We start from the raw sequence: 115,343 nt of genomic DNA on the forward strand, positions 1-115,343 counted from the left end.
GGCCTGGCCGTTGACCGGCCCGGCGGGAGGCGGCAACCCCCATGCCGGCGCCGTGGCCATGCTGCACCTGCATCTGGTTCGGCCGCTGGATGAGATCGAGCGCCGGCTGGCCCTGCTGCTGATGATGCGCATCGCGGACGCGCTGGTGACCGCCTGGGCGCTGGAACAGGCGCGGGACCCGGCCTGACGACGGCCTTCGTCCTCGTTGCGCACCACCTGGGATGGCGGATCTTTGGGCTAGCTTGTCCAAAAAATTAACCATGGTACATGTCCGCAGACGTTGAACGCCGTAACGAAGGGAACCATGGCCATGCGCAATTTTTCACTGATTCTGCGCATCGGCATCATCATGGCCATCATGGTGGTGTCAATGCTCGCCATTTCGGGGGCGCAGGTGTGGAGCCTGCGCAAGTCGATCTATGCCGAGCGCGAGCAGAAGCTGCACGACATGGTCGGCAGCGTTCTCAAGCTGATCCGCACCTACGATGATGAGGTCAAGGCCGGCAGGATGCCGCTGGACCAGGCGCAGGAGACGGTGAAGAAGGCCATCCGCGCCATGCGCTGGGGCGAGGGCGATTACTACGGCGTCTATCAGTTCGACGGCGTCACCCTGGTTCACGCCAATCCCAAGAACGAAGGCGTGAACCGCATGGAGTTCAAGGACCCCAAGGGCACCCGGATCGTGGCGGAGATCATCGCCGCCGCCCAGCGGGGCGGAGGCCTGACCACCTACCAGGCGCCGCGCGGCACCGCCGGGGCCGAGGTGCCGGCGCCGAAGCTGGTCTACGCCGCCCCGTATGAGCCGTGGAAATGGGCGGTGCAGGCCGGCGTCTATATCGACGATATCGATGCCACGCTGTGGCGTGAGGCGCTGTGGACGGGGGCGTCCACCCTGGTGATGCTGCTGGTGGCGGGCGTGTTCACCGTGCTGATCGCCCGCGGCATCACGCGCCCCCTGGCCGACCTGTGCGGCACCATGGATCGACTGGCGGCCGACGACCTGAACGTCGATATCCACTACACCGGCGACCGTAGCGAGATCGGGCGCATCGCCCGGGCGGTGGCCCTGTTCCGGGAGCATATGCGCAACGCCGCCGCCCTGCGGGCGGAGCAGGCCCGCTCAGAGGCGGAGGCGGCGGCGCGTCAGCGCCAGGCGCTGACCGCCGTGGCCGACACCTTCCAGACCCGCGTCGGCGGGGTGGTGGGGACCGTCACCCAGGCCGCCACCGATCTGGAGCGCCTGGCCGCCACGCTGACCCAGGCGGCCGGCCAAGCCCTGGGCCGGGCGCAGGCGGCGTCCAGCGCCGCGGCCGATGCTTCCAGCAACGTCAATACCGTGGCGGCGGCCAGTGAAGAGCTGTCGGCCTCCATCAGCGAGATCAGCGCCCAGGTCGTCCGTTCCGCCACCATCGCCGGCGAGGCGCTGGCCGTCGTGCGGGAAACCGACACGGTGGTGGAGGGGCTGGACGGTGACGCGCGCCGCATTGGCGAGGTGCTGGGCCTGATCCAGGCCATCGCGGCGCAGACCAACCTGCTGGCCCTGAACGCCACCATCGAGGCCGCGCGGGCGGGTGAGGCGGGCAAGGGCTTCGCCGTCGTCGCCAACGAGGTCAAGGGCCTGGCCAACCAGACCGCCAAGGCGACCGAGGAAATCGCGGCGCAGATCACCACCATCCAGGGACGCAGCACCCAGACCGTGACGGCCATCCGCCGCATCGGCGCCACCATCGCCGACGTCAACGAACTGACGGTCACCATCGCCTCGGCGGTGGAGGAGCAGAGTGCCGCGACGCAGGAGATCGCGCGCAATGTGCAGCAGGCGGCGGTGGGTATCGGCGACGTGGCCGGCAGCCTGGGCGACCTGACGGGCGCGTCGCGCGCGGTGGGCGATGCCGCCCAGGGGGTTGCCGGCCTGGCCGAGAGGCTGTCCGCCCAGTCCGCCGTCCTGGACAACGAGTCGGCGGGCTTCGTGAAGATGGTTCGTTTGGGCTGACGGCCGTTTCCGGCGCCGGGCGGATCAGCGTCCGCCCGGCCCGCCCTGCTGTCCACCCAGGCCACCGGCAGGGCCAAGGGTGCCCAAGCCGGAGGGGCCGACGCCGATGGTGGTCGTCCTGGGCAGGTCGGCGATGCCGGGGAAGCCGGGGCCGACGGCGGCCCCGCCGGGGGACAGGGTGTCCTCCGGCATGCGGCCGATGGAAATCAGGGGCGTGTCGGGGGAGGCCAGGCCGCTGCTGGGTGCCAGTTGCGGGCGCATGTTGTGCGGCAGGCGGCTTTCCACCAGGACGCGGATGTCCTGGGCCCGCACCCAGTCCGGCGACCCGGCCGGCAGCATCTGCTCCGCCCGGTCGGCGTGGTAGCGGGCGGCACGGATGTCGCCCCGGGCCAGCGCCTCTTCCGCGCGGGCATAGGCCAGTTGCGGCGCCATGTCGGCGCGGGCGTAGGCGCTGGCCAGCAGCAGCCAGGTCAGTTCCACCAGCGGCTCATCCCGGGCGGAGGAGCGCAGGACGTCGATGGCCTCATGCACCAGCTTGTCGTCGCCGGCCTCCAGCAGGGCGTGGCCCAGGGCCATGCGCAGCTGGGCGCTGTCCGGCGCGTATTTCACGGCGTTGCGGTAGGGATCGACCGCCTCCTTGGCGCGGCCGTTCTCGAACAGGATCTGGCCCTTCAACTCATAGAAGTAGGGGTTCTTGGGTTCCTGCTCGATCAGGCCGTCGACGATCTTCAGGCCCTTGTTGATGTCACCCACCTGGTAATAGGCGATGGACCGGGCGTAGCGGGCCGCGACGCTGGTGTCGCTTTCCGGATATTTGCGCAGGGCCAGGTCGGGATGGATGAAGCCGTACAGCTTGGCCCGCATGCGCTGGTGCATGTCGTAATAGGCCGAGGGCATCCTGGCGTTGGTGAACTTCGAGATATGGTCGACGAAGTTCTCGATGTACTCGATACGGTTCTTGGTCAGCGGGTGGGTCATCAGGAACTCCACCTGCTTGGTCTGCGGCAGGCCGGAGTCCTGCTTGTGCAGCTTCTCCATGAACTCCAGCATGCCCTTCGACGAATAGCCGTTCGCCTCCAGGTAGGACAGGCCGGCCTCGTCGGCCGACGCTTCCTGCGCGCGGCTGAAGGCGAAGAAGGACCGGGCGCCCAGCTCCTGGGCACCGGCGATGCCGCCCATGGCCGCGCCGCCGCCGTCGCCGCGGCGGGTGCCGCCAATGGCGGCCGCGACGCTCAACAGCGTGGCCAGGGTCGACAGGATGACCGCGTTCTCGATGGCGTCACGGGAACGGACCTGGTGGCCGCCGGCCATGTGGCCGGTTTCGTGCGCCATGACGCCGATCAGCTGTTCCGGCGTGTCCGCGGCCATGATCAGGCCGGTGTTGATGAACATGTTCTGGCCGCCGGCGACGAAGGCGTTCAGTTCGTCATCGTTGACCAGCACCAGGGTGACGGCATCGGGCACGAGACCAGCCGCGCGGAAGATGGGGGTGGCGAAGACGCGCAGCGTGTGCTCGATTTCGGCGTCACGCACCAGGCTGATGCCGCGGTCCTGGGCCATCACCGGTTCCACGGCCAAGGCTGAGGACAACAGGCTGACCAGGATCAGGCGGGCGAGGCGGCGTGGTCGCAAGAACATAGTCGATTCCATCGGCGGTGCCGTCGATACCCGAACAGGCGAGCGGTAAGGTATGACCCCTACAGACTCCAAGGACGAATTTCCACGCGCGGCGGGGCAACCGGCTGTCGCTGTACGCACCAGTACCATTTCACCCTTCATGGTGATGGAGGTACTGCGCGCCGCCAATGCCCGCCAGGCCGCCGGCGGCGACGTCCTGCACCTGGAAATAGGCCAGCCGTCCACCCCGGCACCGAAGGGGGTGATCGCCGCGGCCGCCCACGCCCTGGCCGCTGATCGCCTAGCCTACACCGATGCCCTGGGCCTGCCAGCCTTGAGAGAGGGCATAGCACGTTGGTATCAAGACCGCCATGGGCTGGTGGTCTCGCCGGAGCGGGTGGTGGTCACCACCGGCTCCTCCGGCGCCTTCCTCCTGGCTTTCCTGGCGGCCTTCGATCCGGGCGACCGTGTGGCCTTGGCGGCCCCGGGATATCCGGCCTACCGCAACATCCTGAAGACGGCGGGCCTGGTGCCGGTGGAATTGCCCACGGGGCCCGAGACGCGCTTCCAGCCCACGCCCGCCTTGCTCGACGACCTGCTGGCCCGGGGTGGGGGACCCATCCGGGGGCTGATCGTGGCCAGCCCCTCCAACCCCACCGGCACCATGCTCGACGCGGCCGCCATGGCGGCGCTGGGCGCCTGGTGCCGCCGCCGTGGCGTCTGGCTGATTTCGGACGAGATTTACCACGGCATCGAATACGGCACGGTGCCGGCCGCCACGGCCTTGGCGGTCGACGGGGGGCAGGGCGCCATCACCCTCAACAGCTTCTCCAAATATTTCTCCATGACCGGTTGGCGCCTGGGGTGGGCCGTCGTGCCCGAACGGCTGGTGCGGTCGGTGGAATGCCTGGCGCAGAACCTCTACATCTCCCCGCCCACCCTGTCGCAGCACGCCGCGGTGGCGGCCTTCGGCTGCGTGGAGGAGCTGGAGGGCCATGTCGCCCGCTATCGCCGCAACCGCGACATCCTGCTGGACCTGCTGCCCGATGCCGGATTCGGCCGCCTGGCCCCGGCCGATGGCGCGTTTTTCCTGTATGCGGACATTTCCGACCGCACCGACGACGCCCAGGCCTTCTGCACCCGCCTGCTGAACGAGACGGGCGTGGCCCTGACGCCGGGCGTGGATTTCGACCCCCTGCGCGGCCACCACACCGTGCGCATCAGCTTCGCCGGGGCGGAGGCGGAGATGGTCGAGGCGGCCCGCCGCCTCAAGGCCTGGCGCGGATAGGCTGTCAAGCCAAGCCTGAAAAAGGGGCCAAGCCTGAAAAAGGGGCCAAGCCTGAAAAAGGGGAAGGGCCGGCCGGTGTCGCCACCGCCGGCCCTTCGCATATCAACCCTTTTGAGGACTGTCCCTTTGGGGGCGCCGGTCGTTGCTTGCCGGCGCCTTTCCCGATTCTTGAATAGAGACTCAGTTCAGGGCGATCAGCCGGTGCGGGACGCTGTGACCAGCATGGGCCTTGATGACGCTCGCCCCCGTCGCCTTGCACGGGACCGCCAGACCGTCACGGCCCGTGCCTGGGGTCACGGCGCTGGCGGGAATGACCGTCAGCCGGCCCGACTTTGAGGCCGCCAGCGTCGCGGCGGGCGCCGGCCCCAGGGGGCGGCCTGCGCCACGGCGGCGGCGTCAGGGCGGGGCGCCGCGACCAGGATGGCGGGGGCGACCAGGAAGGGCAGGCCCAGGAACAGGCCGGTGAGAACGCTGCGAACGGTCGTCATAATACCACCTCCATAAAACGATCGGCCCTCGGGCGGCTCCTCTGCTAGGCCGAACGACTGATGGGCGTGACTTGAAGGTCGGGGCCAACCGTGGCGGAACCATGGCAAGAACCGGCACTTACCGGGGCAGGCGCAGACTCCTGGATCCCTGTGGCCGATCAGCAACAGGTGGCCCTGTCGCCGCCTGCGGGACACCCATGCGGTAACGATGTGCGATTGGATGAAAGAGAAGGCTTGCGATGGCCGGCGGATGTCGATATATACCCGCCCACCCCGAGACGGAGAGTAGCTCAGCCTGGTAGAGCACTGCTTTCGGGAGGCAGGGGCCGGAGGTTCGAATCCTCTCTCTCCGACCATCTCAGGGACGCATAAGCGGCCGGCTTCTCCCGAAGCCGGCCGTTTTGCTTTTCTGCGTCGGGTGCAGCCGAGCCCTGGCGGGCGCAACAAAAAAGGCGCGCCGGTGAGGGCGCGCCTTTTGCGGAAACGGACTGGTGCCCGGTTCAGAAATCCCGGTCGACGACGAAGTCGATGACGTCCAGCAGGGCGCGCTTGATGGGGCTGGCGGGGAACAGGCCCAGGGCGTCGCGGGCCACGGCGCCGTAGTGGCGGGCGCGCTCCACGCTGTCGCGCAGGGTGTTGTGCCGCTGCATGAGGGCCAGCGCATGCTCCAGGTCACCCTCCCGCTGGTCGACCTCCTCCAGCGTGCGGCGCCAGAAAGCGCGCTCCTCGTCATCGCCCCGGCGGAAGGCCAGGACCACGGGCAGGGTGATCTTGCCCTCGCGGAAATCGTCGCCGATGGTCTTGCCCAGGCGGGCCTGAACGGCGGAATAGTCCAGCACGTCGTCCACTACCTGGAAGGCGATGCCCAGGTTCAGGCCATAGCTACGCAGCGCCTCTTCCTCGGCCGCCGGGCGGCCGGCCACCACGGCGCCGATGCGGCAGGCGGCGGCGAACAGCTCCGCCGTCTTGGCGCGGATCACCTCCAGATAGGCTTCCTCGCTGGTGGTGGTGTCATTGGCGGTGATCAGCTGCAGCACCTCGCCCTCGGAGATGACGGCGGAGGCGCTGGACAGGATGCGCAGCACGTCCAGCGACCCGTCCTCGGTCATCACCTGGAAGGCGCGGGAGAACAGGAAGTCACCCACCAGCACGCTGGCCTTGTTGCCGAAGACGGCGTTGGCCGAGGGCTGGCCCCGGCGCAGGTCACTTTCGTCGACCACGTCATCGTGCAGCAGGGTGGCGGTGTGGATGAATTCGACGCAGGCGGCCAGGGGCTGGTGGCGCTCCCCCTGATAACCGCACAGGCGGGCGGCGGCCAGGGTCAGCACCGGGCGCAGGCGCTTGCCGCCGCTGGCCACGATGTAGCCGGCCAGTTGCGGGATCATCTCCACATCCGAATGCATGCGGCGGATGATGATGTCATTGACCGCGGCCAAGTCGGTCGCCACCAGTTCCACCAGCGCCTCAAGGGCATCGGTGCCGGGCTTCCGGCGCTTGGGATCGAGGGGGGTGACGACGGCCACGAAACGAACTCCTGCCAATGGGCGCCAACATGGGGGCCAACCGTCGCTACCGCGCGAGACCCAGTTGACGGCCCTGGATAGGACAGTGAGCATACCGGCGCAACCCCCGTGGTCAAGCTGGCAGACCGCATCGCCGTCCCCCATATAAATCGCCCCGGTTGATCAAGGCCGGAACCCCCTTTCCCAGGAAGCCTCCATGCAGCCCATCCTCAGCAGCAATGACCCCGTGGAACTGTCCTGGGCCCGTGCCGTGCTGGCCGACGCCGGTATCGAGGCGGTGCTGCTGGACGAATACACGGCGGCGGCGGAGGGCAGCATCCTGGCCATTCCACGGCGGCTGATGGTGGCGGATGGCGCCGTCACCGCCGCGACCGTCGCCCTGGCCGTGGCGCGGGCCCAGCTGGAGGAGGCGCCGTGACCGCCGAGGCCGTCCTTCCGGCCCCGCCGGTGGAGGGCGCGTTCACGGAGGACCGGTTGCTGGATGGGCGGGTGCGTCTGTTGCAGCCGGCGCACGGATATCGCGCGGCCATCGATCCGGTGCTGCTGGCGGCGGCGACGCCCGCCGGCGAGGGGGACCGCGTGCTGGATTTGGGCTGCGGCGCCGGGGCCGCGACCTTTTGCCTGGCGGCGCGGCTGCCCGGCGTGCGGGTCGCCGGGCTGGAGGTTCAGCCCGGGGCGGTGGACCTTGCCCGGCGCAACGCCGATCTCAACGGCGTCGCTGACCGCGTCCGCATCACCCTGGGCGATGCGGCCCAGGCGCCCGGCCATCTGCCGTCCGGTTCCGATCCCGATCTTCTGACCGGACGCTTCGATCACGTGATGACCAACCCGCCCTTTTACCCGGGCGGGCGCCACACCCGATCCCCCCGCGTGGGCAAGGCGGTCTCGCATGGCGAGGGGACGGCGGATCTCGCCACCTGGATCGCGGCGGCGGCCCGCCTGCTGGCCCCTCGGGGTACCCTCACCATGATCCACCGCGCCGACCGGGTGGACGACATCCTGGCGCGGCTGGCGGGCCGCTTCGGTGCCGTGGTGCTTTACCCCCTGTGGCCCCGCGCCGGTGCGGAGGCGCGGCGCGTCATCGTCCGCGCTCGCCTTGGCGCCCGGACCCCCGCCCGCCTGCTGCCCGGCCTGGTGCTGCATGGCGAGGGCGGCGGTTACACCCCTGCGGCCGACGCCGTGCTGAGGGGCGGCGAGGGCCTGGACTTCTGACAGTGTCCAGCGTATCCCGGGCGCGCGGTGCAACCGAAGACGATAGGATCCCAGCATGGAAGTGAAGCGCCTGGACATCGATGGCCTGGTGATGGTGAAGCCCCGTCGCTTCGGCGACGACCGCGGCTGGTTCGTCGAAACCTGGAATGAGGAAAAGCACGCCGCCGCCGGCATCGCGGGGCCCTTCGTCCAGGACAACCAGTCGCTGTCGCGCATCCAGGGCACGGTCCGTGGCCTGCATTTCCAGTTGGCGCCGGCGGCCCAGGGCAAGCTGGTGCGCGTCATCCGCGGGCGCATCCTGGACGTGGCGGTGGACCTGCGCCAGGGTTCCCCCACCTATGGCCGCCACGTCGCCGTGGAACTGGACGCGGAGGAAGGCTGGCAGCTCTGGGTGCCGGTGGGCTTCGCCCACGGGTTCTGCACCCTCGTCCCCGATACCGAGATCGCCTACAAGGTGACGGCGCTCTACAGCCCGGCCCATGATCGCGGCCTGCTGTGGAACGATCCGGCGCTGGGCATCCAGTGGCCCGATTTCGCCGGCGCCGTGCTGTCGGACAAGGACGGCAAGCAGCCGACCCTGGCGGAGATCGGCGTGCCCTTCCCGGCGTGACGCTTTCAGGCCCTGGCCACCTGCGCCAGGGCCGTCCCCAGCCGTGGGCCCAGGACCGCCAGGTCATACTCCCGCGCCACCAGGTCGCGGCCGGCGGCGGCGAGGCGGCGGCGCAACGCCAGGTCGGACCGCAAGGCCCCCAGGGCCTGGACCCAGCATTCCGGGCTGTCGGCCCATAGGCCGGTGACGCCATCGGCCACGATGCGGCGGTTCTCCCCACCGGGCTGGCCACCACGGCCTTGCCGGCCGCCATGTACTGCAACAGCTTGAAGCCCGACTTGCCCTGCGCGAACGGCGTGTGGGGCAGGGGCATGATCCCGGCGTCGACTCCGGCCAGGGCGGCGGCCTCGCCCGCCTCGCTCCAGGCGATGAACTCTTCCGGCACGCCGGGCAGGTTGACGGGGGCGCTGGCGATGGTCACCAGGGTCAGCGGGCCGCTGGCCGCCAGTGCCGCCAGGGGCTCGGCCAATGCCGCCAGGTAGCGTGCGGAGGAGGGCGTGCCGATCCAGCCGACGCGGAACCCGCCGGAGGACGGCTCCGACCGCGCGGCGGCCTGGTAGCGGGACAGGTCCACCGGCGTGGGCAGGCGCAGCAGGCGGCGGGCGCCGGCGGCATCCGCCCAGCCGGCCAAGGCCTCGTTGGCGACCACGGTCAGGGCCGCGCCCGCCACCAACCGCTCCAGCTTGCGGCCCAACAGCGCGCGCACCGGCGCCCGGCGATGGCCGGCATAGCGCAGGTGCCAGGCGTCGTCGAAGTCCAGAACATACGGGCGTCCCCGGAACATCAGCCGTTCAGCGGCATCCGGCAACCAGGGCAGGGCCTCCTTCTCGATCCACAGCAAGTCACCGCGTCCGGCCTGGCCGAGGGCCGATAACCGCTGCCGATAGCGTCCCAGCAGGGCGCGGTTGTCCACCGGCTGCCCGGTGTAGAGGCGCCGGAGATAGGCGTCGTCGAAGAACGGGGCGGTGGCGACCTCCAGGCCCGCCGCCGCCACATGGGGCAGCGGGTCGAAGAAGCGCAGCCGGCTGCTGGCGCCCAGCCGGTCATAGCGGGGCAAGGCCAGAACCCGCCCCGGACGGGAAGGGGCGGTGGACGACGGGGGGGACATGGGAATGCGGCGCCGGTCTCAGCCCTTGCGGGCGACGACCAGCAGGCGCTCGACCCCGCCGGGGGCGGCGGGTGGCAGCGTCGTCCCTTCCAGCACCGTCAGGCCCGCCTGGCGCAGGGCGCCCTCCACATGGTCGCGGCGATGCAGATAGCGGCCGTTTTCCTTCAGGGTCAAGGCGGGGGCCCATGGCTCCGCTGCGTCCAGCACCAGGACCAGCGTGCCGCCGGGCAGCAGCGCGTCGGCGGCGGCCGAGGCCAGCGGTCCCAGGTCGCCGATGTGGTTGGCGATGTCGGTGGAGACGATCAGGTTGGCGTTGGCGGTCGAGCGTTCCAGCACCACGGCATGGTCGCCGTGGACCAACTGGTCATAGAGGCCGCTCCGCGCCGCCGCCTGCACGGCGGTGGCGGATGGGTGCACGCCCACCAGGTCAGCGGCGTAAGGCTTCAGCAGCGGGGCCAGGGCGCCCACGCCGCAGTCGATCTCCAGCACCTGCAGGGTGCCGGCCGCAGGGCCGAGGTGACGCGCCAAGGTGGCGGCCAGGGTGGGGGAGAGGGCGGCCGTGGCGCCAGCGACGGTCTGTTCCGTCAGCATGGCGGCCTGGGCGTCGTACATTTGCTCCAGATAGGCCAACTCAGCCCGGGGCGGCGGCGGCGCCAGGCCCAGCGCCGCCTCGGTATGACGCAGGATGGGGGTGACGCCAGTCGCCCGCCAGGCGTCCACCAGCGACCGGGCGGCGGCACCATTGCCGGCGGCCTGCAGGGCGGCGGCGATCTGGGCGGCCTCCAGCTCGGCGGAGACGGTGGTTTCCGGCCGGCTCAGCGCCTGGCGGATGGCGGTGGCCGCCTCGGCCAGATGTCCCAGGCCCCGCAGTGCGGCGGCCCGGCCGACTTGGGGGGCCACCTCGAACGGACGCAGCGCGGCCAGGCGGTCGAACACGGCCAGCGCCTCCTGGTACTGTCCCGCCTCGTTCAGCACCAGGCCCAGGTTTGAATGGGTTTGCGCCAGGTCCGGCTGGGCCTCGGCGGTGGCGCGCAGGTAGTCCAGCGCCTCGTCCAGGCGGCCCAGGCGGCGCAGGACCAGGCCCAGGTTGGCGGCGGCCTCGACATAGGATGGCCGGGCCTCCAGCGCGTTGCGGTAGTGCTGTTCCGCGATGTCCAGGTGGCCGGCGTCCTGGAACAGCGTGGCCAGGTTGAAATAGGCCTCCGCCAGCATGGGCTCACGTTCCAGCGCGTCCAGGTAGTGGGTGGCGGCCTCATGCCCCTGGCCCAGGCGCTGGCAGGCCGCGCCCAGGTTGAAACGGTGGATGGGGCTGTCCGGGTCCAGGGCCACCGCCATGCCATAGGCCGCCTTGGCGGATTCGTTGTCCTGCTGCCGTTCGTACGCCAGGCCCAGGTCCGCGCGCAGCGCGGCATCGTCGGGGCGTAGGGCCACCGCCTGGCTCAACAGGGAAACCGCGTGCGCGGCGTCGCCGCCCTCCAGGGCCGCCAGGCCATCCGCCTGCAGGATCAGGACGGCCGCGTCTTCCGGCGTGGCGGGCGTGCTGTCGGTGTGGTCGGTCATGCTTCCTCCGCCGGCGGAACCAACGACACGGGCCCCGGCTCGCTTCATTACATGGGGGAGAGGATAGGGGGCGGCGGCGCCCGTGAACAGAGGCAAGATATGCCCACCGGCGGCCGATTCACCGGGCGATTCAGGGATCTGCGGCCGTCAGCAGCCCGTGGCGGGTCAGCGCGTCGCCATGGTGCGCGACATGGTCGCCCAAAAGTCTTGTCTGAAAGGCGCGCAGGCACGGATTGCGCAGGATGCGGAAATAGCCGGCCAGCGCCCCTTTGCCCACCTGCACATGGCCGTCATAGACATCCATGAACCAGTGACGGCTGGCGGTGCAATGCACCAGCCGCACCGTCCGCCCCCGCACGGCATGGCCGCCGCCGTCCGCATGGATCAGGGGCAGCAGGTGATTCTGCGGCTGCCACTCCACCGGATCCAACAGCAGCGCCCCGCCGGCATGACCCCACCGGGGCCCATGGACCAGAAGGGCCATGACGTTCTGCTCGAACAAGGGGTGCGGCGTCAGCCCCCGGCTGCGGCGGTCCCAATCCGCCAGCAAGGACTTGGAGCGGCACAGCCAGAAACCGACGCTGACATAGGGCGCGTCCGGGTCGGCGCCGCTGTCGGCCAGCAGGGTGCGAAACGGGGCCAGGGCCACACCGCCCTCATCCATGGCCGCCACGTCGCGCAGGGCGATGCCGTTGATGTCGGTGGTCAGCGCGATGGCGGCGCCGGTGTCGTCCAACCGTTGGAACAGCCGCGCCATGACGCCGGCATCCAGCCCCGTGACCAGCATGTCGGCGTCGATCCAGCACAAGCCGCGCCACGGCAGGGCCTCGACATACTCCAGGATGGCGGCCTTCTTGGCATAGGGGTGCAGGCTTTCCGGCAGGTCCGCGGGCCGGGGCAGCAATTGTCCCCGCTCCGCCAGATAGGCTTGCTGGCCGGGCGCCAGGCCGTAATCGCAGACCATCAGCCGCTCACCCGGCAGCTGTTGGGCGAAGCTCTCCAGCAGCATCAGGGTGGTTGCGAAGAAGCGCCGGTCGGCGCCGGTGACATAAAGGATGTCGCTCATGCCATCACCGGCGCTTGCGGCCAATCGGTGCCGTGTATCAGGCGCAACGACGGGTACCAGGGGGTGGCCTCGCCTGTTGCGGGCCAGCGCCAATCGGCATCGGGCGGCACCAGAACCACCCCCGGGCGGCCCAACGCTCCCGCCAAATGCGCCAGGATGCCGACGGGCAGGGCCACCGCGTCCGCCGCTTTGAGGGCGGCGGCGACGTGGGCCCATCCTTCCGGCGCATCCGGCGGTGGCGGGCGCAGGGGCATCGCCACCACTCCCCGCGGCAGGATCGGTTGGGCCGTGTCGCCCGCGACCGCCACCGTCCGCCCCGGCGGCGGGGATGCCGGCAGGGCGGGCGTCGGGGTTGGGGCATGCAGGTAGGGCCCGGTCCAGAAGCCGGCGGGGTCCCACAGCGCCAGGCGCTCGGGGATCTCCTGCAACGGCACCTGGAAATCCGCGTGGACGGTATCCCGCCCCCGGATCGCCACGTCGATGCCGGCCAGGGGCTGGCCCGGCCCCGTGGGCAACAGCGGCGCCCAACCCGGTGGAACCTCCACCACCACATCCACGCCCCGATCACGCAGGCGCGGCAGCAGGCGGGCCAGGTGGGGCAGGGCCTCCGCCTCGACCTCGTCCCACACCAGCAGGCGGCGCCCGGCGATATCCTGGTCCGCCCGTTCCCACAGGGGGATGGCGCCGTGGCGGCGGGTGGTTCCGGGGCGCATCCAGCGCCAAGCCAGGTCGGAGAAGCCATCCCGCCAGGCGCCCAGGCGCAGGCAGGCGGCGGCATGGTCCAGGCGCGCGGCGGCATGGCGCGGGGTCAGCGCCAGGGCGCGCGCATACCGGGCGCGGGCGCCGGCGATATCGCCGGCGGCTTGGCTCAGCCGTCCCCAGGCGTGGTGGGTGTCGGCATCGGCGAGCCCGGCGGCTTCAATCGCCGCCAACACGGCCGCCGCCCGCTGGGGCGCGTCGGTGATCAACAGCTCCGCCCGCAGGCGGTGGGCGGCCGCGGTGGCGGTGTCCGCGGGCGGCAGCGTGTCCAACAGCTCTAGCGCGGCCCCGGCCTTACCCCGGCGGGCCAGCAGCCGGGCCAGGCTGGCTCGGGCCGGCACGCTGGCGGGGTCCACCGCCAGCAGGCGGCGATAGTGGCTCTCCGCCTCCACCACCGCGCCGGCACTGGCCAACCCATCGGCCAAGGCCAATCGAGCGGCCGCTTCCAAGGGCAGGCCCAAGGCGTCAGCCTCCAGCAGCGCCTCCAGCGCGCGGTCAGGCTGGCCGGCCCGTTGACGGTTGTCCGCCAGGGCGGCCAGGCCGCGCGCCAGATTGGCGGCGATGTCGGGAACGGTGGCGGCGCCCGGCTGCGCGTGGGCGCGGCGGATCAGGCCCACCCCGGCTTCCAGCCTGCTAGCGTCGCCCCCGGCGCGTTGCAGGGTCAGGACACCCCGCAGGTGCAGGGCGTCCACCTGGTTCGGCACCTGGGCCAGGATGGCGGTGTAAAGGGCTTCCGCCTCATCCAGGCGGCCGGCGCCATGATGGGCGACGGCGGCGGACAGCGCCTGGGCCAGGGACATTCCTTCCTGGGCCATGGGTCAGCGGCCGATGGGGGGCGGGGCGGGGAAAACAGGCATGCCCAAGGGATTGCCCGGGGGCAGGGGGATCAGGCGCTGATATCGACCAACTGGCCGCGCCCGTCGGTGGGGGCGGGGCCGGCGCTCTGCCCGGTCAGCAATTCGGTCGCCACGGCGGATTGCGCATCCGTGGTCTGCTTCAGGGCCTTCACCTGGAATTGCAGGCTGGCCTGCAACACGTTGGCGGCGGTGGCCGCGGCGGCTTGGCTGTCGATCTGCATCTACGCTACTCCGGGGGCCGTGGCGCCATGGGGCCCTCATGGGGGCGACTGCCGTCATGCGCAGTATCGCGCCGAACGTCCCACGGCTCAAGGCATAGAGTCGGCCGCCACCCGTGAAGATTCCGTTAGCTGAGCGAGCTCATGATGCTGAAGCACAGCTGGTCGCCCTGGGCGTGCAGGGTCTTCAGCGCATCCTTGGGCAGGGGGATGCGCTTTTTCTGGCAGTAGGCCACGATCAACCGCGCCAGCAGATAGGATTCCAGCTGCATGACCTCGCGCCCGCCGCCGGTGGGCAGCTCACTGGTCAGCTTCACCGTCGGGGGGGACCCTCGACCACCTGGATGCTCAGGATGCGGCGGCTGGCGTCGAATTCCTCAGGCGGCACGGTTTGGAAGACGAGCTTCAGCTCGTCATTGGAGAAGATGATGTGCCGGATTTCCGTGATCATGACCGTTTCCTTGGACGTCAGGCCGTGGCGCGCTTCTTCTGGCGGCGGCGATAGATGGTGCAGGGGTTGATCTCCAGCAGCGCGGCGGCGCGGGTGATGTTGCCCTGGCACAGGCGGATGGCTTCCTCGATGGTTTCCTCCTCCACCATCCACAGCGGCCGGATGCGGCGCTCGGGGGCGGGGTCGGAGTCGGTGGCGGCCAGCCCATCCTCAAGGGGGATGGGGGCGGCCCAGCTGTTGACGCCGGGCAGGCGTGCCGCACCCATGGAGACGCCCCCCGGCGCCGGCGCTCCGGGTGCCGCGGGCGGCATGCCGAATCCGGTCGGCGCCACGCCCCCCAGGGAGGTCCCGCCCGCGGCCGGCCCGGCCAGGTTGGCGGGCGGCGGCGGCGTGAACGGGAAGGGCATGGGCCCGGCCATGGCCGACCAGCGCGGGTCGTTCAGCATGGGGGGCACGATCATGGTTGGCTTGTTCAGCGGCGGGGGCAGCATGAACGGCTGGATGACGGCGCCGTCGTTCAGCACCACCACGTTGCGCACCACGTTCAGCAACTGGCGCACGTTGCCCGGCCAGGTGTAGGTGCGCATGATGTCCTCCGCCTCGCCACTGAAGCCGGTGAAGGACTTGCGTTCCTCCTGCGTGTACTTGGCCAGGAACTCCCGCGCGATCAGCAGGATGTCGTCGCCGCGGTCGCGCAGGGGCGGCAGCTCGATGGAAATGACCTGCAGGCGATAGAACAGATCCTCGCGGAAGCGGCCGGCCTGCACCTCGGCGAAGGGGTCGCGGTTGGTGGCGCAGACGATGCGCACGTCAACCGCCTCGGCCTTTTCGCTGCCCACCTTCTTGACCATGCCGGTTTGCAGGAAGCGCAGCAGCTTGGCCTGCAGGGCCAAGTCCATCTCACCGATTTCGTCCAGGAACAGCGTGCCGCCATCGGCCTGCAGGGCGGCGCCGGCGTGATCCGTCGTCGCCCCGGTGAAGGCGCCCTTCACATGGCCGAAGATCTCGCTTTCCATCAAATCCTTGGGGATGGCGGCGCAGTTCACCGGGATGAAGGGCTTGTTGGCGCGCGGGCTGCGGCGGTGGATGGCCTCGGCGCAGACCTCCTTGCCCGTGCCGCTTTCCCCGGTGATGAACACCGTGGCCTTGGACGGTGCCGCCGCCTCGATCATGCGGTAGACGCCGCGCATGGCGGGCGAGATGCCGACGAAGCCCAGATAGCCCAGCGGGTCCTCCACCGGTGCGGTGGGCGGTGCCGCCTCCAGCATCTTTTCCCGTTCGGCCAAGGCGGTGGCCATGGCCTGGCGCAGGCGGTCCGTGCCCGCCGGCAGCAGCAGCACGTCCACGGCGCCGGCGCGCATGACATCCACCGCCATCTGCACCGAGCCCTGGGACGTCAGCGCCACCACCTGCGGCGCCCGCGCGTCGGCCTTCAATTCCTTCAGCAAATCCAGGCCGTTGCCGCCCGGCAACTGAAGGTTCAAGAGCACCACGTCGGCCGGTGCCTCGGCCAGCGCCCGGCGGGCGGCCGGGGCGGTATCAACCACCTGCAGGGCATGACCATCCTTGCGCAATGCCTGGCTGTAGGCGGCGGCCATGGACGGCGTGGGTTCGACGATCAGGACGCGGCGCGGGCGGGTTTCCATGGGGCGGAAGCTTTCAGGAGGACATCGCCCGCGCCTATCCTTTTGGGGAATGCGCGGGGCATTGCAGCTTGCAGGTTTTCAAGCAATCGCCCAGCGCTGTCAACGCGGGACATTGCAGGATGCAATGCCCCGGAGCTGTTCTTAAGGTTAGGGTCTCGCCGGCCATCCGGCACGGTCAGCCCTATTGTATAGGCTTGGCCTCAGCCGTACGGACGGGTATGGGGATATTACAAACGTCCACATGCCCCGCCGGCACCGGAAAGAAGTCCTCCCTACGGTTGCGGCGTGCCTCGACATAGGCGGCCCAGGTGGGGGTGTCCGTGCGCAACACCACCAGGTTGTCGCGCTGGTCGGGGGGCAGGTCGGCGGCCAGCCGCACCTTGGTGATGGGGATGCGCTGTTCCGGCTTGTCATAGAAGCCCAGGGCGGCGGTGCCGCGCGGCAGGCTGCTCAGGATGTCCATGCCCCGCAGCACGCGGCCGACCACGGTGATGTTGCGGTCCAGGTGGCGGGGCGCCTGGCCGATGACGGCGTAGAGCTCCGCCCCGCTGCCGCTGTCCAGCGCCATGTCGCGGCCTACGCCCACCATGCCGTAGCAATGGACCAGCCAGGCCTCGCGGCCCTTGGCGTCGCGGGCGGCGGGGAAGCCATCGCTGTAGCCGGCCTCGGGCGCGTAGGTGTCCCGGTCGGGCAGCGGGGTGAAGGGCAGCTTGGCCACGGCCTCGCCCCGCACCACGAATTCAGGCGCCAGCTTGGTCTGCGCCGTCTTGGGCGTGCGGGTGTTGTCGGCGTCGCCCCACTGGGTGACGTAGTTGTCCTGCACCCGGTCCACGGCCAGGCCGTCGAACCAGCCCTCGCGCACCAGCTTGCGGATGTTGTCGACATGCGCCGGGGCGAAGGCGGGCGCCAGCTCGATGATCACCCGGCCCTGGGCCAGGTCCATGTACAGCAGGTTTTCCGGGTTGGGGGACCGCCAATCCATGGGGCTGGCCGCGGCCAGGACGTCGGCGGCGACCGGCCCCGCCTTGCCGGCTGGCTTTGGTGTGGCGGGCTTGGCCGCGTCGGCGGCGTGGGCGGTGACGGACAGGCAAACCAGGGCCGCCGCCAGGCGGGCGGCTACCATCGGACGACGCATCGCTTCCCCTTCATTCTCACGGCGGCCATTCCCATGATGGGGCCGCCATCCCGGCGCAGGATTGGCTCCGGGACCGGGCAAGGGCAAGCGATTTCAGGCGGTTTCGGGGGTGGGGGGCTTCGGCCCGCTGCCTATTTGGCGGCGATCGAAACCGTGACCGTGTCCTGGTACACGCCGGCGGCGGCCTGGTTGTTGCCGGGCAGGCTGACGGCCAGGGTGCCCTGGCGGCTTTGCGTGGAGCCGGCGCGGTCGGTGGTCAGCGTGCCGTTCTTGGCGGCGGCCGTGTTGTCATAGGACAGGCTGTAGGCCACGGCCGTGGACCCGGTGGCGCTGCTCTTCAGCGTGCCGCTGTTGGCCGAGGCGACCGAGACGGTGTAGCCGTTGCCGGCGTTGCACTGCTCCGTCACCGATCCCACGGTGACGGCGTTCTGGCCGTTCACCAGGTCCAGCGTGGCGTTGCTGGACGTGACGGCCACGGTGCAGACGGTCGGGACGGTGGCGGTGAGCTGGAGGGTGCCGCTGCTGTTGCCCGCCCAGGCGGAACAGCCCAGGACCAGGGTGGCGGCAATGGTCAGCACCAGGCAAACCCCATGGGCGGGGGCCCCATGGACATGGGTATGGTCACGGGGGGCCGCGGGCAAATTCTGGGACATTTTTTGTCTCCATGGGCGCCCCGGAATGGACGCCATCTGACATTCAGGATGGGCCGCCGCCTTCTGCGGCGCCCTGCGTTGGATCAAATGGGCGATCCAGCCACCTGGTCCAGATGGTATGTCAGTTCGCCGTCACCGTCATCAGGAGATAATCCGTATAGGTCCCGGCGATGACCTTGGTGACGTCGCCGATGACGATGATGAAGGTGTGCCGGTCCAGGCTGGAATAACTGTAATAGTTCAGGGTGGTGCCGCTGGCGGACACGCCCCGGCCGTCCACCGTCATGCTGTAGGGGATGCGGGTGTTGGCGGCGCTGTTCACCAGCTGGCCGCCATTCTGCGACTGGATGGTGACGCTGTAGCCCGTGTTGCCCGATACCTCCAGGTCGAAGCTGCGGCTGGCGCCGGTGGTCAGCTCCCCGAAGTCCACGTTGGCGGTCGATGCCGCCAGGTTGCTGCGCACGCCCCCGACATTGACGGTGGCGGAGACGGAGGTGCGCACAGTGGCCCGCACCTGGACGATGGCGCTGTCCATGATGGCCACGATGGTGCCGGCGCTGTTCAACTGGTACAGCGTCACCGTGACCTGGTCGAAATAATAGGACGACCCCACCAACTGCCCGGCCGGGACCGAGGCGTAGAATCCGGTGGTCACCGTCTGGGTGCCACGGCCGTTGTTGACGCTCCCGGTGATCAGGTTGCTGGTGTTGCCCGTGCCATAGTCGCCCACCCGCTGCGTCAGGGCGCCATCCTTGTAAAGGTCATAGCTCAGCCAATTGCCGGTGAAGCCCAGCATCCGCCGCGTGCTGCTCCACAGGCCGCTGTCGATGCCGATCCCGAACAGGCAGTTGCTGCCCGCGATGTATTGCACCGTCACCGTGTTGTAGGTGGGGGGCTGCAGGGCCGCGAAGGGGTCGTAGCTGGTGACGGGGGTCACCTGCGACAGGCCGCTCAGCAGCGCGTAGCAGGTTTGGGCGGCCCGGGCCGGAACCGTGGCCAGGGTCAGCAGCAGGGCCAGCACCAAGAGGGGCCAGGGCAGGCCCCAGGGCGGGAGCGAGAACCGGGCGCGCCTGGCCCGCACCCCCGGGGACTCGGCAGCGGACTCTCCGATGCGGGCGGGCGGGATGGCAGGAAGGCGGGGCGGCTGTTGCATGGCGTCCAGGATAACGGCGTTCCGGCCGGGCGACACCCGGGCAGGAGGAGGGGGCCGGCGGCGGGGGCCGCCGGCTGGTCCGGCAAAGGTAAGCAAGAAGCGTTCCGCCCGGAACCGCCCTCCATCCCCACCCGGCCATTCAGGCGCGGCGCTCCTGCTCATGACGGACCGTCCCCGGCGGGGGTGGAGGCCGGCTTGGTGGGCGACAGGTTGATGGTCTGGCCGGGCAGGGGCTCCAGCGTCAGCGTCCCCAGTGGGAACATGCCCTCGGCCTCCTGCGGCACGGTCACGGGGATGGGCTTGTGCGGCACGCCGTTCAACTGCATCAGCCATTCGCCAGGGCGCACCCCTTCCACGCGGAAGCGGCCCTTGCGGTTGGTGAAGAACGGCACCTCCAGCCCGGCCTTGGGGTCTTTGGCGTTGGTGGCCTTGACCGCCTTGCCGTCCGTGCGCCGCAACAGGCCGGCCGCCAGCGGCACGGGCTTGCCCGCCGGGTCCAGCAGCACGCCGTCCAGCGACACGGTGGCGTCGGTGCCGATGGGCACCAGGGTGCCGGTATGGTTGCCCGGCACGATGGCGGGCCGGTCGTTGCCGATGTCATAGCCCATGGGCGCGTCCGGCACGTCCAGCAGCAGCGGCCGCACCAGATAGGCGGAGATGTTGGGCACCACGGGCGGCCCCAGCCAATCGCTGGACGACAGGTAATGGCCGGTGACGGGGTCCACGCCGATCTCCTCATCCGCGATGCGGGGGTGGGGGACCACCATGGCGAAGCTGTTGGTCACCGGCCGGGTGACGCCGACATGGCCATCGGCGAACACCAGGCCGGTGGCGAAGTTCAGGGTCGTGCGCTCATCATTCTGCAGCGGCCCGTCCAGCGTGGACAGGCGTTGGCTGTAGTCATGGCGGATGGAGGCTTCGAACCGGTCCATGGTGTACCCGACGGAGCCGCTGGCCTGGTAGGTGCCGGTGGTGTTGGTCGCGTCCACGCCCAGGTTCCAGGAATTCGTGGGCCAGGGGTCCTGGTAGCGCCAGTCCAGTTCGCGCTGGCGGCTCAGCGTGTCCATGGTGATGCCGGCGGATTGCACGCCGTCGCCGAAGGTATAGCGGAAGGCCAGATAGGCGCTGTTGTCCGCCTCGCGCGTCACGGTGTTGCGCGCCCGGCTCAGCGTCAGCTCCAGCGTCGCGTGCCGGCCGAAGCGGCGGCGGAAGCCCAGGTCCACGGAATAGCCGTCGATCTGGCTGTCATCGCGCACGAATTGGTAGCGGCCGCTCACGGTCGCGGTCAAATCCTCGTCCAGCGGCTGGCCATACCGGGCCGCCAGGTCGTAGGACACGGTGTTGCGCGGGTCCAGGGTGCCCAGGCTGGCATATCCGCCGGACCGCCAGCTACCCTGGGCCGTCAGGGTGCGCTGCTGATAGAATTGCTCGTCATTCGTATAGTCGCGGTAGGTCATGTCCACCGACGCCCCGCGTGAGGCGCCCAGGCTGGCGCCGGGATTGATGCCGATGGTGCCGAGGCCGGTGACGAACAGGACCTCAGTCCCAATGACCTGCTGGCTCTTGTCCGCCTGAAGGCTGGCGCCCACGGTCAGGTTGTCGGTGATGCCCTGGCGATGATAGCCGGAAAAGGTCGGCCGGCTGCGGTCATAGGTCAGGCGGTCGCTGCCGGTGGAGTAGGGGACGCCGACCGTGTAGTTGAACTCCGACACGCCTTCGGCCAGCAGTTCGGAATCGAAGAAGAAGGGGAAATCGATGGTGCGCGTCTGGCCATAGGCGTCGGTGATGCGCACCTGCACGTCATTGGTGCCGGACGTGCCGGGGAAATCGGACAGGTTGACGGGCCCCGCGTCCTCCCGGAACACGCGGGTGGGGCGGCCGTTCACCAGCACCTCCACCTGCGACGGTGAATCCAGGATGAAGTCGCGGCTGCCCGTGGGCTGGATGGCGCGATAGGGCTGCAGGGTGTAATTGCGGGCGACGGACAGGCCGGTCAGGGGGCGGTTGGTCTGGATGCCGGTGATGGAATAGTCCAGGTCGCCGGCCTGAAGCCGCACCGCGTCCTCCGGGAAATCCCGGATCAGCCGCGCGGGCCCGCGCATGAAGTGGTGGCTGTACTGTTCCTGGTACTGGCCCTGCCATTCGAAGGACCAGCCGTCGATGTTGCCGCCGCCGTCCAGGCCCAGGTTCAGGGGCTGGCGATAATTGCCGCTGTCGGTGGCGGGCTGCGCCAGGAAGACCTGGGCTGTGCGCAGGTTGACGTAGGCCGCGGCGTCCGCCGGCTCCAGCACCTGGTAGCCGCTGGCGGCGTTGGCGCGGTTCACCACGGTCAGGTTGCGCACGGCGCGCAGCTGTGGCGGCACCTTGACCGACAGCGTCAGTTCCTTGGGGTCCACGGTGATGGAAATGGTGGCCCCGCCCGGACCGCCGCGCGTGCCCCCGGCGGGCCCGCCCTGGTACAGCGCCCCCAGTTTGACATAGCCGTCGGGGCCGGCCTGGGACACCAGGTCGCCCAGGGCCTTGGCCTGGACGAAGTCGCGCAGCAACAGGGACAGGCGGTTCAGAATCCACCTGGGTCTCGGCCGGGTCCGGGGCCATCTTGACCGGAACCTGGCCGACCTCGCGCCCCTCCACCTTCACCGGCAGGTCCAGGCTGGTGGGTTTCTCCGCCTTCTTCTTCTTGCCGAAGGTCTTTTCGAACAGCGCCTCGGTGTTCTGGTTGGCGGGCGGCGCCGTCTGGGCCCCCGCTGGGCGGGAGGTCAGCAGGGGGGTAAGCAGGAGCGAAACCAGGACGAGGGCAAGCGCGCCCTGGCGCAGGCGGCCGGGAGGAGCGCCGGGGCGGGCAACGCAAAACGGACCGCGCGTCCGGCGGCCGGGCATCTTCGGTCGCGACAGGCGCAACGCCGTCCTCTTATCAGGGCACCGACAGGGTAACCGTGGCGGGGCCCTGGGCAGATCCGCCGGCCAGGGGATATGGAAATGGCGGGTCACCCCGGCAAGGACGTTTTCGCCGACCATGCCGGTCAGCTGCTCCTTGCGCAGCGTGACGCTCTTGCCGTTGACCTGGGCGGTCAGTTCCAGGTCGCGCATCACCTGGCGTGAACTGCCGTCGTTGCGCACCACCACCTCCATCACCGTGCCGGTGGCGGGGGCCGTGGCGGGCTTGGGGCCGGCGGAAACGACCGTCAGCTTGGGCTTCGCCCCTTCCGGCACGACGTAGAGCGAGGCGACGTATTTCACCAGCAGTTTCACCTGCCCGCCCTGCACCGGCGTGTTGCCCAGGTCGATGGGCAACTGCTCGGCCACCAGGCGGAAGGGCAGTTCCTTGGCCGGCTTGGGATCGCCCGACCACTGCACGCGGATGGACTGGTTCTCGCCCGGTTGCAGGATGATCTGTTCCGGCACGATGGCGAAGCTGTCCTCGGCATCGGCCAGGATGTCCTGGCCGTCCTGGTCCATGCCACGCGACATGATCTTGACGTCGATGGCCACCGGGTCCTTGCCGTCATTCTCCACCCGGAAAATCTGGGTGGCGCCCCGGCCGCTGGGCTCCATGTCCATTTCGATGGGGATCAGGCGGAACGAGGCCAGCGCGCCGGTGGACAGCAGCAGCGCGCCCGCCATGGCCAGCCCAAGGACCCGCGCGGGCCGGGTAAAACGAAACCGGTGAAATGCCGACATGGATGCTCGCCCGACTCTGGAAGACGTGTTTCAGCGCGACGCCTGTGAATGGGGCGGCAAATCTTAAATAATGGTTTACAGCTTTTCTTGGGAGCGCCACCCCACCGACGTCCGCGGCCCCACCATACTCAGATGCGGCCGGCGTTGCACCCGCTTCCATGCCGCGCCGGGTCGAATTCCCTTGGGCGACGGCTAAATCTGGCCAGGCGACCCGTCGTGGGGTAGACCTGGGAACCGATTTCCAACAACAGACCGGTTTTGTCATGGCCACACTGTTCGTCGCCCGCAGCGCCAACCTGTCGAAATGGGCCTCCGACGTCGGCCTGCCCAAGAACATCTTCAAGGTGGGCGTCGTCGAGGGCGGCGCCGACGCGGTGGCCGCGGCCCTGGCCGCCGGTTGGGCGGCGGAAAAGGACTGGACCCTGGTGAAGAAGGTGGAGGTCGGCGACTGGACGGAGGAGGAGGCGCTGGCACGCCTGTCCGCCAAGGAAAAGCCGGTGGACCCCAACTATTATCCCCGCCTGAAGGGGGCCGCCGGCATCTACAAGCTGACGCCCACCACCGTGGGCAACCACCTGATCGTGGCCCGTGCCATGGCCGGCAACGAAAGCCTGGACTTCAAACTGAAGGTCGCCGACTACGCCAACTACCTGATCCAGTTTGCCCAGCCGCCGAAGGCGGCGGGTGAATAAGGACCGCCGAAGGCGGCGGGTGAATAAGGACCGCCGAAGGCGGCGGGTGAATAAGGATCGCCGAAGGCGGCAGGCAGCATTCTGGCCGCCTCAGGCCGCCTCCGCGATCTTGCGCAGCGCGTTCTCATACGCCTCCGGCGGCTGACCGCCGGAAATCAGATAGCGGCCGTCGACGATCACGGCGGGCACCGATTGGATGCCGCGCGACAGCCACAGCTGCTCCGCCTCGCGCACCTCGGCGGCGTAGCGGTCGCTGGCCAGGATGGCCCTGGCCTCCGCCTCATCCAGGCCGGCTTGGGCCACCGCGGCCAGCAGGACCTCGGTATCGGACGGCGCCTCGCCCCGGGTGAAGTAAGCCTCGAACAGGGCCAGCTTCAGGGCCAGTTGGCGGTCTGACCCGTGGGCTTCAGCCCAATGCAGCAGGCGGTGGGCGTCGAAGGTGTTGTAGATGCGGCGCTTCGCACCGTTGGCGCCGGTGGCCGACATGGTGAAGCCGACGGCGGCGGCGCGGGTGCGGATCATTTCCCGCGTTTGGGCCATCTGCTCTGCGCCGGCGCCATATTTGCGGCCGATATGCTCCTCCACATCCTCACCATCGGGCCCCATCTGCGGGTTCAGCTCGAAGGGCTGGAAATGGATGTCGGCCTCGACCTCGCCTTCCAGCCGTGCCAGTGCCGCTTGCAGGCCCTTCAGCCCGATGACGCACCAGGGGCAGGAAACATCGGAGACGAAGTCGATCGAGAGGCGCTTGGTCATGGATGGATTTCCGGCGAACAGGGACAGTGGCCGCACCGTGCATGCGGCATGGACGTCACGCCGTGGCGATGGTCACAGCCACGGCATGAGCGACGCGGAAGAAGATGCAGGGGGCTTAATACACCAGCTCGTCGTCGCCCTTGCCGGAGGCGATGACGATCTCGCCGCGGGCGGCCATGTCCTTGGCCAGCTGCACCATGTACATCTGCGCCTCGTCCACGTCGCGCAAGCGCACCGGACCCATGGCGGCCATGTCCTCGCGCATGATCTTGGCGGCGCGTTCGGACATGTTGGTGAAGAACAGGTCCTTCAGGGTTTCCGAGGCGCCCTTCAGCGCCGTCGCCAGCTTGGACTTGTCGACGGAGCGCAGCAGCGACTGCACACCGGACGGGTCCAGTTTGCCCAAATCCTCGAAGGTGAACATCAGGGCGCGGATGCGCTCCGCGCTGTCACGGTTGCGTTCCTCCAGCGCGGCGATGAAGCGGCTTTCCGTGCTGCGGTCCAGGCTGTTGAAGATCTCCGCCATCATCTCGTGCGCGTCGCGGCGGTTGGTGCGCGCCAGGTTGGACATGAACTCGGTGCGCAGCGTGCGCTCGATATCGTCCACCACTTCCTTCTGCACCGATTCCATGCGCAGCATGCGCATGATGACTTCCATGGCGAAGCTTTCGGGCAGCAGCTGCAGCACGCGGCCGGCGTGGTCGGCCTTGATCTTGGTCAGGATGACGGCGACGGTCTGCGGGTATTCGTTCTTCAGGTAGTTGGCCAGCACCTGCTCGTTCACGTTGGCCAGCTTGTCCCACATGGTACGACCCGCGGGACCGCGGATCTCCTCCATGATGGTGTCGACCTTTTCCTTGGGCAGCACCTTCATCAGCAGGCGTTCGGTGCTGTCGAAGGTACCGACCAGGGAGCCGGTGGAACTGATCTGCTCCGCGAACTCAACGAACAGGCGCTCGACGATGTTGGAACTGACCGAGCCCAAATTGGCCATGGTCTGCGACAGTTCCTTGATCTCGTCCTCGGCCATCAGGGCGAACAGGCGGCTGGCATGTTCCTCGCCCAGCGCCAGCATCAGCACCGCGGCCTTCTCCGGCCCCGTCAGACCCCGGTAATCTTCACGTACCCGGATCGCCATGTATCGTCATCTCCTACCCGGCGTCACGCCGCCGCCGGATTGTCCCGCATAGGGGCGGGCCGTCGTCACGCCACCGCCCCTGACTCACGCCCTTGAACCACTGGCAGGGGCCTGAACCACTCGGCAAAGTACACCCGCCCCCGGCGGCAGGATAGAAATTTTGTCGCAAAGGGTCGGTGCCGCCTTGGCCCGTATAATCCCAGGTATAGTGGCCCGGTGCGCCCATCCCCCTATGATGGCTGGGAACCATCATGTTCCGGGGGGCGTTCCAGGGCCGTTTCTCCGGCGATTCGGGAGGATGGCGATGGTAGAGCGGTATGATCGGATAGGGGCAAGGGCCCGCTGGGGCGTCCATTGGGGGGGCGCCCATTGGGGGAGCGCCCGGTGGGGGGCTGCGGCGCTGGTGCTGTTGTTGGCGGGGTGCCAGTCAACGGGCCAAGGAACCGGCCCGGCGGGTGGACAGGCGGGCAGCGGACAGGCGGGCGCGGCCAGCACGGGGGGCGGTGCGGTCGCCTCGGCCGACGCGACCCCCGGCGCCAAGTCCAAGGCGGAACAGCCGCCCTGCTTTTTCACCCGGGATATCGACGGCTGGAACAGCATCGACCCCTACACCGTGCGTATCCGGGTGGGCGTCAACAAACGCTATGACCTGAAGCTGTTCATGCCCCAGCCCGACCTGTCCACACGCCTGCAACTGGCCATCGTGACCAAGCCCGGCGGGTCGGATTGGGTCTGCTCCCCCATGGATATCGAGATCATCGGCGAGCCGCTGCACCTGCGGGTGCCGGTGCGGGAGATCATCGCCGTCCCGCCTGAGCCGAAGAAGCCGGATGCCGCGGATAAGGACACCCAGAACCAGGGCGGCGGGGCGCAGCCTGGTGCGCAAAAAGACCAAGCTCCACCGCAGGCGACAGGCACCTGACGGTCCGGCAGTCGCTGACGGAGATACCCCGAAGGCGACACCCGGAAGGACAGGGCTCAATGCCCATCCCCCCGGGTGCGTCGTCTCAAGCGCCTAGGCTCATTCCTCGCCGTCGCCGGCCGGGCCTGAGGCCGGTCGGCGGCGGGGCGGGAAACGATCTCCCCCCGCGGGGCCGCCATGGCTGCGCGGCGGCGCCTCGGCCCGCTGGGCGGCGGCACCGTCGATGGCGCCGGTCCAGCCCGATGCCCTGGGGCGGGCGCTGCGTTCCTCGGCGGCGGCGATGGTGCCTTCCAATTCGCGGATGCGCTCCTTCAGGGGGGCGATCATGGCGCTGCTGCTGTTGCGCGCCAGGTATTGTTCGAGATCGCCCTTCAGGCGCTGCAACTGGCTGCGCAAGGTCGCCAGGTCCGTTTTCGGCTTGGCGGAGCGGAAAACCCGTTCCTCGTGTCTGGTCACACCCGTCCTCCATTCGCGCCGGCGTCAGCCGCCGACGGCTGGTCTGCGAGCAAGATATAACAGCGACAAGCGTTTCATGAAACCCGGCGCGATGGGGAATGGCCTCCCTCTTCTTAACGGGGTATGCCCGACCCCCTTCCCGACCCCATACTGGGCGCTGGTTGGGTGGGCGCCGGCCGGGTAGGCGCCAGGCAGCGGGCCAGGGCCTGGCGCAGGTGGGTGCTGTCCAGGGGCTTGGGCACGATGACAAAGCCCAGGCTTTCCGCCTCCGCCACCTTGTCGCCATAGCCGCTGACCAGCAGGATGGGCAGGGCGGGGTACATTTGCCGCACCCCCAGCGCCAACTCCAGGCCGTCACGGCCCCCTGGCAGCACGATGTCGCACAGCACCAGGGAGATGTCGGGCCGCTCGGTCAGCAGAACCTGTGCCGCGTCCGCCGTGGCGGTGGCCTGCACGGCGAATCCCAGCCCCTCCACCATGTGCTGCATCACCTTGGACACCGCCGGATTGTCCTCGACCAGCAGGACATGGCGTCCGTTGCCGTCGATGTCCGGAACCGCGTCGGTGGGTGAGCGGTCCGTGGCGATATCCAGGCCGTCATCGTCCTCCTCCGCCCGGGGCAGGTAGAGCGTGATGGTGGTGCCCCCGGCCGCGGCGCCGGGAAGCCGGGCGCTCAGGCTGTCGGCCAGGGCGGCGCCGCCCGCCTGGCCAACCATGCCCTGCACCTGCGCCAGGCCCAGGCCGGTCGACCGGCCGTCCTGCTTGGTGGTGAAGAAGGGATCGAAGACCCGGTCCAGGATGTCGGCGGGGATGCCGTTGCCGGTATCGCTGATGGTCAGGCGGACGAAATCCCCCATCAGGCCGCCGGTGCGCTCGCTCTCGCGGGTGGCCGGCGCGATGTGGACGTTGGCGGCCGCCAGGCGCAGCGTCCCGCCCCTGGGCATGGCGTCGCGGGCGTTGACCGCCAGGTTCAGCAGCGCCAGATCGAATTCCGTCCTGTCCAGCCGCAGGGGCCAGAGGCGGGGCGGCAGGTCGGTTGCCAATTGGATGTCCCCGCGCAGCGCCGGGCGCAGCAGCTCCGCGATGTCGTCCGCCATATCCGACAGCCTCACCGGGTCCAGGTTCGCCCGGGGCCGGCGGCTGAAGGTGCGCAGGTTACGGGTCAGGCGCTCCCCCCAGCCGATCGCCTGCAACATGGCGTCCAGCACCTCGCGCTGGGGTTCGGTATGGGGCCGGTGGCAGAGGATTTCCGCGCCGGACCGCACGGTCATCAGCAGGTTGGCGAAGTCATGGATGATGCCCCCGGTGATCTGGTCCAAGGCCTGCAGGCGCTGGGTGCGCAGCAGCGCGCTTTCCGCCTGCTCGCGCCGCGCCTCGGCCTCCCGCAGCGCCTTCGCCGCCCGCCTTTCCCGTCGCGCCCGCCGCATGGCCAGCAGCGTCGTGCCGCAGAGGATGCCCATGACCGGCAGGGTCAGCAGCGTCAGCCAGCCCAGTCGGCGATGCCACGCCGCTTCCACCTGGAACCGGTCCACCCCCACCATCACCACCAGCGGCGCGTTGGCCACCATGCGGCAGGCGGTCAGCCGCTCCCTCCCATCCAGGGGTGATATCCGCCAAAGGGCGGCGACCCCGGGGCAGCTTGTGTCCGCGCGCGCATCCCCGGCGGCAACCGGCCCGCCGGCCATGAGCCTGCCGTCCCGGTTCAGCAGCGCCACCGTGGTGGCCAAGTCGTCGCGCGTCGCCCGCCGGACGAAATCGTCGAAATGGACCGGCGACATGGACACGGCGGCGATGCCCGCCAGGCTGCCGTCCGCGCGGCTCAGCCGTCGCACCAGGGTGAATGCCCGCTGGCTGAAGGCGCCCCCGCCAGAGGGCGCGGCGGTCCCCCGCTCCTGCCCAGGGGCTTGCCCGGGAGGCACCAGCACCTCCGCCTGGCCGGCATTCAACTGGCCATGAAGGGCGGTGCCGGCGATGTCGGTGCCGTCGGCGGCGGGTGTGCGGCTGGCGGCCAGGGTTCGGCCGTCCGCGTCCCACAACCACAGCGTCCGGATGGACGGGGCGTCGGCCGCCATGGCGGCCAGGGCGCGGTCCAGTTCCTGTGCGTTGGGCGCGTGGAACGGGGCGCCACCGGCCGTCCGCGCGGGCACCAGCAGGTCGCGCATGCGATCCAGCACCAGGCGGTCGATTTCCACGGTCCGTTGCGCATGCTCATCCACCAGGCTGGCGATGCGCTCCACCCGGTCGCCGGCCTGGGCCATGATGTCTTGCCGGCTCTGGCTCGCGGCGGCGGCCAGCAGGCCCAGGGGAATAAGGACGGCGGCGGCCATCTGCAACCGCAGGGCCGCCATGGTGGACGTGCCCCGGGAGGGGACGGCGCCGGTGGCGCGCACCCCCCTGTCCGGCAATCGCGCCGCACCGATGTCGGAATTCACCGTCACGACCGCCCTTAAGCCCGTCCTACACCTGGATCGATTGTAGGTTGCGGAGCGCGCAATCTACAATCGTGCCATTGGCGGGCCGCGGTAGGCCTTTCGGCTGGCGCGTTTTCCTAGGCGGCCGGGCTGGGCGATACCGGGTCGTTGGGGAAGGCCAACTCATGACGCGCCCGCCATTCCGGCTTCACATAATTGATGATGATGGTGCGGCGCACCCCCCGGAACGGCCGGCGGGCGAAGCCGTGCCACGTATCGTTGCCCGGGATGAAGACCAGGCCGGTGTTGAACCGCCCTGACGCCCGGCCGACATGGCGGCCCTCGGGACCGTCCATGATGTCGGTGCCCAGGGTTTCCGCGTCCGGCCCGGTGCTGAGGTAGACCAGCATGGTGAACAGCTTGGCGCCGATGTCGGTGTGCGGCTCCAGCCAGAAGCCCTCGCGGTCCAGGCAATATTCGATGCGCAGGGACGATCCGGCCAGGTCCACGCCGAACTGCCGTGTCAGGGTGGCGATGGTGTCCGGCGCCTGGAAGGCCGCCGCCACGGCGCCGCAGATCGGGTACAGCAGCTGGTTATCGGCCGCCAGGAAGGTGCGGGTGGAATTGTGGGTCTCACGCCGGCCCTGGGTGTCGTCGATCTCCGGCGCCGCGAACGGCAGCTCCGCCAGGGCTTCGGCCATGGCGGGGGAAAAACGCTGTCCAGATACCAGTGTCGGTAGGGATGGTCGTCGCGCTCCGCCGCGTTCAGGCAGGCGCGGGCATGGCATCCGGTGGCGTCGTCCAGCGCCTGGGGGGAATCATCGGATCGGCCGCCAGGGCCGTTGCGGACATGGTCATCACATTTCCCCCTTGGTGAAGGCTCCGCCCAGGGCCAGGCGCTTCAGCCCGGCGGTGACGCCGTGGCGCAGGGTCTCGCGCCGCGCGGTGCCGGCGTCCACCATCCAGTTCAGCATGATGTAGCGGCGCACGCCGTCATGCGGCTTGTGCCCGTGGAAGGAATTGTCGGTGCGGCGGAAGGCCACCAGCGTGCCGTCCAGCGGCAGCACTTCGGCCAGCATGTCCTCCATGTCGTCGGCGCTGCGCAGCAGCCGCAGGCGGCCGCCGGGTGCCGTCCATTCCTCGTTCAGGTACAGCAGCGCCGTCAGGCGCTTGGTCACGCTGTCGGTGTGGATGCGGCCATCCTTGGGCACGCAGCGGCTGCGCACCGTCACCATCAGGGCGTTCGGATCCAGGTCCACGTTGAAGGTTTCGGCGAAGGCCTGGGTCGTCTCCGGCGCCGTCAGGGCGGCCAGCAGCCGGGTGAAGCCGTCCAGCCCGCCGCGTTCCAGCACCGCGCGCGACGGTGCCGGGACCAGTCCGCCATGGGGGCTGTCGGGAAAATCGTGGCGGGCGGTGACGGCGACGGCCGGCGTGATGAAGCCCGTCATCACCAGATGGGGGAAGGGCGCCTCGGCCGGGCGCAGGGCCCGCAGGCCGTCCAGGTTCAGGACGCCGTCCGTCCGGTTGGTGGGGGAAATGGCCGATGGCGGCACCGGGGCCTTGGGCGCGGCGGGGGAGGAGAGGGCGGGCATGGGGCACCTTGACGAGGCGGAGGCGGAAAGGCCGGTAAGGGCGGACCTTGCCGCGATGCCCCCTTTTCCACCGCCCGCGCCCTTGCGGCGTTGATCCAGGTCAACGGCCGCCGTCACCCTTCGGCGGTGGAGTCCGGTTTCAGGCGGCCCAGGTGTCCGCTAACGGACACTGTCCGCAATCGGACGGAAGGGAAATGAGGTCAAGATGCTGATAAATAAAGAATCTTGTGTCTGGCATACCCCTTGCCAACGACAGGGTGCGGCGTCCGATCGGGAACGGGACGCTAGCGGGCCGCCTCGGGGGCAGGCCCTGGTCGACTGATAAGGAAGTGGGGTTGATGATGGTCCGCAACGACATCCTGATGGGCATGCCGCAAGCCGCCGACGCCCGGCCATTGATCGAGCGGGTCGAGGATGCGCTGCTGTCGGTCAATCCGGACCTGTGGCTGGTCAGTGCCGTTCTGGTGGTCGCGATCCGCTTGCTGGGGGGCTTGTGATGGGCGCGCCAGGGTCCCCCAGCATGGAGGGCGCTGGCCCCCATATCGTCAAGTCCAGCCTGGGGCCGGGCGTGGGTGGGGGCATGGGGGCCGGCATGGACCGCCGGGTGGAACGGCCCACGGGCTGGAAGGGCTGGGTGCATCGGGCACGGACGGACAAGCGCGCCTGGGCCGCCGGCGTGGCGCTGCTGGCCCTGGCCGGCGGGGCCGCCGTGCTGACGCAGACCCAGGGCGGCCAGACGGTGCGTGTCGCTGAATCCCGCCTGACGGTGGCCACCGTGGCCCAAGGCACCTTCGAGGACTTCATCCCCGTGCGGGGCGCGGTGGAGCCGTTGAACAGCGTCTATCTCGACAGCATCGAGGGTGGCCGGGTGGAGAAGAAGCTGGTGGAGGTGGGCCAGAAGGTGAAGGCCGGCCAGCCTCTGGTGGAGCTGTCCAACACTCAACTGCAGCTGGACATCATCTCGCGTGAGGCGCAGGTGATGGAACAGATCAACCGCCTGCACGATACCGAGCTGCAGTTGGAAACCAACCGCATCAGCAACCAGCGTGAGTTGGCGGAGTGCGACTACAATGTGTCCTGGCTGTCCAAGGACCTGGAGCGCAAGACGGCGCTGATCAAGACGGGCGCATCCTCGCAACGCGACATCGACATCATCCGCGACCAGATCAAATGGTATGAGCGCCGGCGCGAGCTGACGCTGGAGACCATGCGCACCACCGACAAGATGCGCGCCAGCCAATACACCGAGATGCAGGACAGCACCCGCCGGCTGGAAGAGAACCTGGCCATGGCGCGCAAGAACCTGGACAGCCTGGTCGTGCGGGCGCCGGTGGATGGCCAGATCACCGTGCTGGATGTGGAAATCGGCCAGACCAAGCAGAAGGGCGAGCGCCTGGGCCGCATCGACCGCGACGACGGCTTCAAGGTCCAGGCGCAGATGGACGAATTCTACCTGTCGCGCCTGGAACTGGGCCAGACGGCGGAGGCCGCCATCGGCGCTGGGGAGTACAAGCTGAAGGTCGCGAAGATTTACCCGCAGGTCCGCGACGGCCAATTCCAGGTGGACCTGGAATTCCTGGGCGCCGCGCCGCAGGATATCCGCAGCGGCCAGACCCTGCAGATGCGCCTGAAGCTGGGGGCAGCGGCCACCGCCCTGCTGATCCCCAACGGTGGTTTCTACCAGGACACGGGTGGCGACTGGATCTTCGTGGTGCGGCCCGATGGCGCCTATGCCGACAAGCGCCGGGTGCATCTGGGCCGGCGCAACGCGCAGATGATCGAGGTGCGCGACGGGCTGTCGGCGGGGGACCGGGTCATCGTCTCGTCCTACGGTGATCTCGCCCACATGGACCGTATCGAGCTAAATTGATCCGATGCCGAAACGATAGACGGATTTGGTGTCATAAGACGGGGTGGCAAGAATGCTGAAGCTAGTCGACCTGACCAAGGTCTACCGCACCGAAGAGGTGGAGACCACGGCCCTGAACCAGGTGAACATCCACATCAAGCAGGGCGAGTTCGTGGCCATCATGGGCCCCTCGGGCTGTGGCAAGTCCTCGCTGCTGAACATCGTGGGCATGCTGGACAACCCGAGCAGCGGCCAATACTGGTTCGGGGATGAGGACGTGGCGGGCTATGGCGAACGTAAGCTGGCCGACATCCGCAAGAAGAACATCGGCTTCATCTTCCAGAGCTTCAACCTGATCGATGAGCTGACGGTGTTCGAGAATGTGGAGCTGGCGCTGCTCTACCACGACATCCCCTCGCGCGAGCGCAAGGAACGGGTGAAGGAGGCGCTGGCCAAGGTCAACATCGCCCATCGTTCCAGCCACCTGCCGCAGCAACTGTCCGGCGGCCAGCAGCAGCGGGTGGCCATCGCCCGCGCCGTCGTCTCGCGCCCCCGCATGCTGCTGGCGGACGAGCCCACGGGCAACCTGGACAGCGCCAACGGCGAGGAGGTCATGAACATGCTGACCGAACTGAATGGCGAGGGCACGACCATCGTGATGGTCACCCACTCCATGCCCCATGCCCAGTACGCCCGGCGCATCATCAACCTGTTCGACGGCCAGGTGGTGGCGGAAAACCTGCGCGCCGCCTGACGCTTCGCATCCGTTTGTCCCGCCCGATCTTTGCCGCCGCCCTTCGCCGGAAAGGGGGAATACCACCCCATGTTCGCCAACTACCTGACTGTGGCGCTGCGCATGCTGGTCAAGCACCGGCTCTATTCCGCCATCACGGTGGCCGGGCTGGCGTTGGGCCTGACGGCGGCCATCCTGATCGGCCTGTTCGTCCATAACGAGCTGACCTACGACCGCGACGTCACCGACGCCGACCGCATCCAGCAGGTTCTGGTCACTGCCACCCTGCCCGGCCGCGCGCCGGAGGACGGGGCGTCGCTGCCCATGCCGGTGGGCCCGGCGCTGAAGCAGGCCTTCCCCCAGGTGGCGGACGTGGCCCGCGTCGCGGCCCAGACGTCCACCCTGAAACGCGACGAGACGCTGTTCAGCGAACCGGCGGCCGTGGCCGACGCCAGCTTCTTCCGCCTGTTCGACTGGCCCTTCCTGGCGGGCGACCGCGCCAGCGCGCTGGACGATCCCAATTCCGTGGTGCTGACGCGCAAGACCGCCGCCAAGTATTTTGGCGACGCCGATCCGCTGGGCCGGACGCTGTCGGTGGATGGCCACCTGCTGCGCGTGACCGGCGTCGTGCGCGACCTGCCAGCGAACACCCAATTCACCTTCGCCCTGCTGATCCCCATGGACAGCCAGGCCAACCAGATCCCGGACTATTTGCGCCAGCACTGGGGCGGCCTGATGGCCATGACCTTCCTGAAGCTGAAGCCGGGGGCCGGTGCCGATGCCGTCCAGGCGGGGCTTCCCGCCTTCGGCGCCGCCATACCGCCCATCCGCAGCAACACGGGCGAGTTTCGCGTGGGCGACGTGTTCAAGTTCTTCCTGGTGCCGTTGAGCGACGCCCACCTGCATCCCGTGCGCGGCACCATGGTGGATGGAATCAGCCCGGTGGAAATCGCCATCTTCACGGCCGTCGCCGTGCTGGTGCTGGTCATCGCCTGCATCAACTTCATGAACCTGGCGACGGCGCGCGCCTCCCTGCGGGCGCGCGAGGTGGCGTTGCGCAAGGTGGTGGGCGCCAGCCGTGGCCAGATCATGGCCCAGTTCCTGGGCGAATCCATCCTGCTGACCACGCTGGCCCTGATCCTGGCCGTGGCGCTGGTGGAGGTGCTGCTGCCCTCCTTCACCGCCTTCCTGGGCAAGCCGTCGCTGGCCTTCAATTACCTGCGGGACGCGCGCGTCATCGGCTGTTTGGCGGCCCTGGTGCTGGTGGTGGGCGGCGCCGGCGGGGTGTATCCGGCGGTCTTCCTCTCCGCCTTCCAGCCGGGGCCGGTGTTGAAGGGCAACAGCGGCGGCACCGGCGCCGGCGGACGCCTGCGCGTGGTCCTGGTGGTGGTGCAGTTCGCCATTTCCATCGGCCTGATGGTGGCGACGGGCGTGGTCTACCGCCAGCTTGCCTACGCCCAGGGCCGGGGCTTGGGTTTCAACAAGGAAAACGTCGTCGTCCTGACCGACCTGTATGGCCCGGATCTGCGAAAGGCGGAGACGCTACGGGACGCCTTGCGCCAGGATCCGCGCATCGTCGCGGCGTCTCTGGCCCAGTCCTATCCCGGCAGCGGCACGGAAAACAACATGGGCGCGCACCGCCCCGGCGCGATGATGGATGACGCGGCGGTGTTGCGCCAGGACGCGGTGGATGCCGACTATTTCGCCGCCCTGGGGGTGCCGCTGCTGGCCGGCCGCGTCTTCGACCGGCGATCGGCCGCCGCCGACACGCTGACCCCAGCCGACCCCGCGCATCCGGAAAAGACGCGGCACGGCGGCCTGGTCTTGAACCGGGCCGCGGTCAAGCGCCTGGGCTTTGCCTCGCCCGAGGCGGCGGTGGGCCAGCCGCTGACGTTGCCCAGCAACCTGGGCAGTGCCAGCATAGAGATGACCGTGGTGGGCGTGGTGGAGGACTTCCACCAGGCCAGCGTCCACACCGCCGTGGCGCCGCAGATGTTCCTGGTGGCGCCGCAAAGCTATAGCCAGTTGCTGATCCGCGTGAAGGCGGGGGAGATGCCCGGCGCCCTGGACCTGATCGACCGGACCTGGCGGCAGATGATGCCGGACCGGCCGGTGCCCCGCGTGTTCCTGGATGCGCAACTGCAAAGCGTCTATGAGCGCGAGATCAAGACCGGCCAGTTGTTCGCCGCCTTCTCCGGCCTGGCCATCGTCATCGCCGCCCTGGGCCTGTTCGGCCTCGCCTCCTTCACCGCCGAGCGGCGGACCAAGGAGATCGGGCTGCGCAAGGTGCTGGGCGCCGGCGTGGCCGACATCGTGCGCCTGCTGGTCTGGCAGTTCTCCAAGCCCGTGCTGGTGGCCAACCTGATCGCCTGGCCCATCGCCTGGATCGCCATGCGCCACTGGCTGGATGGTTTCGCCGATCGTGTTTCGCTCAATCCCCTGCTGTTCGTGGCGTCGGGCCTGTCGGCCCTGATGGTCGCCTGGGCCACGGTGGGATTGCACGCCGCCCGGGTGGCGGCCACCAAACCCGTCGTCGCCCTGCGGTATGAGTGAGGAGTCGCCGTCATGAAGATGTTGGGCAATTTCCTGCGGGTGGCGGTGCGCATCCTGGTACGCGACCGCCTTTACACCCTGCTGAACGTGGCTGGCCTGGCCATTGGCATCGCCGCCGCCAGCATGCTGGGCCTCTATGTCTGGCACGAGACGCGTTACGACGGGTTCTTCCGCAACGCTGATCGCATCTACCGCGTCGACAAGACGGAGCTCATGCCCGGCCGCGAACCCATCACCTACTCCTCCACGCCCAAGCCTCTGGCCCCCCTGCTGCCGCAGGACTTCCCGGAGATTGAAACCAGCGTCCGGGTGCATGACGAACCCGTGGTGGTCAGCCGCGACGGCAGTCCGTTCCGCCAGCACGTGCAACTGGTCGATCCCGACTTTTTCCGCCTGTTCGACCTGCCCTTCGTCGCCGGCGATCCGGCCACGGCGCTGGCCGCCCCCGGCACGGTCGTCCTGACGGAAAGCCTGGCGCGCAAGTATTTCAACGGCGTGGACGTGCTGGGCCGCACCCTGACCCTGACCAACGGCATCACCCTGGCGGTCAGCGGCGTCATCCGCGACCTGCCGACCAACACCCATCTGCGCCGCGACGCCCTGCTGACCAACATCCGCAGCCGGCTGGGCGAGAATGTCGATGGCTGGTTCGCCCGCATGGACACGGTGTGGAACAGCAACTTCCTGCAAACCTACATCCTGGTGAAACCGGGCACGGACCCGGCGGCGCTGACGGCCCGCTTCCCCGCCTTCCTGTCGGCGCGCGACCCCAACTATCTCTCGACCGGCACCAACAAGCCTTCCAAGGCCCTGGTCCTGACCAGCCTCACCCATATCCACACCGATCCGACCGGCGTTCCCGCCAACCTGCTGGGCGTGCTGCACGGCCTGGTCGCCGTGGCGGCCGTGGTGCTGGGCATCGCCGTCGTCAACTTCATCAACCTGTCGACCGCGCGGTCCTCCTTGCGGGTGCGGGAGGTGGCGGTGCGCAAGGCGCTGGGCGCGCCGCGTGGCATGCTGGTCGGCCAGTTCATGGTGGAATCGGTGCTGCTGACCCTGGTGGCGGCGGTCCTGGCCTATGTCCTGTTGGAGGTGGCCATGCCCGCCTCCGTCGCCGCGCTGGGCATCCGCTTTGATCGCGCCTATCTCTACAGCCCCTGGCTGTTGCTGGCCGAATTGCTGGGCGTCGCGGCCGTGGGCGGCCTGGCGGGCCTGTACCCGGCCCTGGTGCTGTCGCGTCCCGCGGCGTCCGTGCTGCTGAAGGGGGGGCCGGTGGCGGCCGGCGGGGCGGGCGTGCGCGCCCTGCTGGTGGTGGCGCAGTTCAGCGCGGCCATCCTGCTGGCCATCGCCACCATCGTCATCTTTCAGCAGACCCGCTACGTCAGCAGCCAGCAACTGGGCTTCGACGCCCAGGGCGTGCTGCTGGTGCGCGAACTGCATCAGCCCGAGGCCCGGGCCCATATCGAGAGTTTCCGCCAGGCGCTGCTGCGCATTCCAGGCGTGGAGCAGGCGGGCGCCGCCTTCCACGCCCCCAGCGACGGTTCGGACAGCACGGACAATTACCATGTGCCGGGCACCGTGGACGACGGCACCATCGTCTTCCGCAGCGAATTCATCGGCCATGACTATCTGCAGGCCATGGGCGTGCGCCTGTTGGCCGGCCGCCTGTTCGACCGCGCCGCCACGGCCGATGCGCTGCGGTCGCCGGGGTTGCCGGGGGGGCGGCGGGCGAGGGGGGCGCGACCGTCCGCCCCACCGATCCGCCGGGCCGCACCGTGGTCCTGTCCTGGCGGGCGGTTCAGCGCCTGGGCTTCCACTCGGCGGAGGAGGCCGTGGGCCGGCAGGTCATTTACGACGTCGACTATCCCCTGACCATCATCGGCGTGGTGGATGATATTCAGTTCAACAGCGCCCGCGTGGCCTTGCAGCCCACGGCGTTCCTGCTGGACGAAAGCGGGCTGGACGTCATGGCCGTGCGCCTGACGCCCGCCGCCGGCGCCGCGACGCTGGCCGCCATCGACCGGCTGTGGAAGGACAGCTTCCCCACCATCCCGGTGAACCGCGAATTCCTGGACGACCATGTGCGTGACACCTACGCCGCCGAACGGCGCCAGGGCACGCTGCTGGCGGGCTTCACCGGCCTCGCCATCCTGATCGCCTGCCTGGGGCTGTTCGGCCTGGCGGCCTTCACCGCCCAGCGGCGGACGAAGGAGATCGGGCTGCGCAAGGTGCTGGGTGCCGGCGTGCCGGACATCGTGCGGCTGCTCGTCTGGCAGTTCAGCAAGCCGGTCATGGTGGCCAACCTGATTGCCTGGCCCCTGGCCTGGCTGGGGCTCAGCCGATGGCTGCAGGGCTACGCCTACCGCATCGCGCTGGACCCGCTGGTCTTCGCCCTGGCCGGCCTCGCGGCCCTGGTGATCGCCTGGGTGACGGTGGCCGGTCACGCCGCCCGGGTGGCGGCGTCCAAGCCGATGGACGCGCTGCGGTACGAGTGACGATCAGGACAGAGGGGGGCGCCGATGCTGATGAACTATTTGCGGGTCGCGGTGCGCGTGCTGGTGCGCCAGCGGCTCTACACCGCCCTCAACATCGCGGGCCTGGCCCTGGGCATCGCCACGGCGGCGATGATCGGCCTCTTCGTCTGGCATGAGATGCACTATGACGGCTTCTTCGCCCATGCCGACCGCATCTACCGCGTGGTGCGCACCTATCGCACCCCCAGCGGCGTGCCGACCACGGTGGCGGCGCAGGCCAAGCCCCTGGGGCCGGCCCTCGCCCGCGATTTTCCGGAAATGGAGGCCGTGGTGCGGGTCAGCGGCCACACCGTGGCGGTGCGCCGCGATGGCGGCGTCTTCGGGGCGCGGGTCACGGTGGCCGATCCGGACTATTTCCGGCTGTTTGACTGGCCCTTCCTGGCGGGCGATCCCGCCACGGCCATCAGCACCCCCGGCACGGTGGTGCTGACCGAGACGGCGGCGCGCAAGTATTTCGGCACCATCGATGCCGTCGGCCAGGTGTTGGCACTGACCTCGGGCGCCAATCTCACAGTGACGGGCGTCATGCGCGACCTGCCGTCCAACACCGTCTTCCGCCTGGAGATGGTGACCAACATCGCCACGCGGTTCAACGACGGCTGGGATGCCATGTTCGCCACCGCCGATGAGGAGTGGACCAACAGCTTCCTGCGCACCTATGTCCTGCTGAAGCCGGGGGTGGACCCGTCGGCGGTGACCGCGCGGCTGCCGGATTTCCTGCTGGCGCGGATGAAGGACTACCTGAACCTGACGACCGGCAAGCCCCACATCACCCAGGCCCTGCAGCCGCTGACCCGCATTCATGTGGAGACCATCAGCGACGATGGCGTGCCTTTGCCGGTGCTGATGACGTTCGTGGGCGTCGCCTTCCTGGTGCTGGGCATCGCCATGGTGAACTTCGTCAACCTGTCGACCGCCCGTTCCTCTCTGCGGGCGCGGGAGGTGGCGATCCGCAAGACCATGGGCGGCCGGCGCGGGGCCCTGGTGGCGCAGTTCCTGGCGGAGTCGCTGCTGCTGTCGGTCATATCGGGGATACTGGCGTTGGTCCTGCTGGAATTGGCCATGCCCCGGTTCCTGGGCGTCCTGGGCCTGCACATGGATCATCGCTTCCTGTCCGGGTGGTGGGTGGTGGCGGTGCTGATCCCCTTGGCGGTGCTTGTGGGCCTGCTGGCGGGCCTGTATCCGGCCCTGGTGCTGTCCCGTCCCCGGCCGGGCGATCTGTTAAGGGGGGGCAAGGGCGGCCCCGGGGGCGGCCGCCTGCGCGCCGCGTTGGTGGTCATCCAGTTCGCCGCCGCCATCGTGCTGGCGATCTGCACCGTCATCATGGTTCAGCAGACGTCCTTCGCCAGCAGCCAGCGCCTGGGCTTCCTGCCGGAAAACGTACTGTTGCTGCGGGGGCTCGACAGTCCGCAGGGCCATGCGCACCAGGATGCCCTGCGCCAAGCCCTGCTGCGCATCCCGGGCGTCGTGCAGGCCGGCGCCACCATGGCGCCGCCGTCCGACGGGTCCGACTGGTTCTCGACCTTCCACCTGCCCGACACGCCGAAGGAAGGGGCCATACGCCTGCGGACCGAGGGCGTGGACATGGGCTACATGGAAACCATGGGCATCCACCTGCTGGCCGGCCGCCTGTTCGATTCCGCCCATCCTGTCGACACCGTCATCGACCGGGGCCAGCCGCCGGAGGACCCGGCGGCCCCCTTGGGGGGCACCATCGTCCTGTCGACGCTCACCGTCTCCCGCCTGGGGCTGGGCACGCCGGAACAGGCGCTGGGCAAAACCCTGATCATGGGGCAGCGTACCGGCCTGACCATCATCGGCGTGGTCGACGATGTGCAGTTCAGCACCGCCCGCGAGGTGCTGGAGCCCACCGCCTACCTCGTCTATCCAGCCCAGGTCGAGGCCATGGCGGTGCGGCTGGCCGCGGGTGGCGGCGGGGCCACCCTGTCCGCCATCGATGCCGCCTGGCGCCGTCTGTACCCCGACCTGCCGGTCAAGCGGGAGTTCATGGACGACAACATCCGCGCCGCTTACGCCGGCGAGCACCAGCAATCCTTGCTGCTGGCGACGTTCGCCGGCCTGGCCATCCTGATCGCCTGCCTGGGCTTGTTCGGCCTGGCGGCCTTCACGGCCGAGCGGCGGACCAAGGAGATCGGCCTGCGCAAGGTGCTGGGCGCCACCATCCCGCAGATCGTCCGCCTGCTGGTCTGGCAATTCAGCCGGCCGGTGGTGGTGGCGGCCCTGATCGCCTGGCCGGTGGCCTGGGTACTGGCGTCGCGCTGGCTGGGTGGCTTCGTCTATCGCATCCAGATGGACCCGCTGGTCTTCGCCCTGGCCGGCTTCGCCGCCCTGCTCATCGCCTGGGTGACGGTGGCGGGCCATGCCGCCCGGGTGGCGGCGGCCAAGCCGGTCCAGGCGCTACGCCACGAGTGATCGCTGGAAAGGAGGGGGGCGCCGATGCTGATGAACCACCTGCGGGTCGCGGTGCGCGTGCTGATACGCCAGCGGCTCTACACCGCCCTCAACATCACGGGTTTGGCCTTGGGCATCGCCACGACGGCCATGATCGGCCTCTTCGTCTGGCATGAGATGCACTTCGATGGCTTTTACGGCGACGCCGGCCGCATTTTCCGCGTACTCCCCACCCAGTACCTGCCCGGCCATGCGACCAGCCGCATGACGGTGACGGCCAAGCCCCTGGGCCCCGTCCTCGCGGCGGACCTGCCGGAGGTGGAGGCCATGGTGCGGGTGGCGCGCCACGCCGTGGTGTTGCGCGACAAGGGCACGCCGGTGGAGGACCGAATTGCGCTGGTGGATGCGCCCTTCTTCCGCCTGTTCGACTTTCCCTTCCTGGCGGGCGATCCCCGAACGGCCCTGGCGGGGCCGGGCACCGTGGTCCTGACGGAGGGGCAGGCCCGCCGCTATTTCGGCACGACGGAGGCTTTGGGCCTGACCTTGACCCTGACGTCGGGCGCCGGGTTGGTGGTGACGGGCGTGGTGCGGGATCTGCCGTCCAACACCCTGTTCAGCCGCGACACGCCCGTCCAGATTTGGACCAACATCGCCACCAAGTTCCAGGACGGCTGGGACCCCCTGTTCGCCGCCAAGGATACCCGGTGGCGGGATGAGTTCCTTCAAACTTTCGTGATGCTGCGGCCGGGTGTCAGCCCGGCGACCCTGGCGCCGCGCTTCCCGGCCTTGCTGGCGGCCTACCGCGAAGGCATGGAGGTCGTGGCCCCGGGCCTGGTGGAAACCCTGGAACTGCAGCCGCTGACGGCCATGCACACCGAGCCGATGGAGGACAGGGGCATTTCCCCGGCCACGCTGACGGGGTTCGTGGGCATCGCCGGCCTGGTGCTGGCCATCGCCGTCGTCAATTTCGTGAACCTGTCGACGGCGCGCTCTTCTTTGAGGGCGCGCGAGGTTGCCATCCGCAAGACCTTGGGTGGCCGGCGCGGTCAACTGGTGGCGCAGTTCCTGCTGGAATCGATGCTGCTGGCCCTGGTGGCCGGCCTGTTGGGGCTGGTGCTGGTGGAACTGGCCATGCCGCGTTTCCTGCGCCTTCTGGACCTGCGGCTGGATGCGGGCTTCCTGTCCGGTACCTGGCTGGTCGCGGCCATTTCGCCGTTGGTGCTGGTTGTCGGTCTGGTGGGTGGCCTCTATCCTGCTTACGACCTGTCGCGGCCCCGGCCCACCGACCTGCTTCGGGCTCGCCGGGCGGGCGGCGGCGGGCGGCTGCGCGCCGCCCTGGTCATGCTGCAATTCACGGTGGCCATCGTGTTGGGTATCGCTACCGTCGTCATCGGCCAACAGACCCGCTATGCCAGTACGCAGAACCTTGGCTTTCGGGCGGAGGGGGCGGTGGTGCTGCGCGGACTGGACCGACCGGCGGGACTGGCTGGCATCGACACATTGCGCGACGCGCTGCGACGGATCCCGGGCATCGCCGCTGTCGGTGCCGCCGCCAACGTTCCCAGCGACCGCAGCGAATGGACCAACAACTACCGCCTGCCGGAGGCGCCGGCGGGCGCGCCCGACCTGCTGATCCGTACTGAGCAGGTGGACGCGGATTATCTGCAGGCCCTGGGCGTGCCCTTGCGGGCGGGACGCCTGTTCGACCCGGCGCGGCCTGGCGACATCACCAGCCACGCCGCCCTGCGGGCGGGTGGCGGCGGCGTCACCATTCCCGTCGTGCTGTCGGGCACGGCGGTACGGCGCCTGGGCTTGGCCACACCGGAACAGGCGGTGGGACGGACGGTGATGTATGGCGGCGGCACCGCGCTGACCATCATCGGCGTGGTGGACGACGTGCAGTTCGACAGCGCCCATTCCGGTTTCGAGCCCACGATTTACCTCGCCATGCATGACGACCGCTCCGTCCTGCTGGTGCGCCTGTCGCCCACGGCCGACGGCGCCACCCTGGCCGCCATTGATGATACCTGGCGCCGGCTGTTCCCGGACCTGCCGCTGACGCGGGAATTCCTGGATGATCACATCCGGCAGGTCTACGCCGACGAGGCGCGGCAGGGGGATCTTCTGGCCCTGTTCTCCTGCCTGGCCATCCTGATCGCCTGCCTGGGCCTGTTCGGTCTGGCGGCGTTCATGGCGGAACGGCGCACCAAGGAGATCGGCTTGCGCAAGGTGCTGGGCGCCGGTGTGGCCGACATCGTGCGCCTGCTGGTTTGGCAATTCAGCAAGCCGGTACTGGTGGCCAACCTGATCGCCTGGCCTGTCGCCTGGGTCCTGATGGGCCGCTGGCTGGGCGGCTTCGTCTATCGCATCCAGATGGACCCGCTGGTCTTCGCGCTGGCCAGCCTTGGGGCCTTGCTGATCGCCTGGATCACGGTGGCGGGCCACGCCGCGCGGGTGGCGGCGGCCAAACCGGTGCAGGCGTTACGTTACGAGTGATCCCCCGGTACTTGCGCCAGTGCGACACCGTGCCGTTTGACCTCTTTGGGGACTCTTAACTCTATTGCCTTGAATCCCCATCAAGGACAGCGGTATCGCATGGTCCGGGCCCTTATCTCGATGATTTTGCTTGGCGCCGTCCTCCTGGCCGCACCCGCGGAGGCGCAGGATCGCCGGGCGGTCGGCGAGCCCAGCCTGCCGGCACAGGTCTGCGCCACCCTGTCCCCGTCGACCGCCTCTGCGGAGGGCCGCTGGCCCGAGGAGACCGGGCGGCTGCAATCGGCGATCGACCATTGTTCCTCCGGCGGCGCCGTCCGCCTGGTTGCCGATGCCAAGGGCGGACGTTTCCTCAGCGGACCGCTCACCATGAAGTCCGGTGTCACGCTGTGGATCGACCGGGGCGCCACGCTCAGCGCCGTCCCGGACCCCCGCGCCTATGACACCGGGGCGCGTCTCTGCGGCTCCATCGCGGCGAAGGGGAACGGCTGCCTGCCCTTCATCACCTTCAAGGGGACGACCGGCGGCGGCATCGTCGGCGATGGCGAGATTGACGGCCTGGGGGGTGCGGTCATGGTCGGGCATGATGAGACGTGGTGGCAGATGGCCCGCCGCGCCGACAAGGAAGGCGGCAAGCAGAACAACCCCCGGCTGATCCAGGCGGATCGTGCCCGCGACCTGACCTTCTATCGCATCACCTTGCGTAACGCGGCCAACTTCCATGTGATGCTGAGCGAGGTCGAGGGCGCGACCTTCTGGGGTGTGAAAATCGATACACCGGCCGACGCCCGCAACACCGACGGCATCGATCCCGCCGCGTCGCAGGACATCACCATCGCCCACAGCTCTATCCGCACCGGCGACGATAATATCGCGATCAAGGCCGGCAAGGGTGCCACCCGCCATGTCTCGATCCTGGACGACCATTTCTACTGGGGCCACGGCCTGTCGATCGGTAGCGAGACCAACGCGGGGGTCAGCGACATCCTGGTCCGCAATGTGACGCTCGACGGGACCACCTCGGGCCTGCGGATCAAGAGCGATGTCAGCCGCGGCGGCCTGGTCACCCGAGTGCGCTATGAGGATGTGTGCCTGCGCGACAATCAAAAGCCGATTGATTTCGACACCCGCTATGACGCCAGCGCCCGGGGCCTGTCGATCCCCGTCTATGAGGCGATCAGCCTGCACGATGTGACGGGGGCGGACGGCAGGCTGATCCTGCGCGGCCATGACCCCGACCATCGCCTCACGGTCCAGTTTGACGGGGTGCGGTTTGGGCAGGGCGCGACCTGGCAGGTCGAAAATGCGGAACTGTTCGCCGGGGCGGGCGGGGTCTCCCCCACGCCGCCCGGCCTTACCCTGACACCGGCGGCGGGCCCTGCCCCCGATTGCGCGGGACGCTGGGCGCCCTTTCCGGAATAAGCGCTCTGGTTCCTCTGCTGGGCCCGCTGCCGGGGTCTTGCCTGCGGGGTGGCGCCGGGCATCCCTGGGTGAATCTCTCGACGGATCAATTCCGGTTAAGGCTGTGCGGGGGAATGACGTGAGTCGGTTGACATCTAAAAGTTGACATATCCCTCAAATAATCGATTATAGGTGAATACTCTCCTGCGGTTTTTGCGCCAGCCATAGAAAAAGGGGGCATCTGTGGCAAATCTTCCGAAAGATTTCGTGGAACGTAATGCTTGGCGAGGCGCTTTAGCGATCATTCGGGATTGGGGCGCCATAATTGCCATCGCCGTCACTAGCTATACCATTGGTGGTCCCATTGTCTATTTGATTGCTGTCTGGTTGATCGGTGCATTTCAGTTCGCGCTAACTGAGGCATTATTGCATGAGGCATCCCATTATAATCTTTTCCCACAGAAAAAATGGAATGACAGGGCCGAGATATTACTAGGCCTTCCATTTTTCCGGACCGTGAAACAGTTCCGTATCGAGCACCGTTTGCATCACGCTAAGCTAGGTCAGCCTGACGATCCAATTATCGTGGATTATAAGGCTCATGGATTGTTGAATGGTCCAATAAACTTAACATGGATTTGGTTTATTAAGCCGTTTATCGGGTATGCTGGCTACTATTACTGTCGTGCATTGTCGCTTAGTCCAAGGAAAGAGGGATTAAAGATATTAACTTTCTGGACAATAGTGCTATTCATTGTATTTGAGGTTGGAATTTTTAAGCTTATTTTGCTGTATTGGATAATTCCATTCTTTTGGTGTTGTATGAGCTTCTTGTATTGGTCGGAGATTACCGATCATTATCTGGCCAAAAATGGAACGAGGTCGAATTTGAGCCCGGTTAAGAATTTTCTGCACCATAATAATGGATATCACTATATACATCATAAGTATGCAAATATTCCCTGGTACCGCTTGCCGGACGCGGCTCGCTCCATTGCGCCGGACGGTGGTGAAGTTTGCTATAGTTTCCTTGATACATACAAATGTCTGCGTCGTGCGGCATCATTCATTCAAATTCAATAATGAGGATTTGGGGTCTTTCAGTCACGCCGCAGGTATGGTGCAACAGAATTTACCAGTCCGCTGTGGAATATTCTAACGCTGTCTTCCATCGTGGGGTGGTATGTGGCGTGGCCAATAGTGTTGGCCGGATTGCGCGTGGCCAGCACTGCCCTGCCGCGATGCAGTGATTCATGAGCTTTGTCATCTTGCCACTGGTTTTCATGATAAGCGGCACGCGTCAGCGCCGGAAATTCGGGCACGCGCTCCAAAGCCTTCGGATCATAATAGAATTCCCTGATCATCAGCGTGATCTCGGCAGAATTTGGGATGTACGTGGTGACAACAAAGGTAAATGGAAACCACTCCATGAACACATTAGGAGAATAAAGGCAGATAAGGGCGGCAAAGTCTGGAAACTTCCCATCATTGGTTTTGATAATCGCCTGTTGCCATTGTTCGAACGCCACGGAATCCGGATTATGATGAAAGTCTGGATGAGGTTTCATTTCTTGCCACATGAGATGTGGTGAGTCGAAAGCGCCATCGTTGGCGTACCAGGAACCCTGCGCCACGAAACGGCTTAAGCCAGGGTGGATGAAGGGGGCGTGATAGTTTTCAAGATAGACCTCAACCGGAATCTTCCAATTAACCGGCTGTTCCTCTTCATCACAATCCACGAACCTATAGTGACTGACGTCCAATTCCGGCCTTTGCGATAGGGATGCCAGGTCCGCTTCGACATTCCGGTTGCCGGCGAACAAGATGCCGTTCCAATTATAGACGGGCCGGGATGCAAGGCTGACGCAAGGCTTCTCCTTGTAAAGCGGTGCACCGATCAACTGGCCTTGCAAGTCGTATGTCCAGCGATGCATGGGGCACACCAAAGCCCGGGCAACCCCTTGGCCCCGCAGAATTTCATGTCCCCGATGGGCGCAGATATTATCCATGAGGCGCAACTGTCCGTTGGACCGGACCAGGGCATGGGTATGACGGCGCTGCGCCACGGTCAGAAAGCCGCCATCGGCGGTGACTCGTGACACGCAGCCCACGTAATCGGGTGCTGCGGCGAAAACGCTGTTTTGCTCCGCCTTCAGGACACGGGGATCCACATACCAGGATGCGGGAAGGACGGTATCGTCGGGCATTTCGGCTTTTCCCTGTTACCGCGTGGTTGTGGGCTCCAGAACCGTGATGGTTTTCAAGGTGGGGTCCTGGGCGTAGATGACGGTGGGACGCGCCACCAGTTCGCGGCAGCGGGCGATGATGTAATCAGTCACAACCTCGCCGGAGCATATCAATGGGATTCCCGGCGGATACATGCTGATGGTTTCCCCGCAGACACTGCCTAAGGCCGCCTCCAGCGCCACGCGGCGGCGAGGTCTCATGAATGCCTCCCGCGGGGCCAGGGCTATGGTCGGCGCTGGAAAGACATGCTCCCGGTCGTCCGTGGGCAGCACCGGGCCGCGACAGTCCCGCGCCATGTGGCGCAGGGCGTTCGCCAGGCGCGCATGGGCCTCTGGGGTATCGGAAGGATCAAGGAGGCAGACGATGTTGCGCCCATCGCAGAACTCATCGTAAAGGCCGTACTTGTTCAGCAGCAGCCGCTCGCAGGCATGGCCATCAAGGCCTAGGCCCGAAACGTCGATGGTCAACCGTAAGGGGTCGCGGAAGCAGCCGGCCAGGGCGGGGTGTTCGGCGGTTTCCAAGGGCCGTAAGCCGTCGATGCGGGCCAGCACCGCATGAAGGCGGGCGGAAGCCAGGAATGCCTGGGTGAATAGGGCGCTCCCGTTTCGAGCCATATGCCGCCGCGCCAGGTCCAGGCTGGCCATCAGAATGTAGTTGGAACTGGTGCTGCTGAGCAGGTTGATGGCGGCACGGACCCTCTCCGGATCCAGTAGGGTTTCCTTCCCCAGCAGCAATTGAGCGGTACCGACGAGCGACCCCAATGTCTTGTGTGGGCTTTGAACCGCCGCGTCTGCGCCTGCTGATAAGGCGGTGGGGATCGCCGCGTGGCCGTAGAACATGAGATGGGCGCCATGCGCCTCGTCGACCAGCAGCGGAATGCCCCGTGCGTGACACAGCTTGGCTATGGCATGCAGGGGACGGCCCAGGCCATAGTAGGTAGGATAGGTCAACAGCACGGCGCGTGCGTCCGGGTTGTCCATCAGACAAGTCTCGATATCGCTGTCCGTAGGCGGTATCGGCCCGGCCGCTTCCAGCCAGCGCTGCGGCAGATAAACCGGAACCGCGCCGCTAAGGGTCAGGGCCGCCAGGGTTGAGACATGGACCTGACGCGGTAGGATGATCTTGTCACCATGGTTCAGCGCCGCCAGTATCATGGCCTGCACGCCGATGGTCGCGCCATTGACCAGGAAGAAGCAGGCGCCGCCACCCATCAACTCCGCCGCCAACGCCTGCGCGTCGGCCAGACAGCCCGAAGGGTGGAACACGGAGTCCAGCGTATCCATGGAGGGCAGGTCGCAGGCCAGACCAACGGGCGTCAACAATTGCTCCAAGCCCGGCAGCGCATGCGTTCCACGGTGGGCGGGTGTATGGAACGGCTGGATGCCTCGGGCGGAGTACTGCGTCAGCGCGTCGAAAAGGGGCGCCCGATCGTGCCTTTCGGCGACCTTACCGAACTGAGGGTTGTGCACCGCCATGTCAATAAATGGAGACGGGCGTGGGGTCGAGCGGCCGGCGGACCGCGTTGGGGTTGAGGCCGGCCTTGAAGGCCGCAATCAAGCCCGCAGCCTCCAGGTAACTGCGGACGACATGAAGCTGTCCCGCCGCGAAAGGTAGGCGATGAAGATCGTTTTGCATCATGTTGCGGTTTTCCGCGACGGCGATCACTGGAATCCCTTGTGCCGCGGCCGCGATGACGGGCAGACCCACCGCTCCCGCCGGCACCACCAGGCAAGAGACGTCCTCGACATTGATGACGGACGGGTCATAGACGAGGTCTGGGTTCAGGACCACCGCGGGCGCCCGATGCAGGCCCTTCATGAGGCAGTACATGAAACTGGTTGAAATCGCTTCCCCAGCTTTACGCGGGTCGATCCTTCCGTAATCCTGGGTGCGTAAAGACAAATCTTCCAAGGTGGGGGCGTGCGCCGACTGTAACCCGGTCAATGTGGACACTGCGTGGGTGAAAACCGCTTCGGCGCCGCCCCAGGGATTGGGGCCGCCGTCCTGGAAATAGCTTGCATACATCGCGCTGCTGTCCGCGGAAGGGACAATGCGGGTTGAGAGCGCAATGGCATCGTGGCTGCCCCGCTCTCGCTCAATGACGGATAACAATCGTTCCAGTCCTTGCAGCCGCCCCATCGCCCGTCCCGAAGGCGCGCGCTCCATATGGACGGAAAGGCCGTCGCTCAGCACCACGACCTTGGCATTGGCGATGCCAAGGGTGGCGCGGGCCGCGCTGACGGTGTTGACGACCTGGTCCACGGCCCAGGGCCCGTCCTCGCGTTGTTCCGTCACCACCAGTATGCGATTGCTACGGACATGGCGCAGGCCGGCCGACCCCATCAACAAACGGCAGATCAGGCTGCCCTCGACATAGAGGCAATTGTCGGTCTGTTCATTGATGTCCGATGCGTTGACGACATTGGGATGGACAATCAAATGATCGCACACCGACGCGAGCAGGCGGGCTGCTGGTGTCGCATCGCCGGCGTGGCCACCGATTTCGCAGTCTATACCCGTTGGCACCAGCATGACGGCGTTGAAGGCGTTCACCCGGGCAAAGCGCCGAGGGCGGAAATCAAAGATGGAGGGGAAGGGAGGCGTTGTCCCGCCTTCCACCGTGTCGACTTCACAGGACCAGCCATCGCCTGACATCCCGGTGATCGCCAGCCTCAACGGATGCACGCCAGGGGGGCATAAGCGCGTTATTTGGCGCCGAACGTGGTCTATTGTGTCCGATCCCGCTGGGACGGGCCTGATTATTCCCGCGATCGACGATATCTTCATTCCGCTCTCGCCCGATGGTTCTTACCCTGCTTAAGAGGAACACGGACCCACCTTCCGGTGGATATTGAATGCCACAAATGCCCCTCATGATTGAGTAACCATATTGTCATGATTCGTAGGGTGTCAATCCACCTCTATGATCTTTTTCAAAGAGCGTTCGGACGCATGGTTCTCCTGTAAATAGTAAACTATGGGGTGTTTAAGCGGATGGGTCGTCGCTGGTGTCATGATGAATTGCGGGGGCAAGCCATGTCGCCGCCCATCTTGCGCCACCTCCTGAGCGGTGCCAGCCTGCTTCCCTCGCACATATGGAAGGGGATGGGGCATGGGCATGGCGGTGACGGGCGCGGATGTCGAGGCGGCGGCGGACCTGCTGGCGGGCAAGGCGGTGGTGACGCCGCTGCTCACCAACGCGGCCCTGGACGCGGTGGTGGGGGCCCGGGTTCTCCTGAAGCCCGAGGTGCTGCAGCGCACCGGCTCCTTCAAGTTCCGCGGCGCCTATAACCGCCTGGGCCGCCTGACGGCCGAGGAGAGGGCGCGGGGTGTCGTCGCCTGGTCCTCCGGCAACCATGCCCAGGGTGTGGCGGAGGCCGCGCGGCTGGTCGGCACCAAGGCCACCATCGTCATGCCGGCCGACGCCCCCGCCATCAAGGTGGCCGGCACGCGCGCCCTGGGGGCCGAGATCGTCTTCTACGACCGCTACACCGAGGATCGCGAGGTCATCGGGCGGGAGCTCAGCGCCCGCACCGGGGCGGTGCTGGTCCCTTCCTATGACGATGTCCACATCATCGCCGGCCAGGGCACGGTGGGGTTGGAGATCGGGCGCCAGGCGGCGGCCTTGGGCCTGACGGTGGACGCCTGCCTGGTGAATTGCAGCGGCGGTGGCCTGGCCACCGGCACGGCCCTGGGCCTCAAGCAAACCTTCCCCGGCGCCCGCGTGCACACGGCGGAGCCGGAAGGCTTCGATGACATGGCGCGGTCGCTGGCGGCCGGGGAACGGCTGGCCAACGCGCCGGGGGGAAGTCCTCCTGCGACGCCTTGCTGTCCCCCAGCCCGGGCACCATCACCTTCCCCTTGGCCCAGATCCTGCTGGGCCCCGGCCTGGTGGTGACGGAGGCGGAGGTGCGCGCCGCCATGCGGTTCGCGGCGGCGAACCTGAAGCTGGTGGTGGAGCCGGGCGGGGCGGCGGCGCTGGCGGCCCTGCTGTCCGGCAAGGTGGATGCCGCCGGACGGACCATCGCCGTGGTGCTGTCGGGCGGCAACGTTGATCCGGCGTTCTATGCCGAGGTGCTGAAGGAAGCGGCCTGAGGGCGAAGGCCGGCCGCACGGGATGCGGCCGGCCGCCAACTGAGATTATTTCGGCTGCGGAACAATGCGCAGATAGGGCTTGGGCGCTGTCCACCCGTCCGGGAACTTGGCCTTGGCGGCCTCGTCCGACACCGACAGGGCGATGATGACGTCACCGCCCGCTTGCCAGTCGGCTGGGGTGGCCACGCTGTGCCGGTCAGTCAGTTGCAGGCTGTCGATCACCCGCAGGATTTCGTGGAAGTTGCGGCCCGTGGTCTGCGGATAGGTCAGCAGCAGGCGCACCTTCTTCTTGGGATCGATGACGAACACGGTGCGCACCGTGTGTGTCTCGTCATGGTTGGGGTGGATCATGTCGTAAAGGGCGGCCACCGCGCGGTCCGGGTCGGCGATCAGGGCGAAGTTCAGGGCGGCACCCTGCGTTTCCTCGATGTCCCGGGCCCAGTCGCGGTGGCTGCCCACCGGGTCCACCGACAGGCCGATGGGCTTCACGCCGCGCTTGTCGAATTCCGGCTTCAGCCGGGCGACAGCCCCCAGCTCGGTGGTGCAGACCGGCGTGAAGTCGCGCGGGTGGGAGAACAGCACGGCCCAGCCGTCGCCGATCCAGTCATGGAAACGGATGGGGCCTTCCGATGTGTCGGCCTGGAAGTCGGGGGCGATGTCGCCCAGTCGCAGGGTCATGGCGTATCCTCCGGGGGTGGTGCCGGCGGGGTTGGCAGCGCCGGCGATGATGCGCTATCGAAAAGGCCCGGCGCTCCCGCGCCGGATAGGCTGAGAGGGTGGATGGCATGGAACTCGAGGATCGGTTGGCGGTGAAGCTGCTGGCCCAGGCCCAGGCCCTGCTGGGCAAGGCGATGAACGAGACGCTGTGCACGCACCCCGACCGTCGCCTGGTGCGCGCGCTGGTGACGGACGCCCAGGCGATGATCGCCGAGTTCGGGGAAACCTATTTCGAGGAAAGGGCCGGGGCCCCGGCCGGGGATCAGGCCGCCTCGGGCTGACCCGGGCTGGTGGGGCCTTCCCAGCTGCGCCAGATTTGGCCGCGGCTGTCGCGGGTGCGGCGCTGGTCGGCCAAGGCGGCCTCCAGGCTGCTCACCGCCCGTTCCACGGCCCGCACGCTGCGGAACCGTTGCCCGTCCAGGGCTTGGAACAGGGTGTTCGAGGCGAAGAACTGGACGTCCCGGCCGTCCTGCACGGCCAGCCCCGCCGTGTGGCGGGCGGTCTCGATGATGACCGCGGCGGGCGCGGGCGCCCGGACGATGTCCTGATTTTGAAGTCGCTGGCTCATGGTGAGCTCCCTCTACACCCCCGCCATTACGGGGGTGTGAAAACAACACGATGGTTTTGTGGCTCGGGGCCCTGGGGCCCGGAACGGTGCGGCTGGGCCCGGCGGGACGCGGCATGCGCGTCCGGCGGGGCATCAACAGCGGCAATCCATGCGCATGAGGCGACAGCGTCCGCCCATGGCCGGCAGGGCGGCGACGGGCGTGGAAACTCGGGACGGATACGCGTGTGGGAAAGTACTGGTCATTGCCTGGTCCTTCACGTTCCGGAGAACCACGAAGGGGCTTCGTGGCGCTTTAGCGGTTGGTGACGCGGCGCAAGCTGCTCCGTCAAATGGCCGCGGGCCGGTTGGCCGGGCCCCACACCGATAAGGGAACGAACGGGCGGTTGTTCCTGGTGGGGCGTGGGGTCCGGCACTGGCCGGAAAGGACGCTGGGGGCGGCCCTTCCTTGACGCCAAGGCTGTCATCCGCTGATTTTTCTGTCAATAAGGATTATAATGACGAATATTTAATGTTGAATTGAGGGGCGGACGATAGTGGCATGAATTGGGCGTTTTTGGCCGTCCGACGGATGGCGGTGTGAGGGTGCTGTAGCCGATCGGTCGCGTCCGTGACGCCCGTCACCCAAGGGGGGCCCTTCGTGGGCGCGACAATTCAACATCTTGCCATGTTAAATTTGCGCAGATCCCGCACGCACGCGCGGGCATTGACAGGCAGCCGTCGCCGTTGATCCTATGCCGTCCGGGGTATCGCCACCCGCCTTTAACATGTCGGCGACACTGGAATTGGAAAGGGAGCGTCCATGCGTCGTGCCTATTCGTCCCTGCTGACGGCCCTGCCGCTGATCGGCGCGCTGCTGGCGGCCCCGACCCATGCGGAGGCCCAGGCCGCCCAGCCGGTCATCCACATCGGCTACATCCCCGTTCTGGGGGCGGCCCCCGCCTACATCATCAGCCAGGAGGGCTGGGACAAGCAGGCGGGGTTCGAGCTGAAGCTGACGCAGTTCGACAGCGGTCCCAACATGATCCTGGGCCTGGCCTCCGGCACGCTGGAGGCCTACATGGGCGGCATTGGTCCCCTGATGGTCGCGGGCTCCCAAGGCATCGCGGTCAAGGTTGTCGCCTCCACCGCGGTGGAGGAGCTGGTGGTGGCCGGTGGGCCGGAGCTGTCGGCCGAGGCGGCCAAGGGCGGCACGAAGGCGGAGGCGATATCGCGCCTGGCCGCCAAGCTGGGCCGGCCGGTGAAGATCGCCACCCAGCCCGTAGGCTCCATCCCCGACACGGTGCTGAAGTACTGGCTGCAGGAGGATGAGCACGTCGACCCGGCCAAGGTGCAGATCGTGGCCATGGGCATCGACGCCACCCAGCAGGCGCTGCTGGCCGGTGCGGTGGACGCCGCCACCGTGCGTGAGCCGGCCCTGACCATCATCCAGGACCGTCAGCCGGCGGTGAAGGTGCTGGCCTATGGCAAGGACATGATCAAGGACCAGCCGGGCACCGTGCTGGGCGTCACCGCCGCCCTGGCCAAGGAGCATCCCGAGCAGGTGCAGAAGCTGGTGGAACTGGTGGACCGGGCCGTCACCCTGATCGCCCAGGACCCGGCGCGCGCGGCGGCCGACGTGGAAAAGGTGCTGGGCCGCGGCATCGTTGATGTGAAGACCATGCAGCGGGCCCTGACGTCCCCCGCCTCGCAGTTCGTGGTCGACCCCCGCCGCATCGTGGAAAAGACCAAGACCTTGCAGGACTTCCAGGTGAAGACCGGCGTCTTGAAGAAGGCGGAGCCGCTGGATACGCTGTTCGACGCCAGCTATTACGAAAAACTCCATAAGTGAGCGTCCTCGTTTGACCTCCCCGACACCGCCGGATCAGCCCGGGGCCGCCCTGCCGGCCCCGGGTAAGCGCATTCCCCCGTCCGCCTTCCTGGCCAAGCCGTCCCGGCGGCATCGCGGCCTGTGGGCGCTGCTGGGCGTGATCGTCTTCCTGGCGGTGTGGGAGGCGGTGCCCCGCCTGGGCTTGGTGCGCCCCGTGCTGCTGCCGCCGCCCAGCGCCATCCCCCAGGCCTTCGTGGCGGAGGTGCGCAGCGGCCAGTGGACGGACGCCATCGTCCACAGCCTGGTGCATTATTTCTGGGGCCTGCTCATCGGCTCGGTCACCGGCATCGCCGCCGGCGTGCTGACCGGCATGTCCCGGCGGCTGGAGGATTTCACCAGCTGGGTCGTGCGCCTGCTGCGCCCCATCCCCGGCCTGGCGTGGGTGCCCTTCGCCATCATCTGGTTCGGCGTCACCCCCACGGCGGCCACCTTCATCATCGTGCTGGGCGTCTTCTGGATCAATTACTTCGCGGCACTGGGCGCCGTGCAGGCGGTGGATCGCGACCTGCTGGAACTGGCCGACGCCTTCGGCCACCGCTCCACCCTGGCCAAGCTGGTCAAGATCGTGCTGCCGGCCGCCTCCGGCGCCATCCTGGCGGGTTTGCGCACCGGCCTGGGCCAGGCCTGGATGTCGGTGGTGGCGGCGGAGCTGTTCGGCGTGCCGGGCCTGGGCCAGCGCATGATGCAGGCCAGTTCCCTGCTGGCGACCGATATCGTCATCGTCTACATGGCCACCATGGCCCTGTTCTACGGCCTGGTCGACATGGGCTTCGTCGCGGTGCGTGACCGCCTGATGCGGTGGAAGGCTTAAGATGGCGGAGACTGCCCCCATGATCGAGATCCGCGATCTCAGCCTCGCCTTCCCGAACCCCGCGTCGCCTGACGGCCGCACCGTGGTGTTGCGCGACTTCAACCTGTCGGTCGCGCCGGGGGAGTTCATCGCCATCGTCGGCGCGTCGGGGGTGGGCAAGTCCACCCTGTTGCGCGTGGTCGCCGGCCTGGTCCCGCCCAACAGCGGCACGGTCAGCCATGCCCAGGGCGGCGGGCCGCTGACGGGCCGCCGCCCCTATGGTCTGGTGTTCCAGGACGCGCGCTTGCTGCCCTGGCGCACCGTGCGCGCCAATGTCGCCTTCGGCCTGGAAGGGCTGGGCCTGTCCCGCGCCGAACGCCGGCGGCGGGCGGAGGAGGCGCTGGCCCTGGTGGGCCTGGCGGACAAGGCCGGCCGCTGGCCGCACCAGCTGTCGGGCGGGCAGCGCCAGCGCGTGGCCATCGCCCGCGCGCTGGCAGTCGATCCCGACCTGCTGATGATGGACGAACCCTTCGGCGCCCTGGACGCCATCACCCGCCAGTCCCTGCAGGACGAACTGCTGGACCTGTGGCGGCGCACGGCCAAGACCATCCTGTTCGTGACCCACGACATCGACGAGGCCGTCTACCTGGCCGACCGCGTCATCCTGCTGGCCGGATCGCCCGCCACCGTGCGGTCGGAGGACCACATCGCGACACCCCGCCCCCGCGCCCGCGACGACAGCGCCGCTCGGGCACTTGTCACCCGCATCCGCGATCGCCTGTCCGACCTGATGGACGGCGGGGGGATTTGACAAAAAGGCTGGGGTGGTGCCCCAGCCTTTTGTCTTAACGGTTCAGAACTGATCTTCCGACAACGCCATCAGGGTGCGGTGACCGGTGCGGATCAGGTCGGCCAGGCCCAGCGATGGGCCCACCACCTGTTCCACGAAGAAGCGGGCGGTGACCAGCTTGCTCTCATGGAAGGCGGCGTCCTGGCCTTGGGCCAGCGCCTGGTTGGCGGCGATGGCGCCCCGGGCCAGCAGGAAGGCGCCGGTGACGTTGCCGAACAGGGTCAGGTAGGGCACGGCCCCGGCCGCCGCCGCGCGCGCGTCGGCCTTCACATGGTCCACCAGGAAGGACGTCGCGTCCTCCAGCGCCGCGATGCCGCGCTTCAGGCCCTGGGCGATGGCGGCCAGGTCGTCGCCCGGCTGGGCGGCGGCGGCCTCCGTCGTTTCGGCCATCTGGGCGAACAGCGCGCGGGCGGTGGCGCCGCCGTCCCGGCCCAGCTTGCGGAATACTAGATCGTTGGCCTGGATGCCGTTGGTGCCCTCGTAGATCGGGGCGATGCGGGCGTCGCGGTAATACTGGGCCGCCCCCGTCTCCTCGATGAAGCCCATGCCGCCGTGCACCTGCACGCCCAGGCTGGCGACCTCCACCCCGATGTCGGTGCTCCACGCCTTGGCCACCGGCGTCATCAGGTCGTTCATCAGGCCGGCCTGGTGAGCGGCCGCCGCGTCGGGGTGATGGTGCCGGCCGTCCAGGAACGAGGCGGTGAAATAGACGATGGCCCGCGCGGCCTCCACCTTCGACCGCATGGTCAGCAGCATGCGCCGCACGTCGGGATGGTGGATGATGGTCACCGGCTGCGGCCCGCCGGCGACGTCGCGGCTCTGCACCCGGGTCTTGGCATAGGCCAACGCCTGCTGGTAGGCGCGGTCGCCGATGGCGACGCCCTGCAGGCCCACCCCCAGGCGCGCGTTGTTCATCATGGTGAACATGTACTCGATGCCGCGGTTCTCCTCGCCCACCAGGTAGCCGACGCAGGCGCCGTTGTCGCCATAGCTCATGACGGCGGTGGGGCTGGCGTGGATGCCCAGCTTGTGCTCCAGGCTGACGCAGCGGGCGTCGTTGCGCTCACCCGGCGTGCCGTCGGCGTTCAGCAGGAACTTGGGCACGATGAACAGCGAGATGCCCTTGGTGCCCGCCGGCGCCTCCGGCGTGCGGGCCAGCACCAGGTGGACGATGTTGTCCGTCCAGTCATGGTCGCCATAGGTGATGAAGATCTTCTGCCCGGTGATGCGGTAGGTGCCGTCCGCATGCCGCACCGCGCGGGTGCGTACCGCGCCCACGTCGGACCCGGCCTGCGGCTCCGTCAGGTTCATGGTCCCGGCCCATTCGCCGGAGATCAGCTTTTCCAAATAAAGCTTCTTCTGCTCATCCGACCCGTGGGCGGTCAGCAGTTCCACTGCCCCTTGGGTCAGCAGCGGCCCCAGGGCGAAGGACATGTTGGCGCTGGTCCAGGTTTCCAGCAGCGCGATGAACAGGGTCCAGGGCAGGCCCTGGCCGCCATGGTCGGGGTCGAAGGGCACGCTGTTCCACCCGCCCTCCACGAACTGCCGGTAGGCGTCCTTGAAACCGTCGGGGGTGCGCACGCCGGTTTCGGTCAGGCGCGCCCCCTGGCGGTCGCCGGGCGCGTTCAGCGGGGCCAGCACGTTGTCGGCCAGCTTGGCGCCTTCCTCCAGCACGGCGTCCACCAGGTCGGGGGTCGCGGCCTCGAAGGCGGGCAGGGCCGCGACGCGGTCCAAGCCGACGACGGAATTCAGGACGAAACGGATTTCCTTCAGGGGCGCTTGATAGCTCATGGTCTCTCGGGTCCTCCCGGGTGCCGGCGGCGGCCCGGCGCCTCCTCGCTTCAGGACAAGGGGGGCGGGCCCGGCACGGCCGGCGGGGTGCTCACTGTTATTGGGCGGGCGGGCCCATCATCGATGGCGGAAGGGCCGCGTCCCGTCGACGCGGGTGTCATCCTGCCGGGACGGCGGCGGGCGGGCAAGCGTCGGTGACGTTTTCCGGTGTGCCGGCCATTTGGCACGGCCTTTGCTTTCCTGTTGGGCCAACATCGGATCGGCCCCGTCGGCCGGTCGCTTTTCCAGGTAAATGAGGTCCGGTCGTGAACAGCGCACTGTCCACCACGCAGTTGACTGCAGCACAGGGTTTGGCGTCCTCCGCCCCCGCCAGGATCGTGGCGGCGGTGCAGCAGGCCAGCACCAAGGCCGGGGTAGATTTTTCCTATCTGCTGAAGCAGGCGTCGGTGGAAAGCGGCTACGATACCAACGCCAAGGCCAGCACCAGCAGCGCCACCGGCCTGTATCAGTTCACCGACTCCACGTGGCTGAACATGGTGCAGCAGCATGGCGCCGAGGTTGGCCTGGGCCAGTACGCCAGCGCCATCAAGACCCGCAGCGACGGCAGCGCCTACGTTTCCGACCCGGCCACCCGGCAAAAGATTCTCGACCTGCGCAAGGACCCCACCACCTCGGCCATGATGGCGGCCCAACTGGCGCAGGACAACAAGACCACCCTGCAGCAGCAGGTGGGCGGCACCATCGGCGGGACCGAGCTGTATCTGGCCCATTTCCTGGGCGCCGGCGGCGCCAGCAAGTTCTTGAACGCGCTCAAGAAAAACCCCAACCAGGCGGCGGACGCCGTCGTGCCGGACGCGGCGGACGCCAACGACGCCGTCTTCTATGACAACAACGGCAAGGCCCTGTCCCTGGGCCAGGTCTACGACCGCTTCGCCAAGAAGTTCGACGGCACGGGCGGCACCAGCGCGGACAAATATGCCGGGTCCACCACCCTGGGCACCGTGCAGGCGGCCGACAGCACGTCGCAGCCGTGGGACATGGCGCGCGGCGCCAGCTCCTCCAAGATGCCGCTGTCCACCTACACCATCATGATGCTGAACGCCCTGGCCGCCCCCACCGAGGATGACGACCAGGACAACAAGGATGGCTATAGCCAGCAGGAACAGCGCATGACCCTCAACCGCGCCCCCAACATGGCCGCCGCCTACATGGCCAGCGCCTAAACCGAGCCGTAGGTCTCCGGCGTCGCCGGCACGGCCATCCACGCCTTCACACCGCCGTCGCTGGCCTGCCCCAGCTCACCGCCGCACTGCCGGGCCAGTTGTTCCAGCAACAGGCGCCCCAGGCCGGCGGTTGGGCGCATTCCCGTGGAGCGCATCCCCGCGCCGGAATCTTCTGCCGACCCGGCGCTTGTTGCCGGGTCCTTGCCATTGTCAGGGACGCCCAGCCCTACGCCGTCATCCTCCACGCGCAGCACCCAACGCTCCCCCTCCGTCGCCAGGCATACGGCGACGGTGCCGGCCCGGCCGTCGGGGAAGGCGTACTTCAGGGCGTTGGTCAGCAGCTCATTGGCGGCCAGGCCCAGGGTGACCGCGGCGCGCTGCGGCAACTGCACGTCCTCCACCGCCACGGTGAAGGTGATGGGCCGGCCGGTGGCATGGGCCGCGGCCAGGTTTTCCACCAACTGTTCCAGCAGGCTGCGGGCCGGCACGAAGGGTTCACGCTGCAACCGCTGCAGGCTGGAATACACCAGCCCCAGCACGCGCACGCGCTCCCCCGCCTTGGCCAGTTCCGCGGCCTCCGCCCCGCCCGCGCGGCTTTCCGCCACCATCAACAGGCTGGAGACGGACTGCAGGTCGTTGCGGATGCGGTGGTAGATTTCGCGCAACAGCATGGCCTGCTGCTGTTCCCCCGCCGCCAGCGTGTCCAGGGCGCGGTGCAGGGCCGCGATGATGGCCACGATCACCAGGCCGATGATGACGAAAAGGCCGGGGCCCACCCACGCCTTGGATGGCAGGACCGCCAGCCGATCCGGCAAGGTGGCCCATTCCTGCGCCCATGTCAGGCTGTCGTCCGCTGGGGCGATGAAAGGCAGGGCCAGCACCGTGCTGAGGGCCACCGACATCAGGCCGGGTCCGACGCCGAAGCACAAGGTGGCGAGCACCAGGGCCGGAAAGAATTGCAGGACGGGATAGCCGTCCAGCAGCTCATCCAGCGCGATGCGCAGCCCGAACGACAGGATTACCATGAACGCCGCCCCGGCATAGCGCAGGGCGGTGGGGCGTTGCCGCAAGGAGAGGAAGGTGCTCAGGAAGGGCGTCATGGCCGCGGATCATAGCGCCGCCTCGGCCAACCGCACTACATCCGACGGTATATCGCCTTAGAAATGCACCAGCGCCGGGTCATCGGACCGGCCGGCCATCATCTGCCCGGCACAGGCGCCGCCCGCCATCTGGGGACGCCCATGCAGGCTGTCGTCGGCGTCCAGCCGCGCCTCGGCCCGGGATGGGAACCCGGCTGTTCCGCGCACCAGGCGCCGGTAAAGGTCCAAGGGGGAGGGCGCGGTGCCGATGGGGGTCGAGGACTTGCCAGGCATGGGCTCCCTCCCTCTGTTGGGGTGGGCCACCCGTCAATGCGGCGGCGCCACCGGCTCCACTATCTCAGGTGGAAGCGTCTCATGGTGGCCGAGTCGCCGTCAATTGATGCCAAAGGTCAGTGCGGGCGTATGCCCTGGGGCAGAACGGGGCGTCGGGACCTGCCAATTAGGGTAAGATTTTACCCGGATTCATCAGGTCGCGCGGGTCCAGCACGCGCTTCAACTCCGCCATCAGGGTGATTTCCAGGGGCGACCGGGCGCGGGCCAGTTCGCCGCGCTTCTTGCTGCCGATGCCATGCTCGGCGCTGATCGACCCTTCCAGGTCCAGCACGACGTCATGGACGGCCCGCATGATGCGGGGCCCCAGCGCCAGGAAGGCGGCGCGATCGGCCGGGTCGTCGCTATCGGGCCGGGCGATGTTGTAGTGGATGTTGCCGTCGCCCAGGTGGCCGAAGGGGTAGGGCCGGGCACCGGGGCAAAGGTCCGCCACCGCCCGGTTCGCGCGCTCGATGAATTGGGGCACGCGGCTGACGGGCACGGCCACGTCATGGTGCAGGGCGCCGCCCACCTTGCGCCCGATCTCCGGCAGGCCCTCGCGCAGGCGCCACAGTTTCTGGCGCTGGTCGCCGCTGGCGGCCAGGGTGGCGTCCGTGGCCTCCCCCGCCTCCAGGGCCTCGGCCAGGGCGCCTTCCACCGTTTCGCGCAGGGCGTCGCCGGGCGTGCCCGCCGTCAGCTCCGTCAGGATGTACCAGGGGGACGGTTCGGACAGCGGGTCGTTGTGTTCGCCCAGGTAGCGGGCGGCGCCGTCGATGGCGAAGCGCGGCATGATCTCGAAAGCCGACACGGCGTCGCCGCTGGCCTGGCGCAGCCGTTTCAGCAGGCGCAGGGCGGCGGTGACGTCCGGTACGGCCACCAGGGCCGTTTCCATCTGGCGCGGCCGGGGCACCAGCGACAGGGTGGCGGCGGTGATGATGCCCAGCGTGCCCTCCGCCCCCAGGAACAGGTGCTTCAGGTCATAGCCGGTGTTGTCCTTGCGCAGGCGGCGCAGGCCGTTCCAGATCCGCCCGTCCGGCAGCACCACCTCCAGCCCCAGCACCTGGGCGCGGGCATTGCCGTAGCGCAGGGTCAGGATGCCGCCGGCGTTGGTCGACAGGTTGCCGCCGATGGTGCAACTGCCCTCGGCGCCCAGGCTCAGGGGGAACATCAGGTCCACGTCGTTGGCGGCCTGCTGCACCGTGGCCAGGATGACGCCCGCCTCCACCGTCATGGTGTGGTCCAGCGCGTCCACCTCGCGGATGCGGTTCAGGCGGCCCAGGTTCAGCAGCACCGTGCCGGCCGCCGCCAGCGCCCCGCCCACCAGGCCGGTGTTGCCCCCCTGCGGCACCAGGGCGATGCCGGCCGCCGCCGTCAGGCGCACCACGGCCGCCACCTCCTCCGTCGTGCCGGGGCGCAGCACCGCCAGCGGCGTGCTGACGGCGTTGCCGCGCGCCTCCGTCAGGTAGGGCGCCTGCGCCTCCGCCGCGGTGATGACGCCGGCGGGGCCCAGCAGGTCGGCCAGCGCGGCCAGGCAGGCTTGGACGGTATCGGGGGCGGGCGTGCTCATGGGGCTTCATCCGGAATCAGGGCCGCCAGAGTGTCCGGTCCCGGCCTGTGGGATCAAGTGCTAACGCGTCCCCCGCCGACAGGTTCCGGTCGCGCCAGCGTCAGGGGCGCGGTGCGGCCGCGCGGCGCAGGCGGTCGTTGATGGCCAGGCCCAGGCCCACGTCCGGGATGGTCATGACCGCGATGCCGCTCAGGCCGGGCTTGTCCAGCCGGCGCAGCATGGCGAACAGGTTGGCGGCGGCCTCGTTCAAATCACCGGTGGGGGACAGGTTCAGCCGCTCCGCCCCGCCCAGGACGAAGCGATCGGGGCCGAAGCCCAGCAGCGCCTCGTCCTTCGCCGCGTTCAGGGCGTTCAGGCGGACCGGCAGGCCGGGGGCGTAATGGCTTTCCAGCATGCCCGGCGCTTTGATCCCGGTTCCGGGAGTGGCGGCGCGCTGGACGGGGCCCAGCACGGCCTCGATCTCCTCCGGTGTGATGGAGCCGGGGCGCAGCAGCACGGGATGCTCGCCCGACAGGTCCAGCACGGTGGACTCCACCCCCACCGGGCAGCGGCCGTCCGCCAGGATCAGGGCCAGCCGGCCCCCGCCGCCATCGGGAAACTCCTCCCGCACATGGATGGGGGCGGTGGGGCTGACATGGCCGGACCGGTTGGCGCTGGGCGCCGCGATGGGCCGGCCGCTGGCCTGCAGCAGGGCGCGGGCGGTGGGGTGGCGCGGCACCCGCACCGCCACCGTGTCCAGCCCGGCGCTGACCAGCAGCGACAGGGCCGCGTCCGGCCGCCGGGGCAGGACCAGGGTCAGGGGGCCGGGCCAGTAGAGGTCGGCCATCTGGTGCGCCCGCTCATCCATCACGGCATAGCGCTCCACCGCCGCGACATCGGGCAGATGGACGATCAGGGGGTTGAAGCTGGGGCGGCCCTTGGCGGCGAAGATGTCGGCCACCGCCTGGTCATTACCGGCGTCGCCGCCCAGGCCGTAGACCGTCTCCGTCGGGAAGGCCACCAGCTTGCCGGCGGCCAGCGCCTGCGACGCGCGGGCCAGCGCTTCGGTGGTGGGCGGGGACATGTCGGGGGCAGGGTGTTGGGTCACGGGCCGGCACCTGGTGAAGGATGTCCACCCTATCTAGCCCACCGGCCCGCCCGGTCCAAGGCCGCCGGCCGCAGGGCCGCCCCACCCTTTTGAGGCATCGCCGATTGTGCGCTGCACCCTTGCCCGCCATCGCGGCGGGGTCCACACTGCCGGCCACGGTCATTCCTTGAAGGGGGAACCATCATGGCGGGTCACGTCGTCACCATCGCGCAGCAGAAGGGCGGGGCGGGCAAAACCACGCTGGCCATCCAGCTGGCGGTGGCCTGGTCCCTGGCCGGGCTGCGGGTGGCGGTGGTGGACATCGACCCCCAGGGCAGCCTGACCGCCTGGTTCGGCCTGCGGACGCAGGCGCTGGACGATCCCGGCCTGACCCATATGCAGATCAACGGCTGGCGCACCCAGAAAGAGGTGGAGCGCCTGGCGCGGGAGCATGACGTGGTGGTCGTCGACAGCCCCCCGCATGCCGAGACGGAGGCGCGCATCGCCGTGCGCGTGGCCGACCTGGTGGTGGTCCCGGTGCAGCCCAGCCCCATGGACCTGTGGGCCACCCGCCCGACGCTGGACATGGCGAAGACGGAAAAGCGCCCGGTGCTTGTGACGCTGAACCGCGTGCCGCCCCGCGCCAAGCTGGCCGATCGGCTGACGGAGGCGGTGGCGGGCCTGGGCGTGCCCATGGCGGAGGCGGTGATCGGCAACCGCGTGGGCTTCGCTGGCGCCATGATGGACGGCCTGTCGCTGCAGGAAACCGACCGCCGCGCCAAGGGCTCGGAAGAGATCGCGGCCCTGGCCGGGGAGATCCTGGCCCGCCTGGGCGGCACCCTGACCACCGGCGCCCGCAGCGCCAGCGCCTGACACGACCCTTTCCGGGCGCCTACCTTTCGGCTGCCCGCGTTGCGGCCGGCGCGCGGGGCGGTGTATACCCGATGGTGCCGCCTCGGGGGGCGGGGCGGCGCTGGGGTGGGGTTGGGAACCAATGCAAATTCTGTCGCGCCTGTTTTCGCGCCGTGCGGCGGTGACCGTGGCGGCGGCGTCGCCGATCCTGCCTGACGTGGTGATCGCCGAGCCGTTTAACGCCTTCGTCCATGGGCTGAATGCCATCACCATCCCCGGTGACCTGCGGGCCACCCGGGATGGGGCGCCGCTGCAGGCCCTGGTGATGGATGCGGCGGGCACCCAGGTGCGCGTGGGTGACGTGGTCCAGGCGACACCCGGCATCGACCGCGTCGCCTTCGCCGCCTTCCCCGAAGGGATGGGCCCCGCCTTCTGGCTGTTCGTGGTGGCGCCGCTGGACGATGCCGATCCCATGCCGGCCGATCCCGTGCCGCTGCTGCCGGCCCTGCGGGCGCTGGCGGCTGGCCTGGGGTCGCGGCCGCCGCTGGCGGTGGGATGCGAAGGCCCCGCCCTGGACCGGGCCAGGCTCAGTTTCGCCATGATCAGTGACGAGCCGCCCCCGGCCACCCTGCCGCCCCTGGACCAGCCGGTGGTGGATGAGGGCGCGCTGACCCCCGAACAGCGGCAGTGGCGGGAGGAGGGCGTGGCCATCCTCAAGGGCTTCCTGTCCGATGACCTGCTGGATCCCTACATCGCCCGCCGCGAACAGGTGGGACGGGCGGGCGGCTGGCGGTCCCCCACCCCCTATATGCAGGTGGAGGAGTTGCGCCGCATCTGCCTGCACCCGCCGCTGATGGCCGTGCTGAACCGCCTGGTGGGGGAGGAGATGCTGCTGCACCTCAACCTCACCGGCTGGATCTCGACCGAACGCGATTGGCATCAGGACGAGTATCTCAGCCCCCCTTTCGTGAACAGCTGGTACGCCGCCGTGTGGATCGCGCTGGACCGCATCCACCCTGATGCCGGTCCCTTCGAATACATTCCCGGCTCGCACCGCTGGCCGCTGCTGCGCGGCGACAAGGTGCGCCAGTTCATGACCGAGGATGAACGGCGCCTCAGCGCGGTCACCGACAGCGGCTATGACGCGTGGCCCAGCATCACCCAGTCCTATGTCGCCCCCATCGTGGAGGCGGAGATCGCCCGGCGCGGCGTTGAAAAACGGGCCTTCCTGGCGGAGAAGGGCGACGTGCTGATTTGGCACGGCCGCCTGATGCATCGCGGCTCCCCCGCGCGGCAGCAGGGTCTGGAGCGGCGGTCCCTGATCGCGCACTATACCGGCGTGAACCATCGCCCCGACATGCCGGAGCGCCGGTTCGAGGGCGGCGGACACTACGCCGTCTTCCACACGCCCCTGCTGTGACCCTCTTCCCCTGATGGACCGGCTTTTGCCATGACCTTCCTGTCCCGCCTCCTCGGCCGTCGGCCGGTCGCCGCACCCGTCGCCCCGCCGCCGGTGGCGCCGCTTCCGCCGCTGCTGATCGTGGAACGGGTGGTGACGCGTGTGGCCAACCTGGAGGTCGTGGAGGTGCCGGGCGATATCCGGGCCGGCCGTCCAGACCGCAAGCTGCACGCCCTCCTGGTCGATGAGGCGACCGGCCTGGCGCGGCAGGGGCCGCTGGTGTCGCGCACCCCGGATGGCCTGTTCGAGGGCGATCTGCGCTGTGACCGCGTCACCGTTCCGCCCTTCCCCACGACGGGCTGCGGCCCCGTCTACTGGCTGTTCGTGGCCGAGACGGATGAGGCGCCGGATGCCCAGGCGCTGGCGCCGGCACTGCTGGCCTTGGCCCGCACCCTGGGGGACCGGCCGCCCCTGGGCGCCCTGTGCTACGGCACGCCGCCGGACGCCAGCGGCGGCATCCGCTTTTCCATGTTGAGTGACCATCCCGATCCCCAGGGCCTGCCGCCCCTGGACCAGCCGGTGGTGGATGAGGCGGCACTGACCCCCGAACAGCGGCAATGGCGGCGCGAGGGCGTGGTCCTGCTCAAGGGCTTCCTCGGCGACGACCTGCTGGACCCCTACATCAAGCGGCGCGAGCAGGTGGACCGGGCGCTGGGCTGGATCACCCCCACCCCCTACATGCAGGTGGAGGAGTTGCGGCGCATCTGCCTGCACCCGCCGCTGATGGTCATCATGAACAGCCTGATCGGGGAGGAGATGATGCTGCATCTGAACCTCACCGGCTGGGCCTCGACCGAGCGCAACTGGCACCAGGACGAATATCTCAGCCCGCCCTTCGTCAACGGCTGGTACGCCGCCGTGTGGATTGCCCTGGACCGCATCGACCCCGACTCCGGGCCGTTCGAATATGTCCCTGGCTCCCACCGCTGGCCCCTGCTGCAGGGGGAAAGGGTGCGGCAGTTCATGACCGCGGCGGAACGCGACCGCGTCACCGGCACCACCGGCAGCGCCTCCTGGCCGCACCTGACCCAACGCTACGTCACCCCGGCCATCGAGGCGGAGATCGCGGCCCAGGGGGTGGAGACGCGCCGCTTCCTGGGGGAAAAGGGCGACGTGCTGATCTGGCATGGCCGGTTGATGCACCGGGGCTCGGCGCCGAACCGCCCGGGGGTGGAGCGGCGGTCGCTGATCGGCCACTACACCGGCGTGAACCACCGCCCGGACATGCCCAACCGGCGGTTCGACCATGGCGGGCACTACGCCGTGTTCGACTATCCGTTGAAGTAGGCGCGGGCGCACCTCCCCAGCCGGTCTGATCTGTGCCAAGCTGACACGCAGACCGCGCCGTCAGGGGCCGCCGCATGACCGTCTCTTCCTCTCGCCTCGTATCCGTCCGCCGCCATGATGGCCCGCGGGACGCCTGGCATGTGGCCAATCTGGCGCCGCCGCCGCCCCTGTCCGGCTTGGTGGACGGCTATGCCGACTACCGCGAGCGGACCAGCTTCACCACCCGCCGGGAACTGCCCCACGCCCAGGCCGTCCTGATCGTCAACCTGGCGGAACCCATCGGCATCGTCGGCGGCGATGGGCGGCCGATCACCGTGCGCGCTGGCGAGGGCTTCGTGGCCGGCGCCCACCTGGCGCCGGCGCTGTCCCGGTCGGGCGGTGCCCAGGCGGGGATGCATGTCTTCCTGCCGCTCTCCAGCCTGCGGCGTCTGTTGGGATGCCCATTGACGGAGCTGGTCGACCGCGTGGTGCCCCTGGACGCCATGCTGGGCCCGGCGGGGACGCGGCTGGGCCAGGCGTTGGCGGAGGCGCCGGACGGGGCCGGACGCATGGCCATCCTGGACGAGGCGCTGACCCGCCGCTTCGCCGCCCTGCCGGGCCTGCCCAGGGCGCAGATGCACGCGCTGGCCCTGCTGCGCGACCGGCCCGACATGGACATCGCCGCCATCGCGCAAGACATAGGCTGGAGCGCCAAGCACCTCGCCGCCCGCGTGAAGGACGCGCTGGGCGTGGGCCCGCGCACCTACCGGCGCCTGCTGCGGTTCGAGGCGCTGACCAAGGGGCTAGGGGCGGCCCCGCCGGACGCGGGCAGCGGCGGCTGGGCCGGCATCGCCATCGACGCCGGCTATTGCGACCAGTCGCACATGATCCGCGAGTTCCGGGAGTTCGCCGGCCTGACGCCGGGGCAGTACCTGGCCCAATCCCTGCCGGACGGCGGCGGCCTGGTGGAGGCCGGGATGGGGGAGGCCAGGATCGAGAAGGTAAATTAGATCCAATCCAGGCCGCGCCATCCGGCCCTAGGGTCGGGGCCGCGGCACCGTCGCCGCCTGACAGGAGACTGAGCGCCATGCCCACCCATTCGCTGATCCCCTGCCTGCGCTATCAGGATGCGCCGGCCGCCATCGACTTCCTCTGCGCCGCCTTCGGTTTCGAGAGCCACGCCGTTTATGCCGACGACCAGGACCCCAGCCTCATCCACCATGCCCAGCTGACGTTGGGCGACGGCATGGTCATGCTGGGATCGGCCCGGCCCGGGCCGTCCACCGATGCCTATCGCTGGAAAACGGCGGCGGAGGCGGGGGGTGTGACGGCGTGCGTCTACATCATCGTCGACGACCTGGATGCCCACCACGCCCGCGCCCGCGCCGCCGGGGCGGAGATCGTGACCCCGCCGCACGACAACGAAGGCTACCCCGGCCGCGGCTACCACGCCCGCGATCCCGAGGGGAACAGCTGGAGCTTCGGCACCTATGACCCCTGGGCGCCGCTCTGAGGGAGGGGGCGCGGCTCCGCCATCAGCAACCGGCTATTGGGCCAGGGCCCTCAGCTTGTCCATCCAGCCACGGAAGTGGGCGCACTCCCGTTCCATGGCTGCCAATGTGACATGTCCCGCCGCCAGAGGGCCGTGCCGGGTTTTGTGGTATTTTGGGGTGAGGGCCGTTTCCAAGCGCCTGGATGGCTTGGTGTCGAAGCTGTCGTTGATGTGTTCCGGCGTTTCGAAGCCTGCGCGGATTTTCCGAAGCTTCGTCAGGCTGTCGTTCCAGCCCGGCTCCGTTGTCGCCAACGCCTCGACATCGGAAAATAGCAAGCCTTCGAATTCATAAGGCTGGATATGGGGGATGAACCGGCCGGGTTTGCATCCGATGCCTTCGACTATCGCGGCCGTCAGGCTGGCTTCTATGCGTTCCGCTTTTCGGAGTGGACCCGCATACGGGCTGGACTGATCCAGGCCTGGGAAAGAGGTGTCCAGGCCATAAAGATCGAGAAACGTGGTGAGGACGGCATCGGTATGCTGTCGCAAGGTGTTGCGGGCATTGACCTTCAGGCGGTCGAACGTTACGGCGCCGCCCTTGGCGTCCCGCGACGTGTGCAGCAACTGCGGTTTCAGGAAAATGCCCAGGCCCCGCAGCGTGGGGGCGATGACCCGTTTGATGAACTGCTCTTCCGTCTGGCCCTCGGCGAAGACGATGACCTCCATGACGGGTCAGGGCCTCCCGCCCAGGATGTTCCGCTTCCAGATTTCGCCCAGGGAATACTCTTGCAGCCACCCGGCCAACTCTTCCCCGGAGTAGCGCTTGAAGGTGGAGGCGCCGTCTTCCTGGTCGACGACGATGATGTCCTCGGGCGTCAGTTCATTGACCAGTTCGACCGACTGCGTGGACACGATCAGTTGGCGTTGCTCCGCCACCTGCTTGAACATGTCGGCCAACACTGAAATGGCATAGGGGTGTAAACCCAGTTCCGGCTCATCGATCAGGATGGTGTCCGGCAGCTTGGACGTCGGTTGCAGCAGTAGGGTCGCCAGGCAGATGAAGCGCAAGGTGCCGTCCGAGAGCATATGCGCCTTGAAGGGCGTGTCCGGCCGGCCGGCCTGGGTCCATTCCAACTCCACGAACTCGGCATCGTCCCGGTGCACGAAGTCGCCGAAGAAGGGGGCGACGAGGCGGATCGTTTCCACGATGCGCCGGTATTGTTGGGGATGCTTCTGGTAAAGGAGCGTCAGATATGCAGCGAGGTTGCCAGCATCCGTTTCCAGCCGGAGATTGATGTTGGCGGCATGGGGTTGCTTAACCCGTGCGGTTTCGCCCGTATCGTGAAAATGATATACAAGCAAACTCTTGACTGAAGTGGGAAATACTGGCGAGAATATATCTTCTGCATCTTCCAAATTTGACTCGGTGTGTCCAGACCCTAGTTGCATGCCAAATTCAGATTTGTGCGTATTATTTATTGTGTATATAATTTCTTCTTCGAATATTAGACGGTTGTCTGCGGTGGGGATGAGGTTGAATTTATATCCTCCACTCTGAAAGAAAACTTCAGCATAGATATGGTCGGTTATCTTCCTGCCGAAATGCAGGAAAGCATCCGGCCCGCCTTGGGTCTGCACGTAGAGCTGTAGCCGCCGCAGGTACATTTGGCTGAGCAGGCGAAAGAAGCCAATGAAGTTACTCTTGCCGGCGCCATTGGCGCCGATCAGCACATTCAGCGGGTTCAGCTTGAAATCACGCAAGCTCCGGATCGATTTGAAGCCGGTGATGGTGAGCGAGCTGACACTGGACATTGGGACTCTTTCGCCTTGCTCGGATCAGGATGTCACAGCGCCTGCACCGCCGCCAGCACGGCGTCGACATGACCAGGCACCTTGACCTTGCGCCACACCTTGGCCACCTGGCCGTCCTTGTCTATCAGGAAGGTGGCGCGCTCGATGCCGAAATAGGTGCGGCCGTACATGTTCTTTTCCACCCACACGCCATAGCGCTCGCACACGTCGCTGTCGGCGTCGGAGGCCAGAGTGAAGGGCAGGTTGTACTTCTTCTTGAACTTGTCGTGGCTGGCCACGCTGTCCTTGGACACGCCGATGATGGTGGCGTCCACCTTTTCGAAGTGCGGCAGGGATTCGCCGAAGCCGCAGGCTTCGGCCGTGCAGCCGCTGGTGTCATCCTTGGGGTAGAAGTACAGCACCACCGGACGGCCTTTCAGGGACGACAGGGTGACGCTGCCGCCACCATCGGTGGGCATGGTGAAATCCGGGGCGGGGGTTCCGACCTCAACGGCCATGGTGCTTTTCCTTCCTGGGTTCGTGCCTAGGTTCGCGATGGTGGGGTTTGCGACGGTGGGGTTTGTGACGATGGAGTGTCGACGCGGGCGGATACGGTCCAGGCCGCCGGTTGGATCAAGGGGCCGGCGCCGGCAGGCGGGCGGCGGGTTCCTCCACCACCTTCTGGAACAGGGCGTGGGCCTGGGCCGCCGCGGCCCGGATCTTTGCCTCCGCCGCGTCGAAGTCAAGACCCCCAGGGGTATTGTTTCCCACGGCTTCCGCCAGGGCGAGGCGTAGGGCGGGGGGCGCCTCCGCCACCTTGACCTCGCCGGCCACCGTCAGGCGCAGAAAGGCCTGCACCCGGCGCCACAGGCGGTGGATGTCGATCAGGGCGTCGGCGTCCGCCGCGTCCAGCAGTCCCGCGTCGCGCAGGCGGGCCAGGGCGCCGGTGGTGTTGGGATCCAGGATGCCGGGATGGTCGGCGGCGTGGCGCAGGGTCAGGTATTGCACCAGGAACTGGATATCGACCATGCCGCCGCGCACATGCTTCACCGACCAGGGGTCCTTGGTGTGGTGTTCCTTGTCCATGCGGACGCGCATGTCGGCCACGTCGGCCAGCAGCTTGTCCGGGTCGCGCGGCTGCACCAGCACGGCGCGGATGGCCTCGGTCAGTTGTGCCCGCAGGGCCGGCGGGCCGGTCAGTACCCGGGCGCGGGTCAGCGCCATGTGTTCCCAGGTCCAGGCGCTTTCCCGCTGATACCGGATGAAGGCGTCCAGGCTGACGGCCAGGGGCCCCTTGTTGCCGGAGGGGCGCAGCCGCATGTCCACCTCATACAACGCCCCCTCCGCCGTGGGGGCGGTGATGGCGTTGATCAGGCGCTGGGTCAGGCGGATGTAATACTCGCTGGGTGACAGCGGCTTGGGCCCGTCCGACTGGTCCGCGCCGTCCGGCACCTGATAGACCGTGATCAGGTCGAGGTCCGACCCCAGGGACAGGGATCCCGCCCCCAGGCGGCCCATGCCCAGGATGGCCATGCCCGCCCCGCCATCCGTTCCGGATGCGAAACAGCCGTGGCGGGGCCTGTATTCCGCCGCCACCCGTTCATGCAGCACGGCCAAGGCGGTTTCCGCCACCTCGGTCAGGAAGGGGCCGCACTGGTCGCCATCGGTCAGGTGGCGCAGGATCTGGATGCCGGCGCGCAGGCGCTGGTCGCTGGTCCAGCGCCGCGTCAGGTCCAGCACCTCTTCGAAGTGGTGGGCATCGGCCAGCAGGCGGGACATCCCCTCGCGCAATTCCTGGGCGTCGGGCAAATGGTCGAAAAAGCCGGGCGTCAGCACGGCGTCCAATTGCGACGGGCGCCGCGATAGGCTGTCGGCCAGACGGGGGGCCGTGCCCATGATCAGGGCCACCAGCTCCAGCAGCTTGGGGTTGGCGTAGAACAGGCTGAACAGCTGCACCCCGGCGGGCAGGCGGTTCAGGAACTCATCGAACTTCAGGAAGGCCTGGTCCGGTTGCGCCGTGCCGCCCAGGGCCGCCAGCAGGCTGGGCACCAGTTCCGTCAGCAGCTCCCGCGCGCGGGTGCTGCGGGTGGCGCGATAGCGGCCGTGGTGCCAGGCGCGGATTTGCCCCGCCACGGCCGACGGATTCTGGAAGCCCAGGCCCCGCAGGGTGGTGATGGTGTCGGGGTCGTCCTCCGTCCCGGTGAAGACCAGGTTGCCGGGGCCCGACAGGGGCGGCGCCTCCTCGAACAGGGCGGCATAGCGGTCCTCCACCCGGCCCAGGGTGGCCAGCAGCTCTGTCCGGAAGGTGTCAGCGTCGGCATAGCCCAGGAAGGTGGCGATGGCCGCCACGCCGGCGTCGTCCACCGGCAGCTTGTGGGTCTGCTGGTCGTCCACCATCTGCACCCGGTGCTCCACCCGGCGCAGGAAGCGGTAGGCCGCCTTCAAATCCTCCGCCGCCGCGTCGCTGACCCGCCCGGCCGCCACCAGGGCGTCCAGCGCCATCATGGTGGCGGGGATACGCAGATGGGCGTCACGCCCGCCATAGATCAGTTGCTGGGTCTGGGCGAAGAACTCGATCTCGCGGATGCCGCCGCGGCCCAGCTTGATGTCGTGGCCGTTCACCGCCTTGTCGCGGTGGCCCTTGTGCGCGCCGATCTGGCGCTTGATGGAATGGATGTCCTGGATGGCGGCGAAGTCCAGGCTGCGGCGCCAGACGAAATGACGGATCAGGCCCATGAAGTCCTGGCCGGCCTTGCGGTCGCCGGCCACGGGCCGCGCCTTGATCATGGCCGCCCGCTCCCAGTTTTGGCCCAGGCTGCCGTAGTAGGCCTCGGCGGCGGAGACGGAGACGGCCAGCGGGGTGGCGCCGGGATCGGGGCGCAGGCGCAGGTCGGTGCGGAAGACATAGCCGTCCACCGTCCGCTCCTCCATGATGCGCACCAGCTCCCGCGCCAGTCGCACGAAGGTGCGGGTCATCTCATCGGGGTCGCGGGCCTGCACCACGCCGTCGTCATAGAGGACGATCAGGTCGATATCGCTGGAGTAGTTCAGCTCCAGCGCCCCGAACTTGCCCATGGCCAGCACGATCAGGCCGCTGCCGGCCTCGGGGTCGTTCTCCGCGTCGGGCAGGCGGATTTCCCCCTTGGCCGCCAGTTGGCGCAGCAGGTGGCGCGCGGTCAGCCGCAGCGCTGTTTCCGCCAGTTGGCTGAGCGCGCCGGTCACCTGCTCCAGCGTCCACGCCTCCGCGATGTCGGCGGCGGCGATCAGCAGGGCGGCGCGGCGCTTGGCCACGCGCAAGGCCTTCATCAGGCGGTCGGTGGTGGTGGCGCCCCCCACACCCCCCCACAGCCCCTCCAGCATCTCCATGAAGGCGGCGTCGAAGCCCTGCGTGGCCACCTGCCGGAAGAACGCCTGCTCCTTCAGCAAGGCCTGGCCCAGGAAGGGGCTGTTGCCCAGGATGGCCCGCAGCAGGGCCCCACCCACCTCGTCCGCCGCGTAGGTGCTGGCGAATTGCATCAGCTCCGGATCGCCGGATTCCTCCGCCCGCCGGTGCCAGGACTCCAGCCCACGGGCCAGAAGTTCGGTATCTGCCGCTTGGGGTAGGGATTTCGCATTGAACATGGATGTCTGGCCGGGCTATGCCAGGAATCGGACCTTGCCCCCGTGTAACCCGTCCATCGCGCCCTATGTTGCTGGGCGGGACGGTGGTGGCGGGCGGGGCCCGTTCGCTGTTCGCCGTTCGCGGTTGGAAGGGTCACGGGGGGCAGAGTGCCCGCGGGCCGCCGACCGGGTCAAGCCATGCTGGAAGTCTGAACCTTTGCCTCGTCCCACGCCGCCCCTTCCCCCCGCCGAGGCGCCCGCCGGCGCCCCGACTGGGATGCCAGTCGGGACGGAGCCCGTGGGGCTGCGGGTGCCCGGCCGGCGTCCGCCGGAGGTGCCTGATCCGGCGCCCCCCGATCCGGCGTCCAAGGCACCCCGGCCTCCGCGCAAGCGGCGGGGCGTATTGGGCGGCTTGGTGGGACACACGGCCCTGGTGATCCTGGAACTGGCGGCCGGCCTGCTGCTGGTGGTGCTGCTGACGGCCGGCCTGCTGTCCTGGCGCCTGAGCCGCGGGCCCATGCCCATTTCCTGGTTCGCGCCCTATCTTGAGCAGGCGGTGAACGAGGGCGGCACCGTCCATATCTCGGTCCACAAGGTCGCCTTGGCCAAGGCGGCCAAGGGCGCCACGGTGGAAATCATGGCCGACGACGTGGTGCTGACCGGCACGGGGGGCGCCACGGTGGCGACCCTGCCGGAATTCCGCGTGGCGCTGTCGGTCCCGGCCCTGCTGCACGGCCGCCTGGCGCCCACCCGCATCGTGCTGGTCCGCCCGCGCCTGAACGCCATCCGCGAGGTCGACGGTCGTTTCCGCCTGGCGGTGCTGTCGGATGACGACACCGACGACGGCAACGACTTCATGGCCGACCTGATCACGGCCCTGAAGCGCCCGCCCGACCCCTTGGAACCCCTGGGCGCCCTGACCAAGCTGGTGGTGTCGGAGGCGCGGCTGTCGGTGGACAACCGGCAATTGGGCCTGGTGTGGTCCGCCCCCCGGGCCGACGTCGTGCTCACGCGTGACCGCCAGGGCATCACCGGCAACGCCCAGCTCATGGTCGATTTGGGCGGGCACATGACCCAACTGGCGGCTGACCTGGGCTATCGCCTGGCCGACGGCACCATCAGCGCCGTGGGCCATTTCTCCGGCGTCAGCCCGGCGGATCTGGCCCATGTCACCCGCGCGTCGGACGGGGTGCTGGCGGCCGTCGGCGGCATCGACATGCCTTTGGCGGGCACGGTCACCCTGGACCTCGCCGCCGACTTCTCTCCCCGCTTCTTCGACGTGGCGCTCAGCGGCACGGCGGGCACGGTCACCCTGCCGGGCCGGTTGAAGGCGCCGCTGACGGTGGCGAACCTCGACCTTCAGGCCCGAATGGAGCCGGAGGGGCTGACCCTCAACCATCTGAACCTGACCTTGCCGGCCACCAACGGGGCCGCCCCGGGTTCCACCATCGCCTCCGGTTCCACCATCGCGGTGACGGGCAAGGCGGCGAAGCGCGATGACGGCAGTTACCGGGTGGGGCTGAACGCCGAGGTCAAGGCGGTGCCGCTGAACGCGCTGGACGCCCTGTGGCCCCTGGATGCCCTGCCCAAGCCGCGCGCCTGGATTATGCAGAACCTGTCCGATGGCGCCTTCGACAAGGTCGCCTTCACCCTGGAGGGTAGCGCGCCGGCCGGCCTGTCGGACCTGGTTCCCACGCGCATGGCCGCCACCTTCGCCTTTTCCGGCGCGACCGTGAACTACATGGACGGTTTGCCCAAGGTGAAGGATGTCGGCGGCACCGCCACCTTCGACGGCGGCCACCTGGGTATCGAGCTGACGCAGGGCCGGCTGCTGGATCTGGCGCTGGGCACGTCGCGCCTGGACATCACCGGCCTGGACAAGACGGCGCAGAAGATGGAAATGACGCTGCCGGTCAGCGGCCCCATCTCCTCCGCCCTCACCGTGATCGACACCCCGCCGCTGGGCTATGCCAAGAAGGTGGGCCTGGTGCCGTCCGCCGTGGCCGGCACCGCCGACATGACCCTGCGCTTCGACTTCCCCTTGGTCGCCACCCTCAAGATGGACCAGGTGAAACTGGGCGTGCAGGCCCACCTGAAGAACGTGGCGGCCGACAACATCGTGGCCGACATCAAGGCGTCCGAGGGCGACCTGAACCTGGTGCTGGACAACAAGGGCATGGACACCAACGGCACCGCCCGGCTGAACGGCATGCCGGCCCGCATCCTGTGGCGGGAGAACTTCCCGGAAGAGGCGCCCATCGGCACCCGTGTCGCCTTGCAGGCCACGGCCACCGACCGCGACCGCCAGCTGTTCCACCTGGACTTTCCCGATTGGGTGCGCGGGCCCATGGGGGTCAGCATGGTCTACACCCGTGACGCCCAGCACACCGAATCCATCCTGGCCGACCTGGACCTGACCCGGTCCGCGCTGGCCGTCTCGCTGATGGACTGGCGCAAGGTCCCGGGCACGCCGGCGTCGGCGCATGTCGAGGTGGGGTTCGACCAGGGGCGGCCCCTGCATGTCACCCGCTTCCAGCTGAAGTCGGACGGGATGGAGGCGTCGGGCAGCCTGGACCTGAAGCACGACTTTTCCATCAGCCATATCGCGGTCGACCGCTATCACCAGGGGCGCACCGACGCCGCCATGACGGTGGACATGGACGATGCCGGCGGCATGCGGATCAAGGCGGCTGGGCCTTCGCTGGACGCCCGGCCCTTCCGCCGCTCCGCCAGTGGTGGCGGCAATGGCGGCGGCGGGGGCAATGCCGGAGGTTCGCCCCGCGCGCCGAGCGAGGCGGACCTGAAGGCGCTGGATGCCCGCCCGCCGCTGGACATCGACTTCACCTTCGACAAGGTGGTGACGGCCAACGGCGGGCGTGAGATCGGCGCCAGCAAGGGCCAGTTCTCCCGCCGGGGCCGCGGCTGGCGCTCCGTCGTGCTGGACACCCGTGTCGGCAAGGACAACGCCGGCCATCTGTCCCTGCGTTATGTGCCCGATGGCAACGCCATGGCGCTCACCATCACCTCCGATGACGCCGGCGCCGCCCTGCAACAGTTGGACGTGCTGGACCACCTGCGGGGGGGCAAGCTGGTGGTCAAGGGCCGCAGCCTGCCCGGCGACCCGCACGAGGTGGTGGACGGCACGCTGGACGTCACCGATTACCAGGTGGTGGAGGCGCCGGTGATGGCGCGCCTGCTTTCCGCCGCCAGCTTCCAGGGCTTTTCCGACTTCATGAGCGGCGCCCCCATCACCTTCAGCAAGCTGGAGGGCGGCTTCCATTGGACCGAGACCGGCGTCACCTTCCATGACGTGCGCACCTCCGGTGCGGCCATCGGCCTGACCATGGAAGGCGAGATCAACCTCAGCCGGAGCATGGCCGACCTTCAGGGCACCATCGTGCCCTTCAGCACCCTGAACAAGCTGCTGGGCGCCATCCCCATCGTGGGCGACCTGCTGACGGGCGGGGAGGGGCAGGGGCTGCTGTCGGCGACATATCGCGTGAAGGGTCCGCTGGACGACCTGGACGTGTCGGTGAACCCGCTGGCCGTGCTGGCGCCCGGCTTCCTGCGCAACCTGTTCTTCCTCTCCCCCACGGATGAGGACGGCAAGCCGGAGGCCAAGCCCGCGCCCCGGAAGGGTTCGGGCAAGACCGGCGGTGGCACCTCCCCCGGTGGCTCCCCCGGGGGCCAAGGGCCGAAGTGACGGCCCTGGCACCCCTCTGACAGCCTGTCCAGGGCCCGTGGCCCTACGGTTGGGTTCCGTTCGGCGCTCCCTCCCCATCCCTCGATGGTTCGCCATCGGAACGCTTTGGCGGCGGGGCCGAATCGCGCGATAGTCGCTAAGTTTCAACGCATTAGTGTCTATGATCGCGATAATGCCCCCAAAGGGTATTGCGCCGCCGGCCCATTAATCATATAAGTAAGATTACGAACAAGCCGCATGACTTAAATTCGGCGACAAGCGGGGAGGGAAATGCCATGTCGACAAATGGCATTAAAGGGCCTGGTGGCCTTCAGTGTGATGTCGGACCCATTTCAAATGGTCGATGGCTCTCGGCCGGGCTGATCGCCTTATGGCCAAGTATTCCCCTCAGGCATGTTTTCGGTTTGCGCAAATGAAAGCCTAAACAGGCTTTTCGTGACGCTGGTAAGGGCTGATTCGTAGCTGTCTCGGACAACTACGATAACGGTATCGTTTGTGGAAAATCCATGAACGACAGGAATTGTGCTGCCTTCTATTCAAGAATCTTAAAATAAATTGGGAGGGTAAGAGATGGCTATGAATAAGATTCAGCGCCGGGGCCGTAAGGAAGGGCTTTATAAGTCAGTGTGCGCTGTCGCCATCGGTGTCGCGTTCAGCATGGCGACGGGTGCTGGGGCGCGTGCCGCGGAAGTTGGGCCGGGCGCCGGCGCCGATGATGGCAGTGACATGCAGGAGATCGTGGTCTCCGGCATTCGCAAGAGCATCGCCAGCGCCGCGGAGCGCAAGCGGGATGCCGACCTGATCATGGATTCCATCGCCCAGGAGGACCTGGGCAAGTTCCCGGATGCCAACGTGGCGGAATCCCTACAGCGGGTGCCCGGCATTTCCATCGATCGCAGCAGCGGCGAAGGCCAGAAGGTCACGGTTCGTGGCTTGGGCCCGCAATTCAATACCGTGCTGTTCAACGGCCGCACCCTGGCCAACGACAGTTATGGGCGGGATTTTTCCTTCGACCTGCTGCCGGCGGAATTGATCAGCGGGGCCGACACCTACAAAACCTCTGTCGCCCGCGTCCAGGAAGGCGCCATCGGCGCCACCATCAACCTGCATACGGCGCGGCCCTTCGACCTGCCGGGGCCCCACGGCGTCGTCGCGCTGAAAGAGAATTTCGAGACGGCCGGGGATGACAAGCAGCCACAGGCGTTCGCCCTGCTCAGCGACACCTTCGCCCAGGACAAGCTGGGCGTGCTGGCCTCGGTGTCCTATCAAAAGCGCAGCCCGTCCATCAACAGCGTGACCAGCGACGGCTATCTGCCCAATGTCGACGTCGGGCCCTCGTCCGCCCCGCTGTATCAGAACGTCTATGCGCCGCGAAACATCAACGTTAACAATTCGCTGGATCATCGGGAGCGGCTGGGCGCCACCCTGGTCGGCCAATTCAAGCCCAACAGCGACCTGACCATCACGGTCGACGGGCTGTATGACCACTTCAAGGACGACGCGGACAACAAGTCCCTGGGCTTGTGGTTCGAACCGTCGCAGTACACCGCCGCCACCATCAATTCCAATCGCACCGTCACGTCGCTGACCACCGCCGGTCACGCCGACATGATCAACCAGTCGAGCCTGCGCGACACCTCCACCTATGAAGGCGGCCTCAACGCCGATTGGCAGGCCACCGACACGCTGCATGTGGTTTTGGATGCGACGGCGTCGCGGGCGCACAACGACGGCGCGGGCAAAAGCTTCTTCACCGTGACCGGCGTGCCCACGACCTACAGCTTTGCCGAAGGAGCGGTGGGCGAGCTGCCCTCGGTTTACGGCTTCACGCCCGGCGCCACCACCAATACCAACGGCGCCTACACCCATCTGGCGCAGCGCTCCGGCAGCGACGTGGTGGACCGGGTCACCGAAACCAAGCTCGACCTCGATTGGACCCCGGACTACGGCCTGTTCCACGCCCTGCGCGGCGGGTTCGGCTACACCGACCGCAAGCGCACGACGTTCAGCGCCGGTACGTTGAACGTCAATTGCCTGTACTGCGGCTACCCCACCCAGACGCCGTCGTCGCTGTTGTCCACCTTCACCGTCAACGGCCTGGGCGGCAACCTGCCGACATCGTTCCTGGCCTACGATCCCAACGCCTATTTGGCCTATCTCAGCAGCCCGGCCGCGCTCTCGGCGCTGGATGCGGCCCAGAACCTGGCCCCCGGAACCTCGGCCGCCAACCTGCAATCGCAGTCGCAGGGCAACGGGTTCAATTCCGTGGCCAACCCCGCCGACTTCGTCCAGGAAAAGGTCTACGCGGCCTATGCCGAGACCGATTTCAAGGGCAAGCTCTATGGGGTCGACTGGCTGCTGAACCTGGGCGCCCGCTACGTCGTCACAGACATGAGCGCCGGCTCCCAGTCACGGGCCCTGGTCGACCTGCTGCCGGTCACCAACGATCCCACCATCTACAACGCCGTCTATCAGAACAATGGCCAGTACGTGCCCGTCTCGGCCAGCCATCGCTATTATTCCTTCCTGCCGGACTTCAACCTGACCGTGAAGCCCACGTCGGACACGGTGGTGCGCCTGGCCGGGTCGCAGACCCTGACCCGGCCCAACCTGGGAGATCTGCGCCCGGTCACGTCCTATGACGTGCTGCGCCCGGCGGACATGGAGCTGAGCGGCGGCAATCCGGACCTGAAGCCCTACAAGTCCACCAATTTCGACATCTCGGTGGAATGGTATCCGACCCAGACGACCATGCTGTCCGGCGCCTTGTTCAACAAGGACATCAAGGACTACATCGTCACCACCATCGAGACCGAGACGGTCACCATCGCCAATTCCGGCAACCTGCCGGTGGGCGGCTTCATCACCGGTCCCCACACGGCCAGCTTCGCCGCCGCCCGGCCGCACAACCTGGGCAATGTGAACGTGCAGGGTGCGGAGGTGAACCTGGTCCACACCTTCGACTGGATGCCCCATCCTTTCGATGGCTTCGGCGTTCAGCTCAACGCCACCTTCGTGACCACCGACCGCACGTTCGGCAACATGTCGCCCAATGTCCGGTTCGCCATCGTCGGTCTCAGCAATTCCCAGAACGCCACGCTGTTCTATGAGAAATACGGACTGTCCGCCCGTATCGCCTACAACCACCGCGGCGGCTTCCTGTCATCCATTTCCCAAGGATATGGCGGCGAGCCGCTGTTCGTGATGCCCTATGGCCAGGTGGACACCAGCATCTCGTACGAGATCATGGACGGTGTGCAGATCCTGTTCGAGGGGACGAACATCACCGATGAGAAATACGTGACGACGGCCCGCTACTCCAACCAGTTGCGCGGTTGGTACGACTATGGCGCGCGCTACGACATCGGCGTCCGCTACAAATTCTGAGGATCTCTCTCAAACCTTGCCAGGGTGGCGGCGGTCGTCCCGCCGCCACCTGTCGGCGCTCCCGTGGTTGTCGGGATCGCCAACCAGTCATCATGATCGGAGGAACTTGCTGTGAAACGCCGTTTGAAGGCCGAACGACGGGGATGGTTCAACCGGGTCGCCGCCCTGGCGCTGCTGGGGGCATGCGCCGCCGGGTCCCAGGCGATGGCGGCGCCCGCGCCGTCGCATGAGGTGACGTTCAATTCCCACAGCTTCTTCATCGATGGAAAGCGCGTCTATCTCTGGTCCGGCGAATTCCATCCCTTCCGCCTGCCCAGCCCGGCCCTGTGGTCCGACGTCCTGCAAAAGATGAAGGCCGCCGGCTTCAACACGGTGTCGATCTACTTCTCCTGGGGCTACCACTCCCCGCGTGAGGGCGTTTACGACTTCACCGGCATCCGCGACATCGACCGCATGCTCGACGCGGCCCGCGATGCCGGCATGTACGTCATCGCCCGCCCCAGCCCCTACATCAATGCCGAGGTGGACAGCGGCGGCCTGCCCCTGTGGCTGACGACGAAGAAGCTGAACAACCGCAGCGCCGATCCAGAGTATCTGCGCTATGCCGACGAATGGCTGACCCAGGTCGACCGCATCATCGCCCGCCATCAACTGGTGGACGGCGGCGGCACGGTCATCGGCTATCAGGTGGAGAATGAGTATTACCTGAATGGCGAGGACAGCCGCACCTATATGGAGCACCTGAAGCAGAAGGCGCGGGCCGATGGCATCCGCGTGCCCCTGCTGGGCAACCATGATGGCGCCTATGTCGAGGGCAAGGGCGCCATGGAGGTCAGCGGCTGGGATTTCTATCCCCAGGGCTTTGATTGCTCCAACCCCTCGGTCTGGAAGCCCGCGCCCGACATGGCGCGCAGCCGCAAGGAAGGGGAGCCCCTGTTCACCGCCGAGTTTCAGGGTGGGGCCTTCGATCCCTGGGGCGGGCCCGGCTACGCCAAGTGCGCGGAGCTGATCAACGACAGCTTCGCCAACGTCTTCTACAAGTCCAATATCGCGGCTGGCGCCACCGGCCAGAACTTCTACATGCTGTACGGCGGCACCTCCTGGGGTTGGCAGGCGATTCCGCAGAACTACACGTCCTACGACTATGGCGCGGCCATCACCGAAGCCCGCCAGTTCGAGGGGAAGTATTACGAGGACAAGCGCATCGGCTATTTCGTGACGACGACGGCGCCCCTGGCCCGGACGGATGCCATGCCGTCGGCCTGGCTGGACGACCGCGGCCTGATCGACATCGCCCGCGTCAATCCCGAGACGGGGACGCAATTCCATCTGATCCGTCACGCGGACTCGACCTCCACCGCCCAGTCGTCGGCGCGCTTCTCCGTGACCGTGGATGGGCAAGCCATCACCCTTCCGCAAAAGGCCGGGACGGCCCTGGCCATCAATGGGCGCCAGGCGAAGATGGTCGTCGTGGGCTATCCCTTCGGCGCCCAACGCCTGCGCTATTCCACGTCGGAGGTCATGACCGCCGCCACCATCGGCGGGCGGGACTTCCTGGTCCTGTACGGGGACCGGGGAACCGCGGGCGAGGCCAGCTTCCGCGTCCCGGCCAACGCCCAGGCGCGGGTCGTGCGCGGCGCGGTCCACAGCGACCTCAAGGATGGCCAACTGTCATTGGACTACACCCATGACGGCCTGGCGGAGGTGGTGATCACCGGCGGGGAGCGGCCGCTGGTCGTCCTGCTGGCGGATCGCCAGGCCACGGAACGGATTTGGCGGACCGAAACCGCCGTCGGCCCTGTGCTGATGGTCGGGTCGCACCTGCTGCGCACGGCCACCGTCACCGGCAAGACCCTGGCGCTGGCCGGCGATTCCGACACCGACAAGGACGCCATCGTCTTCGGCCCCGGCACCACCGCCGTCACCTGGAACGGGGCGTCCGTCCCCGTCACGCCGTCCGGTGCGGAGGACGGCGCCCTGGCGGTCACCCTGCCGGCGCCGGCGCCCGTGGCCCTGCCGGCGCTCAAGGACTGGCAGGCGCGCGACGCCGCCCCGGAAATCGCCCCCGGCTTCGATGACCATGCCTGGCGTGTCGCGGACCTGACGACGTCCAACAGCATCACCAACCCGCTATCCCACCCCGTGCTGCTGGCGGATGACTACGGCTTCCACACCGGCAACACCTGGTACCGGGGGCATTTCTCCGGTACTGGCGCCGACGTGCCGCGCGGTGTGCGCCTGCGGGTGTTGAGCGGGGCCACCGGCGGCGCCTTCTCCGCCTGGCTGAACGGCCACTTCCTGGGCAGCGTGCAGCGTGGGGACGATGGCACCTTCCCCTTCCCCCAAGGCTGGATTGAAAAGGGCGACAACGTCGTCTCCGTCCTGACCGTCAACATGGGGCATGAGGAGGACTACCAGAGCCGCAACGAGAACCGGACGGGCCGGGGCATCGCCTACGCCTCGGCCTTGGGCGCCCCCGACCACGCCATCTCCTGGCGCATCCAGGGCCACGCCGGGGGTGAGGCGGCCATGGACCCGGTGCGCGGCCCCTATAACGAGGGCGGCCTGTTCGGCGAGCGCGAGGGTTGGCATCTGAAGCCCGGGGCCCTGCCGCAGGGCAAGCCCGTCACCCTGCCGGCCAGCGAGCAGGCGCCGGGCGTCACCTGGTATCGCACCCATGTGGCGCTGTCCCTGCCCAAGGACCAGGACACGTCGCTGGGCGTGGAGTTCCGTGATCCGCCGGGCCGGCACTACCGGGCGCTGTTGTTCGTGAACGGGTGGCAGATGGGCCAGTACGTTTCCGATATCGGACCGCAGCACAGCTTCCCCATCCCCAACGGGGTGCTGCTGCCCCAGGGCGACAACACCATCGACATCGCCGTCTGGAAGACGGACGAGGGGCCGGGCGGGCTGGGCGAGGTTTCCCTGGTCAATTACGGAAGCTACAAATCCAGCATGGGGGCGCCGTCCAGCCGGCGGTGACCCCGGAGGGATGGCGGGCGCGCACCCGCCATCCCCCATACAAAAAGAGGATGGCCAAGAATGAGGGAGGCCATGGCCGACGTTCTGTCTGGGAAGAGTGAACCTGGGGAAAGCGGGTTGGGGAAAAGCGAAAATTACCCGATCCGCCGCGTCGTCGTCGTCGGGGGCGGCAGCGCCGGGTGGATCGCCGCCGCCCGGATCGCCGCCCGCAATGCGGATCCCGAGGGAGAGCCCGGGCACGACAGGGTCGCGGTGGTGCTGGTGGAGTCGCCGACGGAGCCGTCGATCGGCGTGGGGGAGGGCACCTGGCCGACCATGCGCAACACCCTGGCGAAGGTCCGGCTGTCGGAGACGGATTTCATCCGCAGCGCCGACGCCGTGTTCAAGCAAGGCGCCCGGTTCGTCGGTTGGACGTGGGGGGGCGATGACGCCTATTACCACCCCCTCAATCCGCCGGTGGGGGCGGGCGAGGTGAACCTGTCGCCCCATTGGGAGGAGCGGGCCGCGACGGCGCCATCGGGTGAGGATTTCGCCCACAGCGTCGATTTCCAAGGCGCGCTGTGCGACGCGGGCTTGGCGCCCAAGGCCATCACCCACCCCGAATTCGCCGGCCTGGCCAACTACGCCTATCACCTGGATGCGGGCAAGTTCGCGACGCTGTTGCGCGACCACGCCGTGGGCCGGCTGGGCGTGCGGCATGTCGTGGGTGACGTGGTGTCCGCCGACCGGACAGCGGCGGGGGACATCCAGGCGCTGCGCCTGGCGGATGGAACGGTGATCGAGGGCGACCTGTTCGTGGACTGCACCGGGTTCAAAGGGGTGCTGATCGACCGCGTCTATGGCGTTCCGCTGAAAAGCTGCCGCCAATATCTGTTCGCCGACAAGGCGCTGGCCCTGCAAATCCCCTATGCCGTCGAGGACGCGCCCATCGCCTGCCACACGGTGGCGACGGCCCAGGCCGCCGGTTGGATCTGGGACATCGGTCTGTGGAGCCGGCGCGGCGTCGGCCATGTCTATTCCAGCGCCCATACCTCGGCCGACCAGGCGGAGGCGGCCTTGCGCGCCTACGCGGGCCCCGGCGCGGAGGGGCTTCCCGTGCGCAGCATCGACATCAATGCCGGCCACCGCGAGACCTTCTGGATCAACAACTGTGTCGCCGTGGGACTTTCCGCCGGGTTCATCGAGCCGCTGGAGGCATCGGCGCTGATGCTGATCGAACTGTCCATGGACACGATCGCGGACCGGCTGCCGGCCACCCGGCGGGCCATGGATCCCATCGCCCGGCAGTTCAACGCCGATTTCCATCACCACTGGGCCCGGGTCATCGAGTTCCTGAAGCTGCACTACATCCTGACCCGCCGGCAGGAACCCTTCTGGCAGGACAACCTCGATGCCGCCACGGTGCCCGGCGAACTGGCCGAACGGCTGGAGCTGTGGCGCCATCATGCGCCGTGCGCGGCGGATTTCACCCGCCATCGCGAGGTGTTTTCCTGGCCCAGTTACCAATATGTGCTGCATGGCATGGGCTTCCCGACCCAGTATGCGGGGCATCCGACGCTGGGGCCGGAGCGTAAGGCGGCCACGCGGCTGTTCGCGCGGGCGGCGGCCCAGCGCTCGGACGCGATGGCCCGCTTGCCGCCGCACAGAAGCCTTATCCGGGCCATACGCCAACATGGATTGCAGCGCCTATGACGCGGTACCGCCCCCTCGATCCCGTCCGGCACGGGACGGTCCAAATGCGCCCCACGGCGGATGCGCACGCCCTGCGGTACGCCTGGGTCGGCCTGTCCGAAATCCCCCTCGCGGCCGCCGACTTCCCGCTGTGCTTCGCCAAGGATGGCGAGACCGGCCGGTTCAACCTGGTGGCCCTGCTCAGCCTGGACCAGCCACGCAACCTCTATTGGCGGGACGGTGGCTGGCGATGCACCTACCTACCTGAAGCCGTCATGGCGGAGGGGTTCCGCCTGGACGCCGCCGCCGCCTTGGGTCTGCTGATCGACGAGGACAGCGACCGATTCGCCGCTCCTGGCCAGCCCCTGTTCGGGACGGACGGGAGGCCAACGGCGGCGGTCGAGGCGATGCGGGGCCGGCTGCGGCGCCTGGTGGCCGACCTCAACGCCGCCCATGACATGGTCGATGGCTTCGTCCAGCTGGATCTGGTCCGGGCGCTGGAGGTCGTGCTGCGCCTGCCCAACGGGGCCGAGCATGAGGTGGGCGGGCTGTACACCCTGTCGCCGTCCGCCCTGGCCGAGTTGCCGGACCCGGTGGTGGTGGATTTGTTCCGCAAGGGCCACCTGTCGGCGGCCACGCTGATCGCGGCGTCGGTAAACCAGATGGAACGGCTGCTTCAGTTGCGCGGCGTCGATCCCGGGGACGGGGGCGCCCAGACCTCCATGTTCGCTTGGTGGAGCGTTCCGCCCGCCCGTAAGGCGCGTGAAAGTGGCGGGCGCGCCGCGCCGGGTGGTATCCTTCACGCCCTGTGATGGGATGGGATAACCCGGAATTGGGGGGCATATGCTTGGTGGCGTGGCGGCCTTGGTCCGTCCTCATGATCCGGCGGAACTGGACCGGGCCTTCCTGGAAAAGCGGCGCCTGCACCTGCGCACCGGGGGGGCGGACACCTTCGCCCGGCTGCTGCCCTGGTCGTTGATCAACGCCCAGGTGACGCTGGCGGGCCTGCACAATGGCCGCCTGCGCCTGGTCCGCTCCGGCAAGGATCTGCCCTATGAGACCGTGGTGGGCCGCAACAAGGCGGGGCAGCTGTTCCTCAAGCCCGCCGCCTTGCAGGACCAGATCAACCAGGGCCTCAGCCTGGCGTTGAACCACCTGCACCACGTCTCCCCGCGCATCGCGGCGCTGATCGCGGCGGTGGAACGCCGCTATCGCGTGCGCGGCGGCGCCAACGCCTATGTCAGCTTCCAGCGGGAGGGCGCGCTGGGGCCGCACTGGGACAACCACGACGTCATCATCCTGCAAATCTCGGGCGAGAAGCACTGGCGCTGCCACGGCTTCCGCGCCACCCACCCTCTGGTCAGCCGCAGCTACGCCACCCTGGCGGAGGCTGGGCCGGTGGAGTGGGAGGACACGCTGCGCCCCGGCGACGTGCTGTACATTCCGCGCGGCGACATCCACTGGGCCACGGTGGCGGAGGGCGGCCACTCCGCCCACCTGACCATCAACCTGGGCGGCCTGCGCGCCAAGGATCTGCTGCGGGCCCTCGCCGGGCGGCTGGAAGGGGGCGACGCCGCCCTGCGGGAAGAGGTCATGGCCTTCGCCGACGGGGCGGCGACGCGGCGGCAGGTGGCGGCGCAGGCCGACCTGCTGCGCGGCGCCCTGGATCAGCCCGACCTTCCGGCGCTGTTCACCCAGTTGGATGCGGAGCGCGAGGCGTTCCAGCCCATGAACCTGGGCCTGGATCGCGTGCTGTCCGACGCCACGGAAATCCACCCCGCCGCGCGCGCGCCGGGGCCAGTGCCGCCCAAGCTGCCGGCGGACCAGCGGCGGGCGCTGGCCCAACTGCTGGCCACGGACGGCGCCCGCCTGGGTGCGCTGAAGCAGGACCTGGCCGACATGGAGGGCGCCGCCGTGGCCGACGCGGTCGCGGGACTGGCCCGCGCCGGCCTGGTCTGGCTGCTGGAGGATTGACGTCAGTTCATTTTCGAACCCGCGTGCAGGCGGTCGCCCAGCCAGCGTTGCACCAGGTCCAGCACCTCGGGCGCGGACACCGCCGGCTCCAGCGGGCCGGGCGTGTGGGTATCGACATGCTGAAAGCCGTGATTCACGCCCGGTATCTCCAGCACGGTCGCGTTTGGGTTGGCGCGCAGGGCCCTCTGGGCCTCGGGCATCGCCCGGTGGGTCAGGACCACGGTGTCGCGTCCCGCGTACAGAGCCAGGACGGGCGCGCGGATTCGTGCCAGCGCGTCATTGGGGGCGGCCTGGTACAGGGACAGGATCACCGGCGTATCCAGTTCCGCCACCACGGCGTCCGCTTGCGCCCGGCTCCAGCCGCCCGCCACAAAGGCGTCGACCAACGCCTGACGGGCGGGGGCGGCCACCGATGGCGGCGCGGCGGCGATGCGGGCGGCGTACAAGGCTTGAAGGGCGGCGATGACCCGGTCGTTGGCCGCACCCACGATGCCGCCCTTGCCCAGTTTCTCCCGCATGTCGTCAGTGAACAGCGTGCCCTTCTCGCCGGCGGGCCCGGCCAGCATGACCACGGCGGCGATGCCGGGGTCGCGGGCGGCGACGGCGGGCCCGACATAGGCGCCCTGGCTCAGGCCCAGGAAGGCCACGCGCCGGCCATCGATATCCGGCCGGGTGCGCAGGTAGGCCACCGCCGCCGCCGCGTCCCGCTCCATCAGCTCCAGGGTGTCCACGAACGTCCCGGTCGACTCGCCAACCCCGCGCTTGTCGTAATCCAGGGTGGCGATGCCCTCGGCCAGCAGCCTATCCTCGATCAAGGGGAAGACGCCGCGTTTGCCGGGGCCGCTGCCGCTCAGCAGGATGACGACGGGGAAGGGGGGCTTGGCGCGCTGCCCCGGGCCGCTGAACCCAGGTATCCGCAGGCGCCCGGCCAGCACCACCCCGGGATCGGAGGGGATGCTCACATCCCGCACGAGCTGCGGCGGCCGATAGCCGGTGACGGTGGCCCGCACCGCCGCCGCCGTGGGCGGCTCCGTACTGAACAAGACCGGGCCGAGGGCGATGTCGGCGTCCGCCCCACCCAGGTGCAGCGTCAGGTGTTGCGGCCCGCCCGCGACGTCGGGCGGCGCCGTGCCGGTGACGGTGTGGAGCTGCCAATCCGGTGTCAGGGTGAGCGCCGTGTCGACGAAGGTGGCATAGGCGGGCGCGTCCCCCTGGATCGTGGTCAGCACGCGCATGGGATGCGCGGCGCGCGCCCAGAAGCTGACGCTGACCGTCTGACCGGCCACCAGCGGCGGCAGGGTGACCGCCGCCCCGCTGCTGGACGGATCCGGGGAAGGGGCCGCCTGGGCGGCCACCGTCAATGCCGTGTCCCCCGGGATGCCCCCGTCGGCGGAGAAACCGAAGCGGGTGCCCCAGGCCGTCCAGCGGCTGGTGTCCGTCATCTGGAGGTTTTCCGCCCGGGCACCTCCGCCGAGGAGGAGCAAAAGCATCAGCGCCAGGCGGATACGCGGCATGGGGGCGGGCTTATGAGGCATTGGGGGCATCCTTGTGGTGTTGGGCCGACGGATCGCGCAGCGGTGCCGGAGCTGCTCCCGATGCTGGGGCCGGGGATGGCGCGCCCTCCTCATCCTGCCAGGCCACCCAGAAATGGACCGTGGTCTGGCGGCGCGTTTCGGCCCGCTTGTTCATGAGGGTCAGGGTCAGGATCCGGTTGCCGTTCTGCAGGGTGCCGCTGTACTCGCTGCCCGTGTACATGCTGTCGGCGATAAAGGTGGCGACCCCATCGCCGCAGACATAGCGGGCGCATTCGCCCATGGGCGCCCGATCCTGCGAGATGCCGCAATAGACGGCGACGACCTGGGCGGTCCCGGGCAACTCCACCAGCAGGTTCTCCTCCCCTCCCGGGCGGATGGCCGTCCGCGTCTGCGCCTCCGTCACCCGCACGCCGGGGGCGTGGAGGTCCCGCTGCATGCGGTTTTGCCCCTGGTAATCGTTCCAGGCCTGGCAGAAGGGATAATCCACGACATTGTCGCCCCGGAAATAACCGGGATTGGTGCGCAGCCCCGCCTGGCGCCACCACGGATCCGGTATGGACGCGGTCAGCAGCCCGTAGACCAGGCTGACGGAGAGGGTGGCGGAGATGAGGGAGACCAGCAGCCGGCTCATGAGCGCGATGGGCAGCGGCATCTGGGCCTCGAGCGACATATTCGCGTGCATGGCTATCTCCTCCAGTTAAATACACAATGTAGAAGAAATAAGCGCGCCACCGGGAGGTGGGACGAAGCGGGCAGGGGGGGCTTCAGGGGGCGCTGGTGCCGTCGTCGCGCCAGGCTATCCAGAAATGGCCGGTGACGCCCTCCTCGGGGCCGGCGGAGCGGGTGTACATGGCCAAGGTCAGGACGCGGCCTTTGACGTAGGCGCTATCCTCGACGAATGCCGAGACACCGGTGCCGCAGCCGCCGCGGGAACATTCTTCGACGGCCGCTTTTGCGGCACCCGGCTGGCTGATGCCGCAATAGATGGCGGTCACCTTGGCCGTCTGGGGCAGCAGGACGGCCAGATCCTGTTCCGCGCCTTGGCGCACCGCGCCCCGGGTGGTGACCCTGGTCACGTGGACGCCGGGGCGGTGCAGGTCATGCGCCACGCGGCTCCGGCCCTCATAGTCGGTCCAGGCCTGGCAGACGGGATAGTCGGACTGGTTGAAACGCTGGAACTGGCCGGGATAGCTGGGCAGGCCGGCCCGCATCCACCACGGGTCGGGCACCAATACCGACATCAGGGCATAACAGGCGGTGAAGGCCAGGGTCATCGTGGCCAGCGACAGCAGCAGCCGGCCCCGGTCCAGGAAGCGCAGCAGCACCAGGTTCTCCAGCCGCCGGCTGGTGATGGCCAGGATGCTGGAGGCGATATCGCGGCGATAGCGGCTGAGGGCGGCATCCGGCCCCAGGACCACCAGGGCATTGACGTAGGACTCCTCCAGATCGCCCATGCGGTCCTCCACCTCATCGGGGGTGGCCACCAGCATCAGGCAGAGCCGGGGGAACAGGGGCAGGGCGGCGGGGGCGGCGACGGCGTTACTGTCTTCAGACGGTGTCGTCACCATGGCCTCAGACCCCCTTGCCGATCAGGTCCAGGCCATACTCCAACTCGTGACGGGCATTGACGGCGTGGTCCAGCGCCTGGCGCCCCTCGCCGGTCAGCTTGAAATAGCGCTTGGCCCGGCCGCCGCGCGTCGGCGTCGGCTCCCCCAGGGTGGACTCCAGCAACTCCTTGGCGGTCAGCCGGTCCAGCGTGGTGTAGACGGCACCCAGCGTATGGTCCCGCCGGGTGCGGCGGCTCAGTTCGTCCCGGATGGCCACGCCATAGGCGCCGTCGCCCAGGGCCAGGATGACCATCATCACCGCCTGTTCCAGCGTGCCCAGTGTGTTCCTGCCCATCGTGCCCTACCCTGCGGCGCCATTTCTTCTACAATGTATATTCGACCGGCGCGGGGCGTCAATGGGGTTGGCCGCGGCGGGTCAGGTCGCGTCTTTGAGGTCAGCGCCTATCCCAAACGGAAGATTTTCAGGAGCCCAATGGAAACGCCGTGGAGTATCATTCCGCCGCAGGTCATCATGGCAAGCAGGGCGATAGACTGCCCGTCGGCGGGGGGTAGGCCCAGCCACTGCAGGACGCGGCCCCAGGCCCCTCCGCTCAGCCCCGCCGCACTCGCCAAATTCCACATCAAGAACAGGCCGGTGACGAGCGTCATGACTGCCGTGAAGATCCTCATATGACGCAAGGCGGCGGCTCCGCGCTTGGTCCAAGCCAACTCATCTTGAAAGTCGGGTCCCATGGCGGTCCTGGGGAATCGTGAAGTGTCGGTGGTTATCGTCCGGCGAGGGGGAAACAAATGCAGCCGGCGCTTTATTGGATAGATCTCAGTGTCCTTCCCTGGACGGGGCGGCTCGCCATCATGGCGCGGCCCCGGGCAGGCGATTGGCTGGAAGATGAAATCGCCGGCTGGCGCGCCGAGGGCGTCGATGAAGTGATCAGCCTGCTGGAGTTAGCGGAGGTCCAGGAACTGGCGCTCATGGCTGAGGAGCGGCTGTGCCAGGCCCAGGGGATAGCTTTCACGACATTTCCCATGCCTGACCGGGGGGTACCCGACTCGCGCCGCCGGGTGGCCATGCTGGCGCGCCGCCTCTCCCAGGATCTGGCATCGGGGCGTTCCGTGGCCGTGCATTGCCGGGCCGGCATCGGCCGGTCATCGCTGCTGGCGGCCAGTGTCCTGGCTTGCGCCGGCCTGGATGTCACGGCGGCGTTCGCCCGCATCGCTCTGGCGCGGGGCGTGCCCGTGCCCGACACGGATGAGCAGCACGCCTGGGTACGATCCTTTGCCGAGGCGCTGCCGCTTTTGGCCTGACTCAGGCCTCGTCCCGCAATTCGACGCCCAGGCTGGCCAGCGCCCGCCAATAACCGGGATAGGTCTTGGCGACGCAGCCCGGGTCCAGGATGGTGATGTCGCGGATCTTCAGGCCGGCGAGGGCGAAGCTCATGGCGATGCGGTGGTCGGCGTAAGTCTCGATGCGGGTGGGCAGGCTCTGGCCGGCCAGGCCGGGGTCGCTGGCCACCAGCAGGTCGTCGCCCTCCTCCACGCCCAGGCCGGGGCGGATGCGTGACAGCTCCATGGCCAGGGCCGCCACGCGGTCGCATTCCTTCACCCGCAGGTTGGCGATGCCGGTGAAGCGCACCGGCGTGGCGTTGAACGCCGCCAGCACCGCCAGGGTGGGGATGGCGTCCTGCATCTGCGACCCGTCGATGACAGGCGGCAGGTGGGGAAACAGGCGGATGAAGTCCCAGGCGCGGGCGTCCGGCTGGGTGAAGGCGGCGGCCGGGGTGCCCAGATCGATGGCGCCGCCGGTCAGGGCCTCCGCCGCCCACAGGTAGGTCGCGGCCGAGGCGTCTGGCTCCACCGCGAAATCGGCGGCGCGATAGCCCGTGGCGGCCACGGTCCAGACGGTGTCGCTGGGGTGACTGACCGCCGCGCCAAAGGCCGCCATGGCGGCGGTGGTCAGGTCGACATAACCCTTGGCGCCGATGTCGGCGCCGGTCAGCACCACGTCGGTCGGCCGGGTCCCCAAGGCCCCCATCATCAGCAGGGCGGAGACGTACTGGCTGGACAACCCGCCGTCGATCTCCACCCGGCCACCGGCGAATCCGCCAGCATGGCCGCGCACGGTGACGGGCGGGCACCCGCTGGGGGCGTCGATGTCGACGCCCAGGGTCTTCAGGGCCGCCACCAGGGGGGCGATGGGGCGCTTGCGCATATGCGCGTCGCCATCCACCACCACCGTGCCGTCCACGGCGGCGGCCACCGCCGCCGTCAGGAAGCGGGTGGCGGTGCCGGCATTGCCCAGGAACAGGGGCTGGGCCGGCGCGTTCAGGCGGCCGGTGCCATGGACGACGAAGGTGGTGTCGTCCGGCTCATCCACCGCGACACCCATGTCGCGCAGGGCCTGGGCCATATAGCGGGTGTCGTCGCTTTTCAGGGCGCCGGTCAGCCGGCTGGTGCCGGCCGCCAGACCCGCCAGCAGCAGGGCGCGGTTGGTGATGGACTTGGAACCCGGCGGCGCCACCCGGCCCCGAAGCGGACCCTGCGGCGGAATGATCGTCGTGGCCAAGCTACCCATCACCCACTGTTCCCTATTGTTCTCTCAACATAAGCCGCTGGCGTGACAGTCACGCCAGCGGTAGCCCGCGACCGCGGGCGCCGGAGCGAGCACCGCAGGGCGCAGCGAGGAAGCCAAGGCCGCGGATGCGGCCGCCCGGCGCTTGAGGGAATTACCCTTGAAAAGGATCCCGCATGAGAATCGTGTCGTCGCGCTCGGGGCTGGTGGACAGCAGGGTCACCGGCGCCTCGATCAGTTCCTCGATGCGGCGGATGTACTTGATGGCCGTGGCCGGCAGGTCGGCCCAGGACCGGGCGCCATAGGTGCTCTGGGTCCAGCCTTCGAAGGTCTCGTAGATGGGCTCCACCTCGGCCTGGGCGGTCTGGGCGGCCGGCAGGTGGTGGATGACCTCACCCTTGTAGCGATAGCCGGTGCAGACCTTCAGCTCCTCGATGCCGTCCAGCACGTCCAGCTTGGTCAGGGCGATGCCGTCGATGCCGCCCACCTTCACTGCCTGGCGCACCAGCACGGCGTCGAACCAGCCGCAGCGGCGCTTGCGGCCGGTGACCACGCCGAATTCCTTGCCCTTGGCACCGATCAGTTCGCCGATGTCGTCGAACAACTCGGTGGGGAAGGGGCCGGAGCCGACGCGGGTGGTGTAGGCCTTGGTGATGCCCAGCACGTGCCCGACGGCGCCGGGGCCCATGCCGCTGCCGGCGGCGGCGTTGCCCGACACGGTGTTGGAGGAGGTCACGAAGGGATAGGTGCCGTGGTCCACGTCCAGCATGGCGCCCTGGGCGCCTTCGAACAGGATGCGCTTGCCCTGGGCGCGGGCCTCTTCCAGGCGCTGCCAGACGACGGCGCTGTAGGGCAGGATGCGCGGGGCGATCTCCCGCAGCTGGGCCAGCAGCTCGGCGCGGTCGATCTCCGGCGCGTTCAGGCCGCGCAGCAGGGCGTTGTGGTGGAACAGCAGCTGGTCGACCTTGTGCTCCAGCACGGCCTCGTCGGCCAGGTCGCACAGGCGGATGGCGCGGCGGGCCACCTTGTCCTCATAGGCCGGGCCGATGCCGCGGCCAGTGGTGCCGATCTTGCCGGCGCCGCGCGCCTCCTCACGGGCCTTGTCCACCGCGCTGTGCAGCGGCAGGATCAGGGTGGCGTTCTCGGCCACGATCAGGCTTTCCGGGGTGATCCGCACGCCCTGGGCGGCGATGTTCTCGATCTCGCGCAGCAGGGCCCAGGGGTCGACCACCACGCCGTTGCCGATGACCGACAGCTTGCCGGGGCGCACCACGCCCGAGGGCAGCAGCGACAGCTTGTAGGTGACGCCGTTGATGACCAGCGTGTGGCCGGCGTTGTGGCCGCCCTGGAAACGGACGATGACGTCGGCGCGGCTGGACAGCCAGTCGACGATCTTGCCCTTGCCTTCGTCACCCCATTGCGAGCCGACGACCGCGACATTGGCCATGATGGTTCTCCCTCTAAACGGCGCTCAATAGCAGGCGCGGGGCGGTGCTACGGCACCCCGCAGGATTTTTCAAACAGGTGGACGCTCAGACCTCGACGGTCCAGCCGTCCCGCAGCAGGTGGCTGCAGCCCAGGCGCTTGGCTTCCGCCGCGTCATCCGCCAGCGGCTCCAGCGCCGCCACCGTGTCCCAGCCCTTCTCGCGCAGGCGCTGGGCCTGGGTCGCCGGGGTGCCATGGGGCAGCAGCAGGCGGCGGGCCGGCGCCGGGCCGGGCACGGACTCGATGACCGTGTCGGTGAACAGGGTGAAGCCGGTGGCGGGTTCCCCCGCCAGGGTTCGATAGCGGCCACCGCGCCCGATCTCACCGCGCACACCGCGGGCGAAAATGGTGAAGCTGACCCCGGTCTGGTACTCGAACCCGCGCTGTTCCACCGGGTCGATGGTGATCTGCACATGGGGGGCGGCGCTGACGATCAGGTCCACCACGGTGGCCAGGCGCTGGCGCTCCGGCTCCGCCTCCGCCGGCAGCTCGACGGCGGCCAGGGCCTCCACGGCGGCGGGGGCGTTGCCGCAGCAGGCCATGACGCGGCCCAGCAGCTCGGCCGCGGCCCCGCCGATGGCGGCCAGGCCGGCGGCGTCCCGGTGGTCCAGCGCCTCGCGCGCGGCGCGCTGCGTCGCCTCATCCAGGTTCAGGGAGCGGAACAGCGCCGGCACCAGGGTGGGCACCGTCAGGTCCACGGTCAGGCCCTCGGCGCCCAGGTTGGTCAGGGCCTCCATGGCCAGCAGCACGATCTCGGCATCCGCCTCGGCGCGCAGGCTGCCGATCAGCTCAACACCGACCTGGCCGAACTGGCGCTCGTGGCGCAGCTGCGACCCCTTCACGCGCAGCACCTGGCCGGCATAGGACAGGCGCAGGGGGCGGGGGGCGTTGGCCAGGCGGGTCTGGGCGATGCGGGCGACCTGCAGCGTCATGTCGGCGCGCAGGCCCATCATGCGCTGGGACACGGGGTCCATCAGGCGGAAGGTCTGGTGCGCCAGCTTGGCGCCCGGGCCGGCCAGCAGGCCCTCCTCGAACTCGATCAGCGGCGGCTTCACCCGGTCATACCCATGGCGGCCGAAATCCGCCATCAGCTGTTCCACGATGCGGGCCTCATGCTGGGCGGCGGGCGGCAAAAGATCGCGCAAGCCGGCCGGCAGCAGGGCCTTGGCCGCAATGGCCTCGTCGGCGCTGTCAGTCATAATGCAGAAGGGTCCCGGGCGTCGAAAGGGCGACAGTGCCCGTTACGGGTCTTTAATCGCTGGCCGGCGCGCACGCAATTGTTTAAGCCCCGCGCCCGCCGGGGAGGGGGCATGCGGGGCCTCCATTGGGGGATAGATCTCGGATGATGGCTTTCCCGGCGAGAGAGGCTTTGCGGCGGAGGCTCTCGCATTTCGCTGATAAGCGCTTATACTCTTATAAGCTTATCCGCCTATGGGCCGCGCCATGTCCGACACCTCCTCTGAGACCACACGCTGGAGCGTTTCGGTTTCTAAAAAGACCGATATCGCCGTTCGTACTTTCTTGGCTCAACGGGGCATGAAGAAAGGGGACCTCTCCAAGTTCATCGAGGAGGCGGTCAAGTGGCGGTTATTCGAACAAACGATGGCGGAGGCGCGGAGCGCGTTTGATGACATGCCGCCGGATGATCTCGATGATCTGCTTCGCGAAGCCGTCACCGCGACCCGCCAAGATCACACGCATGAAGCCTGACTGACCGGTGCGCGTCGTCGTTGATACCAACGTCCTCATCAGCGCGCTGTTGGCAACGGCCTCGCTGCCGGCGCGCTTGGTGACCCTTTGGCGGGAGGGGCGGTTCAGCCTGCTCGTTTCAGAGAGCCAGTTGGACGAACTCGCGCGTGTCACCCGCTACCCCAAAATAAGGGCGAGGTTGGCGCCGGCCGTAGCGGGCCAGTTGATCAACGACCTTCGGGGTATTGCGGAGATTGTGGGGCCTTTGCCGAGAGTCTCCGCCTCGCCCGATCCCTTTGACAATTATCTGCTGGCCACCGCCGTGGCGGGTGGTGCGGACTTCCTGATCACGGGTGACAAGCAGGACTTGTTAAGTTTGCGACGGTTCGAAGGCACCAAGATTCTAACCGTTCGCGACTTCCTGACCTTGTTCGGGTTTATGCCGACCCCTTGAGGCCTGGAAGGGAGGGAGCGCTCGCCCCCTCACACCACCCGCACGTTCTTGAACTGCCAGGCGTCATCGCGGTCCAGGTCCTCGGGGAACAGGGTTTCGCGGCCGTCCAGGGGGGACCAGTCGGTGTAGACGCCGACCACGGGGCCCAGGTAGGGCGTGGCGATTTCCATGACCCGTTCGAACGAAACCTCGTCGGCCTCGACGGGGCCCTGCGTGGGGTTCTCCAGGGCCCAGACCATGCCGCCCAGGACGGTGGCGCAGACCTGCAGGCTGGTGGCGTTGTTGTAGGGCACCAGCTCGCGCGCCTCGGCCACGGTCAACTGCGACCCGTACCAGTAGGCGCCCTTCTCGTGGCCGCACAGCAGCACGCCCAGTTCGTCGATACCGTCGACGATCTCGGTCATGAGCAGGCGCTGCCGCTCCTGCTGCACATAGCCCTTGCCCACGAACTCGTGGATCGAGGTGATGGCGTCGTCGCAGGGGTGATAGGCGTAGTGGCAGGTCGGGCGATAGGCGACGCTGCCGTCCTCGTTCCGCGCCGTGAAATAGTCGGCGATGGAGATGGCCTCGTTATGCGTGACCAGGAAGCCGTGGAAGGGCCCCTCCATCGGCGTCCAGGTGCGCACCTTGGTGCTGATGCCCGGGCGGTTCAGGAAGATGGCGGCCTGGCTGCCGAAGTCGTGGTGCTGGCCGTCCACGGGAAAGTGGCGCTCATGCGTGCCCCAACCCAGTTCCGCCGGCTGGCAGCCCTCGCTGACGAAACCGTCGATGGACCAGGTGTTGACGAACTCGCCCCGCTCGCGCGGACGGTCGGCCACCTGGGTGTCGCGCTCGGCCACATGCACGGTCTTGATGTTCAGGCGCTGGGCCAGGCGTGCCCAACCGTCGCGCGTGGTGGGCACGGCCACGTCCAGGCCATTGTCCTGGGCGATGTTCAGCAGCGCCTGCTTCATGAAGTGCGACACCAGCCCCGGGTTGGCGCCGTGGGTCAGCACGGCCGTGGGGCCGCCGGGGTAGCGGGTCTTCAGCTCCAGTGCCGCTTCGCGCAGGGCGTAGTTGCTGCGCAGCGACGGCGACAGGCTGGGGTCGGTGTAGCCGCCCACCCAGGGTTCGATGCAGGTGTCGAGGTAGAAGGCGCCGGCCTCCTGGCACAGCTCCACCAGCGCCAGGGAGGAGACGTCGACCGACAGGTTCAGGACGAAGTCGCCCTTGCGCAGCAACGGCACCAGGATGTCGCGGTGGTTGTCGCGGGTCAGCGGGCGGATCTGGAAATCCACCTGGTAGTGGGCCGCCTCGTCCCGGCCGCGCGCGTCGGCCGTGATGATGGTGATGCGGTCGGCGGTGATGTCCAGGTGCTTCAGCACCAGGGGAAGGACGCCTTGGCCGATACTGCCGAAACCGATGATATAAAGTCGCCCGGGGATGGCGGCATGTTTCACGGAATGGGACATAGTTAACTCTCCGGGCTTTACCAACGGTTGACCGACCGTCTGTTGCTGTCGCGAATTCGCCGGCGTTCCTTCACGGGCGCCGGCCCCTCTGTTGAATTAAGAGCGCCGTGTTTGCCTCAAGCGATGCGGCGACGCAATATGCCGTATCGCGAATTCCGCCGAACCGGGGCGGGGACCAGGCCTGCGGTCGCCACCAGCGGGGCGTCGCGGACCTCCACCAGGCGGGCCTGGTCGAAGCCGTTGAACGCCGTGCGCAAGGCGGCGCCGTAGGCGCCCAACTGCCCGATCTCGATCCAGTCGCCCTCGCGGATGTCGGCGGGCAACAGGAAGGGACCGCGCATGTAATCGGCGCTGTCGCAGGTCGGGCCCCAGAAGCTGAATTCCTGCAGCGTCTCGGCCCCGCTCTGGCGAATCAGGCGCACGGGGAAGCGCATGCCCAAGGCGCCGGCGTCGGCCAAGCTGCCATACGCGCCGTCATTGATGAAAAGCTCCGAGCCCCGGCGGCGTTCCACCTGGACGACGACCGAGGCGCCGGTGGCGACCAGGGCGCGGCCCGGCTCGCACCATACCTGCACGTTGGGCGCCAGGTTCATGGCCACCAGGCCGTCGCGGATGGCGGCCATGTAATCGGCCAGCGGGGGCGGGTCCATGTCCGGGTAGCGGGCGGGGAAGCCGCCGCCCACGTCCACCACGTCGATGGCGACGCCGGCGGCCTTCACCACGGCATCGGCGATGGCCAGCGCCCGGGTGTAGGCCTGCGGGTCCATGCACTGCGAACCGACGTGGAAGCAGACGCCCACCCGCATGGCCAGCGGCCGCGCCGCGCGCAGCAGGGCCACCGCGTCATCGAAGGCGGCGCCGAACTTGGCCGACAGGTCATAGGCGGCCTGGCCCTTGGGCATGGCCAGGCGAATCACCAGGCCCAAATCCGCCGCCACCGGGTCCAGGCGGGCATCCACGCCCTCACCGCCGGGCACGCCCCCCCTGGAGCCTCCCTCGGCCACCACCTCGACGATCTTGGCCAGCTCATCGGCCGAGTCGAGGGAGAAGTCGCGCACCGCCTGCTCGAAATAGGCGGCGCGAATGGCGGCGCGGTTCTTCACCGGATGCATGTAGTGCACCGCCGCCGACGGATACATCTGGCGGGCCAGGCGGATCTCGGCGGGGGAGGCGCAGTCGAAGTGACGCAGGCCGCCCTCGGTCAGGGCGCGCAGCATGGTGGGGTCGGGGTTGCACTTCACCGCGTACATGACGGTGCCGCGATCGCCATCGCCCAGGGCCTGGGCCACGGCATCGTGGAAGGCGGCGATGAACGCGCGGGCGTTGGCGGCCACCTGGCGCGGACGCAGGCAGTGCATGGGTTCCGCCGGGGCCAGGCTGGCGACCAGGCTGTCCACGGTGGGCGCCGCCACCGGCAAGGCGGAGGGCAGGGACTGGGCGCGCACGCGGCGCAGCGGGGAAACGGCGGAACGGAAACGATAGGCCATGGCTAAACCCCTATCCGGCGCGTCCCGTCGCTCTCGGGCGTACGGGGGCCGGCATCATTCGGCTGATCCAGGGACCGCGAAGACTGACGGCGAGGCCAAAGGCCAGGGCCGTTTCAACAGCAGCGGTCGGTGGGAAGGGGAATGATCTGGTCTAGCGCCGTGATTGCCGGGCCATCGGGTCGATCTGTCGACCTTGAGACCTCAAAGCGTCAACTGACGCATCAGGACCAGAAGGGGCTTACCGCTTCACCGCCCGTTTTATGGTGGAAAGCATGATGTTGGTTCCCTCTCAAGGCCCGGCCCAGTCACATCGGCCGGATCTGCTCAAAAAGGACGCCTAACGTCGTTGCTTAACCATCCAAGGGTACGGGATCATCGGGCGATGACCGAAACCCAGGGGCCAGGGGCACGTGCGGGTGCGTCGCGAAATTTGTATTTAGGCGATTTGCGCCCGTAAGCAAACTTAAATTTTTGAAGGCCGGCCCCCCGCTCACCTCAAGGCTGGGCTGGGAACCTGCCGGAACCTTCCGTATCAGGGGACGCTGCCGCCCTTGGCCGGGGCCGTTGACCCCGTCTTGGCTTGGTCCGTCTTGGTGTGCGCCATCCAGGCCAGCAGGCCGATCACGGCGATGGGGGCCAGGGCCACCCAGCGGGGGTCGCTGTAGGACAGGATGGCGCTGGCGGCCAGGGCGGCGTTGGCCGCCAGGATGGCCAGGGCCACCAGGTCGTGCCGGCCCAGCCGGCGCACCGCCTGCTGGTAGAAGTGCTGGCGATGGGCCTGCCACACCGGTTCCCGCCGCCACAGGCGCTTGGCCAGGGTCAGGGTGGCGTCGCTCAGGTAGTAGAGGGGCAGGATCAGGGCCGGCAGCCACAACCCATCCCCGGCCGCGCGCAGCAGCAGCCAGCCGGACAGGAAGCCCAGTGGCACGCTGCCGACATCGCCCAGGAAGACGCGGGCCGGGTGCCAGTTCCAGGCGATGAAGCCCAGCGCGACGCCGGCCAGCGCCAGGGCGTAGGAACTCATGAAGCCCATCAGGCCGGCGGCGAAATAGGCCGCCGCCAGGCCCAGGCCCAGGCACAGCGTCTCCACGGCGCTGATGCCGTCGATGCCGTCCATGAAATTGAACAGGTTGACGAACCACACCCAGGCCAGGCCGGCCACCAGCCGGTCCAGCCAGTGCGGCAACCAGCCCTGGAACACCAGGGACTCCGACGGCAGGGCGGATAGGCCGACGGCCACCGCCAGGACCTGGGCCAGCAGGCGCCAGCCGGGCGGCACCCCGCCCAGGTCATCGGCCCAGGAAATGACGGCCAGGGCCAGGGCGGCGGCGATGGTGGGCCACAGCGTGTCCATGTCCCCCGCCATGAAGCCGGTCACGGCCCAGGCGCCCAGCAGCGCCGGCACGACACCCAGTCCTCCGCCGCGCGGCGTGGGCAGGCTGTGGCTGGAACGTTCATTGGGCCGGTCCATGACTTGGCGGCGCTTCAGCCACCAGGTGGCGCCCCCCGTCAGGCCAAGCGCCAACAGGAAGGGCAGGAACAGGCAAAGGAAGGGCGTCAGGATGGACATGGGGCCCTGTTGTAAGCGACTCGGGGTGGCTTCACAAGGCCGGGCGGGGATGGTGTCTTGTCCTGCGGCCACTTATCGCGCGGCTGGGGGGGCACGGGGCCTTGCGCCACACCGAATAGGCCACTGTGCCGTCGCCCGAGGCGCTGGCGGGCACGCCATAGCTCAGCAGGCCGCCGTCATAAGTGTAGTCCCGCACCTGGCGCTTGCCCTCCCAGTTGGGGAAGCTGGCCGCCTGCACGTCGAAGACCAGTTGGTGATGCTCCCGGTCGATATGGACGGTGCCGAAGTGGGTGCTGGAGCCCAGGACGGCCTGCCGATACTCCTCCGCCGTGCCTTGGGTCTTTACGCCGCTGGCGAAGGCGGGCCGGCCCACCCGGAAGATCTGCATGTTGTAGCGCCCCGCCGAATTGACGGTCAGGAGGCCCAGCGGGTGCTCGCCATAGTTGGTCGTGCGGCTGCCATCGGCGTGGATTTCATAGGCCGCGTCCATCACCCAGGTGCCCTCCAGTGTGGGCAGGTCGGCGGCCCGGGCGGTGCCCACGGAGGCGGCCAGCAGGGCCAGGACGGGCAGCATCTTGTCGCAACGCATCGGAGGGTCCCTCGCTTGTGTAACCAGTTTATCAGGTTTCAGTGGCGCGATGGTTGTCATGGGATGTGAAACCTGTCAATACGGTTACATGCGACATGACGACCATCACCATGCTCCCTTGCACCATGCTCCCTTGGCGGAAGAGCGCGACGGCTTCCGCTTCCGGGGTGGCTGCCCGGCCATCGACCTCCCAGCCACCTTGCAGGCGCGACTGAAGCCTGCGCCGCGGGAACTGCTGGCGACGCCGGAGGATGTGCGGCGCTGGATGGTGGCGGCTGGCCTGACCGACGTGGCCCCGCCGGCGGATGAGGGGGATTTGGCGCTGGCGCGGCACCTGCGCGAGGCGATCTATGACTTGGCCGTCCATTGGCATGGCGGCAGCGGCCCGCCCGGTGGCGGCCTCGATTCGGCGTTGGATATGCTGAATCAGGTGGCCGCCCTGCCGGCGGCGACACCCGCCCTGTCCCAGGCGGGGGGCGTGCGTCTCTCGGGCCCCATGACGGCCTTCATCGCCACGGTGGCGCGCGACGCGGTGCACCTGTTCGGCAGCGGGGCGCCCATCCGGCAATGCCAGTCACCCGCCTGCACCCTGTTCTTCGTCGACACGTCCCGCGCCGGCGACCGCCGCTGGTGCTCCATGAAAGGATGCGGCACCAAGGCCAAGGTGGCCGAATTCCGCCGGCGCCAGCGCAGAGCGAGCTAAATTTCCTTGGTGCGCATTTAGTTTTTTGTCGCCTTTCCGAAATAGAATCCAAGTATGACGGTTAGTGCATTTGTCAATACAGAGGGTATTTCCTTTTGGCTTCCTGAAATTGTTATATATCCAATCAATAACATGATTGACACTGCTATTATTGCGGCGACGCCATCGGAATGAAGAAGCGTCTCTAAAATATTCTTTCTTATTTTTATAGATCTTATTCTATCTAATAATAAAACATCATTACGGATAAGTTCGGAATCGCCATCCTTGATGAAAACATAATTCATCAAATTCTTTTCGGTATCTGATTTGTCGAAGCAGACGGCAATCAACGTTCCGCCTAAAAAATCCCTCCTTATTGACCCAACGTATATATTGTAAATTCCATCATTATTTTTCTTAATTGTTTCAATGGCTAGCTGCGAATCCATTGTGGTCATTGCCCCGATTCCGTTGAATGGCGGCCCGCAAAATAGCGGGCCGCCACTATAAACAGTATTTACTCCACCACCCGCACCTTCACATAGCTGCCCGGGGCGTCCTCGATGGGCTTGAGCTTGCCGTCGCCCGGTGTGCGGGCCGGCACCTGCGGGCCGGCGTATTGTTTCAGCCAGTCGGCGTAGACGGGCCACCAGCTTCCCGGTACCTGGGTGGTGCCGGCCAGCCAGTCGTCGGGCGAGGCCGGCAGCGCGTCGTTCAGGAAGTGGCTGTACTTGTTGGCCGCCGGCGGGTTGACGACGCCGGCGATATGGCCGGAGGCCGCCAGCACGAACTTAACCGGCCCGCCATAGAGCTGGGTGGCGGCGTAGGTGCTTTTCCACGGCGCGATGTGGTCCTCGCGGGTGGATAGCATGAAGGTGGGCGTCTTGATGGTGCGCAGGTCGATGGGCACGCCCTTCAGGGTAATGCCGCCCGGCCGGACCAGCAGGTTCTTCTGGTACATGTTGCGCAGGTAAAAGCTGTGCATGGCCGGCGGCATGCGGGTGCTGTCGGAATTCCAGTACAGCAGGTCGAAGGGGAAGGGGTCCTTGCCCAGCAGGTAGTTGTTGACCACGAAGGACCAGATCAGGTCGTTCGAGCGCAGCATGTTGAAGGTGGTGGCCATGGACTGGCCGTCCAGGTAGCCCCGGCTTTTCATGCGGGACTCCAGCGCGCCCAGCTGTTCCTCATCGATGAACACCGACAGCTCGCCCACGTCGGTGAAGTCGGTCAGGGTCACCAGGTACATGGCACTCTTGATGCGCGCGTCCTTCTTGGCCGCCATGTAGGCCAGGGTGCCCGACAGCAGGGTCCCGCCGATGCAATAGCCGATGGCGTTCACGCCGTCCTCGCCCGTGGCGTCCTTGATGGCGTCCAGGGCGGCCAGCGGCCCGTCGGCCATGTAGTCCTCGAAATCCTTGGCGGCCAGCTTCTCGTTGGGATTAACCCAGGAGATGACGAAGACGGTGTGCCCCTGCTCCGTCAGCCAGCGGATCAGCGAATTGGCCGGTTTCAGGTCCAGGATGTAGAACTTGTTGATCCAGGGCGGGATGATCAGCAGCGGCGTCTTGTGCACCGTCTCGGTCAGCGGCGCATACTGGATCAGCTGCATCAGGTCGTTCTGGAACACCACCTTGCCCGGGGTGACGGCGATGTTGCGCCCCACCTCGAACGCCGAATAGTCGGTCATGGAGATGGCCAGCTGGCCCCGGCCGCGTTCCAGGTCGCCCAGCAGGTTTTCCAGGCCTTTCAGCAGGTTATCGCCGCCCGTCTCCAGCGTGACGCGCAACACCTCGGGATTGGTCAGGGGGAAGTTGGTGGGTGACAGGGCGTCCACGAACTGGCGGGTGAAGAAATCCAGCTTCTTGGCGGTCTTGCCCTCCAGCCCTTCCACCCCGCGCACGGCGGTTTGCACGTACTTGGCGGTCAGCAGGTAGGATTGCTTGATGAAGTCGAAGACGGCGCTTTCATCCCAGGACTTGTCCCGGAAGCGCTTGTCCTCCTTGGCCGGGCTGATGACCGGCGCCGCCTCCTCCCCCAGCAGGCGCTGGGCGGTGCGCTGCCACAGGGCCATGTAATCCTGCCACAGGCCCAGTTGCGCCTCGAACAGGCGGTTGGGGTCGGCCATCAGCCGGGCGGTCATCTCCATGAAGGCGCCGCCCAGGTTGAACGGGTCCAGGCTGGACAGGTTGGCCGGCAGGCTGTTGAAGGAGGCGGCGCCAAAGGGGGCGGCGCCAAAGGGGGCAGCGATGGACATGGGGTCGGCCGCGGCCGTGCCATCCGCCGGTGTCTGCGCCTGGCGGGCCACGAAATCCGCCACCAGGCGCTGCGCCTGTTCCGCGATCCGGTTCATGGCCAGGGTCATTTCCACCGGGTCGGGCAGGCGGACCTCGCCGTCCTTGGCCGGCGCCTCCTTGACCCCTGTCTTCGGTGCCGTGTCCGCCTGGGGGGGCGCTTTGGCGGTCGCTTCCGGGGCGGCGTGGGTGAAGGGCGGCGGCTTGGGCGCGTCCGGCGCCGCGGCTGCCGGCGTCACCATGCTGGGCGTCTTCGCCGCGGGCATCACCACGCTGGGCGGCGGCGGGGCGGCCTTGCGGCGGGGCGCCTTCGCCGCGATGGCGGGGGCGGCTGCGGCCTTGGCGGGCTTCTTCACCGCCGAGGGCGCGGCCTTGGCCTTTTCCGCCGTCGCCCCGGCGACCGGCACCGGCGCCAGGGGCTCCTGGGAGTCGTTCTTGTGGGCCTTCAGATGCGGCGCGCCCGGCACGGGCGGGGCGATGGGGGCCGCGCGAACCACCTTGGTCTTGGCCGCGGCGGTTTTAGAGGCGGCCTTAGGGGTGGTCTTGGCGGCGGCGGGCTTGGCCGGGGCCGCCTTCACGGTGTTCGTCGTCGAGGTCGGCTTGGGGGCCGCCTTTGGCGCCGTCGCTCTCGGGGGGGGCGGTGTCTGAGGGACAGTCTCGGAAACACTCGGGGACCGGGAAACACGCGGGGACCGGGTACGCTTGGGCGGGGTATCGGCCATGCTTTCTTGTTCCTTCGCCTCTATCACCAGGGGACCTGTTCCAGGACGGAAGCGGGGGCCACGCGATCTGTTCCGCGGGAAACCGCCCGTTCGGCAGGCAGGGCGCCCGCTCCCCATCCGGCCGTTCCGTCGCCGTAAGAAGGCTGGGTTACGGCTGGTGACGGCGCTTGCGGCCCGTGGGGATTTCATACACGATCCGGCCATGATTTTCACCGACGCTAACGCACGGCCCGCGGGTGCAAGCACCCAGGACGGTCGCCCCAATCGCTCCGCTTCCGCCGCTGGTCGCCCGGTGGCGGCCCATCGCCCGCGCGCCTTGGCCGGCCGCGGCCTGCGGGCGCTGGTCCTGGCGGCGGCGGTGCTGAGCTTGGGCGGGTGCGCCGGCAAACTGGTGCCCAAGGCCCTGTTCCATGACGGCCCCGAGGATCCGGAGCCCTTGCCCAACGATGCCAGTTCCAAGGCGTTGCTGCTGGGCGAACGGCCGGTACGCCACGTCGGGCCGCCGCCGGACGTGTGGCCCAACCTGGCCTCCGTGCCCGAACGGCCCAAGGATGTGCCCGATCCGGCCGCCCGGCAGAAGGACGTGGACGCCCTGCTGGCCGATCGTGCCGCGGCGGGTTCCGTCGCCACGGATCTGACCAAGTACCAGAGCTCCCCGGACCAGCAGACGGTGCAGCGCGCCACCTCCTCGTCCAACGCGCTGTTCGGCAGCTCTTCCCCGGCGGCACCCAGCCAGAGCAAGATGCCGGTGGTGCCCAGCGCCCCGCCGGCCGTGCCGGGCCGTGTGCCCGATTCCGTTCCCGGCGTCCCGGTCGCGGCCCCTCCCGCCGCCGCTAGCCAGGCTGGTGCCCCCGCCGCCAACGGCACCAGCCAGACCCCCCAGAACTGATCCGTTATATCGGATTGGGGCGGAAAATTAGGCCGGCGCGGGCGTTCTTGTAAGCAAATGTCTTGAAACGGGATGCCCGCCCTGTGGAAATTGCTGTCGCCCGGCCCCGGCCGGGGCGATACAAACCCTTCGGCGATCCTCGCCTTCCCTCCACCCCGAATTGATACAGATCCTCCCATGAACGAAGAGTTCCACCGCATTAAGCGCCTGCCGCCCTATGTGTTCGCCGAAGTGAACGCGATGAAGGCGCGAGCTCGCGCGGCTGGTGAGGACATCATCGACCTCGGCATGGGCAACCCGGACCAGCCGACCCCGCCCCACATCGTGGAAAAGCTGGTGGAGGCGGTGCGCAATCCCAAGACGCACCGATATTCCATGTCCCGTGGCATCCCCGGCCTGCGCAAGGCGATCTCCGCCTATTACAAGCGCCGATTCGATGTCGACATCGATCCGGAGACGGAGGCCTGCGTCACCATCGGCTCCAAGGAAGGCTTGGCCAACCTGGCCCAGGCCATCACCAGCCCGGGTGACGTCATCCTGGTGCCCAACCCCTCCTACCCCATCCATCCCTTCGGCTTCATGCTGGCCGGCGCCGCGCTGCGCCACATCCCGGTGGTGGACGGCGTGGACAATTTCGTGGAGACGCTGGAACGCGCCATCCGCCATTCGGTGCCCAAGCCCATCGCCGTCATCGTCAGCTTCCCGGCCAATCCCACAGCCCAGACGGTGACCCTGGACTTCTACAAGCCCATCGTCGAGCTGTGCCTGAAGCACGGCATCTACATCCTGTCGGACATCGCCTACGCCGAGATCTATTTCGACGGCAACCCGCCGCCGTCGGTGCTGCAGATCCCCGAGGCGCGCGACATCACGGTGGAATTCAACAGCCTGAGCAAGACCTACAACATGCCGGGCTGGCGCGTGGGCTTCGGCGTGGGCTCCAAGAAGCTCATCGGCGCGCTCGCCAAGTTCAAGTCCTACGTCGACTATGGCGCCTTCACCCCCATCCAGGTGGCGGCCACCGCCGCGCTGAACGGGCCGCAGGACTGCGTGGAGGAAATCCGCCAGATGTACAAGGCGCGGCGCGACGCCCTGATCGAGGGGCTGGACGCCGCCGGCTGGGACGTGCCGGCGCCCAACGCCACCATGTTCGTCTGGGCCCGCATTCCCGAACCCTTCCGCGCCATGGGCTCGCTGGAATTCTCCAAGCTGCTGCTGCAGGAGGCGCAGGTGGCCGTCTCCCCCGGCATCGGCTTCGGCGAATATGGCGATGAGCACGTCCGTTTCGGCCTGGTGGAAAATGTCCAGCGCATCCGCCAGGCCTGCCGCAACATCCGGGGCTTCCTGCACCGGACCGGCAACGGTGGCGAAGCCGCCTCCAAAAAAGTGATTTGAGTCTGATGGTTGCGGTCGATAAGGGGGAAAGCATGGGTACGGCACCGTTGCGCGTGGGCATCGCCGGTCTTGGCACCGTCGGCGCCGGGGTCCTGACGGTGCTGGCCACCCAGGCCGACCTGCTGGCCCGGCGCTGCGGCCGGCCGCTGGTGGTCACGGCCGTCAGCGCCCGCGACCGCGGCCGCGACCGGGGCGTCGACCTGTCGTCCGTGCGTTGGTACGACAACGCCGTCGACTTGGCGGCGGACGACCAGGTCGATGTGGTGGTGGAACTGATCGGCGGGTCGGACGGCATCGCCGCCCGTACGGTCGAGGCGGCGCTGGCCCATGGCAAGCATGTCGTCACCGCCAACAAGGCGCTGCTGGCCCACCACGGCACGGCGCTGGCCACCCAGGCCGAGTCCCAGGGCCTGACCCTGGCGTTCGAGGCGGCGGTGGCCGGCGGCATCCCCGTCATCAAGGGCCTGCGCGAGGGCCTCGCCGCCAACCAGGTGCGCGAGGTGCACGGCATCCTGAACGGCACCTGCAACTACATCCTGACGGAGATGCGGACCACCGGCCGCGACTTCGCCGAGGTGTTGGCCGAGGCCCAGGCCAAGGGCTATGCCGAGGCCGATCCCAGCTTCGACATCGACGGCGTGGACGCGGCGCACAAGCTGGCCATCCTCACCTCCGTCGCCTTTGGCACGCGGGTGGACTTCGCCAACGTGCAGGTGGAGGGCATCCGCCACATCTCCGCCCTGGACATCGACTATGCCGGGCAGCTGGGCTACCGCATCAAGTTGCTGGGCATCGCCCGGCGCACGGACACGGGCATCGAACAGCGGGTGAACCCCTGCATGGTGCCGGTCGGCTCCCTCATCGCCGCGACTGATGGCGTGTTCAACGCCGTGGTCGCCGACAGCGATTTCGCCGACAAGGTGGCGCTGGTCGGCCGCGGCGCCGGGGCGGGGCCGACCGCCTCCGCCGTGGTCGCCGACCTGGTGGATATCGCCATTGGCCGGCGGACTCCGACCTTCGCCGTACCCGCCAGCCAGTTGGCACCCCTGACGCCTGCCCCCTTGTCGGCGCGGCGCGGACGGTATTATGTGCGCCTCATGGTGGTCGACCGTCCGGGCGTCATCGCCGACGTCGCCGCAGCCCTGCGCGACCAGAACGTCTCCATGGAGTCGTTCCTGCAGCGGGGCCGGGCGCCGGGTGAGGCTGTTCCGGTGGTGCTGACCACCCACGATACGGAAGAAGTGGCGATGTTGCGCGCCCTGGCCGTCATTGGCGGCCTGGACGCGGTTCAGGAAACCCCGCGCATGATCCGTATCGAGGATTATTGACACACCACCGTCACGGACCCCGTCCTTATAATAAGGGGTCCGACGGCAAACTGACTCAGGGGAAGATGACTATGAGCAAGGCTATCGAGGCGCCCGTCGATCCGAAGGGCGACATCAGCCTGGTGATGGACCGCAACCTGGCCCTGGAAGCGGTGCGCGTGACCGAGGCCGCGGCCTTGTCCGCCTCGCTGCTGATGGGCCGCGGTGACGAGAAGGCTGCCGACCAGGCCGCCGTGGATGCCATGCGCAAGGCCCTGAACAGCCTGGCCATCGATGGCACCGTGGTGATCGGCGAGGGGGAGCGCGACGAGGCGCCGATGCTGTACATCGGTGAGAAGGTGGGCAGCGGCCACGGTCCCAAGATCGACATCGCCCTGGACCCGCTGGAAGGCACCACCATCACCGCCACCGGCGGCCCCAACGCCCTGGCGGTCATCGCCATGGCGGAGTCGGGCGGCTTCCTGAACGCCCCCGACGTCTACATGGACAAGATCGCCGTGGGCGCCGGCCTGCCCGAGGGCGTGGTCGATATCGATGAGAAGATCGAGACCAACCTGAAGAACCTCGCCCTGGCCAAGCATGCCACGGTGGAGGAACTGGTGGTCTGCATCCTGGACCGCCCCCGTCACCGCGAGCTGATCGCCCGCGTGCGCGCCGCCGGCGCCCGCATCATGCTGATCGGCGACGGCGACGTGTCCGGCGTCATCTCCACCGCGCAGCCCGACAGCGGCATCGACCTGTATGTCGGTTCCGGCGGCGCGCCGGAAGGCGTGCTGGCCGCCGCCGCCCTGCGTTGCATCGGCGGCCAGATGCAGGGCCGCCTGCTGTTCCGCAACGACGATGAACGCGCCCGCGCCAAGCGCTGGGGCGTCACCGACCTGGACCGCAAGTACGGCCTGACCGACCTCGCCAGCGGCAACGTCATGTTCGCCGCCACCGGCGTGACCACCGGCACCATGCTGCGCGGCGTCCGCCGCTTCCCCGGCGGGGCGTACACCCACTCGGTGATTATGCGGTCGAAGAGCGGCACGGTGCGCTATGTTGAGGCGCACCACAATCTCCGCACCAAGACCAAATTCGTTCCGGATGCAGAATAACATCACGTTCGTGGGCTCGCCGGCGGGGGACATCCCGGCCGGCGAGCCTCGCCCCCTTTTGGGGGTGTCGCGGTCCGCGACCGGCCGACGCTGGCTGGCCCGCCCGCATGATGAGCGGCTGGCCCTGGCCCATGCCCAGCGCGGTGGCCTGCCGGAATTGGTGGGGCGTGTCCTGGCGGCGCGCGGCGTCAGCCTGGAAGAGGCTGAGGATTTCCTGGGCCCCACCCTGAAGCGCTTCCTGCCCGATCCCCACGCCCTGCTGGACATGCAGGCGGCGGCCGAGCATCTGGCCGACGCGGTGCGCCGGGGGCGGCGCCTGGCCGTCTTCGGCGATTACGACGTGGATGGCGCCACCTCCTCCGCCCTGCTGGTGCGGTTCTTCCGGGCCGTGGGCGCCGACATCCAGGCCTACATCCCCGACCGCATCGCCGAAGGCTATGGCCCCAACGCCCCGGCGCTGTTGCGCCTGCGTGAGGCGGGGGTGGACCTGGTCATCACCGTCGATTGCGGCGTCACCTCGTTCGAGCCGCTGGCCGCCGCCGCCCAGGCGGGGCTGGAGGTCGTCGTCGTCGATCACCACAAGGCGGAGCCGGCCCTGCCCAAGGCCCACGCGGTGGTGAACCCCAACCGGCTGGACGAGGCCATGACCGACCGCCTGGGCACCCTGGCGGCGGTGGGCGTCAGCTTCCTGTTGGTGGTGGCCGTCAATCGCGCCCTGCGACAGGCCGGCTGGTACGCCAACCGGGCGGAGCCGGACCTGATGGGCTGGCTGGATCTGGTGGCGCTGGGCACGGTGTGCGACGTGGTGCCACTGGTGGGCCTGAACCGGGCCTTGGTGGCGCAGGGCCTGAAGGTCATGGGCCGGCGCAACAATCCCGGACTCTCGGCCCTGGCCGACGTGGCCGGCATCAATGAACGCATGGACGCCTACCATGCCGGCTACATCCTGGGCCCCCGCGTCAACGCTGGCGGCCGGGTGGGACGGGCTGACCTGGGCACGCGCCTGCTGTCCACCGAGGACCCGGTGGAGGCGCGCGACCTGGCGGCCCAGCTGCATGCCCTGAATGCCGAGCGCCGGGCCATCGAGGCCCTGGTGCTGGAGGAGGCCATCGCCCTGGTGGAGGCGCAGGCCGCGCTCACTCCTGGCGCCGGGGCGCTGGTGATCGCGGGGGCGGGCTGGCATCCCGGCGTCATCGGCATCGTCGCCTCCCGTCTCAAGGAACGCTATGGCGTGCCCGCTTGCGTGGTGGCGCTGGATGGCGGCATCGGCAAGGCCTCCGGCCGTTCCGTGCGGGGCGTTGATCTGGGGGCCGCCGTCATCGCCGCGCGCCAGGCCGGCCTGCTGATGGCCGGCGGCGGCCACGCCATGGCGGCGGGCTTCACCGTGGCGGAGGCCAAGCTGGCCGATCTGCGCGCCTTCCTGGCCGAGCGGATCGCGCAGCAGACGGCGGGGCAGGGGCCGCTGGTGCCCACCCTGCACCTGGATGGGGTGGTTTCGGTGCGGGGCGCGTCCACCGACCTGCTGGGCCACATCACCCGCCTGGGGCCCTTCGGCACCGGCAATTCCGAACCGCGCCTGGCGGTGGCTGATGCCCGCATCGTGCGGGCCGATGTGGTGGGCGGCAACCATGTGCGGTGCGTTCTGTCGTCGCCGGACGGCGCCCGGCTGAAGGCCATCGCCTTCCGCGCCATGGATGAGGATCTGGGCCCCGCGCTGCTGAACCATGGCGGCCGGCCCCTGCACCTGGCCGGAACCCTGCGTGCCGACCGTTGGAACGGGGCGGAAGGGGTGCAACTGACCATCGACGATGCGGCGGTCCCCGGCGGGGTCTGATGCGGCGGGGGCCTGCCTCTATCCGAAAGTAATAAATCGTCCGTTAGCCGCGTTACGGCGCGCGGTGACGGCAGAACCGTGCCCATCCTGGTCGGTACCGATGTATGTCCACCGTTCGGACCATCGGCCCTTCAAACGCAAACATCTGTCGTCGCCGCTTTCGCGGCGGCTTTTTTGCGCTTCCTGACCGCTTCGACCCAGCTCGTCTTTTTACCAGGCGGCGCGGCGACAGTTGACAGTCGCTCTACATTGCCGCTTCCGGTGAAATATTAATGAATTTATTAAAGCGTTCCTCCAATAGCGCCGCAGGCTTCTATTGGTGTGTGTTTAACCGTAACGCGCCCGTCATCCATTTATCATTTTCAAATCGCGGTTCAGGCCAGATTGACAGCGGCCCTGCATTGGACGATCCTTACGGCTTAAGGGCGGGCGCACTTAACCGTTACTCTCCGTGAGCCTTAATCCGTTCGGGGCGGGTCATGTGGGGCGCCATAAAATCAAAGGGCTGGTCATTACAACGCAAGAAGGTTCCAAGGCTCCGCCTGTGCTGCCGAAAAGGTCGCCCGGGGGGGATGAGGGGGTATTGATGTCGGGACAGCCTGGAACGAAACGGGCGGCGGTGGCCGGACCGGATACCCCGGCTGATGCCGCGGCGCCAGAATCAACTCTCAGCCGTCTCGAATCCCATTTCCGTACCTTGGACGAGGGCTCCCTGGTCCGTGTCGCCACCGCGGTCGAAAAGGCCCGGGCGACCGAAACCGGTGCCGCCTCCGACGAACAAATCCTGACCTGCCTACGCCCGATGCTGCGCAGCCTGCGGCCGGTGCGGGTGCCGACGTTCCAGCGGGCGCTGTGCGTTTGCCTTGAGCCCTATCTGATCGATGCCGATCCCATGAGCACCGCCAACCGGCGGGCGGTGGTGGCGCGGTCCAGCCTGGCGCCTTGGTGGCGCCTGCTCATGGGGTCGCCCTACCGGCCGCGCCTGGCGGCGGCCACGGCGGAATACCGCAACGCCATCGCCTCCGAGCGACAGGACGAGATCGACGCCGTCATCCAGTTCGGCCGCAGCATCGCGGCGGAGGCCACCGAAATCCTGCTGGCGGAAGCCGCGCAGTCGTCCGTGCGCAAGCGGGAACTGGCGGTGCTGCTGGGCAGCGAGCGCGCGTTCGAGGACGCGGCGGAGATCGCGCGCATCCTGGGCCTGGATCCGCTCTTGACCCCGTGGTTCGATCAGATCCGCGCGGCGTGCCCGCGCACGCCGGACGGCCGGGTGCATGACTTCAACCCCCAGGGCACGGTCATAGCCAAGAACGGCTACATGCACCTGCACGCCGCCGACCGCGAGGTGGTGGATTATTATTTCCACGGGCTGCTGCGCCTGCTGGCCCAGCCGTGGCAGTCGCTGCGCCTGGTGCGGCTGTTGTCGGCGGACCTGCTGCGCGCCGGCGCCGACAGCGCCGGCCTGCAGATGATCCCGGCCCGGCTGTTCAGCGACCTGACGCGCACGCTGGCGGAGATCGGCCGCACGGCGGCGGGGGACCGCGGCATGACGCGGCGGGTTTGGCTCATGACCTGCGCCCGCCTCGTCTCCGACGCCGGCGCCATGGTCCAGGGCATGGCGGAAGAGGTGAAGGAATTCGGCAACGCCGGGTGGGAGACCATGATGGTCGAGGCCCGCCAGAAGGTGACGCAGGCCGCCGACCAGTTCGCCAGCGTGGCGGTGCGCGACGCCGGCGTGGTCCTGCCGCAGAAGCAGGTGCGCGAGAAGCTGGAGGTTCGGCTGGTGCCGGACATGGACCACAGCCCCACGGATGACGAGGTGTCGGTGGCCCAGGCGGCCGCGACCCTGTTCACCGCCTGCCGCAAGGTGGCGGAGAAGGAGGGGTTCGACCGCTCCATCCGCGCCAAGGAGGCGGATCTGGAGGCGACCTTCCACACCGCCATCACCTTCCGTTTCGAATACCTGCGGGCGCGCGGCAAGAACAAGGCCGTGTCCGCCCAGTTGCAGGCGCTGGAAAAGGTCTTGCGCTCCATGCCCAAGACCGAGCCGATGCTGGACCTGATCCTGAAGGCGGAACGCGCGATCGAGCGCTTTCGCTAGGGGAAGGCGGCAACCCTTTTCCCGCCCATCCGGCCGCGCGACCAGGCAGACCCCCTATGCGCGAAAACCGGTGGGCGGGTCTTTTTATCCGCTTGCCATATCGGGGCCGGGTCATTATGTATCCACCCCGCCGTCCCCTTCGTCTAGAGGCCTAGGACACCGCCCTTTCACGGCGGCGACACGGGTTCGAATCCCGTAGGGGACGCCATCTCCGGATGGCCGTACATAGGATGGACCACCCTCCATCCGCCTCATGTCCCCTTCGTCTAGAGGCCTAGGACACCGCCCTTTCACGGCGGCGACACGGGTTCGAATCCCGTAGGGGACGCCACGCTTCCAGCGGTTTGGCTGGATTTTGCGGGACAATTTGGGGACAAATGGATCCGAGAGCACTATCTCGGAGACCCTGTCCCATGGCTACGATCACCCCTCGAAAGAACCGCGAAGGCTAGGTCATCGGCTATCAGGTCAAGATCCGCCGCTTGGGTTTCCCTGCGCAGTCCAAGACCTTTGAAACCCGGACCGACGCGAAGCGTTGGGCGGCCGATATGGAATCGGAAATCTCCCGGGGCGTTTTCGTCGATCGCGCTGAGGCGGAGCGTAATACTCTGGGCGACCTGATACGCCGGTATCAGGCAGAGATCACGCCCGCCAAGCTGGGAGGCGACAAGGAGAAGGGCCACTTGGCCGTGATCCTGGACGACCAGATCAGCCAACTCCGCATGACCATGCTCGCCTCCCGGGATGTGGCGGCCTTCCGTGAGCGGATGGCGGCCAACGGCTACGCGCCGGCCACCATCGTCAGGCGGTTGAATCTGATCGCCACCATCATCAATCACGCCCGGGCAGAGTGGTCCGTCCATGTGGTGGACAACGTGGCCTCCTCCAAGCTTACAGCCCGTCCCAAGGGCGCCGATCGAAAGCGGGAGCGGCGCCTTCAGCCAGCCCGCGTCATCGCGGGACAGGAGGACTGTCCCGCCGAGGAGGAGACGCTGTTCAAGGCCCTTGCGGCAGGACGCCACGCGGCTCTGATGGTTCCCCTAACTAGGCTGGCCCTTGAAACGGCGGCGCGCCAAGGCGAACTGTGCTCGCTCGAATGGCGGGACATCGACTTGGATAAACGGGTGATGACGATCCGTGGCCTGGGCGGGGAAGGCTCGAAAAATGGCGAGGTGCGGCGGGTACCGCTGTCGACGGCAGCCGTTGAGGCAATCCGGTCGTTGCCTGGTTATGAGGTCAAGGCCGGTCGCCTTTTCCCGGTGGACCAGAATGCCTTGAAG

96 protein-coding genes, 3 tRNA genes and 1 pseudogene (2 of these 100 running past the window's edge) are annotated in these 115,343 nt (G+C 68.1%); 51 read left to right on the forward strand and 49 right to left on the reverse strand.

Going from position 1 to position 115,343, the window contains the following annotated elements; all coding sequences use genetic code 11:
- Positions 1 to 187 carry the 3' portion of a DUF3369 domain-containing protein gene (locus ULB03_RS19615; RefSeq protein WP_322484781.1) on the forward strand. It extends 815 nt beyond the left edge of the window, so only the last 187 of its 1,002 coding nucleotides appear in the window; its start codon lies off the left edge, out of view; the stop codon is at positions 185 to 187.
- A gap of 123 nt (positions 188 to 310) precedes the next feature.
- On the forward strand, positions 311 to 1,993 hold the full coding sequence (locus ULB03_RS19620; RefSeq protein WP_322484782.1) for a methyl-accepting chemotaxis protein: 1,683 nt from the start codon (positions 311 to 313) through the stop codon (positions 1,991 to 1,993).
- A gap of 24 nt (positions 1,994 to 2,017) precedes the next feature.
- Here ULB03_RS19620 and ULB03_RS19625 read toward each other — a convergent pair whose 3' ends face one another.
- Positions 2,018 to 3,631 carry a M48 family metalloprotease gene (locus ULB03_RS19625; RefSeq protein WP_322484783.1) on the reverse strand — a complete coding sequence of 538 codons (1,614 nt, stop codon included), beginning with the start codon at positions 3,629 to 3,631 and terminating at the stop codon, positions 2,018 to 2,020.
- Between the two features lie 139 nt (positions 3,632 to 3,770).
- Between ULB03_RS19625 and ULB03_RS19630 the strand changes: the two genes are divergently transcribed.
- Positions 3,771 to 4,898, forward strand: coding sequence for a pyridoxal phosphate-dependent aminotransferase (locus ULB03_RS19630; RefSeq protein WP_322484784.1), 1,128 nt, complete (start codon positions 3,771 to 3,773; stop codon positions 4,896 to 4,898).
- 317 nt (positions 4,899 to 5,215) lie between these two features.
- On the opposite strand, the gene ULB03_RS19635 is transcribed toward ULB03_RS19630, so the two are convergent.
- On the reverse strand, positions 5,216 to 5,386 hold the full coding sequence (locus ULB03_RS19635; protein WP_322484785.1) for a hypothetical protein: 171 nt from the start codon (positions 5,384 to 5,386) through the stop codon (positions 5,216 to 5,218).
- A 279-nt stretch (positions 5,387 to 5,665) separates the two neighbouring features.
- Here ULB03_RS19635 and ULB03_RS19640 point away from each other — a divergent pair.
- Positions 5,666 to 5,742: transfer RNA gene (locus ULB03_RS19640), tRNA-Pro, on the forward strand.
- Positions 5,743 to 5,886: 144 nt separating this feature from the next.
- On the opposite strand, the gene ULB03_RS19645 is transcribed toward ULB03_RS19640, so the two are convergent.
- Positions 5,887 to 6,909, reverse strand: a complete 1,023-nt coding sequence (locus ULB03_RS19645) for a polyprenyl synthetase family protein (RefSeq protein ID WP_145728876.1) — start codon at positions 6,907 to 6,909, stop codon at positions 5,887 to 5,889.
- A gap of 196 nt (positions 6,910 to 7,105) precedes the next feature.
- Between ULB03_RS19645 and ULB03_RS19650 the strand changes: the two genes are divergently transcribed.
- From ULB03_RS19650 to rfbC, 3 genes are read left to right on the forward strand one after another with little or no spacing between them, the layout of a single operon-like run.
- Complete coding sequence (locus ULB03_RS19650; RefSeq protein WP_145728879.1) at positions 7,106 to 7,327, forward strand: putative signal transducing protein; 222 nt, start codon at positions 7,106 to 7,108, stop codon at positions 7,325 to 7,327.
- Complete coding sequence (locus tag ULB03_RS19655; protein WP_322484786.1) at positions 7,324 to 8,121, forward strand: tRNA1(Val) (adenine(37)-N6)-methyltransferase; 798 nt, start codon at positions 7,324 to 7,326, stop codon at positions 8,119 to 8,121. The genes ULB03_RS19650 and ULB03_RS19655 overlap by 4 nt, the downstream gene beginning before the upstream one ends.
- 55 nt (positions 8,122 to 8,176) lie before the next feature.
- On the forward strand, positions 8,177 to 8,731 hold the full coding sequence (gene rfbC / locus ULB03_RS19660; RefSeq protein WP_322484787.1) for a dTDP-4-dehydrorhamnose 3,5-epimerase: 555 nt from the start codon (positions 8,177 to 8,179) through the stop codon (positions 8,729 to 8,731).
- 5 nt (positions 8,732 to 8,736) lie between these two features.
- Here the strand turns inward: rfbC and ULB03_RS19665 are convergent, their stop codons facing one another.
- The 12 genes from ULB03_RS19665 to ULB03_RS19720 form a co-directional block, all read right to left on the reverse strand.
- Entirely contained in the window at positions 8,737 to 8,931 is a 195-nt protein-coding gene (locus ULB03_RS19665; RefSeq protein WP_322484788.1) for a hypothetical protein, read from the reverse strand.
- A gap of 926 nt (positions 8,932 to 9,857) precedes the next feature.
- Positions 9,858 to 11,399, reverse strand: coding sequence for a tetratricopeptide repeat protein (locus ULB03_RS19670; protein ID WP_322484789.1), 1,542 nt, complete (start codon positions 11,397 to 11,399; stop codon positions 9,858 to 9,860).
- 130 nt (positions 11,400 to 11,529) lie between these two features.
- Complete coding sequence (locus ULB03_RS19675) at positions 11,530 to 12,465, reverse strand: hypothetical protein (protein ID WP_322484790.1); 936 nt, start codon at positions 12,463 to 12,465, stop codon at positions 11,530 to 11,532.
- A complete protein-coding gene (locus tag ULB03_RS19680) occupies positions 12,462 to 14,024 on the reverse strand; it encodes a tetratricopeptide repeat protein (protein ID WP_322484791.1) in 1,563 nt (520 codons plus the stop codon). Before ULB03_RS19680 ends, ULB03_RS19675 begins: the two co-directional genes overlap by 4 nt.
- A gap of 86 nt (positions 14,025 to 14,110) precedes the next feature.
- Positions 14,111 to 14,302 carry a hypothetical protein gene (locus ULB03_RS19685; RefSeq protein WP_322484792.1) on the reverse strand — a complete coding sequence of 64 codons (192 nt, stop codon included), beginning with the start codon at positions 14,300 to 14,302 and terminating at the stop codon, positions 14,111 to 14,113.
- Positions 14,303 to 14,427: 125 nt separating this feature from the next.
- Positions 14,428 to 14,616, reverse strand: coding sequence for a hypothetical protein (locus tag ULB03_RS19690; RefSeq protein ID WP_322484793.1), 189 nt, complete (start codon positions 14,614 to 14,616; stop codon positions 14,428 to 14,430).
- The gene (locus ULB03_RS19695) at positions 14,613 to 14,750 is read right to left on the reverse strand and encodes a hypothetical protein (protein WP_322484794.1); all 138 of its coding nucleotides are present in this window, start codon (positions 14,748 to 14,750) and stop codon (positions 14,613 to 14,615) included. The genes ULB03_RS19690 and ULB03_RS19695 overlap by 4 nt, the downstream gene beginning before the upstream one ends.
- A 17-nt stretch (positions 14,751 to 14,767) precedes the next feature.
- Positions 14,768 to 16,396, reverse strand: a complete 1,629-nt coding sequence (locus ULB03_RS19700) for a sigma-54 dependent transcriptional regulator (protein ID WP_322484795.1) — start codon at positions 16,394 to 16,396, stop codon at positions 14,768 to 14,770.
- A gap of 181 nt (positions 16,397 to 16,577) precedes the next feature.
- Positions 16,578 to 17,531 (reverse strand): peptidylprolyl isomerase, encoded by a 954-nt coding sequence (locus tag ULB03_RS19705; RefSeq protein WP_322484796.1) that lies wholly within the window; start codon positions 17,529 to 17,531, stop codon positions 16,578 to 16,580.
- Between the two features lie 131 nt (positions 17,532 to 17,662).
- Positions 17,663 to 18,184: a spore coat protein U domain-containing protein gene (locus ULB03_RS19710; protein WP_322484797.1), complete on the reverse strand. Its 522-nt coding sequence runs from the start codon at positions 18,182 to 18,184 to the stop codon at positions 17,663 to 17,665.
- 121 nt (positions 18,185 to 18,305) lie between these two features.
- The gene (locus ULB03_RS19715) at positions 18,306 to 19,205 is read right to left on the reverse strand and encodes a spore coat protein U domain-containing protein (RefSeq protein WP_322484798.1); all 900 of its coding nucleotides are present in this window, start codon (positions 19,203 to 19,205) and stop codon (positions 18,306 to 18,308) included.
- A gap of 290 nt (positions 19,206 to 19,495) precedes the next feature.
- Complete coding sequence (locus ULB03_RS19720) at positions 19,496 to 21,883, reverse strand: fimbria/pilus outer membrane usher protein (protein ID WP_322484799.1); 2,388 nt, start codon at positions 21,881 to 21,883, stop codon at positions 19,496 to 19,498.
- 470 nt (positions 21,884 to 22,353) lie between these two features.
- On the opposite strand from ULB03_RS19720, the gene ULB03_RS19725 reads away from it, so the two are divergent.
- The gene (locus ULB03_RS19725) at positions 22,354 to 22,557 is read left to right on the forward strand and encodes a hypothetical protein (RefSeq protein ID WP_322484800.1); all 204 of its coding nucleotides are present in this window, start codon (positions 22,354 to 22,356) and stop codon (positions 22,555 to 22,557) included.
- A gap of 41 nt (positions 22,558 to 22,598) precedes the next feature.
- Here ULB03_RS19725 and ULB03_RS27510 read toward each other — a convergent pair.
- Positions 22,599 to 23,018 (reverse strand): annotated as a pseudogene (locus ULB03_RS27510) (fimbria/pilus periplasmic chaperone); the annotation flags it as partial.
- 263 nt (positions 23,019 to 23,281) lie between these two features.
- Here ULB03_RS27510 and ULB03_RS19730 point away from each other — a divergent pair.
- The gene (locus ULB03_RS19730) at positions 23,282 to 23,710 is read left to right on the forward strand and encodes a hypothetical protein (RefSeq protein WP_322484801.1); all 429 of its coding nucleotides are present in this window, start codon (positions 23,282 to 23,284) and stop codon (positions 23,708 to 23,710) included.
- Between the two features lie 90 nt (positions 23,711 to 23,800).
- Here ULB03_RS19730 and ULB03_RS19735 read toward each other — a convergent pair whose 3' ends face one another.
- The gene (locus ULB03_RS19735; RefSeq protein WP_322484802.1) at positions 23,801 to 24,466 is read right to left on the reverse strand and encodes a DsbA family oxidoreductase; all 666 of its coding nucleotides are present in this window, start codon (positions 24,464 to 24,466) and stop codon (positions 23,801 to 23,803) included.
- 115 nt (positions 24,467 to 24,581) lie between these two features.
- The gene (fliG, locus tag ULB03_RS19740) at positions 24,582 to 25,604 is read right to left on the reverse strand and encodes a flagellar motor switch protein FliG (protein WP_044563751.1); all 1,023 of its coding nucleotides are present in this window, start codon (positions 25,602 to 25,604) and stop codon (positions 24,582 to 24,584) included.
- A 304-nt stretch (positions 25,605 to 25,908) separates the two neighbouring features.
- On the opposite strand from fliG, the gene ULB03_RS19745 reads away from it, so the two are divergent.
- Entirely contained in the window at positions 25,909 to 26,526 is a 618-nt protein-coding gene (locus tag ULB03_RS19745; RefSeq protein WP_322484803.1) for a DUF6491 family protein, read from the forward strand.
- A gap of 99 nt (positions 26,527 to 26,625) precedes the next feature.
- Here the strand turns inward: ULB03_RS19745 and ULB03_RS19750 are convergent, their stop codons facing one another.
- The 4 genes from ULB03_RS19750 to ULB03_RS19765 all read right to left on the reverse strand — a co-directional run bounded on the left by ULB03_RS19750 (position 26,626) and on the right by ULB03_RS19765 (position 30,985).
- Positions 26,626 to 26,982 carry a hypothetical protein gene (locus ULB03_RS19750; RefSeq protein ID WP_322484804.1) on the reverse strand — a complete coding sequence of 119 codons (357 nt, stop codon included), beginning with the start codon at positions 26,980 to 26,982 and terminating at the stop codon, positions 26,626 to 26,628.
- 113 nt (positions 26,983 to 27,095) lie between these two features.
- Positions 27,096 to 29,420, reverse strand: a complete 2,325-nt coding sequence (locus ULB03_RS19755) for an ATP-binding protein (RefSeq protein WP_322484805.1) — start codon at positions 29,418 to 29,420, stop codon at positions 27,096 to 27,098.
- Between the two features lie 110 nt (positions 29,421 to 29,530).
- Complete coding sequence (locus tag ULB03_RS19760) at positions 29,531 to 30,094, reverse strand: 2OG-Fe(II) oxygenase (RefSeq protein WP_322484806.1); 564 nt, start codon at positions 30,092 to 30,094, stop codon at positions 29,531 to 29,533.
- Positions 30,095 to 30,250: 156 nt separating this feature from the next.
- Positions 30,251 to 30,985: a 2OG-Fe(II) oxygenase gene (locus ULB03_RS19765; RefSeq protein WP_322484807.1), complete on the reverse strand. Its 735-nt coding sequence runs from the start codon at positions 30,983 to 30,985 to the stop codon at positions 30,251 to 30,253.
- A 338-nt stretch (positions 30,986 to 31,323) separates the two neighbouring features.
- Between ULB03_RS19765 and ULB03_RS19770 the strand changes: the two genes are divergently transcribed.
- The 10 genes from ULB03_RS19770 to ULB03_RS19815 all read left to right on the forward strand — a co-directional run bounded on the left by ULB03_RS19770 (position 31,324) and on the right by ULB03_RS19815 (position 46,043).
- Entirely contained in the window at positions 31,324 to 31,482 is a 159-nt protein-coding gene (locus ULB03_RS19770) for a hypothetical protein (protein ID WP_322484808.1), read from the forward strand.
- A 23-nt stretch (positions 31,483 to 31,505) separates the two neighbouring features.
- The gene (locus tag ULB03_RS19775) at positions 31,506 to 32,855 is read left to right on the forward strand and encodes an efflux RND transporter periplasmic adaptor subunit (RefSeq protein ID WP_322484809.1); all 1,350 of its coding nucleotides are present in this window, start codon (positions 31,506 to 31,508) and stop codon (positions 32,853 to 32,855) included.
- Positions 32,856 to 32,907: 52 nt separating this feature from the next.
- On the forward strand, positions 32,908 to 33,588 hold the full coding sequence (locus ULB03_RS19780) for an ABC transporter ATP-binding protein (RefSeq protein ID WP_322484810.1): 681 nt from the start codon (positions 32,908 to 32,910) through the stop codon (positions 33,586 to 33,588).
- A 69-nt stretch (positions 33,589 to 33,657) separates the two neighbouring features.
- Complete coding sequence (locus ULB03_RS19785; RefSeq protein ID WP_322484811.1) at positions 33,658 to 36,120, forward strand: ABC transporter permease; 2,463 nt, start codon at positions 33,658 to 33,660, stop codon at positions 36,118 to 36,120.
- 12 nt (positions 36,121 to 36,132) lie between these two features.
- On the forward strand, positions 36,133 to 37,992 hold the full coding sequence (locus ULB03_RS19790; RefSeq protein ID WP_322484812.1) for an ABC transporter permease: 1,860 nt from the start codon (positions 36,133 to 36,135) through the stop codon (positions 37,990 to 37,992).
- Complete coding sequence (locus tag ULB03_RS19795; RefSeq protein ID WP_322484813.1) at positions 37,953 to 38,615, forward strand: ABC transporter permease; 663 nt, start codon at positions 37,953 to 37,955, stop codon at positions 38,613 to 38,615. The genes ULB03_RS19790 and ULB03_RS19795 overlap by 40 nt, the downstream gene beginning before the upstream one ends.
- 24 nt (positions 38,616 to 38,639) lie before the next feature.
- Entirely contained in the window at positions 38,640 to 41,087 is a 2,448-nt protein-coding gene (locus tag ULB03_RS19800; RefSeq protein WP_322484814.1) for an ABC transporter permease, read from the forward strand.
- Between the two features lie 24 nt (positions 41,088 to 41,111).
- Positions 41,112 to 43,562, forward strand: a complete 2,451-nt coding sequence (locus tag ULB03_RS19805) for an ABC transporter permease (RefSeq protein ID WP_322484815.1) — start codon at positions 41,112 to 41,114, stop codon at positions 43,560 to 43,562.
- A gap of 99 nt (positions 43,563 to 43,661) precedes the next feature.
- Complete coding sequence (locus ULB03_RS19810; RefSeq protein WP_322484816.1) at positions 43,662 to 44,981, forward strand: glycoside hydrolase family 28 protein; 1,320 nt, start codon at positions 43,662 to 43,664, stop codon at positions 44,979 to 44,981.
- Between the two features lie 222 nt (positions 44,982 to 45,203).
- On the forward strand, positions 45,204 to 46,043 hold the full coding sequence (locus tag ULB03_RS19815) for a fatty acid desaturase family protein (RefSeq protein WP_322484817.1): 840 nt from the start codon (positions 45,204 to 45,206) through the stop codon (positions 46,041 to 46,043).
- Between the two features lie 17 nt (positions 46,044 to 46,060).
- Here ULB03_RS19815 and ULB03_RS19820 read toward each other — a convergent pair whose 3' ends face one another.
- From ULB03_RS19820 to ULB03_RS19830, 3 genes are read right to left on the reverse strand one after another with little or no spacing between them, the layout of a single operon-like run.
- A complete protein-coding gene (locus tag ULB03_RS19820; protein ID WP_322484818.1) occupies positions 46,061 to 47,167 on the reverse strand; it encodes an aromatic ring-hydroxylating oxygenase subunit alpha in 1,107 nt (368 codons plus the stop codon).
- 15 nt (positions 47,168 to 47,182) lie between these two features.
- A complete protein-coding gene (locus ULB03_RS19825; RefSeq protein WP_322484819.1) occupies positions 47,183 to 48,682 on the reverse strand; it encodes an aminotransferase class I/II-fold pyridoxal phosphate-dependent enzyme in 1,500 nt (499 codons plus the stop codon).
- A gap of 1 nt (position 48,683) precedes the next feature.
- The gene (locus ULB03_RS19830; RefSeq protein WP_322484820.1) at positions 48,684 to 49,883 is read right to left on the reverse strand and encodes a DUF3326 domain-containing protein; all 1,200 of its coding nucleotides are present in this window, start codon (positions 49,881 to 49,883) and stop codon (positions 48,684 to 48,686) included.
- A 442-nt stretch (positions 49,884 to 50,325) separates the two neighbouring features.
- On the opposite strand from ULB03_RS19830, the gene ULB03_RS19835 reads away from it, so the two are divergent.
- Positions 50,326 to 51,105, forward strand: coding sequence for a threonine/serine dehydratase (locus ULB03_RS19835; RefSeq protein WP_322484821.1), 780 nt, complete (start codon positions 50,326 to 50,328; stop codon positions 51,103 to 51,105).
- A complete protein-coding gene (locus tag ULB03_RS19840; RefSeq protein ID WP_416211161.1) occupies positions 51,069 to 51,302 on the forward strand; it encodes a hypothetical protein in 234 nt (77 codons plus the stop codon). The genes ULB03_RS19835 and ULB03_RS19840 overlap by 37 nt, the downstream gene beginning before the upstream one ends.
- Before the next feature lie 45 nt (positions 51,303 to 51,347).
- On the opposite strand, the gene ULB03_RS19845 is transcribed toward ULB03_RS19840, so the two are convergent.
- Positions 51,348 to 51,980 (reverse strand): peroxiredoxin, encoded by a 633-nt coding sequence (locus ULB03_RS19845; protein ID WP_322484823.1) that lies wholly within the window; start codon positions 51,978 to 51,980, stop codon positions 51,348 to 51,350.
- Between the two features lie 107 nt (positions 51,981 to 52,087).
- Between ULB03_RS19845 and ULB03_RS19850 the strand changes: the two genes are divergently transcribed.
- Positions 52,088 to 52,300, forward strand: coding sequence for a hypothetical protein (locus ULB03_RS19850; RefSeq protein ID WP_322484824.1), 213 nt, complete (start codon positions 52,088 to 52,090; stop codon positions 52,298 to 52,300).
- On the opposite strand, the gene ULB03_RS19855 is transcribed toward ULB03_RS19850, so the two are convergent.
- A complete protein-coding gene (locus ULB03_RS19855; RefSeq protein ID WP_322484825.1) occupies positions 52,282 to 52,587 on the reverse strand; it encodes a hypothetical protein in 306 nt (101 codons plus the stop codon). The genes ULB03_RS19850 and ULB03_RS19855 overlap by 19 nt on opposite strands.
- 799 nt (positions 52,588 to 53,386) lie before the next feature.
- Between ULB03_RS19855 and ULB03_RS19860 the strand changes: the two genes are divergently transcribed.
- Genes ULB03_RS19860 through ULB03_RS19870 form a run of 3 tightly spaced genes read left to right on the forward strand, consistent with a single transcriptional unit; the run spans position 53,387 to position 56,055 of the window.
- Positions 53,387 to 54,415 carry an ABC transporter substrate-binding protein gene (locus tag ULB03_RS19860; protein ID WP_322484826.1) on the forward strand — a complete coding sequence of 343 codons (1,029 nt, stop codon included), beginning with the start codon at positions 53,387 to 53,389 and terminating at the stop codon, positions 54,413 to 54,415.
- A 10-nt stretch (positions 54,416 to 54,425) separates the two neighbouring features.
- Entirely contained in the window at positions 54,426 to 55,265 is an 840-nt protein-coding gene (locus ULB03_RS19865) for an ABC transporter permease (RefSeq protein ID WP_416211162.1), read from the forward strand.
- A gap of 1 nt (position 55,266) precedes the next feature.
- Positions 55,267 to 56,055 carry an ABC transporter ATP-binding protein gene (locus ULB03_RS19870; RefSeq protein ID WP_416211163.1) on the forward strand — a complete coding sequence of 263 codons (789 nt, stop codon included), beginning with the start codon at positions 55,267 to 55,269 and terminating at the stop codon, positions 56,053 to 56,055.
- Between the two features lie 42 nt (positions 56,056 to 56,097).
- Here the strand turns inward: ULB03_RS19870 and ULB03_RS19875 are convergent, their stop codons facing one another.
- Positions 56,098 to 57,885: an acyl-CoA dehydrogenase gene (locus tag ULB03_RS19875; protein ID WP_322484827.1), complete on the reverse strand. Its 1,788-nt coding sequence runs from the start codon at positions 57,883 to 57,885 to the stop codon at positions 56,098 to 56,100.
- A 305-nt stretch (positions 57,886 to 58,190) separates the two neighbouring features.
- Here ULB03_RS19875 and ULB03_RS19880 point away from each other — a divergent pair, with 305 nt between their 5' ends.
- A complete protein-coding gene (locus ULB03_RS19880; RefSeq protein WP_322484828.1) occupies positions 58,191 to 59,108 on the forward strand; it encodes a transglycosylase SLT domain-containing protein in 918 nt (305 codons plus the stop codon).
- Here ULB03_RS19880 and ULB03_RS19885 read toward each other — a convergent pair.
- The 4 genes from ULB03_RS19885 to ULB03_RS19900 form a co-directional block, all read right to left on the reverse strand.
- A complete protein-coding gene (locus ULB03_RS19885) occupies positions 59,105 to 60,208 on the reverse strand; it encodes a sensor histidine kinase (RefSeq protein WP_322484829.1) in 1,104 nt (367 codons plus the stop codon). The two genes, ULB03_RS19880 and ULB03_RS19885, sit on opposite strands and share 4 nt — an antisense overlap.
- Before the next feature lie 57 nt (positions 60,209 to 60,265).
- A complete protein-coding gene (locus ULB03_RS19890; RefSeq protein WP_322484830.1) occupies positions 60,266 to 60,481 on the reverse strand; it encodes a hypothetical protein in 216 nt (71 codons plus the stop codon).
- A 166-nt stretch (positions 60,482 to 60,647) separates the two neighbouring features.
- Positions 60,648 to 62,084 carry an FAD-binding oxidoreductase gene (locus tag ULB03_RS19895; RefSeq protein WP_322484831.1) on the reverse strand — a complete coding sequence of 479 codons (1,437 nt, stop codon included), beginning with the start codon at positions 62,082 to 62,084 and terminating at the stop codon, positions 60,648 to 60,650.
- A gap of 100 nt (positions 62,085 to 62,184) precedes the next feature.
- A complete protein-coding gene (locus ULB03_RS19900; protein WP_322485237.1) occupies positions 62,185 to 63,147 on the reverse strand; it encodes an L-threonylcarbamoyladenylate synthase in 963 nt (320 codons plus the stop codon).
- Between the two features lie 207 nt (positions 63,148 to 63,354).
- On the opposite strand from ULB03_RS19900, the gene parA reads away from it, so the two are divergent.
- From parA to ULB03_RS19925, 5 genes are all read left to right on the forward strand, one after another.
- Positions 63,355 to 64,023, forward strand: a complete 669-nt coding sequence (gene parA, locus ULB03_RS19905) for a ParA family partition ATPase (RefSeq protein ID WP_322484832.1) — start codon at positions 63,355 to 63,357, stop codon at positions 64,021 to 64,023.
- 121 nt (positions 64,024 to 64,144) lie between these two features.
- Positions 64,145 to 65,422: a phytanoyl-CoA dioxygenase family protein gene (locus ULB03_RS19910; protein WP_322484833.1), complete on the forward strand. Its 1,278-nt coding sequence runs from the start codon at positions 64,145 to 64,147 to the stop codon at positions 65,420 to 65,422.
- A 30-nt stretch (positions 65,423 to 65,452) separates the two neighbouring features.
- On the forward strand, positions 65,453 to 66,748 hold the full coding sequence (locus ULB03_RS19915; protein WP_322484834.1) for a phytanoyl-CoA dioxygenase family protein: 1,296 nt from the start codon (positions 65,453 to 65,455) through the stop codon (positions 66,746 to 66,748).
- Positions 66,749 to 66,822: 74 nt separating this feature from the next.
- A complete protein-coding gene (locus ULB03_RS19920; RefSeq protein WP_322484835.1) occupies positions 66,823 to 67,737 on the forward strand; it encodes a helix-turn-helix domain-containing protein in 915 nt (304 codons plus the stop codon).
- A 77-nt stretch (positions 67,738 to 67,814) separates the two neighbouring features.
- Positions 67,815 to 68,240, forward strand: a complete 426-nt coding sequence (locus ULB03_RS19925) for a VOC family protein (RefSeq protein ID WP_322484836.1) — start codon at positions 67,815 to 67,817, stop codon at positions 68,238 to 68,240.
- A gap of 33 nt (positions 68,241 to 68,273) precedes the next feature.
- Here ULB03_RS19925 and ULB03_RS19930 read toward each other — a convergent pair whose 3' ends face one another.
- The 4 genes from ULB03_RS19930 to ULB03_RS19945 all read right to left on the reverse strand — a co-directional run bounded on the left by ULB03_RS19930 (position 68,274) and on the right by ULB03_RS19945 (position 73,631).
- Positions 68,274 to 68,945, reverse strand: a complete 672-nt coding sequence (locus ULB03_RS19930) for a DUF4276 family protein (protein WP_322484837.1) — start codon at positions 68,943 to 68,945, stop codon at positions 68,274 to 68,276.
- A gap of 6 nt (positions 68,946 to 68,951) precedes the next feature.
- Positions 68,952 to 70,031 (reverse strand): AAA family ATPase, encoded by a 1,080-nt coding sequence (locus tag ULB03_RS19935; RefSeq protein WP_322484838.1) that lies wholly within the window; start codon positions 70,029 to 70,031, stop codon positions 68,952 to 68,954.
- Between the two features lie 32 nt (positions 70,032 to 70,063).
- Positions 70,064 to 70,528, reverse strand: coding sequence for a thioredoxin-dependent thiol peroxidase (gene bcp, locus ULB03_RS19940; protein WP_145728964.1), 465 nt, complete (start codon positions 70,526 to 70,528; stop codon positions 70,064 to 70,066).
- Positions 70,529 to 70,643: 115 nt separating this feature from the next.
- Positions 70,644 to 73,631, reverse strand: a complete 2,988-nt coding sequence (locus ULB03_RS19945) for a bifunctional [glutamine synthetase] adenylyltransferase/[glutamine synthetase]-adenylyl-L-tyrosine phosphorylase (RefSeq protein WP_322484839.1) — start codon at positions 73,629 to 73,631, stop codon at positions 70,644 to 70,646.
- Positions 73,632 to 74,025: 394 nt separating this feature from the next.
- Here ULB03_RS19945 and ULB03_RS19950 point away from each other — a divergent pair, with 394 nt between their 5' ends.
- From ULB03_RS19950 to ULB03_RS19975, 6 genes are all read left to right on the forward strand, one after another.
- The gene (locus ULB03_RS19950) at positions 74,026 to 77,313 is read left to right on the forward strand and encodes a YhdP family protein (RefSeq protein ID WP_322484840.1); all 3,288 of its coding nucleotides are present in this window, start codon (positions 74,026 to 74,028) and stop codon (positions 77,311 to 77,313) included.
- A 726-nt stretch (positions 77,314 to 78,039) separates the two neighbouring features.
- Positions 78,040 to 80,700 carry a TonB-dependent receptor gene (locus ULB03_RS19955; RefSeq protein ID WP_322484841.1) on the forward strand — a complete coding sequence of 887 codons (2,661 nt, stop codon included), beginning with the start codon at positions 78,040 to 78,042 and terminating at the stop codon, positions 80,698 to 80,700.
- Positions 80,701 to 80,811: 111 nt separating this feature from the next.
- Positions 80,812 to 83,682 (forward strand): beta-galactosidase, encoded by a 2,871-nt coding sequence (locus tag ULB03_RS19960; RefSeq protein ID WP_322484842.1) that lies wholly within the window; start codon positions 80,812 to 80,814, stop codon positions 83,680 to 83,682.
- 117 nt (positions 83,683 to 83,799) lie between these two features.
- Entirely contained in the window at positions 83,800 to 85,374 is a 1,575-nt protein-coding gene (locus ULB03_RS19965) for a tryptophan halogenase family protein (protein ID WP_322484843.1), read from the forward strand.
- The gene (locus ULB03_RS19970; protein ID WP_322484844.1) at positions 85,371 to 86,165 is read left to right on the forward strand and encodes a SapC family protein; all 795 of its coding nucleotides are present in this window, start codon (positions 85,371 to 85,373) and stop codon (positions 86,163 to 86,165) included. The genes ULB03_RS19965 and ULB03_RS19970 overlap by 4 nt, the downstream gene beginning before the upstream one ends.
- Positions 86,166 to 86,217: 52 nt before the next feature.
- Positions 86,218 to 87,327, forward strand: coding sequence for a JmjC domain-containing protein (locus ULB03_RS19975; RefSeq protein ID WP_322484845.1), 1,110 nt, complete (start codon positions 86,218 to 86,220; stop codon positions 87,325 to 87,327).
- 2 nt (positions 87,328 to 87,329) lie between these two features.
- Here ULB03_RS19975 and ULB03_RS19980 read toward each other — a convergent pair whose 3' ends face one another.
- From ULB03_RS19980 to ULB03_RS19995, 4 genes are all read right to left on the reverse strand, one after another.
- A complete protein-coding gene (locus ULB03_RS19980) occupies positions 87,330 to 88,769 on the reverse strand; it encodes a serine aminopeptidase domain-containing protein (RefSeq protein WP_322484846.1) in 1,440 nt (479 codons plus the stop codon).
- A gap of 82 nt (positions 88,770 to 88,851) precedes the next feature.
- The gene (locus tag ULB03_RS19985) at positions 88,852 to 89,544 is read right to left on the reverse strand and encodes a hypothetical protein (RefSeq protein WP_322484847.1); all 693 of its coding nucleotides are present in this window, start codon (positions 89,542 to 89,544) and stop codon (positions 88,852 to 88,854) included.
- 82 nt (positions 89,545 to 89,626) lie between these two features.
- Complete coding sequence (locus tag ULB03_RS19990; RefSeq protein ID WP_322484848.1) at positions 89,627 to 90,430, reverse strand: hypothetical protein; 804 nt, start codon at positions 90,428 to 90,430, stop codon at positions 89,627 to 89,629.
- A 4-nt stretch (positions 90,431 to 90,434) separates the two neighbouring features.
- Positions 90,435 to 90,764, reverse strand: coding sequence for a PadR family transcriptional regulator (locus ULB03_RS19995; RefSeq protein ID WP_322484849.1), 330 nt, complete (start codon positions 90,762 to 90,764; stop codon positions 90,435 to 90,437).
- A gap of 455 nt (positions 90,765 to 91,219) precedes the next feature.
- Between ULB03_RS19995 and ULB03_RS20000 the strand changes: the two genes are divergently transcribed.
- Positions 91,220 to 91,732 carry a phosphatase domain-containing putative toxin gene (locus ULB03_RS20000; RefSeq protein WP_322484850.1) on the forward strand — a complete coding sequence of 171 codons (513 nt, stop codon included), beginning with the start codon at positions 91,220 to 91,222 and terminating at the stop codon, positions 91,730 to 91,732.
- Between the two features lies 1 nt (position 91,733).
- On the opposite strand, the gene ULB03_RS20005 is transcribed toward ULB03_RS20000, so the two are convergent.
- From ULB03_RS20005 to ULB03_RS20015, 3 genes are all read right to left on the reverse strand, one after another.
- Entirely contained in the window at positions 91,734 to 92,999 is a 1,266-nt protein-coding gene (locus ULB03_RS20005; RefSeq protein ID WP_322484851.1) for a 3-phosphoshikimate 1-carboxyvinyltransferase, read from the reverse strand.
- Positions 93,000 to 93,150: 151 nt separating this feature from the next.
- The gene (locus ULB03_RS20010) at positions 93,151 to 94,443 is read right to left on the reverse strand and encodes an adenylosuccinate synthase (protein ID WP_322484852.1); all 1,293 of its coding nucleotides are present in this window, start codon (positions 94,441 to 94,443) and stop codon (positions 93,151 to 93,153) included.
- An 85-nt stretch (positions 94,444 to 94,528) separates the two neighbouring features.
- Positions 94,529 to 95,680 carry an ATP phosphoribosyltransferase regulatory subunit gene (locus tag ULB03_RS20015; RefSeq protein ID WP_322484853.1) on the reverse strand — a complete coding sequence of 384 codons (1,152 nt, stop codon included), beginning with the start codon at positions 95,678 to 95,680 and terminating at the stop codon, positions 94,529 to 94,531.
- A 244-nt stretch (positions 95,681 to 95,924) separates the two neighbouring features.
- Here ULB03_RS20015 and ULB03_RS20020 point away from each other — a divergent pair, with 244 nt between their 5' ends.
- On the forward strand, positions 95,925 to 96,191 hold the full coding sequence (locus tag ULB03_RS20020) for a ribbon-helix-helix domain-containing protein (protein WP_322484854.1): 267 nt from the start codon (positions 95,925 to 95,927) through the stop codon (positions 96,189 to 96,191).
- A 7-nt stretch (positions 96,192 to 96,198) separates the two neighbouring features.
- Positions 96,199 to 96,624 carry a putative toxin-antitoxin system toxin component, PIN family gene (locus ULB03_RS20025; protein ID WP_322484855.1) on the forward strand — a complete coding sequence of 142 codons (426 nt, stop codon included), beginning with the start codon at positions 96,199 to 96,201 and terminating at the stop codon, positions 96,622 to 96,624.
- Between the two features lie 29 nt (positions 96,625 to 96,653).
- Here ULB03_RS20025 and ULB03_RS20030 read toward each other — a convergent pair whose 3' ends face one another.
- The 4 genes from ULB03_RS20030 to ULB03_RS20045 form a co-directional block, all read right to left on the reverse strand.
- A complete protein-coding gene (locus ULB03_RS20030) occupies positions 96,654 to 98,075 on the reverse strand; it encodes a homospermidine synthase (protein ID WP_322484856.1) in 1,422 nt (473 codons plus the stop codon).
- A 116-nt stretch (positions 98,076 to 98,191) separates the two neighbouring features.
- A complete protein-coding gene (locus tag ULB03_RS20035; protein WP_322484857.1) occupies positions 98,192 to 99,562 on the reverse strand; it encodes a type III PLP-dependent enzyme in 1,371 nt (456 codons plus the stop codon).
- 532 nt (positions 99,563 to 100,094) lie between these two features.
- Entirely contained in the window at positions 100,095 to 101,132 is a 1,038-nt protein-coding gene (locus tag ULB03_RS20040) for an MraY family glycosyltransferase (RefSeq protein ID WP_322484858.1), read from the reverse strand.
- A gap of 31 nt (positions 101,133 to 101,163) precedes the next feature.
- Positions 101,164 to 101,721 (reverse strand): lipocalin-like domain-containing protein, encoded by a 558-nt coding sequence (locus ULB03_RS20045; protein WP_322484859.1) that lies wholly within the window; start codon positions 101,719 to 101,721, stop codon positions 101,164 to 101,166.
- Positions 101,722 to 101,809: 88 nt separating this feature from the next.
- Between ULB03_RS20045 and ULB03_RS20050 the strand changes: the two genes are divergently transcribed.
- Positions 101,810 to 102,424, forward strand: a complete 615-nt coding sequence (locus ULB03_RS20050) for a CGNR zinc finger domain-containing protein (RefSeq protein WP_322484860.1) — start codon at positions 101,810 to 101,812, stop codon at positions 102,422 to 102,424.
- A gap of 17 nt (positions 102,425 to 102,441) precedes the next feature.
- On the opposite strand, the gene ULB03_RS20055 is transcribed toward ULB03_RS20050, so the two are convergent.
- Both ULB03_RS20055 and ULB03_RS20060 read right to left on the reverse strand, forming a co-directional pair.
- Positions 102,442 to 102,864 (reverse strand): hypothetical protein, encoded by a 423-nt coding sequence (locus tag ULB03_RS20055; RefSeq protein ID WP_322484861.1) that lies wholly within the window; start codon positions 102,862 to 102,864, stop codon positions 102,442 to 102,444.
- 59 nt (positions 102,865 to 102,923) lie between these two features.
- Entirely contained in the window at positions 102,924 to 104,768 is a 1,845-nt protein-coding gene (locus tag ULB03_RS20060; protein ID WP_322485238.1) for a PHA/PHB synthase family protein, read from the reverse strand.
- A 943-nt stretch (positions 104,769 to 105,711) separates the two neighbouring features.
- Here ULB03_RS20060 and ULB03_RS20065 point away from each other — a divergent pair.
- The 9 genes from ULB03_RS20065 to ULB03_RS20105 form a co-directional block, all read left to right on the forward strand.
- Entirely contained in the window at positions 105,712 to 106,308 is a 597-nt protein-coding gene (locus ULB03_RS20065; RefSeq protein WP_322484862.1) for a hypothetical protein, read from the forward strand.
- A 177-nt stretch (positions 106,309 to 106,485) separates the two neighbouring features.
- Positions 106,486 to 107,703 (forward strand): LL-diaminopimelate aminotransferase, encoded by a 1,218-nt coding sequence (locus ULB03_RS20070; RefSeq protein ID WP_145729008.1) that lies wholly within the window; start codon positions 106,486 to 106,488, stop codon positions 107,701 to 107,703.
- A gap of 32 nt (positions 107,704 to 107,735) precedes the next feature.
- Positions 107,736 to 109,031 carry a homoserine dehydrogenase gene (locus tag ULB03_RS20075; RefSeq protein ID WP_322484863.1) on the forward strand — a complete coding sequence of 432 codons (1,296 nt, stop codon included), beginning with the start codon at positions 107,736 to 107,738 and terminating at the stop codon, positions 109,029 to 109,031.
- A 125-nt stretch (positions 109,032 to 109,156) separates the two neighbouring features.
- Positions 109,157 to 110,128: a class II fructose-bisphosphatase gene (gene glpX / locus ULB03_RS20080; protein WP_145729459.1), complete on the forward strand. Its 972-nt coding sequence runs from the start codon at positions 109,157 to 109,159 to the stop codon at positions 110,126 to 110,128.
- On the forward strand, positions 110,118 to 111,962 hold the full coding sequence (recJ, locus tag ULB03_RS20085; RefSeq protein WP_322484864.1) for a single-stranded-DNA-specific exonuclease RecJ: 1,845 nt from the start codon (positions 110,118 to 110,120) through the stop codon (positions 111,960 to 111,962). The genes glpX and recJ overlap by 11 nt, the downstream gene beginning before the upstream one ends.
- A gap of 697 nt (positions 111,963 to 112,659) precedes the next feature.
- The gene (locus tag ULB03_RS20090; protein WP_322484865.1) at positions 112,660 to 114,063 is read left to right on the forward strand and encodes a hypothetical protein; all 1,404 of its coding nucleotides are present in this window, start codon (positions 112,660 to 112,662) and stop codon (positions 114,061 to 114,063) included.
- A gap of 132 nt (positions 114,064 to 114,195) precedes the next feature.
- Positions 114,196 to 114,271, forward strand: a tRNA-Glu gene (locus tag ULB03_RS20095).
- Positions 114,272 to 114,318: 47 nt separating this feature from the next.
- Positions 114,319 to 114,394, forward strand: a tRNA-Glu gene (locus tag ULB03_RS20100).
- A gap of 151 nt (positions 114,395 to 114,545) precedes the next feature.
- On the forward strand, positions 114,546 to 115,343 hold the 5' portion of the coding sequence (locus ULB03_RS20105) for a tyrosine-type recombinase/integrase (protein WP_322484866.1). It continues 198 nt past the right edge of the window; 798 of the gene's 996 nt are visible here — the first part of the coding sequence; its start codon is at positions 114,546 to 114,548; the stop codon falls past the right edge of the window.

This window comes from Nitrospirillum goiasense (assembly GCF_034427435.1).
Taxonomy (GTDB): Bacteria; Pseudomonadota; Alphaproteobacteria; order Azospirillales; family Azospirillaceae; genus Nitrospirillum.

Coding starts and splice junctions, on each gene's coding strand:
- ULB03_RS19910 (WP_322484833.1), top strand. CDS start 64,145: ATGCAAATTCTGTCGCGCCTGTTTTCGCGCCGTGCGGCGGTGACCGTG.
- bcp (WP_145728964.1), bottom strand. CDS start 70,528: ATGGCCGTTGAGGTCGGAACCCCCGCCCCGGATTTCACCATGCCCACC.
- ULB03_RS19875 (WP_322484827.1), bottom strand. CDS start 57,885: ATGAGCTATCAAGCGCCCCTGAAGGAAATCCGTTTCGTCCTGAATTCC.
- fliG (WP_044563751.1), bottom strand. CDS start 25,604: ATGGCGATCCGGGTACGTGAAGATTACCGGGGTCTGACGGGGCCGGAG.
- ULB03_RS19770 (WP_322484808.1), top strand. CDS start 31,324: ATGATGGTCCGCAACGACATCCTGATGGGCATGCCGCAAGCCGCCGAC.
- ULB03_RS19970 (WP_322484844.1), top strand. CDS start 85,371: ATGACGCGGTACCGCCCCCTCGATCCCGTCCGGCACGGGACGGTCCAA.
- ULB03_RS19780 (WP_322484810.1), top strand. CDS start 32,908: ATGCTGAAGCTAGTCGACCTGACCAAGGTCTACCGCACCGAAGAGGTG.
- ULB03_RS20010 (WP_322484852.1), bottom strand. CDS start 94,443: ATGGCCAATGTCGCGGTCGTCGGCTCGCAATGGGGTGACGAAGGCAAG.
- ULB03_RS19820 (WP_322484818.1), bottom strand. CDS start 47,167: ATGCCCGACGATACCGTCCTTCCCGCATCCTGGTATGTGGATCCCCGT.
- ULB03_RS19920 (WP_322484835.1), top strand. CDS start 66,823: ATGACCGTCTCTTCCTCTCGCCTCGTATCCGTCCGCCGCCATGATGGC.
- ULB03_RS19900 (WP_322485237.1), bottom strand. CDS start 63,147: ATGTCCCCGCCCACCACCGAAGCGCTGGCCCGCGCGTCGCAGGCGCTG.
- ULB03_RS19805 (WP_322484815.1), top strand. CDS start 41,112: ATGCTGATGAACCACCTGCGGGTCGCGGTGCGCGTGCTGATACGCCAG.
- ULB03_RS19885 (WP_322484829.1), bottom strand. CDS start 60,208: ATGACGCCCTTCCTGAGCACCTTCCTCTCCTTGCGGCAACGCCCCACC.
- ULB03_RS20000 (WP_322484850.1), top strand. CDS start 91,220: ATGCAGCCGGCGCTTTATTGGATAGATCTCAGTGTCCTTCCCTGGACG.
- ULB03_RS20055 (WP_322484861.1), bottom strand. CDS start 102,864: ATGACCACAATGGATTCGCAGCTAGCCATTGAAACAATTAAGAAAAAT.
- ULB03_RS20075 (WP_322484863.1), top strand. CDS start 107,736: ATGGGTACGGCACCGTTGCGCGTGGGCATCGCCGGTCTTGGCACCGTC.
- ULB03_RS20005 (WP_322484851.1), bottom strand. CDS start 92,999: ATGGGTAGCTTGGCCACGACGATCATTCCGCCGCAGGGTCCGCTTCGG.
- ULB03_RS19710 (WP_322484797.1), bottom strand. CDS start 18,184: ATGTCCCAGAATTTGCCCGCGGCCCCCCGTGACCATACCCATGTCCAT.
- ULB03_RS19625 (WP_322484783.1), bottom strand. CDS start 3,631: ATGTTCTTGCGACCACGCCGCCTCGCCCGCCTGATCCTGGTCAGCCTG.
- ULB03_RS19765 (WP_322484807.1), bottom strand. CDS start 30,985: ATGCCCGCCCTCTCCTCCCCCGCCGCGCCCAAGGCCCCGGTGCCGCCA.
- ULB03_RS19935 (WP_322484838.1), bottom strand. CDS start 70,031: ATGTCCAGTGTCAGCTCGCTCACCATCACCGGCTTCAAATCGATCCGG.
- recJ (WP_322484864.1), top strand. CDS start 110,118: ATGCAGAATAACATCACGTTCGTGGGCTCGCCGGCGGGGGACATCCCG.
- ULB03_RS20050 (WP_322484860.1), top strand. CDS start 101,810: ATGCGACATGACGACCATCACCATGCTCCCTTGCACCATGCTCCCTTG.
- ULB03_RS19790 (WP_322484812.1), top strand. CDS start 36,133: ATGAAGATGTTGGGCAATTTCCTGCGGGTGGCGGTGCGCATCCTGGTA.
- ULB03_RS19835 (WP_322484821.1), top strand. CDS start 50,326: ATGGCGGTGACGGGCGCGGATGTCGAGGCGGCGGCGGACCTGCTGGCG.
- ULB03_RS19635 (WP_322484785.1), bottom strand. CDS start 5,386: ATGACGACCGTTCGCAGCGTTCTCACCGGCCTGTTCCTGGGCCTGCCC.
- ULB03_RS19890 (WP_322484830.1), bottom strand. CDS start 60,481: ATGCCTGGCAAGTCCTCGACCCCCATCGGCACCGCGCCCTCCCCCTTG.
- ULB03_RS19825 (WP_322484819.1), bottom strand. CDS start 48,682: ATGGCGGTGCACAACCCTCAGTTCGGTAAGGTCGCCGAAAGGCACGAT.
- ULB03_RS19930 (WP_322484837.1), bottom strand. CDS start 68,945: ATGGAGGTCATCGTCTTCGCCGAGGGCCAGACGGAAGAGCAGTTCATC.
- ULB03_RS20030 (WP_322484856.1), bottom strand. CDS start 98,075: ATGTCCCATTCCGTGAAACATGCCGCCATCCCCGGGCGACTTTATATC.
- ULB03_RS19850 (WP_322484824.1), top strand. CDS start 52,088: ATGGAACTCGAGGATCGGTTGGCGGTGAAGCTGCTGGCCCAGGCCCAG.
- ULB03_RS19785 (WP_322484811.1), top strand. CDS start 33,658: ATGTTCGCCAACTACCTGACTGTGGCGCTGCGCATGCTGGTCAAGCAC.
- ULB03_RS19670 (WP_322484789.1), bottom strand. CDS start 11,399: ATGACCGACCACACCGACAGCACGCCCGCCACGCCGGAAGACGCGGCC.
- ULB03_RS19980 (WP_322484846.1), bottom strand. CDS start 88,769: ATGACGGACACCAGCCGCTGGACGGCCTGGGGCACCCGCTTCGGTTTC.
- ULB03_RS19895 (WP_322484831.1), bottom strand. CDS start 62,084: ATGAGCACGCCCGCCCCCGATACCGTCCAAGCCTGCCTGGCCGCGCTG.
- ULB03_RS19675 (WP_322484790.1), bottom strand. CDS start 12,465: ATGAGCGACATCCTTTATGTCACCGGCGCCGACCGGCGCTTCTTCGCA.
- ULB03_RS20035 (WP_322484857.1), bottom strand. CDS start 99,562: ATGGCCTATCGTTTCCGTTCCGCCGTTTCCCCGCTGCGCCGCGTGCGC.
- ULB03_RS19630 (WP_322484784.1), top strand. CDS start 3,771: ATGGTGATGGAGGTACTGCGCGCCGCCAATGCCCGCCAGGCCGCCGGC.
- ULB03_RS19730 (WP_322484801.1), top strand. CDS start 23,282: ATGGCCACACTGTTCGTCGCCCGCAGCGCCAACCTGTCGAAATGGGCC.
- ULB03_RS19800 (WP_322484814.1), top strand. CDS start 38,640: ATGCTGATGAACTATTTGCGGGTCGCGGTGCGCGTGCTGGTGCGCCAG.
- ULB03_RS20060 (WP_322485238.1), bottom strand. CDS start 104,768: ATGACCCTGGCCATGAACCGGATCGCGGAACAGGCGCAGCGCCTGGTG.
- ULB03_RS19685 (WP_322484792.1), bottom strand. CDS start 14,302: ATGCAGATCGACAGCCAAGCCGCCGCGGCCACCGCCGCCAACGTGTTG.
- ULB03_RS20020 (WP_322484854.1), top strand. CDS start 95,925: ATGTCCGACACCTCCTCTGAGACCACACGCTGGAGCGTTTCGGTTTCT.
- ULB03_RS19955 (WP_322484841.1), top strand. CDS start 78,040: ATGCAGGAGATCGTGGTCTCCGGCATTCGCAAGAGCATCGCCAGCGCC.
- ULB03_RS20045 (WP_322484859.1), bottom strand. CDS start 101,721: ATGCGTTGCGACAAGATGCTGCCCGTCCTGGCCCTGCTGGCCGCCTCC.
- ULB03_RS19810 (WP_322484816.1), top strand. CDS start 43,662: ATGGTCCGGGCCCTTATCTCGATGATTTTGCTTGGCGCCGTCCTCCTG.
- ULB03_RS20015 (WP_322484853.1), bottom strand. CDS start 95,680: ATGACTGACAGCGCCGACGAGGCCATTGCGGCCAAGGCCCTGCTGCCG.
- ULB03_RS19725 (WP_322484800.1), top strand. CDS start 22,354: ATGCCGGTCAGCTGCTCCTTGCGCAGCGTGACGCTCTTGCCGTTGACC.
- ULB03_RS19700 (WP_322484795.1), bottom strand. CDS start 16,396: ATGGAAACCCGCCCGCGCCGCGTCCTGATCGTCGAACCCACGCCGTCC.
- ULB03_RS19870 (WP_416211163.1), top strand. CDS start 55,267: ATGGCGGAGACTGCCCCCATGATCGAGATCCGCGATCTCAGCCTCGCC.
- ULB03_RS19745 (WP_322484803.1), top strand. CDS start 25,909: ATGGTAGAGCGGTATGATCGGATAGGGGCAAGGGCCCGCTGGGGCGTC.
- ULB03_RS19860 (WP_322484826.1), top strand. CDS start 53,387: ATGCGTCGTGCCTATTCGTCCCTGCTGACGGCCCTGCCGCTGATCGGC.
- ULB03_RS19705 (WP_322484796.1), bottom strand. CDS start 17,531: ATGCGTCGTCCGATGGTAGCCGCCCGCCTGGCGGCGGCCCTGGTTTGC.
- ULB03_RS20070 (WP_145729008.1), top strand. CDS start 106,486: ATGAACGAAGAGTTCCACCGCATTAAGCGCCTGCCGCCCTATGTGTTC.
- ULB03_RS19985 (WP_322484847.1), bottom strand. CDS start 89,544: ATGCACGCGAATATGTCGCTCGAGGCCCAGATGCCGCTGCCCATCGCG.
- ULB03_RS19695 (WP_322484794.1), bottom strand. CDS start 14,750: ATGATCACGGAAATCCGGCACATCATCTTCTCCAATGACGAGCTGAAG.
- parA (WP_322484832.1), top strand. CDS start 63,355: ATGGCGGGTCACGTCGTCACCATCGCGCAGCAGAAGGGCGGGGCGGGC.
- ULB03_RS19735 (WP_322484802.1), bottom strand. CDS start 24,466: ATGACCAAGCGCCTCTCGATCGACTTCGTCTCCGATGTTTCCTGCCCC.
- ULB03_RS19990 (WP_322484848.1), bottom strand. CDS start 90,430: ATGGTGACGACACCGTCTGAAGACAGTAACGCCGTCGCCGCCCCCGCC.
- ULB03_RS19945 (WP_322484839.1), bottom strand. CDS start 73,631: ATGTTCAATGCGAAATCCCTACCCCAAGCGGCAGATACCGAACTTCTG.
- ULB03_RS19650 (WP_145728879.1), top strand. CDS start 7,106: ATGCAGCCCATCCTCAGCAGCAATGACCCCGTGGAACTGTCCTGGGCC.
- rfbC (WP_322484787.1), top strand. CDS start 8,177: ATGGAAGTGAAGCGCCTGGACATCGATGGCCTGGTGATGGTGAAGCCC.
- ULB03_RS19845 (WP_322484823.1), bottom strand. CDS start 51,980: ATGACCCTGCGACTGGGCGACATCGCCCCCGACTTCCAGGCCGACACA.
- ULB03_RS20040 (WP_322484858.1), bottom strand. CDS start 101,132: ATGTCCATCCTGACGCCCTTCCTTTGCCTGTTCCTGCCCTTCCTGTTG.
- glpX (WP_145729459.1), top strand. CDS start 109,157: ATGGACCGCAACCTGGCCCTGGAAGCGGTGCGCGTGACCGAGGCCGCG.
- ULB03_RS19915 (WP_322484834.1), top strand. CDS start 65,453: ATGACCTTCCTGTCCCGCCTCCTCGGCCGTCGGCCGGTCGCCGCACCC.
- ULB03_RS19760 (WP_322484806.1), bottom strand. CDS start 30,094: ATGGCCGAAGCCCTGGCGGAGCTGCCGTTCGCGGCGCCGGAGATCGAC.
- ULB03_RS19620 (WP_322484782.1), top strand. CDS start 311: ATGCGCAATTTTTCACTGATTCTGCGCATCGGCATCATCATGGCCATC.
- ULB03_RS19775 (WP_322484809.1), top strand. CDS start 31,506: ATGGAGGGCGCTGGCCCCCATATCGTCAAGTCCAGCCTGGGGCCGGGC.
- ULB03_RS19995 (WP_322484849.1), bottom strand. CDS start 90,764: ATGGGCAGGAACACACTGGGCACGCTGGAACAGGCGGTGATGATGGTC.
- ULB03_RS19855 (WP_322484825.1), bottom strand. CDS start 52,587: ATGAGCCAGCGACTTCAAAATCAGGACATCGTCCGGGCGCCCGCGCCC.
- ULB03_RS19925 (WP_322484836.1), top strand. CDS start 67,815: ATGCCCACCCATTCGCTGATCCCCTGCCTGCGCTATCAGGATGCGCCG.
- ULB03_RS19680 (WP_322484791.1), bottom strand. CDS start 14,024: ATGTCCCTGGCCCAGGCGCTGTCCGCCGCCGTCGCCCATCATGGCGCC.